The organism is Photobacterium sp. TLY01 (assembly GCF_021432065.1).
GTDB classification, from domain to species: Bacteria; Pseudomonadota; Gammaproteobacteria; order Enterobacterales; family Vibrionaceae; genus Photobacterium; species Photobacterium halotolerans_A.
The window spans coordinates 1,263,080-1,378,422 of sequence record NZ_CP090364.1; the positions used below are offsets into that span (position 1 = coordinate 1,263,080).

Genomic DNA, 115,343 nt, shown 5'->3' on the forward strand with positions numbered 1-115,343 from the left:
GATCTCTGTGTCGGTTAACGGTGTCATGAAAAGGTTGGTCGGTAAGTCATCACCGATAGCAAATTGCGGCACACCGTTGAGATCCAGCACCAGTACGCCATGCAGCAGCAGGGGCACCTGCGCTTCAATACTGTAGTTGCCGTCTGTCATCGCAAAGCTGGTGATGTCACCCTGACCCATGACTTTGCCCTGCTGATTAATAAACAGGACGGCAAAGTTGTCCTGATATAACTCTGGTGTGGCTGCGTAAGCCTGGCTGACAGGGCGCCAGCTCACGCCTTGTTGTGCGGTCATCAAACCCGCAGGCAGGTCGACCGTGACGGTAAATTTGGTTTTGACGGGGGGCAGTTCTGCAGGTTGAATACCCACATCGTCTCCGCCGCCACCGCACGCAGAAAGCAGGCCAGCCAGAAACAGGCTCAGGCCAATCATCAGATAAGTGCGCATAACATTTCCCCTGAATACTCAATGCAGCACGTGTTGTACCAATCTCAAGGCCAGTCATGTGTGGCCCGATTGGTTTCGGTGTTTGGGCTGAGTATAGGTAAGCGGCAGGCAGGGAAATGTAAAACCCGACGGGCCGTCTCATCCCTTGAGACGGCATCTAAGAATTGAGACAACCCAAATGCGGGTCAGGCTGAAGTGTCAGCGTAATCAGGCAATCGACAGGTATTTGTGTGTCTGGACAGACAGACGCCAGTTACGGGCAATGCAGGTTTGAATGCACAGTTCGGTGGCTCTGGCTTTCTGGCTGATGGGCTGCAGGGCGATGGTGACATTGCTCTGTAGCGGTACACCGACTAACAGCGCATCCAACTGGTCGATATCTTTTTGCGTGCCGACAGGATGTTTGATTTCATTTGCGCGAGACAGGGCACCAGGCAGCACCGGCAGTTTGCCTTTCATGTTAATTTTTGGAGAAACCGTCACCCAGGTATTCTCTGTCGCCAGTACCTCGTAAGTCCCGCTGGTTTCAATCTGGCAACGGAAACCCTTGGCTTCGAGCTGTTCTGTCAGCGGGCGTAAGTCATACAGACAAGGTTCGCCACCGGTAATGACGACATGCCTTGCAGTGTAGCCCTGCTCAATCAGCAGGTCGACAACGCCGCTGGCATCCAGAGCCGTCCAGCTGGGAGAGTCGCCCTGTTTGGCAAGCATCGCGCCGACGTTCACTTCATCCTGAGGTTCGGCGCTCCAGGTTTGTTTCGTGTCACACCAGGCACAGCCGACCGGGCAGACTTGCAGACGGACAAAGATAGCCGGCACGCCTGTGAAAACACCTTCACCCTGGATGGTTTCAAAGATTTCGTTGATTTTGTACACGGCTGACCTCAAAACAATCATGCAAGTTAACGCGAAAAGGGTTTTTTATACCCTGAACCTCAAAGGGCGCGTATTATGTCAGAACCCTGCGCCCTTGTCTCTAGAACCACATACCTTTCAATCATGTGGTTTGTTTGCCCGGCCCGGTAAAGCGAAGGTCAAAAGGGACAGGCGGGTCGTGACTGGGTTCACGTCCTTGGCACAAGGGGCTTCACAATTACTTCGCAAAGTAAAAAAATTCAACTTCTTGCGTATTCGTTAACCTTTGAGGATTCAGAGCATGTATGTCGCTCAACCCGGTCATATCGATCATATCAAACGAAACAATGCCGGAAGCGTCTACAAACTTATCGATCAGTATGGGCCTATTTCCCGTATTGAGCTGTCGAAAAAGAGCCAGTTAGCGCCAGCCAGTATCACCAAAATCACCCGCGAACTGTTTGACGGGCATCTGATCAAAGAAGCAGAAATTCAGGAATCAGGTAACCGTGGCCGTCCGGCCATTGGCTTAGTGCCCGATAATGATGGCTGGCAATTTTTAGGCATTCGTCTTGGTCGGGGTTACCTGACGATCGCCTTGCATGAGCAGGGCGGCGATATTCTGTTTGAAGAGCGGCAGGATATTGAAGAACTGGCGCAAAATGATGTGTTGCAGAAGCTGCTGGATGAAATTGAATCCTTTTTTGCCCGCCACGCGAAACAGTTGGATCGGATAACTGCCATAGCGGTGTCTTTACCGGGTCTGGTCAATTCCGACAAAGGCATGGTGCTGCAAATGCCGCACTATGAGGTGAAAGATTTGCCGTTAGGCCCGGCAATTCATGAAGCGACGGGCCTGCCGGTGTTTATCGGCAACGATACCCGTTCCTGGGCACTGGCTGAGCAATTGTTCGGCAATGCCAAAGATGTCGCGAACTCTATTCTGATCTCCATTCATCATGGTGTCGGGGCGGGCATTATCCTGGACAACAAGGTGCTGCAGGGCCGGATCGGAAACATCGGTGAGCTTGGCCATATTCAGATTCAGCCTGATGGCCTGCCCTGCTATTGTGGCAACAAAGGATGCCTGGAAACGGTTGCCAGTCTGCAGGCCGTCAGACAGCAGGTGAAATCCCGTCTGGCCCTGGGTGAGGCGTCATCCTTATACGGCAAAGAACTGACGATCGAGACTATTTGCGAGGCTGCCGTTCAGGGCGATCCGCTGGCTTATCAGGTGATCACTGAGCTGGGTTTCCACTTAGGCCGGGCGATTGCCATTATGGTCAATCTGTTCAACCCTGAGAAAGTACTGATTGGCGGTGAATTCAATCAGGCCAAATCTGTGTTGTATCCTGCGATCATGGAATGTGTGAAGAGCCAGTCTTTGCCGGTTTATAGCCAGGATCTGCGTATTGAAGAAACCAGTTTTTACACGCAGGCGACCATGCCTGCTGCGGCGCTGGTGAAGCAGGCGATGTATGACGGTCATCTGCTGGTGAAACTGATTGAAGAAGGCTAGCCACTGCCCGAAAAGTCGGCAATGCATTACGCAGCGAATGACCCGTTCGCTGCGTTTTTTATGCTGATTACTCACGATCAGCCAGACTGAAAGTAAGCACCCGGCGACAAGGAGAACCTTCATGAAAACGAGCAAAATCACTGTGTTTTATGACGGCGCCTGCCCGACCTGTGTCCGCGACCGGAAATGGTATGAGTCCTGGCTGGGGAAGCACCCGGATCTTGTCGAATGGTACGACATTACCGGCAAAGATGAAGCCTTGGCAGCCATGGGTATTGAGCCCTCTGAGGCGCTGAGAGAGCTGCACGTTCAGGACTGCAACGGCGCAGTCCACAAAGAAATGGATGCCTACATACTGCTGCTGAAGCAAATCTGGTGGCTGCGGCCTGTGGCCTGGTTGATGGGGCTTCCCGGCATCCGGCAGCTATTATCCGCTGTTTATCGCCGCATGGTCGATCAGCGGTTAGCCCGAGAGGGGCGAGGTTGATCACTTGCGTTATAAATCGTCGTGTCTGAGCTCTTCATCGATCACATTGTGCAGAAACGACAGTGCAGCACGATGATCATTTCTGCTCATAAACCATTGTTTTTGATTGGTTTCTAAAGGCAGTATTTCCAGCCATCGCTGGCAGACCCAGGCCATATCGGAAAAATCAGGATCCGGGTAATTCGCAGCATAATCAGGATATTCATCAAACAAGGCTTCCAGGCTGTTGGCGATGGGCTTGTCGATGAACCGCGTCGAGCTGGGTGTCCAGTTTCTGATGGCACTGACCTCACCAAATCTCAGACCGTCTTTTTCCTGCCAGTGATTATTAATGACAAATTTTTCGACGCCCCGTATGGTGATGCCCAGTAATCCGTCAGGTAACTGTTCAAAATCTGTGATTTCGACCCGAGTGCCGAAGTGGCACAGGGAATCACCATCTTTCATACACAGGCCGAAACCATCGCCTGAGGACATCGCCAGTGTCACTAAACGGGTATAACGGGGCTCAAAGATTCTCAGTTTACTGACGCCTCCCGGCAAGACGTAGAGCCTGAGCGGGAAAAGGGGTAACTGCATAATACTTAGCCTTTCTGACAGCATGTTTGTCTTAGGCCGCAGACTGATGCTGGGATACTGAACGGCCTTATAATGACTCTTACATAGAGTATATCTGGTCAAACATGAGGATCTGTCTGTTTTTCGATATTAATGCAATGATTGTAAAATGGCGAAAATCAGTTTGTTAAGCTGCTGATTGCTAATGATAAATGGTGGCATGATGTAGATAAGTTTACCGAATGGACGAATCCAGACACCATTGTCTACAAAACTTTGCTGTATCCGGACCATGTCCACAGGTTCATACAACTCCACCACACCAATCGCCCCGAGCCATCGAACGGCTTTCACTTTGTCTGACTGCGCCACCGCGGGCAGTAATTCAGCCAGCTGTGCTTCGATCCGGCTGACCTGATGCTGCCATTCTCCCGTTTCCAGCAAAGACAGGCTGGCATTGGCGACGGCGCAGGCCAGCGGATTGCCCATAAAGGTCGGGCCGTGCATGAAACAGCCTGCGGCACCACTGCACACGGTATCGGCCAGGTGCTTGGTGGTCAGGGTGGCCGCTAAGGTCATATAACCGCCGGTCAGTGCTTTGCCGACACACATGATATCCGGGCTGATACCGGCATGTTCACAGGCAAACAGTTTGCCTGTGCGGCCAAACCCGGTTGCAATCTCATCGACGATCAGCAGGACACCATAGACGTCGCACAATTCGCGCACACGGCGCAGATAGGTGGGATGGTAGATGCGCATCCCTCCGGCGCCCTGAACGACAGGTTCCAGGATGACAGCGGCAATATCCTGATGGTTGGTCTCAAGTTTGGCGGCGAAGTCGGCAATGTCACGCTCATCCCACGTGTCATGAAAACCGAGTTCAGGTGAATCTGCAAAAAGATGCTCTGGCAGAAAACCTTTATACAGGCTGTGCATAGAGTTGTCGGGATCGGTGACCGACATCGCGGCAAAGGTATCACCATGATAACCATGTCGCAGCGTCAGGAATTTCGCCCGCGATTCACCTTTGGCGTGCCAGTACTGCAGCGCCATCTTCAACGCCACTTCCACCGAGACTGAACCGGAATCGGCCAGGAAGACCTGCTGTAAGGGATTTGGCGTCATGGCAATCAGTTTGCGACACAATTCAACCGCAGGCTGGTGGGTCAGTCCGCCGAACATGACGTGCGACATCTTGTCCAACTGATCTTTGGCCGCCTGATTGAGCACCGGGTGATTGTAACCGTGAATCGCTGACCACCAGGAAGACATGCCATCAATCAGCGCCCGGCCATCTTCAAGATACAGAGTCACGCCATCCGCATGAGTCACCGGGTAGCAGGGAAGCGGGTTGATGGTGGAAGTGTACGGGTGCCAGACGTGCTGACGATCGTAGTCCAAATCTACCTGTGAAGCTGTGAAGTGGTTGGAGGAGCGCACTTTTGTGGTGATATTTTGCACAGATGTAAACCTTGTATTTTGTTTGTGGTTGACAGTGTACTTGCTGAAAGTAGACTTGCAACTATTCAAACCCGTGGAATTGTTACGGTTATCGTGAGCAAGCTGCGGGGCATAAGAACAATTAACGAGGTTTACACGTGGAAGTGAGACACGATTGGAGCGTTGCAGAAGTTCAGGCGCTGTTTGAAAAACCCTTCATGGATTTAGTGTTTGAAGCGCAGCAAATTCACCGTCAGTACCATGAACCGAACAAGGTTCAGGTCAGTACTTTGCTGTCGATCAAAACCGGTGCCTGCCCGGAAGACTGTAAGTACTGCCCGCAAAGCGCCCACTACCGTACCGATGTTGACCGCGAACGCCTGATGGAAGTGGAGCGGGTGCTGGATGCGGCAGAAAAAGCCAAAAACTCGGGTGCGACCCGCTTTTGTATGGGCGCCGCATGGAAAAACCCCAAAGAGCGCGACATGCCGTACCTGCTGGAAATGGTACGCGGTGTGAAGTCGATGGGCCTGGAAACCTGTATGACGCTTGGCATGATTACCGGTGATCAGGCCAACACACTGGCGGATGCCGGTCTGGATTACTATAACCACAATCTGGATACCTCGCCTGAGTATTACGGCAATATCATCACCACCCGAACCTATCAGGATCGTCTGGATACCCTGTCACATGTTCGCGATGCCGGCATGAAAATCTGCTCCGGTGGCATTATCGGTATGGGCGAAAGTGCCCGGGACAGGGCCGGCCTGCTGGTTGAGCTGGCGAACCTGCCGGTGCACCCGGAAAGTGTACCCATCAATATGCTGGTGAAAGTCAAAGGGACGCCACTCGATAGCGTGGATGATGTCGATCCGCTGGACTTTGTCCGCATTATCGCAGTCGCCCGCATTATGATGCCGGCTTCCGCTGTGCGCTTGTCAGCGGGCCGTGAGGGAATGAGTGAAGAGACTCAGACCCTGTGCTTTATGGCGGGCGCGAACTCTGTGTTCTACGGATGCAAGCTGCTGACCACGCCGAATCCGGAAGAAGACAAAGACATGCAGTTGTTTAATAAGCTGGGCATTAACCGTCAGGAGCAGTCCGCAAAACCCGATGAAATTCAGGAGCAGGAACTGCTGGGTCAGGTGGCACAGCGTGTGGCTGCCCGCCCGGCAGCGGATGACTTGTTCTACGATGCCTCTGTTTAATTCCCGGATAGCACAGTCCCTGAGCCAGCGACAGGCTCAGGGGCTGTATCGTCAGAGACAGCCACTCAACAGGCAGCCATCCTGCGTGCAGTTTGCCGACAGACAGCAAGCGCATATCAACTTCTCCAGTAACGATTATCTGGGACTGGCGCAGTGCCCGGAATTAATCGCGGCCTGGCAGCAGGGGCTGTCTGTGTATGGCGCAGGCAGTGGTGGTTCACCTCTGGTAACCGGGCATCACGCACCGCATGCAGAACTGGAGCACCGCCTCGCGGACTGGCTCGGATACGACAGAGCCTTGCTGTTCAGTACCGGATTCAGTGCCAATCAGGCAGTGCTGTTTGCTTTACTTGGCAAATCAGACCGGCTGATCCAGGACAAGTTGAATCATGCTTCGCTGATGGAAGCGGGCCAGTTATCACCGGCGACAATGCGCCGTTTTGCCCACAACGATCTCGATGCCTTGCAGACATTACTCAGTGCCGGAACCGATAAGGAAGCCGAGACGCTGGTGGTGACTGAAGGCGTGTTCAGCATGGATGGGGATCAGGCGCCGCTGGCGGCGATCTCAGCCCTGTGCCGGGCGACCGACAGCTGGTTGATGGTTGACGATGCCCACGGCTGCGGGGTGCTGGGGGATGGCGGCCGGGGCAGCGCAGCGCTGGCGGGGATCAAGCCTGAGATCAGCATTGTCACGTTTGGCAAAGCCTTCGGCATACAGGGCGCGGCGGTGTTGTGCAGCGATGATGTCGCCGAGTATCTGATTCAGTTTGCGCGGCATTATATCTACTCGACGGCGATGCCGCCGGCACAGGCGTATGCACTGTGTACCGCCTGCGATCTGGTCCAGCGTGGAGACTGGCGCAGGGAGAAACTGGCGGCATTCGGGCATATTCTGGCTGACGCACTTCTGCCGGAAGTGGGTCTGGTTGCGACAGAAACGCCGATCAAACCTGTCTTGCTGGGCAGCAGTGAACTGGCAATCAAGCTGTCTGCGGCGCTGGCTGAAAAAGGCATCTGGGTGTCGGCTATCCGTCCGCCGACCGTGCCGGTCAATCAGGCTAGGTTACGTATCACCCTCTCTGCCAGTCATACAGAGGCACAGGTCAGACAACTGGCAACATCGTTGAATGCGTCTTTTGAAGAGGTACAGGATGCAGGAAATCAGTCCGACAGTGGCTGCTAGGCTACAGAATAAGCACGTAACCGGGACAGACAAGCAGGCGATTGCCGCCAGTTTTGGTAAAGCCGCCAAACATTATGATCAATCGGCGGCGTTTCAGCGGCAGGTAGGACACCAATTGCTGGATACATTACCCAGCCTGCCGCAAGGCAGCCACTGGCTGGATGTCGGGTGCGGAACCGGGTATTTCACGCGGCAACTGCAGGCCATGCGCTATCGGACCACAGCGGTTGATCTGTCAGAGCTAATGCTGGCGCAGGCCAAAGCCCGCTGTGATGGGACAGGCACATTTTGTGTCGCGGATGCCGAATCGCTGCCGTTTCCGGATAACCATTTTGATGCGGCGTTCTCGAGTCTGGCGCTGCAATGGTGCTCCGATCTGGCTGTTCCGTTGCGGGAATTGCAGCGAGTCGTGAAACCGGGTGGCGTGATAGGCATGACCACACTGGCAGAAGGGAGCTTGTTTGAGCTTGAGCGCGCGTGGCAATCGGTTGATACGCAGTTGCATGTCAATCAGTTTGACTCTGTCACCCAGCTTTCACAGGCCGTGGCAGATGCCGGGCTGAATGCGGCTGAGTTATCGGTTCAGCCCGTGGTGATGCACTATGCGCGTGCGCTGGATTTAATGAAGGATCTCAAGGGAATTGGGGCGACACATCTGTCTGAACCACGCCGTCAGGGGCTGTTTAGCCGGACGGCACTGAATCTGATTGAGCAGTCCTATGCGCGTTTTCGCGACAGTACGGGTCAGTTACCCGCTACGTATCAGGTTGGTTTTGGAGTATTTACCAATGTCTAATACATTTTTTGTCACAGGAACGGATACCGATGCAGGAAAAACGGTCGTTACCCGTACTTTAATTGAATCCAGTGTCCGCGCCGGGCAAAGAACGGCAGGGTTTAAACCGATTGCCTCAGGCAGTACGCTGACCGCTTACGGGATGCGTAATGCTGATGCGCTGTTTTTGCAAGCCGCTTCGCAGCCCGAATTACAGTATGAAGAAGTGAACCCTTATACGTTTGAGCCGCCCATTGCACCGCACATTGCGGCGAAGCAGGCAGGTATTAGCATCGATCCTGTCAGATTGTCTGAAGGCTTATCAAAGCTCAAGAGCAAGAATGATGTGGTGTTTGTTGAAGGTGCCGGAGGCTGGCGTGTGCCGCTTTCCGACACCATGAAACTGTCTGATTGGGTAAAGCAGGAGGAAATGGCAGTCATATTAGTGGTGGGCGTGAAACTGGGTTGTCTGAACCATGCGATGCTGACCGCTGAAGCGATTCAAAATGATGGCCTGAGGTTGGTGGGGTGGGTCGCAAACCTGGTTGATCCGAATACCCATTGTTATGAGGATAACCTGAAGTATCTTGAAACGTATCTGCCTGCCCCTAAGTTAGGTGAAATTCCGTATTTACCCGGTATTGCCAAGCGGGACTTAACGGCTTACCTGAACATTGATTTGCTGGCTTCACCTGTCTCCTCTTCCTGATAACGCAAAACAGCGCCGCCAGTCAGGCGGCGCTGTTGCATCAGACTGGTGTTAAGCGTGCTGTTTTTTATTGACCAAACCCGGCAAGCAATACCAGAGAGCCGCAGCCAGAATTAAACTGTAACCCAGCAACTCAACCCCTTCTTCAGCCAGGTTTTTGACTTCTCGCATATAGTTGTCCTGCATCGCGGTTTGCCAGATCTCTCCCATGCCAAACAGGCGTGAGAACACCAGCAAAGTCGCCAGACCGCCCAGCATGAGCCCGAAACTGGCGTGTTTGCTGTACCGGCTGAGTGGTGCTTGTGTTGTCGGCAGGTGTTTACGGGCATAAGCCATTCCTGTCACGGCAACAGCGGCCGCCGGAAATTTCCAGAAGCCGTGCCAGATCAGATCCAGCAGGCCATCCAGTTCCCGGATTAGCAACACCATAAAAAATGCGGAAACCAGAACAGCAAAGCCTTTCTGTGCCGGCTGTTTCTTGGCCAGACCAAAAAAGAGTGCGCTGGTCAAAAACAGGTAAAGTTCCTGAGTATACTCAACGAGTGAATTCTCGCCGAGGTTGCCACTCAGTTGCAGCATTTCGATTTTAATAATGAATGCTGCAATTGCAGCCATCACTGCCACAGCCATAAAAGTAGCAACAGAAGTAATCAGAGCATTCACGCCTTCGCGCGAAGTGGCGCTATCCATAGCGGTTGAATAGGGCTTGTTCATAATCTACCTGCACAGTGTTCAGAATAATTTTTGGGAGTAGTATCACATAAAAATTCTGAATGAGAACTGTCGTGCACGCATTATGACGCAGAAATGACAAAACCTCCGGATGGAGGTTTTGTCGGAATGATTTCTAAAGTGGCCGGGATTAATTGTCGCCCAGTACAGCGGCAGGATCCATGGCCTCGGCTGTCTTAGACGCAGCCGGGTCAATCCCCAGCTCTGCGCAGGCTTCTTCAGCCGTCATGCCAAGATGGCAACGCAGGATATCAATTGCGACTTGGTAGTTTTCTTGGTCAGCCATCTTGCCTCCTTGTTCGATACTGTGAATTCCAATACGCAACGACAATAGAGAATGGTGACATCTTATACAATACGACCAAAGTCTAAGACCCGATTGGGCGGACAAACCATGACTTTTGTCTCAGAAGCCGATATCCCTTACCAAAAGTAACAATTTCCCGCTTCCGCTTGTTTTTAGATTGAACGACCATACTATAAGTACCATCTTATTGATGCGCCAGCCATCGGGAAGGCGTATAAGCATTTGACACCCAGACCTTTGTTGGAGAAAGAAAGGTATGAAGCGAATTGCCTTGTTCCTGGCAACCAACCTTGCCGTAATGCTGGTATTCAGCATTGTGCTCAATATTATTTATGCCGTGACTGATTTACAGCCAGGCAGCTTAAACGGCCTGTTAATTATGGCGTTGCTGTTTGGCTTTGGCGGTTCTTTGATTTCCCTGTTCATGTCGAAGTCCATGGCGCTCAGGTCTGTGGGCGGTATGGTGATTGAACATCCGCGTAACGAAACCGAACACTGGCTGATGGAAACTGTTGCACGTCAGGCGAAGCAGTCTGGTATCGGGATGCCGACTGTGGCTGTTTATGACTCGCCGGATATCAATGCGTTCGCAACAGGTGCTAAGCGTGATGAATCTCTGGTGGCTGTTTCTACCGGGCTGTTGCACAGCATGACCCGTGATGAAGCAGAGGCCGTACTGGCGCACGAAGTCAGCCATATTGCCAATGGTGATATGGTGACCATGACCTTGCTGCAGGGGGTGGTGAACACCTTTGTGATTTTTGTCTCCCGTATTATTGCAGGTGCCGTCAGCGGTGTGAGTAACAATAACGAAGAAGGTGAGGGCGGTAGTTTCATGACCTACTTCATCGTTTCGACCATTATGGAATTACTGTTCGGCTTCCTGGCCAGCATCATTACCATGTGGTACAGCCGTCACCGTGAATTCAAAGCCGATGCTGGCTCTGCACATCTGGTTGGTAAAGAGAAGATGATTGCGGCTCTGGAGCGTCTGAAAGTCAGTCAGGAATCTCACCTTGAAGGTTCCATGATGGCGTTTGGCATCAACGGTAAGAAAACCTTGTCTGAGCTTTTCATGACACACCCACCACTGGAAAAGCGCATTGATGCGCTGCGTCGTGGTGAGCATCTGTAATTACGCAGAGAATGATGAACCAACAGCCCCCGCCTCCTGTGATGCGGGGGCTGTTTTTATTTGGGCACAATACGGTACAGGTTGCCGTTGTCCGTACCGAAATAGATCATCCCGTTTTCACTTTGCGCCAGTGAGCGAACTCTTTCATTCAAGGCTTCGAACAGTCGCTCTTCCTTCACTGGCGTTCCCTGCGCATTCAGGGCGATACGATTGAGGTGCTGTAACACCAGTGCACCGGCAAACAGATGACCTTGCCAGGCCGGAAAAGCGTTGCCCTGATAAATCATCAGGCTGCCGGGTGCAATGGAAGGGACATAGACTTTTTTCGGCGATTCAATACCGGCTTTTTCTTTCGACTCGCCGACATCCAACGGCCCCCAGTACTCTTTACCGTGTGAGGTCACTGGCCAGCCGTAATTGCGTCCCGGCAGGATCAGGTTGATTTCATCACCGCCCCGCGGGCCATGTTCAATTTCCCATAATCGGTTGGTCTCTGTATCAAATGCGATGCCTTGCGGATTGCGGTGACCATAGCTCCAGATCTCTGCTGATGCGCCAGACTGGCCATAAAAGGGATTATCTTTTGGTACTGAGCCATCAAGATTTAAACGTAATATCGAAGCGGCATGATTGGTCAGGTCCTGCCCGTTTGGGCGGTTTCCTCTGTCACCGACAGAGAAAAACACATGGCCTTTCATATCAAAGGCGATTCGGCTGCCATAGTGTTTACTGGCGTCACTGTGTGAACGGGAAACCAGCAAATCCTGCCAGTCGGTAAGTGTCTGGCCTGACAATCTGGCTCTTGCCAGTGTGGTGGCGCTGCCGTTGTTGACCGGTTTGCTGTAGGTAAAATATAGCCAGCCGTCTGCCATCGGATCGGGAGACAGGAGGACATCCAGTAAACCACCCTGACCCCGGGTATATATCTCGGGTAAACCACTCAGGGCGCTTTGTTGGCCTGAGCGGGTATCGACCAGTACCGCCTTTCCCTCACGCAGTGTAATAAGCAGTGTTGTTGGGTCAATAAAGGTCATTCCCCAGGGAACTGACAGGCCGTCAGTCACTTTTTCAAGCTGATAATCCATGCCTTCACTGGAACCGGTACTGACAATGCTGGGCGCGGATGCCACTGAAAAAGACAATGTGCTTAACAATGTACCGATGAAGGCAAGGTGTTTGAATCTCATGGTATCTTCCTTAATAAAATGATCTTTTCAGTAAGCCTAGTCGATGTTTATTCTGAGTTATCAATCAGTGGTTTGACATGTGCGGCAATCAGCTGTGCCAGCTTTGTGATGCCTGAGTGCCAGTGGGCGTTCTCCTCAAATACCGCGTAGCTCAGCCGCAGGCAATGGCGGTACTGATCCTGAGTGCAGAACATATTGCCGGGTAACAGGCTGATGCCGGCTGTCAGCGCCTGCTGATACAGCTGATAGCTGTCTGCCTGCTCGGGCAACGTCAGCCAGCAGAGAAAACTGCCATCGGGCTGATATAAATGATAGCGGCCAGCCATCCAGGGATAGCTGTCGAGGGCAGCACAAAGGCGTTGGCTGAAAGCGCGCTGATTGCGCTGATAGTAACGCCTGACTTTACTGAGGTGCGTTCGGTACTTGCCTGTCTTTAAGAACTCAGCCACCGCTGACTGCATCAGATTCAGACTGCCCATGTTGTCTGCAAGCAGGCGTTTTTCAATCCGCGGCTGATATTGCCCGGCCAGCATCCAGCCAATACGCAAACGTGAATCCAGTGTTTTGGACAATGAATTGCAATAGATCACCCTGTTATCGGAATCCAGACTGTAAATCGCGGGTGGTCGTTTGCTGTAACCCAAGTCGCCAAATACATCATCTTCAATCACAGGGATACCCGCGGTGATGCTGAGAAAACGTTCGCGTTCACGGCGTGGCATCACAGCGCCGGTTGGATTATTAAAACTCGGGTTAATCAGAATCGCCGCGACCGGCCATTGTGCCAGAGCCTGAGACAGATGCGTTAAATCCATCCCGGTTTGCGGGTGAGAAGGGATCTCGACCACTTTCAGACCAAGTGATTCCAGCAACAGCAGATTGCCGAAATAGCAGGGGGAATCCACGATGACGGTATCGCCCGGTTTGGCCAGCACCTGCAATGCCATACTGATCCCCTGCTGTGCGCCATGGGTGATCAGAATCTCATCGGGGGAGGTTGAAATACCCAGCCACTGATTGACAGTCACCAGTTGCTTTCTTAGTTGCTCATCGCCCGGCGGGAGCAAATAATGACTTGGCTGATGGGTCTGGTAACGACTGTGGCGGCCAATTTCAGCATAAAGCGAAGCAATCGCAGGAAACTGGGTATTCGGGTGTGCGCCCCCGGTGGGCAGCAGCGATGATGACGGGGACTGTTGCAAAATCGTTCGGCTTAAGGACAGTAAATCGACAAAACCGGGGGCTTGGATGGCCTGCGGTGTCGGTTGAGGGACCATTGTGACCCGATAGCCGGAGCGGGGATGCGCTTCAATTTTCTGAGCCGCTTCCAGTTCCTGATACGCGCGTATCATCGTGTTCTTGCTCACCGTCAGTTGTTCACTTAACTGCCGGATTGAAGGGAGTTTATCGCCCGCCTGATACACACCGCGATCGATTCGCAGTGCCAGCTCCCGGATCACCTGGCGGTATTTGGCCTCTGTACTCGGCTGCTCATGCTGCGCTTGTGTCATCTGTACCCTAAAGAAATCACAAAACTGTCACTTTCGACTTTTTCTGTACCCAACTAGAGTAGTGGAAAATCATGATAATCACCAGAAGGACGTCTCAGTGGCTCGGTTTATTCCTTTCATATTTGTGATGCTGTGGAGCACCGGCTTTATCGGCGCCCGTTTTGGTCTGCCGTATGCGGAACCTGCAACCTTTCTCTTTATACGCATGGCACTCAATATTCTGATTTTTATGGTGTTGTTGTACCTGCTGAACGGCCAGCTTCCGACCGGTCGCGCGCGGCTGCACAGCATGGTCGCGGGTGTACTGATTCATGGTTTTTATCTGGGTGGTACCTATTACGGCATTTATCTGGGCATGCCCGCGGGCCTGTGCGCCTTATTGGTTGGATTACAGCCGGTACTGACGGCAGTCTTGTTAGTCGCAATGGGGCAGGAGCGGCTGGCACTGTCCCAGTGGCTGGGATTGGTTGTGGGGCTGATGGGCATTACTCTGGTACTGCAAGGCAATATGAGCTGGCAGCAGGAAGATCATAAAGTGGCCGCCTATCTGTGTGCCGCGATTGCTTTGCTCGGGATTACGCTCGGTACCCTGTATCAAAAGCGTTTCTGCCAGCAGGTTGATCTGGTGGGTGGCTCGGTTTATCAATACCTGATGGCTGCGCTACTGTTCGCGCCGGTGATGATGACGATGGAAACCATGCAGGTGGAATGGAACCTGACATTCACCCTGACCCTGGCCTGGCTGGTACTCGGTGTGTCCGTGACTGCTGTATGGTTGCTGCTTTACATGGTGAGACACGGTGAAGCATCGAAAGTCGCCTCAACCTTTTATCTGGTGCCGCCAGTGACTGCGCTGGAAGCCTGGCTGGCATTTAATGAAATCTTTGATGCGATGAGTGCGGTCGGTTTCATGCTGGCTGCGATGGCCGTTTATCTGGTGATGCGAAAACCTAAAGCAGCGCAACCACAGGAAAAAGCGTTGACCTCTGTCCAACAGGAAAGTTAACGGGGCAACAGGAAAGCTAAAGGGCTGAAAAACCAGTCAAAACGAAAATGAATGTGTCAGATTGGCGATCAAGTGTGCATTTGATTCTTTGGGGTATTTACAACATGGGATCGGCTGGGTATCATGCGCACCACTTACGGAGAGATGGCTGAGTGGTTGAAAGCACCGGTCTTGAAAACCGGCATACGTTAATAGCGTATCTAGGGTTCAAATCCCTATCTCTCCGCCACATTCAAAAGCCTCGTCATTAGACGGGGCTTTTTGTATTGAGCTTCAGTGTGCGTTGTCCGGGATTTGAGAATCCCGTCATACCTTGTTCTGGCTCCACCACATTTAAAGAAACCGCTGAACTATCAGCGGTTTTTTTTCGTCTGCACTTTGGCCGCACTCTGGCCAGATTGAACTTGAATGCCGCTCATAACCATCTGCAGTGTCAGTTCATTCAGCCATCGCGGCAGGGGCACTCAGCATTGGATTACCAATGTCCCGTATTTGGCATAGATGCCCAGGGTTCAGCGGCAGGTAAAGCTTCACCTTTTTGCAGTAGCTCGATGGAAATGTTGTCCGGAGACCGAATAAACGCCATATGGCCATCACGGGGTGGGCGGTTGATGGTGACGCCCATTGACTGCAAATGCTCGCAGAGCGCGTAAATGTCCTCAACTTCATATGCCAGATGGCCAAAGTTCCTGCCTTCTGAATACATTTCAGGATCCCAGTTGTAGGTCAGTTCCAGCTGTGCCTCTGGTTGGTCAGGTGGCGCCAGAAACAGTAAGGAAAACCGGCCTTCCGGGTAGTCATTACGCTTGATTAAAGTCAATCCAAGGCCATCACAGTAAAAGGCAAGTGATTGCTCGATGTCTCTGACCCGAACCATGGTATGTAAGTATTTCATCGGTTGATCTCACTTTGCATTCAGCGCATCAAGCACACTTTGTGCACATGCTTGCGAAGAATTCGGGTTCTGACCTGTGATCAGTAAGCCATCCGTAACGACGTGACTCTGCCAGTTGTCTTTTTTCACATACAGGCCCCCGTTAGCTTTGAGCATATCTTCTACAAGGAAAGGAACAATATCGGTCAATTCAACCGCTGCCTCTTCTTCATTAGAAAATCCGGTGACACGTTTTCCGGAGACTAAAGGTTCTCCCTGCGTATTGCGGGTGGACTTGAATACGGCAGGTCCGTGACAGACTGCGCCAACAGGCTTGCCCTGCGCGTAAAACTGCTCAATCAGTGCGATGGAATCCTTGTCATCTGCCAGATCCCACAGTGGTCCGTGCCCCCCAGGGTAGAAAACGGCATCAAATTCAGACGCATCCATTTCAGCCAGTTTGAACGTGTGTGACAGAGCAGACTGGAGCACCTGATCTGAAGCGTAGCGACGTGTACTGTCTACGGCAGAACTTTCGTCCTGACTGCGTGGATCAATGGGCGGTAATCCACCTTTGGGAGATGCCAGAGTGATCTCGGCCCCTGCATCGGCCAGCGTGTAATAAGGTGTGGTGAATTCCTCCAACCAGAAGCCAGTCTGATGGTCGGTGTCGCCGAGTTTGTCGTGTGAGGTCAGAATCATTAAAACTTTCACAATGTACTCCTGTTTGTTCTCTTTGATTGTTGGTGAGAATAAGCGTCACCGTGATATTCTTGAATTCTAAAAAATTGATAATTGATATCCAAATTATGAATATCTATCAGAAAGACCTGAATTTGCTGGTGATTTTCCACATCCTTTATCAGGAAAGGAATGCGACTCGTGCATCTGAACGTCTGACTCTGAGTCAGCCTGCTCTGAGCCATAAGCTGAACAAACTCCGGTATGAATTTGATGATCCTCTTTTTGTCAAAGCGCCAAGAGGATTAACGCCAACGCCGAAAGCCCATGCGATTGCACCTGAAATTCGCCGTTTAATGAATGGCCTGGAGCAGTTTTACAGTGAGCTGGACACGGAAGATTTTTTGTCCCGGAGAGACAAGGTATACATTTACTCAACCGATTATATGGAACAGAAGTTGTTTGCCCGCCTGATTCCACATGTCCAGAAGCACGCCCCACAGTTAACCTTAGTGACCCACAATACCGGGAGCAAGCTGCCCAGAGCAGAATTGGAAAATGGTCAGTGCGATATTGCGATTGCAGGCTTTTATACCCAGTTACCGGATACATTCCGGCAGCAGAAAGTCGCCAGCGAGAAATTTGCCGTACTTGCGAATCGAAATCACAGCCGGATAGGGCAGGAGCTTGATCTTGAAACTTACTTAAGCTGCCAGCATATTGTGACAACCCTGACAGGCGATCTGCATGGCAATGTTGATCGCGGACTGGAAAAACTGGGGTTACGCCGTCAGGTTGTTGCGGGTGTGTCGAGTTTTTTATCCCCAGCCCGTATTATCCGGCACAGTGATCTGATCGTGACCTGCCTGGCATCACTGGCAAAAGAGGCAGCTCAGCTTGATGACGGTCTGGAGATCTATCCCGTCCCCTTCGAGCTACCAGGTGTTGATATTTTTCAGTTTTGGCATGAACGGACACATGCCGATCCCTTACGCCGTTGGCTGAGAGAGCAAATACGAGCTTTTCTGAGTGATTAACAAAGGTATTTTGCAAGCTGTAGCATTTCTGATGACGTCGTTCCGTATAGTTGGTTGCACATGAACCTTGGCAACGATAGCGTTGGATTAGCTGTCCGTACGGTGACAACGCTTTATCTCCTGAATCAGTGCCTTGGCCAGGGGTGATGCTGAGTTATTTTTTAACGTGATCAGCATGACCGGGATTTGGTAGGTGTATTTCTCGGGCAAGATAGGTTGGATCAGCCCCTTGCTGACCCAAGCGCTGGCGTAGTGCTCGGGCAGGTAGCCGATAAAGGCGCCGGATAAAATCAAATGCGCAATCCCTTCATCGTGATAGGCGATGGCCGTGTTCTGATAATTCAGGGCGTCGTTGCGGGTTTCTTTATCCCGCATATAGTTACTGGTGATCACTTCTGCTTGTTGCAGCAGCGTGTTGATCTCCGAAGGGTGGCAGTCGAACAGCGGGTGGCCTTTGCCGCAATACAGATAGTTCGTTTCATTGTGCAAGGGGAAATAGTCGAGCCCCCTGAGCGGATGACGACTGACGCCGATTCCGACCAGCGAGCGGCCATTCACTACGGAGGTTTCGACTTCGCGCGCTTCACAGACATTGATGTCGAACTGTAAGCTATTACTTCTGCTTTTTAATCCGGCAATTACCTGGGCGACCCGGCAGCGTGGATCGTTGACTAAGGTATCGATCATGGCAATCGTGACCCGGCCGGACAGTTCGTTTTTAGAACTCGCCACTGTGGCGGCAAAGGCTTCGCATTGCTGGAGTAATTCCAGCGAGGCCTGATAGGTCACACGGCCGGCTTCTGTGACCTCAAAGCCGCTCCGGCCACGTTTGCAAAGCGTAATCCCAAGGCGCACTTCCAAATCGGATAAGTGAGAACTGATGGTTGAGCGACCGATATTTAAACGGGATTCCGCCGCCGACAAACCGCCGCACTCGACGATAGCCACGAATATTCTCAGCATCCGTAAATCAACATCTTGAATCTGCATGGTCACTCTCTGTCAGTGTGAATTATTGGTTCGATAAATCCGGAATAAACTACGAACATTATGCTTTTATAAAACTTACAGGGCAAGCTAGCATTGTCTTATAGAAGCAATCTGATACAGAGATATCAGTCAGTCAGGAGAACAAAAAAGATGTTTAGATACGGTGTTGACCAACTCAATCTGGATATTGTAAACGGCATCGCGGATGGCAGTATCAAAGCGGAACTCTGTGAAGCTGCTTTAGATAAAATCAATGCAAGCCGTCGTAATGTGGACATCATTGCCGCCTCAGACAAGGCGGTGTACGGCATCAATACCGGATTCGGCCCGCTGTGTGATACGCAAATCTCACCGGAAGAAACGCATCTTTTACAAAAAAACCTCCTGATTACCCATGCGGTGGGTGTGGGTGAGCCGATCGCGAAATCCATCTCAAAACTGATGCTGATCACCAAGGTACATGCCTTAAGTCAGGGTTACTCGGGTATTCGTCTGGAAGTTGTTCAGCGTATGCTGGCGTTCCTCGAAAAGGATCTGATCCCTGTTGTGCCGGAGCAAGGCTCTGTTGGCGCATCAGGCGACCTGGCACCGCTGTCTCACCTGTTTTTGCCCCTGATCGGTGAAGGTGAGTTCTGGCAAGGCGACAACATCGTGCCAGCCGCACAAGCGCTGCGTGACAACGGCTTAGCGCCGCTTGAGCTGCATGCCAAAGAAGGTCTGGCGCTGATCAACGGCACCCAGTTCATTCTGTCTCATGCCATTACCGCACTCACCAAAATGCGTTATCTGCTTGATTTAGCGGATCTGGCTGGTGCGATGAGTATTGAGGGCATGCAGGGCAGTGGTTCACCTTTCAGAGAAGAGCTGCACCTGACGCGTGCTTTTGCCGGCAACATTGAAGTCGCCGCCCGGATGAGACGTTTCTTCAAAGACTCCCAAAACATGGCTTCACATGCTGATTGTGTTCGCGTGCAAGACCCGTATTCACTGCGCTGTATTCCACAGGTGCATGGTGCGTCGCGCAATGCCTTCAATCACCTGAAAGAACTGGCTGAAATTGAAATGAACTCAGTGACGGATAACCCGATTGTGATCAGTTCTGAAGAAGCCATTTCTGGTGGTAGTTTCCATGGTCAACCGCTGGCCATGGTGCTGGATTATGCATCGATTGCTGCCGCGGAACTGGGTAATATTGCAGACCGTCGTTGCTACCTGCTGCTGGAAGGTCTACACGGCCTGCCGCGTCTGTTGACGTCATCCGGTGGCCTGAACTCAGGCATGATGATCCCGCAATACGTGACCGCGGCGCTGGTGACCGAAAATAAATCACTCTGTTTCCCGCCATCTGCCGACAGCGTGCCGACCTCAATGGGGCAGGAAGATCACGTGTCTATGGGCAGTATCTCGGGCAGAAAACTGAATCAGATTCTAGGGAACCTGGAAAAGATCTTAGCCATTGAGCTGATGTATGCCGCACAAGCGATTGAGTTCAGACGTCCGAATCGCTGTTCTGATCTAATTGAAGAAAACTTTACGATGATTCGTGAGAAAGTGGCCAAGCTGGAAGAAGACCGCCTGCTGAAGCCAGACATCGACGCCATGATCGCACTGGTGAAAACACAAGCGTTTAAAGTGAACTAAAGGGAGCCTGTAAGAATGGACACTGTAATCAATTTTCAAGAACAAATTCGACAAGGGATCCCAAGCGTACTGCCGGAGGCTAAACCGTATCCGGCCGGTGTGAACCGTGCGCCCAAACGCAAAGACATTCTGACGCCGGAAGAAAAGCAATTGGCCATTCGCAATGCATTGCGTTATTTCCCGAAAGAATGGCATCAGGAACTGGCTGCGGAGTTTGCCCAGGAACTGAAAGATTTTGGCCGCATTTACATGTACCGTTTCAAGCCGAACTACGATCTGAAAGCGCGCGCTATTTCAGATTATCCGGCGAAATGCGAGCAGGCCGCCGCCATCATGCTGATGATCGATAACAACCTGGATCCGGCTGTGGCGCAGCACCCGGAAGAGCTCATCACTTACGGTGGTAACGGTGCGGTCTTCCAGAACTGGGCCCAATACCTGCTGACCATGAAATACTTAAGTGAAATGGAAAGCGACCAGACGCTGCATTTGTACTCAGGTCATCCGATGGGTCTGTTCCCGTCGTCAGAAGATGCACCGCGCGTTGTGGTGACCAACGGCATGATGATCCCGAATTACTCAAAGCCGGATGACTGGGAAAAATTCAACGCATTAGGCGTGACGCAATACGGCCAGATGACCGCAGGTTCGTTTATGTATATCGGCCCGCAGGGGATCGTCCACGGTACCACCATCACGGTGATGAACGCCTTCCGCAAGGTGCTGGAAAAAGGTCAAAGCCCGAAAGGGAAGATTTTCCTGACCGCGGGTTTGGGTGGCATGAGCGGTGCACAACCTAAAGCGGGTAACATCGCCAACTGTATTACGGTCTGTGCGGAAGTGAACCCGAAAGCGGCGATAAAACGCCATGAGCAAGGCTGGGTGGACGAGCTGGTCGACAATATGGATGCGCTCGTTGCGCGTGTGCGTGAAGCGCAAGCCAACGACGAAGTGGTCTCGATTGCCTTTATCGGCAACGTGGTGGATGTGTGGGAAACCTTCTACGAGAAGGACATTTTCATCCATCTGGGTTCGGACCAGACCTCGCTGCACAACCCTTGGTCAGGCGGTTACTATCCGGTTGACATCAGCTATGACGAATCGAACCGCCTGATTCGTGAAGAGCCAGAGCTGTTCAAGGTCAAAGTGCAAGAAACACTGAAGCGTCATGCGGATGCGGTCAATAAACACACAGCCCGCGGCACTTATTTCTTTGACTACGGCAATGCTTTCCTGCTTGAAGCGTCGCGTGCCGGTGGCGATGTGATGGCGGAAAACGGCATCGACTTTAAATACCCGTCCTACGTACAGGACATTCTGGGTCCTATGTGTTTTGACTATGGGTTTGGCCCGTTCCGTTGGGTCTGTACTTCAGGCAAGCCGGAAGATCTGGACAGAACCGATGCGATTGCCGCTGAGGTGCTGAACAAGATCATGGCCGAGTCGCCAGAAGAAATTCAGCAGCAGATGCAAGACAATATCACCTGGATCAAAGATGCGAAGCAAAACAAGCTGGTCGTCGGTTCACAAGCGCGTATTCTGTACGCTGATTCACAAGGCCGTATGGAAATTGCCAATGCGTTTAACGATGCGATCAATCGCGGTGAAATCGGTCCTGTCGTCCTGGGCCGCGATCACCACGACGTTAGTGGCACGGATTCACCATTCCGTGAAACGTCAAACATCTATGATGGCAGCCGCTTTACGGCGGATATGGCCATCCACAACGTGATTGGTGACGGCTTCCGCGGCGCGACCTGGGTCTCGATCCATAACGGTGGCGGTGTTGGCTGGGGTGAAGTGATCAACGGCGGCTTTGGCATGTTGCTTGACGGCAGTGAAAGTGCTGAACGCAGGCTGAAGTCTATGTTGCTGTTCGATGTCAACAATGGCATTGCACGTCGCAGCTGGGCGCGTAACAAGGAAGCGAACTTCGCCATTCAGCGCGAAATGGCAAGAACGCCTAAGCTCAAAGTGACATTAGCGAACCAGGTTGATGATGAGATTATCAACAAACTGACATTCTAAATCAGTTGTCACTCATTGTTTCCTGAAAGCCCCGTTTTGACGGGGCTTTTTTTTGCCACCCCTATATCAGCTGTTTGATTCATTGTTTTGTGTTGGGTTTTCACGTGAATAAGCCCTTGTTGGGTTCAGTAAATGAGGTATTTATCTGTTTGGTGCGTTTGATGACTAATTTTTCTGGGATGAATTTTTTATATTATTCTCTGACTTTTATTTAGTTGCATATTATTGGGAATGCTTAACCTGTTTATAATTTACCTGGCGAATTACCTGAGCTTGTTGTTCTGTATTTTGTGTTCCGTTAGCATTTATTTATTTTGAATTCACAGCATTAATTTGCGTGATGGTAGTCACAATAATATCAATTGTCAGGAACTATTGGCGAGTAGTTAGATTTTTTTGTTTTGTGTCAGTGGCTTGTTAAATTTTATGTTTCTAGAATGCTCATCACTCGGTGACAATTTTCATTTTCAACCAACAGAATTGCCGAAGTGATGTTAATTATTCAATAGTGAAAAGTTTTGTTTCATTATTGATGTTAATATTAATTATTTTGTTTGAGTGTCATGGTAGCGAATCATCTTGGTTTATGAGTTATTCGCAGTGTTTCATGCTTTTAAAATGATTGTTTAATATATTAATAATAGAGAATTGTTGAATGTCTCAGTTTTTGCCCCTGTATTTGGATGAAGGAAAACAAAAGGCTATAAAAGCAAAAAAACACATATGCAGAGGGACAACAACAATGAAAAGAAAATTATTAAATTTGTCGATTGTGGCAGCGCTGGGTTTTGCGATCAGTGCTTGTGGCGGTGGCAGCGATAAATCCAGTAACGATACAGCAAATAACAATTCATCAGGTGGCAATCAAACGCAATCTGGCGATGTATCTACCGGTCGTTTGATTGATGCTGCGGTTCAAGGTATGGATTATGTGACTGCGACCCAGAGCGGTACCACCAATGCAAATGGTGAGTTCAGCTATAAGCCGGGTGAAAAAGTCACTTTCAAAATGGGTGGTCACAGTTTTACTTCGGTAGATGCCGGGAATGTCATTACCCCATTGGAGTTAGCTGGCACAGATGATATCAATGATAATGCGGTTGTGAATATCGTCCGTCTGCTGATGACCTTAGATTCAGACGGTAACCCTTCGAATGGTATTTCTATCGATGCCACAGTGAAAAACACAGCATCGCAAATTAACTTTGATGTAGACCCTGATGTTTTTGGCGATGATGACAATGTTCAGTTTTTGATTGATCAGGCGGGTGAAACTGAATTAACTTCGAAAGAAGATGCGATTAACCATTTTGAAACAAGCCTGAGTTCAACAACGGCTGACTTGAAAGGGATGTTCTCTTTAGATGATGGTGGTGAAGGCTATACCGGTCTGGTGAACATCTTCCCGAATGGTCATTATCTGGTGGCTGAATATGAGGAAGAAGATGGCGGTGTTTGGCAGGGCTTCCAGTACGGTACCGTCAAACTGTCTGGCACTGATTTCAAAGGGAAGAAACTCTACTGGGAAAACCATAGTGGGGTGGGTGAAACGGGCGATGCCTTTGATGGCGGCTTGGACAGTGGCGATGTCATCACCAATTTCGTGGTGACTGATGCGTCACTCGCGCTGACATGGACAGACCCGGAGCCGGATGAAGGCGATGATGCGACCAACAATGAAACCTTCCCCCGCTTAGCAACGCCTGGCAATGGGATTGTCGGTAGCTGGGAATTGAAGGAAGACAATGGCGGACATGTTGTTTTTAACTTCCGTGAGGACGGTAAGTTTGTTTTGGTTCAAATGGTTGATGGTGAAGCAGTTGAGGGCGAAAAAGGACATATCGGTGCTGAATTTGGTACCTATACCTATGACAGTGGCGTTCTCAACCTGGAACTGACCTTTGATGGTTCGGGTGGCAGTTTAGTGTTCGATGAAGGGATCGAGGGAGATACAAGATCGCTTGATTCTGTTGTAAGCAGTGAAGCTGATGATCTGACCATCACTTTTGGTGCTGAGGAGACATTAACCTTCAACCGCTTGCTGTAATCACTAGTTCACCACACAACGCCAGTCTGCGCTCTGACGCATTCTGGCGTTTTTTCTGACAAATCCCTTGTTTGTTATAGCCTTCGCTTTTTCATTCATCGGATTCACCCTGCAGTTACAGCCGCAAAATACTCCAGTAACCCGCCACATCGACGGTAAATTTTGTCTGTTCCTGTAAATGCACACGCAGCGCTTCGAGGGCTTCGGGGTCGCCGTGAATCAGCTGAATGGGTGTCTTTTTCGCCAGTGCCGATTGCTGTAACCATTGGGTCAGTTCAAGGTAATCCGCATGACCAGACAGGCTGGAAAGCATTTTGATTGAGGCACGCAGCGGTATCCATTCGCCGTGGATTTTCACTGTCTCAACACCTGCCAGCATTTTTGCACCCCGTGTCCCTCCTGCCTGATAACCGGTAAACAAGACGGTGGTTTTGGGGCTGCTGAGCAAGCGTTTGAAGTGGTGCAGAATGCGTCCTCCCGTTGCCATCCCGCTGCCGGCAAGAATGATGTGCGGGAAGGCTTGTTTTTCAATCGCCTTCGACTCATCTACGGTACGGATATAAATAATGTCATTACACATGCGATGACATTCGTCGGCATTGAGCCGGTGCTGTTCATGGTACTGGCAAAAAATATCAGAGACTTGAACGGCCATCGGGCTATCAAGGTAAACGGGGATTCTGGGGATTCTCTTTTCTTCCATCAAGGTTGCCAGCATATGTTGCAAAGCCTGTGCCCGTCCCACCGCGAAGGCAGGGATCAGTAAGACGCCACCCTGGTTCGCAACCTGGTTGACGATCTCTGCCAGTTCTTCAAATGGGTCTTGCTTCTCGTGCTGCCGGTTGCCGTAAGTAGACTCCATCAGGAGAAGATCAAGCGCGGGTAGCGGGCGGGGAGGCCTCATCAGCACATCGTGAAAGCGGCCGACATCCCCGGAAAATCCCACGCGCTTTCCTTCCGCTTCAACAATGATACTGGCAGCACCGAGAATGTGTCCCGCGGGCTGCAGATAAAAACGGATATCTCCGACTTCGATCGGTTCGTCAAAATCTACCGGCTGAAACAGCGCCATGCAGTCTTCCGCGTTCTGCCTGTCGTAGAGTGGCTCTGACTGTTCATGCTTGCCCAAATGGTGTTTGTTGTAATACCTGGCGTCTTCTTCGTGGATATGGCCGCTGTCTGCCAGCAAAATACGGCACAGATCTTTGGTCGCGTGATGCGTATAGACCGGGCCGCGAAAGCCGTGTTTGTAAAGCACAGGCAGATAACCAGAGTGGTCGAGATGAGCATGGGTTAACAAAGCGGCGTCGAGTTTTTCGATATCCATAGGCAATGTTTGCCAATTGCGTTCCCGCAACCACTTATAGCCCTGAAACAGACCACAATCGATCAGCACGCTTGTTCGTTCTGTCTCCAAAAGAAACTTGGATCCCGTCACCGTTTCAGTACCACCCAGAAAAGTTATCTTCATTGAGACCTCGCTTTCTTAAGTTTGAGCGATTCCACATTGTCGGGCGTGGCTTTATTGCTCAAAGCGTCGTGCTGATGGGGATTGGGCTGTGTAACGAGATTTGCCCTTCGTTAAATGGCCACGGCTATCGGTTAGATTAGGTACGACGGGCACCTTATTCAAGGCGCTTGGGTCTGCGACCATAACCATTGCTGACCGTTTGAGATTATCCCGCCTTCTTATCAGCGATTTGCGTTGCGTCTTAGTGCTCGTACAGCAAATGTGTGACTGAACTCACAGACTATTTACTTAGCCTGCTAACTATATTATATTGCTTAGCATGCTAAGTAATTTGGTGAGGCACCATGATTCAAGATATCAACATTCTTCGCGATCTGCCGTTAGCTGAGCAACTCAGCCGGGTTTCCCGCTTATGGAAGATGGTGGCAGACCGCGAACTGGCCCCGCTGGGCCTCACGCATCCGCGCTGGACGGCGTTGTGGAAACTGCAGCGATTGGGCGATCACGTCAGTCAGAAAACATTGGCAGAAGCGCTGGAAATTGAACTGGCCTCGCTGATGCGCACCTTAAAGCAGCTTGAAGCGCAATCGCTGATCACACGCCGTTGCTGCGACAGCGATAAGCGCGCCCGGATTGTCAGCCTGACGGAAGAAGGGCGGCAGCTGCTCACCCAGATGGAAGCGCGCATCATGCAGGTGCGTAAACAGCTGCTGTCGCACATTAACGACCAGGAACTACAGAAACTGGGTCTGATTCTGGAGCAGATTGCCCACAATGCGCTGGATTCTCTGAGCACAGAACACAATAACGATGAATAAGGAGAAATAAACTTCTATGACACCTGATCAAAAATTTGCCCGCTGGATTAAATACGCCTGTTTCGCATTTGTGTTGGTATTTGCCTATTTTTTGATGGCCGACCTGGCCATGCCTTTGACCCCACAAGCGATGGCAACCCGGGTGGTGACCAAAGTCGCTCCCCGAGTGAGTGGCCCGGTCACCGAAATACATGTGCATAATAATCAGACCGTTCATCAGGGCGATGTGCTGTTTGTTATCGACCCGGCTCCTTATCAACTGGCCGTCGAACAAGCTCGCCTGAATCTGGAAAAAGTGATCCAGAATAACAGCCAGCTCGATGCGTCTATTCTGGCCGCAAAGGCAGAAGTTGCGGCGAATGAAGCCATTTTGCAACAAAAAACACGCGAAGCGCATCGCCTGAGCACGCTGTTTCATCGTAACGGCACCTCACAACAACTGCGTGATGATGCCCAGAGTGCCGCTGTCGCAGCCAAAGCGAATTTGTCTGCCTCGCAAGCGCGCCTGAAAGAGCTTGAGGTCAGCCGGGGTGAAATCAGCGATAAAAATCTGAGCATTCGGGTAGCGAAAAATCAGCTGCAACAGGCAGAACTGAATCTTTCCTATACCCGGGTTGAAGCCAAACGAGACGGTGTGATCACCAACCTGCAGCTGGAGCAGGGTGCATACGCATCTGCCGGTAATCCGCTGGTGGCGCTGGTCTCAACGGATGTCGACATCATTGCCGATTTCCGGGAGAAGAGCCTGCGTCATTTCAGTAACGACAGTCAGGCGCTGGTTGCGTTTGACAGCCAGCCGGGACAGGTTTTTAGCGCACACATCAGCAGTTTGGATGCAGGTGTCAGTGCCGGTCAGTTTGATGCCAATGGCCGTCTTGCCACGCCGACCGAGTCGAACCGGTGGGTGCGCGATGCCCAGCGGATGCGTTTGCACCTGAGCATTGAAGGCGAAGCGCCGCAACACTTACCCGCCGGTGCGCGTGCCACGGTACAGCTGGTGCCGGACAGTGGCCTGTTTGCCTGGATGGCTAAAGCTCAGATTAAATTCCTCAGTGCGCTGCACTACATTTACTAAGCCGGAGGTGCCATGAAATTATGGGATCACCCGATGTCGGAAAACGATTTCCGTCAGTGTCTGCGGATTGCCACCGGTGCTACGCTCGGTTTTGTCATCAGTAAGATTTTCGGTTGGAACTACGGCGTCTTTTTTACGGTCACCCCCATGCTGCTGCTGGGGATGGTGCCCGTCATGAGCGCACATGCCGCGCGTCAGCTGTTGGCTGCGGCGATCGTGTGCGGGTTGGAAGTGGGAATACTGGGCGGGTTCTTTGGCGGGCATCCGGGCATGATGACTCTGATTGCTTTCGTGCTTTTTCTGTACAAATTTGCCTGTATGTCCAAAGGGACGCTTTTCCTGTTCGGAGCGAATAGCGTACTCAGCCTGAGCATTATGCTGCACTTTGCCAGTTATCCGAGTTCAGATTTGAATGATCTGATCTTCAGTAACCTGCTGGCCAATGTGCTGTCGGTGGTGATTGCTTATCTGATGACGTTTTTGATCCCGGATGCCGAACCTCGTCAGCCGCCCGCGCGTCCCAGCGAGCCCAAAGGGTCTCACCGGATGCGCCATGAAGCGCTGATGGGGGCCAGTATTGCGACCCTGTCGTTTCTGGTCTTTCAGATCTTTGATCTCAATGATTCGATGTCGGCTCAGGCCACCACCTTGTTACTGTTATTTCCGATGCACTGGAATGGTGCTTTGGGTTATGCCCGTAAACGGGCGATGGGCACAATCATGGGAGTCGCCTTTGGTATGGCAGGGCAGTTGTTATTGTATGACTGGTCCGGGATGCTGGTCTTGATCATTCCCTTGCTGTGGATAGGCGCCATGCTGTTCAGCTATATGCATGTTAAGGAATCCAGTGGTTCAGGTGCCGGCTTTGGCGGGCTGACAACGCTGGGAATTTTGTACGGGCAGTATCTGACACCGGGCAATGATCTGGTGTTCAGCGCACTCTACCGGGTGAGCAGTATCTTCTTCGCGATAGTGGCGACCTTGCTGGTGACCTACCTGATTCACCGTTTACTGAACAGCTTTGAAGCGACACGTTTCAGCGCGGCTTAGTCGCCGGTGTGATTCACCGATTCAGTCACAGGGCATGTTGTGATTTGTATATGATGTGTGTCACATATCATGTCGTTAAATTCTTGTCAGGTATAGCGTTTCAACTTTCTTTGATTTCAGATAACTCTTCCCCGGATTCCCTGCGTCAAAATACGTGCTTTGTTGCTTATTTTGACAGGGACATCACGTGAAACTCGGAAATATATCCATAAAAATCAAGCTGCAGTTGCTGGTGGCCATCGCCACCGGGATCATTGTATCTGTTTGTATTTACAATCTGGCGCAGCAGCACAGCGCTTCATTCAGCGAGCGTGAGGATAAGCTGCGTGCGCAGGTTGAAACCGCGCAGGGGATGATTGCTTTTTTTGCCGCGCAGACTTCTGACTTAGGTGCAGAGCAGGCGAAAAGGATGGCACTGAAGGCTATTGAACAGCTCAGGTATGATGGTGATAACTATTTCTGGGTGATCAACTCTGGACAACAAGTCATTATCCACCCGTTAAAGCCGGAATTAAACGGTGCTGATGCTTCTGCGATCCGCGATGGTTCGGGGAAATATCACTGGCGTGAGATGGCAAATATCGCAACGGTGACAGGTCAGGGATTTCTGGATTACACCTGGCGGGCACCGGATGGCCGGTTGCACGATAAAATATCTTACGTGATGTATGTGCCTGAGTGGGACTGGATCGTCGGCTCGGGTGTGCTGGTGTCGGATATTGACGATGCCTTTTACCGCAATCTGGTACAGGCATCGGTTTTTGCTGCTGTGGCTGTGTTCATTCTGGCATTGATGGGTTATCTGCTGGCACACGATATTGTTTCACCGCTGAATGCGCTGGTTGACAAGATTCATGTGATTGCAGATGGCGATCTGACAGTCAGGCTCAACAAAAAACGTCAGGATGAAATTGGAGAGATGGGGCGCGAGGTCGACCGCATGCTGGATAAACTGCAGGCGGCGCTCAAAGTGGCGCGGCAGTCTGCGGAGCAATCGCGCGAGATGGCTGGCCGGATTGCCGGCGCCAGTGAAGAAACGGCCACCAGTGTTGAATCTCAGCATGTGCAGCTTGAGCAGTTGTCGGCAGCAATGAATGAAATGTCGGCCACCATTAACGATGTCGCCCAGAATGCAGAAAATACCTCTGAGGCCACGGTACAGGTTGCCGGTCAGGCGCAGCAAAGCAGTGCCAGTATGAAATCCACCAGCGACAATATTCAGGCCGTGGCTGAAAATATCACGCAGGCCGACAGCTTCGTCAATGAGCTGCTACAAGGGGTAAAAGATATACATGCTGTGGTGAACGTGATTCAGGATGTCTCGGAACAGACCAATCTGCTGGCTTTGAATGCCGCGATTGAAGCGGCCAGAGCCGGTGAAATGGGACGCGGATTTGCCGTGGTGGCCGATGAGGTCAGAAATCTTGCCAGCCGCACTCAGCAGTCGACCTCAGAGGTTAAGGCCAGTATCGACAGACTGACCCGTATTGCAGAGCAATCAAGTCAAACCATGCAATCGAGCCATTTTCAGGCGGCAAGCTGTGTGGATGTTGCGCTTGAAACCCGGAGCACGTTTGAAAATATGGTGTCAGATCTGAATCAGACCACCGACAGAGTGGTGCTGATAGCGGCTGCAGCGGAACAGCAAGGCATCGTGGCGAATGAAATGAATGAAAATGTCAGCAGTATTCATCTGTCTGCCAATGCGATGAAGGAATCGTCCATGAACCTTGCTGAGGAAAGTCAGGCCATGGCGCAAGCCTCTGAATTACTGAACCAGCACCTGGCCTATTTTAAGGTGTAGCATTTTCCGGATTCGAACACGATGCGCGCGTCTGCTTGAATCCGTTATTCTTCAATGGGCTTATCTGCTGGTAAGCGTGTCTGCAGATCGCTCTGCTGCTTCATTTTTTCGATGAAGATCGCCGGTGGAAGTGGCTTATCGTAAAGATAGCCCTGGAAGAACTGAATCTTGTGTTGCTTGAGGTAAGCTTCCTGTGTCGTATTTTCCACCCCTTCTGCGACCACATCAATGTTCAGTCGGTTTGCCAGATCCACCACGTTATCGACAATATGGCTCGGCATATCTACTGAACCAATCAGGTGGGTAAAGCTCTTATCGATTTTAATAATGTCGAAGTTGAACTGGTTAATATAGGCCAGCGATGAATGACCGGTGCCGAAGTCATCCAGCGCAATCTGAACCCCCAGATGATGCAGTTTCTCGAACAGCAGAGCAGCATTGCCTGAATCTTGAATAAATTCTCTTTCTGTCAGTTCGGCAACCAGTTTGACTTTTCCTTCTGGAAAGGCAGAAATAAAACTCACACAGTCCTGATAGAAAAGCAGGTTATTACATTGGCCCGGGCTGATATTAATGGCCAGGTGAAAGCCGTCGGGCAGGTATTGATGATTCTGAAGTAAATAAGATTTCACGCTGCTCAGCACCTGAGTTGTCATGAGATTAATCAGACCAGTGTCTTCTGCCAGAGGAATAAATAAGTCAGGCATAATAAAACCCTGACTCGGGTGGCGCCAGCGCATTAATATTTCTGCGCCACAAATCCGGCCCTGAGCGTTCACGATTGGTTGCAGGTAAGGCAGAAACTCCTTTTCCTCTACGCCTCGTCTTAATTCTTCTTGAAGTGAACGCGGGCGTTTGAACTGGCGGTAACCATTGACACCGATGATAACGGCAAGCACAGAACACAGAAACATTGCTATATACAAGTGTGACAGCATGTAATCCAGATACATTTTCTGGCTGATCCGGGACGAAATCACAAACTCGTGATCCCGGGAATTCAATGCGATTAAAGTACCGTCTTTTGTTTCCGGGTAATACGTGGTGTATGTCATGCTTTGCTGATTATTTAACGTGATGGTTAAAGGTACTTTCTGTCCAATGGTCTTGAGTGTTTTTTTTATGTATTGGACATCAATGCTGGCGATGACATATTTTTCACCCACTTTTTCCCCGAGGAACAGAATTCTTTCGTTTGGGTTGAAATAATTGTGCGTGGTCAGAAATAATCGGGTAGCCACAATAATATGGGTGTTTGCATTTTTTGTTAAAGCATGATCGATCAGGGACGAACAGTAGATGTACTGATCTTTCACTAAATTGACTGTGCGAATGTTCGGGCTGAGCACTGCGATGTGCTTTAATTCAGTCGCTGTTGCAGGAGTACAGGTTGCGTCAAGCAGAGGAATGGCTCTGTTCACGGCAGTGTGGGCTTCATCGATGGTGTTTTGGAGAAGGGCATTCGCGATGTTGGCTTTTTCGCTGACAAGATCTTCCAGATTACTTCTGGCGTGCAGATAAATACCGCCCAAGCCAAGCGCCAGGATGCTGATTCCCAGTAAAAATGCCAGCAGGAAATGTTGATACCGAGTCAAAAAACGAATGGGAAACCAGTTTTTACAAGTGGATATCATGTGAATGCTATTCAAGAAGGAGTAAACAGAGTTACCCGGGTTGTGTGTTTTACACTTATTTTTAATTTTATCTCTGAAGCGGTGCGAATTTTACCGCATTCTGCTGGAATATTAAACATGGCTGACATGAATCCTGTGTTGATGAATTGATTAACATTCATGAATGCGTTGTTGTGATGACTTACTCTGCAGGTTTGATGCATCACACAATCAGATTTTCTGTGCGGAAATCTGTTGTTGTGCCAAGGCTAACTGGCACTGATTTTTACCGTTCCTTTTCGCACAGTACATGGCCTGATCTGCGTGTTTCAGCAGCGATTCTCGGGTTGTGCCGTGCGACGGATACATTGACACGCCTATGCTGACGCCGAGATGAAGCGGTTGATCTGCCATCATGAAAGGACGGCTGAACATGGCGAGTATTTTGTCAGCGAGCAGTGTTGCGGTATCGGTTGTTGCAATATTTTCCAGTATCAGGATAAATTCATCGCCGCCGATTCTGGCCACAGTATCTGTGTCTCTCAGTGAGTTCACTAACCTGAGGGAGACGGCTTTCAACAGTTTGTCGCCGGCATCATGACCAAATGTGTCATTCACGTCTTTAAATCCGTCCAGGTCGACAAACATTAAAGCCAGATTGCTATTGTTGTATTGGCAACGCAGGATGGCGCTGTCAATTTTTTCCTGAGCGTAGCGAAGTGTGGGCAGGTTGGTCAGCGCATCGTGATTGGCCATGTGCCTCAGCTGAGCTTCAGTCTGGCTGTGCTTTTTGAGTTCGTCGCGTAACCGGGTGATCCAGAATCCCAGCATCAGAATAATCACCACAGAAACGGCGGACCAGCGATACATCTCTGAAAAATCATGGCTCTCTACCAGCGTGAATTGTGTCCACCGTCGTGAGATCTCTCGGTGCTCTTCAGGGGTAATGGCCTGTACAGCCATGTTCATTAATGCAAGCAGTTCAGGTTTATCCTGTCTGACCCCGATAGTAATCGGCAGCGAAAAGTCGAGCTTAGCGATGATCTTTTTACGAAAGACATCCTCTTTCAGCTCATCGATCAGGGAATCTAACGGTGCCACGAAGGCGTACACTTTTTCTGTGTTCAGCAGATGCATGGCTTGCTGGGGCGTGGCAGCATAGATTTGCTGAATTTCCGGGTGAGCCGCCTGTAACCGGGTCATGACAGCCGTGTGCTCTGGCCCGGCAATGGCTTTTCCGGCCAGTTCATCCAAAGACGTCAGCATAGGCTTGTCGGGTTTGGCAACCAGCACATTGTGAATCAGATAATAAGGCGAGCTAAACGACAGGTACTGTTCCCGTTCCGGGGTCGGGCTGATCGCCGGGATGAAATCGCAGTGACCAAGTTGCAGGGCAGATAAGGCCTCTGTCCAGCTATTGGTGAAATATGGATGGAAAGTTACATCCAGATAAGCCTCAATCAGGTGCAGATAATCGGCAAAAATGCCTTTGTGCTGGGCTTGTTCCTGATAATCATACGGACGCCAGGCAGGGTTAAAACAATAGTACACGGGCTGTGAAGCCAGTTCGTTTGCCGAAAGTTCGTGCTCGGCCAAAGGTTGTCTCAGTGGATTCTGATGAGAGGCGCTCACGATTGCCGGGGTAAATCCAGTCAACAATACAACAAGCTTGAGAAACTGATTTCTCATTACTCCTCCCTGAGAACTGCAATGCATACCACTGTTTTAGAGAAAATGAATGTAACGAGTTGTTTGATTTTTGACCAGGCTCCCACAAGTCTAATTCAGGAAAAAAATTAAGCAGGTCGAAATGACAAAAATTTAATCTTCTGCACAAAGTTTGATTCCCACCGTTTATTGATTAACAGGTAAATGCAGAAAGATCACTGCATTAAGCGAAATAGGTCATGTATTGAAAGAGTGAATTTCATTCATGCATATCATTTATGCAACTGAGTTTTGTGCATTTATATTACTGGTGTAAGGTGGCGGATTGAAGAAAAGCAGTGGAAGCATCATAAGCGGGGTAAATATGATCATCAGACAGGTTTCATTGAACGATGCAGAAAAGCTGGTGGCATTGTTTCATTTGCTCGATACCGAGACGGCTTTCATGCTGTTTGAACCTGGAGAACGTCAACTGACGGCAGAGCAGCAAAGAAAGCAGCTGTCGGAATTCGTGGATTCAAATCAGCAAACCATGTTCGTTGCTGAAAATGATGCGGGTGAAATAGCCGGTTTTATTGTCGGAGTGGGTGGCAAAATGAACCGGATCAGGCACTCACTTTACTGCGTGATTGGCCTTCGAAACAGCGCTCAGGGTAAGGGAATCGGCCGGCAACTGATGACGACTTTAGAAGCGTGGGCTTCCCATCATGATTTTCACCGTCTTGAGCTGACGGTAATGGCCCATAATGCAAGGGCTCGTCAGCTCTACACATCTGCCGGGTTTTCTGAGGAAGGGATCAAGCGGGATGCGATGCGGGTGGATGGCAAGTATGTTGATGAAATCTATATGGCTAAATTGCTGAACGCGAATTCAGCGAAGTGATCACATGGCGGTGATCGCTATACAAAACACAGGGAAATAACCGATGATTGAAAAATTAAAGAGAGATATTTGTCAGCTGCAGACTGAAAGACTCCTCATCCGGCAATGGCAAGCGGATGACCACGCGCCGTTTGCCGCCATGTGTGCAGACCCGCAGGTCATGCGTTATTTTCCTGCAACCCTGAGCGAAGACGAAAGCGTTCAGCTAGCACAGAAAGCGACTGCACTGATTGAGGAGAATGGCTGGGGCTTTTGGGCAGTTGAGAGAAAGGATACCCGTGAGTTTATTGGCTTTGTCGGTTTGCATTATCAGGATCTGGATATCCCCGAGACTCCCTTTATCGAAATTGGCTGGCGACTGGCTGCTGATCAATGGGGGAAAGGGTTCGCACAAGAAGCTGCACAAGCGGCCTTGCGTTATGCGTTTGAGGATCTGCAGGCACCTGCCGTTTATGCGTTTACCACCTTAGCCAATCAGCCTTCCCGGCGTGTGATGCAGAAACTGGGCATGACGGATTGTCAGAAAAATTTTATGCATCCTAAATTGCCGCGTGATCACGCGCTGGCAGAACATTGCCTGTACCGAATGACACGGCAAGTGTGGCTGCGGTTGAATCAAGGCTGACGGACTGTGTTGTCCTGCTTGACCTGGCGGCATTGCGCGATATTTCCTCAACCACATCTGATTGAATTTCAGTACTTCTTTTCCACATAGTCTACGCTTTTTTAGGTACGGTCAGCGTGTCAGCGACCCATTTTGCTTACCGTCCGAATTGGCCGAATCATACAAGAAGGAAAAGGCGCATGGGATTCATCGCATTTCTGTATCTCCTCATCGGGTTGGTGCTGTTTGGGGGCGGTCTGTGGCTGATCTCCCTGGGGGGCAGCTGGTATTTTGCCATCGCTGGCGTGGTCTTTTTGCTGGTTGCTGCCAAAGTCAGAACCAAGCGGGGGAACGCGCAGATCCTGTACGGCCTGTTTTTGCTGGCATCGCTGATCTGGTCTTTGTGGGAATCTGGTTACGACTGGTGGCCATTGGCAAGCCGGATGGGGTTGCTGCTGGTATTGGGTATCCCGCTGCTGTTTTCCTTCCGCCTGATGGGGCGAACCCGAATCAGCCGTCTGACCGCGTACTGGTGGTTAGTGGCATTGGTTACGCTTGGCAGTATATTCAACGAGACCCACACACTTGAAGGTCAGCTCAACACATCCACGATTGTTCAGTCTCCGAAACTGGGGCAGGTACCTGCAGCGGACTGGTATAGCTACGGTCGCAGCAATCTGGGACAGCGTTACTCGCCGCTGGAGAGGATTACCCCGCAGAATGTCCGTCATTTGGAGCAGGCCTGGCAGTATCAAACGGGTGATGTCAAAAGAAAAGGGGATATCGGTGAATTTACCTATGAGGCCACGCCGCTAAAGGTTGGCAATACCCTCTACTTATGCACGCCCCACAACTGGCTGGTGGCACTGGATGCCGACAGCGGCGAACAGCGTTGGGTGTATAACGCCAAGGTTGGTGAGGACAATCAGCGCCAGCACCAGACGTGTCGTGGCGTGTCTTATCTTGCCCCTCAGGCGGGAGAGCCAGCCATGATGTTGCAATCCGGTTCCGGTGCTGCGGAAACATTGGCCAGTATGGATTGCGATGCACAGCTTTTTTTGCCGACCTCAGATGCCAAGCTGATCGCGCTGGACCCGGCCACCGGCGCGCGCTGTAAAAACTTCGCTGAGGACGGGGTGCTGGACTTACTGCACAACATGCCCTTTCCCAAATCCGGCTACTATTATTCCACATCCCCGCCTGTAGTGGCGAAAGGAGTCGTGGTTGTCGCTGGCTCAGTCAATGATAACTATGACATCAACTCGCCATCGGGTGTGATTCGTGCCTACGATGTCAAAACCGGGGCGTTGAAGTGGAACTGGGACTCAGCCAATCCAACAGAGACCCAGCCGATTGCCAAAGACAAACTCTATGCGACCAGCTCGCCGAACAGTTGGTCTGTCGCCAGTGCTGACGAAGCGCTGGGCCTGATTTACATCCCTATGGGCAACCGTACGCCTGATCAACTGGGTATGTACCGCACCCCAGAGGAGGAGATGTATGCCTCTTCTGTGGTGGCATTGCGCCTGGATAATGGCCAGCCTGCCTGGGTACAGCAGTTTGTTCATCATGATTTGTGGGATATGGATACTCCGGCGCAACCCAGTCTGCTTGATATTCAGACCGATAGTGGTCTGGTGCCCGGGCTGGTTGTCCCGACAAAACAGGGGGATGTCTATGTACTGAATCGGCAGACGGGGCAGCCCATTCATCCGATCACCGAAGTGGCAGCGCCTCAGGGAACGATTGAGGGCGATTTTGCCTCTCCGACCCAGCCTGAGTCAGCGCTGAACTTTAATCCGCCACCGCTGGAAGAGAAAGACATGTGGGGCGCCACGCTGATTGATCAGCTCTACTGCCGTATTCAGTTTCGTCAGCTGCGTTATGAAGGGCGTTATACGCCGCCCTCAGAGCAGGGCACTATCGTCTTTCCCGGTAACTTCGGTGTCTTTAACTGGGGCGGAATAGCCGTGGATCCAGAGCGGCAGGTCATGTTCGGTATGCCGCTCTATCTGGCGTTTACATCCACCTTAATTAAGAAAGACAGCAGTGCCTCGCTGGGCGAAGTGAACGTGGGAGAGCATGGTGTGAATGCCAACGAAGGCGCTGATTACGCCGTCAGCCTGAAACCTTTCTTATCACCTTTGGGCGTGCCTTGTCAGCAACCACCCTGGGGCTATGTGGCCGGTGCCGATCTGAGCCAGGGTAAAGTGGTCTACAAGCATAAAAACGGGACCATTCGCGATCTGACCCCCTTGCCACTGCCCATTGAAATGGGCGTTCCCGGCATAGGCGGGCCAATCATTACTAAAGGCGGTGTTGTCTTTATGGCTGCCGCAGTCGATAACTATCTGCGTGCCTATGATCTCAGTGACGGCGAAGAAATATGGAAAGCCCGTCTGCCCGCGGGTGGACAGGCCACGCCTATGACGTACCTCAACAGCCAGGGCGAACAGATGGTGGTGATTGTGGCCGGAGGCCATGGTTCAATCGGCACCACCCTTGGCGACTATGTTGTTGCCTTTAAGCTGAAAAAATAGCGGAAACCATGATGTCTTTTGTGGTGACTGGCGCGGAACTCTCCGGCGCACTGGCGGCATTCAGCGCCAGCCTGTTTTGCGGCGCTGCCTGTTATATCAGTATTGCTGAGCATCCTGCGAGGCTGGAATGTGGCGCAGAAATAGCGGCAACTGAATTCAGTCCCAGTTATCGCCGTGCCGCCAGAATGCAGTTCAGTCTGGCGTTATGCTCGGCATTTGCTGCGGTGACAGCGGCGGCTTTAGGCAGTTCGATGCTGTGGTTATTGGGCGGAGCGCTGATAGCTGCGGTGATACCCTTTACTTACCTGATGATTATGCCGCTGAATAAACAGCTTCAGTCACCGGCACTCAAAAAGCAGTCCAGCACAACCTACATGTTGTTAGCGCACTGGGGGAGGCTGCACGCAATAAGATCCGCCATGAGTCTGCTGGCCTGTCTGGTTTATTATGCGGCTCTGATACTGGATTAGCGGCGCCGGTGTTTGTCCGGCTTCTGAACGGAGCCGGATCAAAGATAGCAGATTATTAGCCGGTCGAGACCACTTCCCAGGTACCGTCTGGTAGTTTGCAGGCGGTGCCGACTGCGGTTTCTGTTGTCTCGTTTACTGTCACCATTTGCTGAAATTCCCTGCAATAGCGACCACTGGTTGTTGTCCCTTCCCGCGTTGCTTTTACCGAACCAGAAGCCGCACCATCCTGCCATTGTACGGCACGGCCCACCGGCGATGTAGTGGCCGTTATTTGCGCCTGTTCATGGCGTCGTTGCTGATGCTCATTCAATTGGTCGAGCAATTCGAAATGAATCGCCGTGAATCCCAGCCAGTGGCTGGCTTCCTGAGCCGTTCTGTATTGTCCGTAGCCATCGTACCAGCTGCCGTAAGGCCGGGTGACCCGAATACTGTTAACCACATAATAACGGTTCGGCGGGACAGCAGTATTGCTCTTGTTCTGTTTGGCCAGGTAGTCGTCGATGTCGACATAATGGCGGCTGTCCATCACACCCTTTTTTAACTCTTCTTTGGTGATACGCCCTGTGCGCTTTTCGATATTTACCTGTGGCGAGTAGATGGGTTGCTGGTGACTGAGCAGCGCCAGTTTTTTGCCGGCCGAAAATGAAGTTTCGGCGGCGTGAGTGCCGGACGTTACTAAAATCAGAGAGGATAGCAGTAAGGATGAGCCTGACAACATAAAAGAGACTGTTCGATGCATTGTCGAATACTCCATATCTAATGGCTGTGCATTGAATGACCGGATGCCTCCTGCTTTTGTGTCTATACTCCCTTATTTCATCAGTATAGGCAGCGTATTCATAGGCTTGTGGATTCCATGTCCTGGGTCTAAAAATCGATACATCTTCGGGCAGAATAGTCAGCGAAGTCTATTCTTGACGATATCAGTGACAATGAATTCTGATGCGTTTGATATTGAATCCTCGGCGCTTGTACATTGTATTTTTATATGTAATCGGTAGCTTATCTGTCTTTGAGCAGACGGTATGCTGCCCTGACTCACTGTGGTTGAGTGATCCCTCATGAGTTATCAGTTACAGCTACTGAGTCGGGTGCAGTTAACAGAACAAGGGAATGTATGCACACTGAATATTCTGAAAGCGAAAACGTGATTCGCCGTTTACATCAAATTACCCAGTCCTACGATAAAGGTTTTGATTTCCAGATTCATGCGCTTATTCAGCTGGGACTGGAGCGATTCGATCTGGATATCGGTATTCTTGCCCAGGTAGAAGGCGATACGTACACCATACGTCATTGTATTTGCCCGGAATATATGCCCCTTATGCCAGGTAATCAGTTTGAATTTGGCATGACTTACTGCGCTGTCACTTGCGAGTCGGACGGTGTCGTTGCCGTTGAGCATGTCGGAAACAGCGATATACTGGGGAGCCATCCTGCCTACCGGCATTTTGGACTTGAATCCTATATTGCTATTCCTATCCACGTGGGCGGAGTGACCTGGGGAACGCTGAACTTTTCCAGCCCGGCTCCTTATCCCCGCGCATTCAAAGACATTGATATCGACTCTCTTCAACTGATGGCGAGTTGGATAGAAGTTGAGATGGTACGGCGAATGCAGGAAAACCAGTTACGTGAACTGAACGTTAAACTCAAGGAAATGGCCTCGACAGATCCGCTGACCAAGCTGATGAACCGTCGTGCTTTCACGGAAAAACTGTTGCGGTCGGTTAATCATTTTCGCCGCAGCAAACAACCACAGGAAGCCGCCTTACTATTGGTTGATATAGATTATTTTAAGGAACTGAACGATACCTACGGCCATTTGCTTGGTGACAAAGTATTGATTGAGTTTGCCAAAGTGCTCACAGAGAACCTGAGAAGCTACGATATTGGGGCCAGATACGGCGGTAAGGTTTTTGTCATTTGGCTGGTCGATACAGAAAGATCAGGCATTGAAGTGGTGTGTGATCGCTTAATGAGCGGGCTGGATAATCTCGCGCTGGTGGATGAAAAACTGACGGCCAGCGTAGGTATCTGTCATGTGAAAACCCGGCAGGTTGATGAAAATGCCCTGTCGCAGTTTGTCAAACCGGCGCAGATTATGGATGCCATGGTAGCCAGAGCTGATCAGGCACTTTGTCAGGCTAAAGCGAATGGCAGAGCGAAAACTGTGTTTTGCAGCGAAGAGCCAGTGTATCTGGATACCTTAAGTTAATGCACCGGTCTTTAATCTCAACGGCAAGGAGTCGGTCGGCTAAGTCATGGTAAAACTGGATAATGGATTGAAAATGTGGCTGGATGCCTACAATCAGGGGTTAGCGCGACTGCGGCAAGCTGGCTATGTGGCAACGGTTGAAGCTATACGGGACGGGCTGTCGAGCCTGACCGCGACGTGTGTGACTGACTCACCATACATAGCCAGGGTGCTCGATACCCACGCCAGTCAGCAGTCGCAGACTGTTCCTGTCCGTATTTATCATCCCGCACCTGACAGGCCGTTGCCTGTCATTGTTTTTCTGCACGGCGGCGGCCACATGGCTGGCAGCGTGGCTGTGTATGATCCCATCTGTCGTAAACTGTCAAAAGCCACGCAACATATTGTGGTGTCGGTTGATTATCGTTTGGCGCCTGAGTCGCCATATCCCAAGGGTTTATCAGATGCCAGAGTGGTGATCGGGCAACTCTGGCCTTTGCTTGAAAAACATAAGTTAGCGTATGTACCGACACTGACACTGGCGGGAGATTCCGGGGGCGGCGCTATGGCGGCAACTCTGAGTGCTGACTATCAGGAACACCCGGACGTTCGCATCAACAATCAGGTGCTGATTTATCCCAGCCTGGATTACACAATGAGCCAGCCTTCAGTCACAGAAAACGGCAAAGGACTGTTTCTTCAGCAGGATAAAATGCAGTGGTATTTTGATCAGTATTTTCAGCATGGCGAAGACAGGCAGGCTGCTTCCCCTTTATTCATGTCCAAAAGCGCCCGGATGCCCCGGACGCTGATGATCACGGCAGAATTTTGTCCGTTACGGGATGAAGGCGTGGCGTATGTGCAGCAATTGTCAGCGCTGGGAGTCCATACTGAACATTTTCATCTTGATGACATGATCCACGCGTACCTTAATCTTGAATCGCTCGTGCCGGTGCAGTGTGGTGCGACGTATCAGAAAATCGCCGATTTTTTAAACACATCAATGAATTTCTAACCTTTAGTTTTTCCAGAATAAGGACCCGGTATGTTCGAAATCGTGATCCGCTATTGCCACTTTATCGGCATTTTTGCGCTGTTCTCCGTGCTGGTGGTCGAGCATATGCTGATTAAACGCCGCCTGACCGCCGAGGAAATGCATCGTCTGGCAAGGTGGGATGCTGTTTATGGCATTTCTGCGGTGGTTGTGCTTTTGGCCGGGTTGGCACTGTGGTTTCTGGTGGGAAAACCAGCCGATTTTTACACGGCAAATCCAATCTTTCATGCCAAAGTGACCTTGTTTCTCATTGTGGCTGCACTGTCGGTTTTTCCGACGGTTTTCTTTTACCGGCACAGACGGACCACCCGTGAAAGCATTCCTGTGCCGCCTGTCATTTTGATGCTTATCCGTCTGGAGTTATTGCTGCTGCTTGTGATTCCCTTGCTGGCGGTACTGATGGCACGTGGTATCGGGCTTGGCTGATCCCTTGCCGCAAGCGCATGAGGTTCTGGGATGACTTCAGATTTCTCTCTCAAAACTGTCTGAAACTCAGTCTGTTGCAAAATCGCATCTAAGCTTAATGTAAAGAGCCGTGCCGCAGCTGTTGTGCGGCGCTGTGCTGCGGGTTGGGCAAAAGGGGTGAGGCTGATGATGGATGCGCGAGCAGTGAAATCCGTGGCCGATGCAAAAGCGATTGTCGAAGAGCGTGGCCTGACCCATGTCAAGGTCGGCCTGTTTGATAATGACGGTATCATGCGCGGGAAATACATGTCCAAAGCCAAGTTTTTTGCATCACTGGAGAAGGGATTTTCTTTTTGTGATGTCGTGCTGGGCTGGGATGCGAAAGATCAGCTCTATGACAATACCCGGTATACGGGTTGGCATACCGGCTATCCGGATGCGCCCGTGCGTATTTTGCCGCACACTTGCCGCGATGTACTGGACGAAGCGGGCATGCTTCTTTTTATCGCTGAATTTACCGGTGCGGCCGAAGCCGTGTGCCCGCGCGGCGTGTTGCGTAAGGTGCTGGCAAAAGCGGCGGCGATGGGCTTCGAGGTTCAGGCCGCGCTGGAATATGAATTCTTTTTATTTCGTGAAACGCCGCATTCAGCACGGGAGAAAGGTTTCCGCAACCTGCAAACCGTTACGCCGGATTGGTTCGGCTATTCCATGATCCGTAATTCAGTCTACAGCGAGCTGTATCATGACATTCTGGCGATGGGGCAGACGATGGATTTTCCCATCGAGGGGATCCATTCAGAAACAGGGCCGGGTGTGATTGAAGCGGCGATTGCGGTTGATCAGGCAGAAGCGGCCGCCGATAAAGCCGCGCTGTTTAAAACTTACATGAAAGTCCTGGCGCAACGCCGGGATTTGCTGGCAACCTTCATGGCGAAATGGTCAATGGAGTATCCCGGGCAAAGCGGTCACATCCATGTCTCCCTCCGGCATAAAAACGGCCAATCCGCTTTCTTTGATGCCAGCCAGTCACAGGGGATGAGCACAATCCAGCGGCAGTTTCTGGCGGGCCAGCAACGTTTGATGCCCGATTTTTTGTGTATGATTGCGCCAACAATCAACAGTTATACCCGGATGGTGCCCGGTTTCTGGGCGCCGACACACGCAACATGGGGCATTGAAAACCGCACGACAGCCCTGAGGGTGATACCGGGCAATGAGACATCTCAGCGTATCGAATACCGGCTGGGCGCTGCAGATGCCAACCCTTATCTGGCACTGGCGGCAGCTGTGGCTTCAGGCTTGTGCGGCATTGAGAACCAATGGCAGCCATCGGACGCAGTGTCAGGCAATGCTTATGATCAGCCGCAGCCCCCAACGCTGGCGCTGCCCGCCACATTGTGGGAAGCCGCCCAGTGTTTCAAAGCCTCCGATGCTGCCCGTTCAATGCTGGGCGATGCGTTTGTTGAGCACTTTGCCGCCACGCGCGAATGGGAAGAACGCGAGTTCAGAAAGCAGGTCACGGATTGGGAACTTGCCCGGTATTTCGAAATCATTTAATTCGCGATGGGACAGACAGGGAGAGACAACAATGCGATTAGGCGTGCTCTTGTGTGACGATGTGGCCCCTGAACGACAGGCTGCTCACGGTAACTATCGGGACATGTTTTCCGCTCTGTTTCAGGATTATTCAAAACAAATCAGCCTGGATTTCTACCGTGTGATTGACGGTGAATACCCCAAACACATTGATGAGTGCGATGCTTACATTACATCGGGCAGTCAATTCGGCGCCAATGACGGCTTTGTCTGGATCGGACATTTAATGGCGTTCATTGAAAGGCTGTATGAAGAGAAGAAGCCTTTTGTGGGGATCTGTTTTGGTCATCAGCTGATGGCCAAGGCACTGGGGGGCGAAGTGGTGACATCCGGCAGAGGCTGGGGAATCGGTGTCAACAGCCATGAAGTGAAGGAACAACCCAGCTGGATGGCAGGCGCCGGGCGAACAGTCTCGCTTGTGGTCAGCCATCAGGATCAGATCAGTCAGTTGCCTCCTGAGGCCAGAGTGCTGGCAGGCAGTGATTTTTGTCCCTTTGCCATGATCCAGATAAAGACTTACTTTCTGGGCATACAGGGACACCCTGAATTCACGAAAAGCTATGTGAAAGATCTGATGACAGCCCGGCAGCAGCTTTACGGCGATGATGCTTATGAAAAAGGCATCAACTCATTATCGCAACCTGTGGATGACAAGCAGGTGGTGTCCTGGATTGTCCGATTTCTTGATACAGCCCTGACCAATAGCCAGACATAAAGCCAGAAGAAAAAGAGCAGGCTCAGCGTATGAGCCTGCTGTCTATCCCCCTGATATGTTGCCGGTCAGGCAGTTTGCAGTGCCAGACGCTGTTGCAGTAAACGATAGCAATACACGCTTGCCAGCAGAACACCGCCGCCAGCCGCCATCGTGACGGTGAATCCGGCACGAATTCCCATCTCGTCTATGACCCAGCCAGTGAGCGCTGCACCGGCGGCAATCCCGATTCCCAGGCCAGTGATCATCCAGGTAAACCCTTCGGTCAGCTTTGACGCAGGCACAATTTTTTCCACAAGACCCATCGTCACAATCATGGTGGGTGCGAAGAAAATACCCGCGACGAAAACGGAGACGGACAGCGTCAGCACATCGTAAACAAACAGCAGCGGGAGTGTGGCTGCCGCAGTGGCAATTGACGCCAGTAACAACTGTTTTGGCAAAGTGAGGTTCAGACGCAATGCGCCAAACACCAGCCCGGAAATACAGGAACCTGCCGCGTAGGCCGACAAGACAAAACTGGCCGCAACAGGCACGCCCTGCTGTTTGGCAAAGGCAACACTGAGCACATCAACAGTACCGACTATGGTGCCCAGTGCGATTAGTGTCAGCATCAGCATTTTCATGGTGAGCGGTTCAAGCGCCGATTCTTGCTGATGTTCCGTTTGCTCTGATACCGGAGGTTCGGTTTTTTTCTGCAAGCTGAACAATGAGATGCCAATAGCCAGCATTAGAGCTGCCGCAAGCGGTCCGGCGATGGGTGACACAGCAACACTGAGACCGACGGCGATCGGAGGTCCAACAATGAAACAGACTTCATCCAGCACAGACTCCAGCGAGTAAGCCGTGTGCAGGGCAGGCTGGCCTTTGTAGATGTGCGTCCAGCGCGCTCTGACCATGGCCGGCATGCTGGGCATAAACCCGGCCAGTACCGCAAACAGAAAGAGTGTCCAGTCGGGTGCTTCGAAGTGAATGCAGACCAAAAGCAGCAGCATCCCCAGTACACTGATTGCTGCCGCGAAGGGCAAGATGCGGCCCTGGCCATAACGGTCTGTCAGGCGGGAAATCTGAGGGGCAATTAAGGCCGTTGAGAGTGTGAAGGTGGCCGCAACAGCGCCGGCCAGCCAATAAGAGCCGGATAGCTGGGAAATCATCGTGATGATCCCAATGCCCGTCATTGAAATGGGCAGGCGCGCAATCAGTCCCGACAGGGAAAAAGCTAATGTTCCCGGCACGTGAAACAGTGCCTTATATGGATTCGCCATGATTATCTCCAGTCAGCGATTCAGAAGATGCCCATACGCGCTGATAACGGATGGGTTGCATAAGAAACTAATTGACATACGCGGTGTATGTCAACTATAAATGCACTTGTTTTCATATTTACGGGACAAAGACTCGCATGAACAGAGCAATCACAATGGAACAAACAAGGCTTGCATTGCTGCAGCATGCCCGTGCGCTGTTTGGTACTGTTGGCTTTGCTGACACTGTGATGGATGAGCTGACCGGGCGAGCAGGGTTAACCCGAGGCGCGCTGTATCATCATTTTGGCGGGAAGAAAGGTCTGTTTCTTGCTGTGTATCAGCAGTTGGATCAGGAAATGGATCAGAGGTTGCAGGCTATTTCTGCCAGCGCCCCGGACAGCTGGAGCGCTTTTTCAGGGCGCTGCCATGCCTACCTGAAGATGGCGACTGAGCCGGATATTCAACGAATTATGATCAGAGATGCGGCCTCGGTGCTCGACAGTGAGCAGATCCAGGCGGTTCGTATGAGCTGTATTGACGCGATTGCCGGATTACTGGCGCAGTTAATCGGGGACAAAATCATCCCCGACACCTCACCGGTGATGCTTGCCAGGCTGATTAATGGGGCTTTGCTGGACACTGCGCGTTCTATCGCAGCCAGTGAAAACAGTGCGATAGCATTGAATGAAGCCGCACAATCGCTGGACCTCATGCTCAATGGTTTGCGGCGCTCGCGGTAAGTCTGTTGTCTGATCCCGCTTTTACTCGAATAAAAGCGGGGCTCATCGCGTCAACACAGCCAGATGATTCTGGACAGCAGATCACTAGGTGACGTTGTCACACACTGTTAAGGTTAAAGCTGTGACAGCTCTGCCGTATAAAGGACTTTGGTTGGCAGCCCTGACGGCGAACCGCCCAGCGGTTCTTCGCTGACCGCCAGCATCTGAATGTCCAACTGGTCAAAGCGGGTGTTTTTCGCCAGCACCAGTTCGCCTTGTTTCGGCAGCAGGCCAAGCGATACCGGGTTCGGTTCATTGGCGGCGACAGCCCACAGCTCGTAATCTTTGTCGGCAAGTCCCTGGAACGAAGTGCTGGCCCGGACCGTGATCTCACGCGAATGGACTTCTATCAGCCAATATGAAGCGGCATCTTCCCCTTTCACAACAGCCACATGCTGGACCGGTCCGGGTGCGACTGGGACCTGGCTTTCGCGCCAGAGCAGAACAGCAAGCAAAAGCGAAGCCGCCGTGGTAATACCCGTCAGCACAGGCCACAAACGGGAAAGTCCGCTTTTGATCACCTGATGGCCGGTCTCCTTAGCTGTGATCTCATCAAAACCGAGTCGCTGGCTGATCGTTTGCCAGACAGCCGCGCTTGGCTCGACCGGATGAATCTGCTGATTAATGTCGTTGAGATGCTGTTCCCACTGCCAGGTGGCTTCCCGAATACGGGTTGATTGCATCATCAGGGTCTGAAAGCGTTTCCGGGCCGGGCCACGTAATGTCCCCAGCACATACTCAGCGGCCAGCATATCGATCAATGTCTGGTTGTGATAGTTCATGGCGTCAGACACCTTTGTAGTTGTTGTAATCCACGGCGAATCCAGCTTTTAATGGTGCCCAGCGGTTTATCCAGATAGTGCACCACTTCCTGATGGCTCAGCCCGTTAAAGTAAGCCAGATGAATTGCCTGTTGGTGCTCCTGGGGCAGTTCATCAATGCACTGGCTTAATTTGTGTCCGGCATCCAGATCGGCAAACCTGTCATCGTTATCTTCCGGTGGCGCAGGTTCACCCGTGAAGGCGTCTTCTTTCCTGACCTTCTGGTAGCGCAGTATGTCGAGAGCCCGGTATCTGGCAATACTGATCATCCAGGTCAGGACACTGCCTTTATGGTGCTGATAATCGGCGGCGTTATGCCAGATTTTCACATAAGCATCCTGTATCGCTTCCTCGGCCAGCGCACGGTTCCCCAGCATTTTCAGGCATACCGCCAGCAGTTTGCCGCTGGTTTGCTGATACAACCTGGCGAAGGCCTGCCTGTCGCCCAGTGCCGTGGCGCTGATGAGTTTGAGATGATCGTCCTGATCCATGTCTGTCCTTGTACTGTGATGAAGAAATACGTTAAGAAACTGATTTATCAGCATGTTTTAACGTTAGCATCCACAATCGTATTCGCCAGTAATATCACGTCTGTTTTTGATATACGCGCCACAAATTCAGAGGCGCTCTATAGACCACTGTGCCGCCATCAAAGCAATACATGCTGAACCCGCAGGCATAAACCAGCGCTGGTAGCGCCATTGATGTCTGACAAGTATTAACACAGGTAAAGCAAGCAGCAGTATCGACAATTGTCCGAGTTCGACCCCTAAATTGAATGCCACAACCGCCAGCAATGTATGGCTGGACGGCAGCCCCAGTTCGCCAAGCACAGACGCAAACCCCATACCGTGCAGTAAACCAAAACCAAAGGTCACCCAGCCCAGCTTAGTGATGAGCGGAAAGATATTATTCAGGGCGGCAAAAAGGACAGACAGAGCGATCAGGAGCTCGACCCACCGGCTTGATGGTAACCAGTTCAGCGCCGTTGCTGTCAGCGTAATCGAGTGGGCAAGGGTAAAGGCCGTGATAATCCAGGTGGTGCTGATCAGTATCGATTTTGGGCTGTCGATGCCTTTCCACTGCCGATTATCGCGGTACAGCACACAAGTCAGGAGTAAGGCCAGCAGAAACAGGATATGGTCGGTTCCGATCAGGATATGGACGATCCCCTGATACAGATACTCACGTGCCGTTTCGCCCATGGCAGAGGATTGCATGTTGATCGCCAGTGAGCGGTTGTTGGTATCCATGATTCTGTTGATGCTTTGCTCTGGCTGAGCAACATTCACGATCAGTTTATGGCCGGTATTGATGTCGAACATCGCCTGATAGGACAGGCTCAGTCCGGTAGCCGACAGACAATTGATCTCTAACGGCAGCCACAGATAGGGCAGGTTGGCGTGTGATTCCAGCATCATGTTGCCAGTGACAGTCAGGTTGCAGCGACGTCCGCCCTGCTCGACGGCCAGTTGGCTGAGTAACTGTGTTTGTATTGCTGGCTGCTGGCTTTCCAGTTCGCGCCAGCTCAGCTTGCCGTCCTGATTGGTATCCAGCACGATCCCCTTATCAGCCATCAAAGGGTAGAGATCTGACAGTTGCAGTTGCCAGTTTCCGCTCAGCGTGGCGTTATTATCTTGCGCCAGGGTCAGATACGCTGTGCTTAGTTGGTGTGCTTGTGCAGAGAATGCTGCCACAAGCAGTGCAAAAATGATAACGAGAGTTCGCATGGTCGCCCTTCCTTGATAGCGTTATGACTGCGGATTAAAAGCCTGTTCAGCATCTATCAGCAATTGTCGGTCTGATAACAGGCGGTTTTGCTGCCAGTTGATTTTGGCCCAGAACAGTGCCTTGTCAGGGCGATCACCGAGCAGCAGGTAATAGCTCGCCAGTAAACTAGCGTGGGTGGTATCTTGCCGTTGTTCCCGCAAAGTGATCCGGTTCAGACAGCGAACCTGCCAGTGTTGGAATGTCCCTGTCATCTGTTCTGCGAGTGCCAGTTTCAGCAGCAGATTGTCATCAGCTTCCCCTGTACGGGAAGCAATATCTGCCAGGGTGGTGAGTACAGCCTGAGGGTTGTCCTGAGCCAGTTGAGCCTCTGCCCATAAACTCAGATAGCTGATAGGACGTTGACTGTCGGCAGGCAGGCTGAGGTGCGCCAGGGCTTCTTCCGGGCGGTTAAGCGCCAGTGCCATCCCTGCCAGGATCTGCATGAGCCAGACAGATTCTTCCTGATGTTGTGACGGATAACGCGTGGCAACTGACTGAAGTTCACGGTAGCTCTGGACGCGGTTGTCTTCGGTTATCGCTTGCTGAAAACTGTTGTCCAGTGCGCAGGCCGCCGAGACGAGCATTGAAGACCGGCCAATAAGCTGCAGGCACGATTGCCTGGCTTGCGTGAATTTGCCTTGGATGGTCTGCACGCTGGCCAGCAGTAATCGTGCACTGGCATCATCGGGCTGCTGTGCCAGTAAACGCTTTAGCGTTTGCTCTGCACCTTTGAAATTATGCTGGTGCTGCTGAATCCTGGCCCAGAGGTAGAGGGCCTCTGGGGAGGCGTTCGTATTCAGATGTGGCTGTATCAGAGCATCGGCCAGGCTGAAGCCATCAATCGTGCCGGACGGACGCTGCGCGTTGTCAATTAAGGTGCGTATGTCTTCCAGTGTCGCTGACTGGACAGCCAGTTCCGGTACCATCAGCAAAGCGGCATCCTGATTGTCAGGCAGGTAAGGCTTTGCAAACACGGATACACTGCATAACGCGGCAATACCGATCATCAGTGCAGGAAAAGAATGTGTATTCATGGGACGATTTCCTTAAAAAGTGGCCATCCCTGGCCGATCGAACACAACGCAAAGGTGGCCTGGCAACAGGCCACAGCAGGTAACCTTATTCCATCAGCAGATCGTCATAAAAATCCGGACTGCTGACGTCGTTACTGACAGAGCGCCCGCGCAGACTTTTCGGTGTACTGTTTAACGGGGCATTGAATACCTCTCGGCTGAACGAGGCAAAGCTGACCTGAAGTACCTCAATCGTGACAGAGACTTGTGCACTGACTGGCTCGTTGTTTCCGTCACTGACCGTGTAGCTAAACTGGTCGTTCCCTGTTATCCCACTGGCCGGGGTATAGGTGACGGTGCCGCCTGGTGTGATCACGACTGTACCCTGACCCGGCGCATTGCCGAGCGCAAAGCGAAGGGTGTCGCCATCTTTGTCTGTCGCTTTAAGTGAGCCGGTTATTGGGGTATCGGTTTGTGTTGTCAGACTCAGCGGCATTGCGACCGGGGCGGCATTTGTCCCCCCGGGTGCATCCTGACCGGAATCTGAACTGCCGTTACAGCCTGCCAGGATCACGGCTGAAAGCAGCAAGGTCGTGCGAATAGATCGAGTCATAGTGCTGCTCCTTACTCTGAAACCATGTCAGTACCAGAACCGGAAAGAGGTGGTGCAAGGTAGGGGAAACTGTCATCCATCATGGTGGCATTGACCGGTGCGCCATCAGTAAAGGGGACGTTGCCGACATTGGCATCTTCGGGTTGGCACAGACCCAGATCAGTATCCGTTCCGTTTACCGGAATGGGGTAGCACAAGCGGCCCATGACCACACGCAGCGCAATATCGACTACATCATCACCGGGTCTGCGGCCATTAGGAAAACCCGCCAGATCGTCACCCGCAACACCGAAAGACGATTGCTGAGAAACAGGTTTGGCAGCAATCGCCGTATTCAGGCGTAACATCTCAGAAGGTGTGACCGTTTTGAGCTGATTGACCCCGGGGAAACCGGTCAGAAATGCAGTGACCAGATCGTTGCGAGGGAAATTGGTGGGCGCCAGTGTGGCTAGGTTGGTTCCCAGTGTCGCATTGACCGCGTCTTTGAACAGAATGTTCAGCAACTCTGGCAGACTTGGGTGTGTGACGTATGTTGCGAACTGAGTATCATCGGCAGGTTTGGCTGCTGAGAAGGTATCTTTATCTTTTAAGCCGATCACCAGCTCATTGACCAGCGGGTTGCCCAGTCTTGAGACCTGGGTCAGCGCGCCACCATTGACTTCCGGACGGGCGAAGGTCGCATTCGGATTCAGAATCCTTGCCTGTGGCAAGCTGGCCGTTGTCCAGGCACCTATGGTGCCGTTGCCATCGCCGGTAATACAGACTTTGGGGACTTCAATGGCCAGCTCGGTGACATTTTTGAGCCTCAGATCATCATTGTCGGCTGACTGAGTAATCCCACCCGGAAAGCCGCCGCCATCAGAGGCACCGGGCGCACTGTCGCCCTCAACAGGCACATAGTTGACCAAATCGAAGGTTTTACCCAGATTGACAACAAAAGGGTCTTTACGCTGACCGGCAAAGACTTTGCCCGTTGCGGCGCAGCCCGGCATGGTAAATTCATAGATGAACTGATTGGCGTAATTGACATAGCCGCTTTCGCTGCCAAAGGTTTTGGTACCGATAAAATCCAGCGGCTTATGAAATTCTGTCTGGCCTGTTGATACATTGGTCAGCTTGGTTGGCTGGCCATTTTGCTGGGGGCCGTTGACCAGACTCAGGGTGTAAGTTTCACTGAAATTAGCCGCGCTCTGATCTGCGGCACTAATCCCTCCAACAACTTTTAACGGCACCGCTACAGACTGTGTTTCTCCGCTGTTGCCGATATTCAGCGCGACGCCCATGTTGTTGTTCGGCAGTGCATTTTTAAAATTGAACTGAAAGGTCAGATCTTCAACGGCATCACCGTCGTTATCGATATGAATGCTGTACACGGCGGCGGGATCCATGGCGAAGTAGTTCGGGCCACCGTAGGCATCTTGCAGCGGGATGTAGTTGGCGATCAGGGTGACGTAATCTTCCCGGCCGCTTTCATAACTGTTGAAGGCGTAAAAGTCGGTAGAGTCCAGCGTGGGAAGCCGGGTGATGTTTGGTGCTTCCCGGTGACTGGAAGCTGACGCGATGCCGGAAAGGCTCATCGCAATGACACTCACAACGAGTTTGGTATTCATGATGGATCCTTTTTTTGTTGTTGGTGGTCATTGAGTAAACGATTGGGGACGGCAACTGGATGCAAAAAATTTACGGCGATACAGAAAAAAGAGAAATCGCCGGAGATATCAGGCAAATAACTTGGTCAGATCTTGATTCGCAGGTCAGTTCGACTAGTATGAGGCGTTACATCGGTTGGAGGGTGAAATCAGGTTATGTCACGTATTCGAGAAAAAAATCAGGAAGTTATTATCAAGTTTGCGGGCCGCCTGTTTGCTGAACAGGGGTTTGCGGCAACCAAAGTGGCCGATATTGCCAAGTTGGCCGACGTCCCCAAGCCGAACGTGTATTACTACTTCAAGACCAAAGAAAACCTCTATCGTGCGGTGCTGGAAAGTGTGACCCAGCCATTGCTGGAGGCCTCCAGCCCGATTGAGCAGCTGGATGATCCGGTTCAGGCGCTGACCGCTTATATTCAGACCAAACTGCGCATTTCCCGTGATCACCCATTTGCGTCCAAAGTGTTCGCCAATGAAGTGATGTCGGGGGCGCCGTATCTGCCGTCAGATATCGGTGATGAGCTGCTGGCGCAGTCAAGAATGATCATTGCCAAGCTGGAGCGCTGGATTGAGAAGGGTGTGATGGCGCGGGTGTCGCCGCAGCATCTGATGTTTACGATTTGGGCGTCGACCCAGACCTATGCTGATTTCAGCTGGCAGATTTGCAATGTACTGGAAAAAGAAGCGCTGGATGATCAGGATTTTGCGGATGCCGCAGAATTTCTGACACAACTGGTGATTCGGGGCTGTCAGATAAAATCAGCCTGAAGTTGAGAGACTCAAGCATAAAAAAGCGCTTCCGCCCAACGAGGTAAGAGCGAAAGCGCTTGGGTGTTATATCCTGAACAAAAACAAGGGTGTAACTAAGCGATTATCGGCGTTGCTGGAATCGCTCGACCAGACGTTTTGCGGCTGCCTGATGACGGCTCAGCAGTGCCGGTAAATCAACACCGATCACCCTGCCATCATGGACACGCCATTGTCCCGCCACCATGACTCTGTCTGCCTGATGGGCGCCACAAAGCACCAGTGCCGCCAATGGGTCATGTGCGCCTGAGAAGCGGATATCATCCAGTCGGAACATGGCGATGTCTGCCTGCTTACCCACCTCCAGCGTACCGAAATCGTCACGGCCCATCGCGCGTGCCGATCCCGACGTTGCCCAGCGCAGGGCATCGAAATGGGTGACATCCGCCGAACCATAACGCAGGCGCTGAATATACAGCCCCATCCGTACTTCATTGACCAGATTTGAGCCGTCGTTCGATGCTGAGCCATCAACGCCCAGTCCGACTTTCACGCCCGCCGCTTCCAGTTCTTTGTTACGGCAGATACCGGAAGCCAGCATCATGTTCGATGACGGGCAATGACAGATACCGACTTCGGCTTTCCCTAAACGGCGAATTTCTTCTTCGTTAAAGTGAATGCCGTGTGCCAGCCAGGTACGGTGGTTCAGCCAGCCGGTTTCTTCCAGGTAATCAACAGGGCGCAAGCCGAAACGCTCCAGACAGAAGTTTTCTTCATCAATGGTTTCACATAAATGGGTGTGAACCATGACATTTTCACGTTCTGCCAGACGTGCGGTTTCTTTCATCAGATCTGTGGTCACTGAGAAAGGCGAGCAGGGCGCCAGGGCAATCTGGGTCATCGCGCCATCACCACGCTGATGGTACTGGCGGATCAGACGCATGCTGTCATCGAGTATGGTGTCTTCTTTCTGAATGGTATGGCGCGGTGGCAGGCCGCCTTCATCTTCGCCCAGACTCATTGAGCCGCGGGTAAAGATAGAACGGATGCCCAGTTTCCTGGCCGTTTCGACCTGAATATCAATGGCATGTTCCAGTCCGCGAGGGATCAGGTAATGGTGATCCGAGGCGGTTGTACAACCGGACATCATCAGCTCAACCAGGGCCAGCTCAGTGGCGACCTGCATCATTTCTTCATCAAGACCCGCCCAGACCGGATACAAGGTTTTGAGCCAATGGAACAGCTCTTTGTTCAGTGCATCCGGGTAGGCACGGGTCAGGGTTTGATAGAAATGATGGTGGGCATTGACCAGACCGGGCGTGACGACGTGCTCACTGGCATCAATCACCTGATCGGGTTTGTTCACGGGTTGAGCACCAAGAGGAACCAGTTCAATCACTTGACTGCCTTGAATGACGACGCCTCCGCGCGCATCCAAGTCTGTGTTTGAGCCAGTGTAAATGGCTAAAGGGTTTTTCAGCCAGATGGTTACCATTTTGTTTTCCTTAGCCTTCTCTGCCGTTACCGAGGAGAAGGTCTTATGGGGTGGGGATCCTCAGGATCCCCGGGTTAATATGAGTGTGTTATTGATCTCTCTGTTCAGGATTGTTTTGCGGTTTCAATGTGTTGCTTCTTTTCTGCAGTTTCAGAGGTCTGAACCGGAAGTTCACTTTCTGCCTCATCGTCTGCGGATTCCTCGATGCTGTCGCTGACGGCGTTCTCAGGCAGGATCTGATTGAGCAGCACAGTGACGATTGTGCCGGTCGTGATCCCTGAGTGGAACAGATTCGCCAGATCGTGCGGCAGGTGCTGAACCAGGCGTGGTTCAATTGTTACTGCCAGGCCGGACGCCAGACCGACGCAGATCACAAGAGCGTTCCGTTTGGTGTCTGCCGCTTTGATCAGCATGCGGATACCGGCATAGGCGATCATACCGAACATGATGAAACCAACACCGCCCAGAACCGGTTTGGGAATGGTGACTGCCAATGCCGCCAGTTTCGGGAACAGGCCACCCAGAATCAGTAAGCCGCCGGTTGTCGCCACCACGTAGCGGCTGGCAACACCTGTGATCCCCACGATGCCCACGTTCTGACTGAATGAAGCCAGTGGCATGGCGGTCAGGAAGGCTGCCAGTGTACTGCCTAAACCGTCGCCCAGCAGGCCGCGTTTCAGGTCATTGCCAGACAGTTTGACTTTACAGTTGTTTGCCAGAGCCATGAAATCCCCTGTGGCTTCTGCAATGACGACTATGTAGACCAGGCTCATACTGATGATAGCCGACAGGCTGAAGCTCATGCCGTATTCCATGATGGCGGGGCCACCCACCCACTCAGCACGTGCAATCTGGTCCAGGTCAACCATACCCATCGACAAGGCCACCAGGTAACCACCAGCCAGGCCGATGACAATAGCAGAAGCGGCGACGGCACCGCGGCAGTAAATCGACACCACGATAACGATTGCCAGCGAGATAAATGCCAGGAACAGTTTTGGCATAGTTGCGAACTGTGCGCTGGAGTTTGGCGCATCGCCAACCCAGTTCATGGCGACGGGCAGAATGGTCAGGCCGATGAGCGTCACGACCACACCGCTGACCACATTAGGAAACAGCTTGCGGATTTTATCCATGAAGAAGCTGGCGATCACGACCACGAAAGAGCCGACAAGTGCTGCCCCCATGATGCCGCCCACGCCGTCAGCATTCCCGATGCTGATGGCCACACCCAGAAAACCGAAACTCGATCCCATCACAACAGGAAGACGGATACCGACCGGGCCAAAGCCAAGACATTGAGCAATGGTGACAATCCCGGAAGCGAGCAGGGCGGCGTTGATCAGGGTGACAACTTCGTCTGTTGGCAGACCAATCGAGGTGCCGACAATTAATGGCACAGCGACGATGCCGCCGATGGAAGCCAGCATATGCTGGATAGCTAAGAGCAGGGTGATGCTGTGTGGTGGTCTCTGGTTTAGCGTATAGAGAAGTTTCATCGTTAGTTCTCCACAATTCATCCGATGAATTGGCTGCGTAGGGTTATAGGTTGTGTTCGCGTCTATGGCTTTATTAAATTAAGTTTATTTAGGTATGCAGTGACCTGCCTCTGTCTTACGACAGAGGGAGGTGTGCATTAAAATACCGCTGTTCTGATAATTAGATTTTTTTATGGGTGTTGCATGTGTCCGTCCGTGATCAGAGGTACACCAGCTTGGCGACAAAAATCGCGGTCAGTATGTACATGCTGATTGAGACATCTTTGGTTTTGCCTGTGGCAACTTTGAGCACTGTGTAGGTAATGAAACCCAGTGCGATACCGTTGGCGATGGAGAAAGTCAGCGGCATCATCAGTGCTGTGATGGCGGCAGGCGCAGCGTCAGTAAAATCGTTCCATTTCACGTGCTGCATACTGCTCATCATCACGAAGGCAACGTAAATCAGCGCGCCGGCAGTGGCGTAAGCCGGGATCATCCCTGCCAGTGGCGAGAAGAAGATAGCCGCGACAAACAGCAGACCGATCACGATAGCGGATAAACCGGTACGGCCACCGGCCGCGACACCCGCCGCACTTTCGACATAACTGGTGACAGGCGGACAACCCACACACGCACCTGCCACGCTGGCGATACTGTCTGCTTTCAGGGCTTTGCTCAGACCTTCAATTTTTCCGGTTTCTTTGTTTCTCAGGTTTGCCCGTTCGGCCACACCCATCAGGGTACCGGCGGTATCAAACATGTTCACGAACAGGAACGCCAGGATCACGCTGATCATCGAAATGTTCAGAGCGCCGGCAATGTCCATGGCAAACAGAGTTGGTGCCAGGCTCGGTGGAGAAGAAATCACCCCATTGTACTGAACCAGACCCAGCAGAATACCGATCAGGGTAACACTGAACATGCCGATCAGCACGGCACCGAAGACCTTACGCTCACTCAGTACGGCAATAATCAGAAAGCAGATTGCGGCCAGCAGCGCCTGTGGCTGGGTAAAGTCACCCAGACTGACCAGAGTGGCAGGACTGTCGACCACGATACCAGCGGTTTTCAGGCCGATCAGTCCCAGAAACAGGCCCACACCGGCAGTCATGGAGAAACGCAGGCTTTCAGGGATACTTTCGATGATCCATTCGCGGACTTTGTAAAAGCTCATCGCAACGAAAAGAATACCGGAAATGAAAACCGCCCCTAAGGCAACCTGCCAGCTGTAACCCATTTCTCCCACGACTGTGAAAGCAAAAAAGGCGTTCAGCCCCATGCCCGGTGCCAGACCGACAGGCCAGTTAGCAAACAGGCCCATCAGCAAAGTGCCGATTGCAGCACCAATACAGGTTGCAACAAAAACTGCTTCGGCATCCATGCCTGAGGCCGACATGATCTGTGGGTTAACGAAAATGATATAAGCCATGGTGGCAAAGGTTGTAATCCCACCGACGATCTCACTTTTCACGCTGGTGCCGTGAGCTCTGAGTTTAAACAGACGCTCTAACAGTGAAGCTGAGCCAGCCTCAGAACGACCGAGCGTTTCTGTTTTAGAGTTGTTCATGACGACGCTTCCTTTTTTTGCCTGAATGACGATGTGTGCTGGTTGTTTTTTAGTGTTCCCAACTTCACCTGTCAGACAGGACTTCCCTCTATGTTTCAGGCCGTCACTTACTGAAAACCTACCGGCCTGGTTACTGCCGGAGACTACATGGTTTTTTGAAGTGATTACTACTTAGCCTGCACTCATTGTATACAATCTTCAAACTCTCTTGTGTAGCTCCCGAACCTGCATCTGACCTCAGGCCCGGGAACCCTTTTTGTTCTACTTGTGTTCCGTTTTGGCTCAGCTGCCCCGGTATGTGGAGAAGCTGTAAGGGGAAACCAGCAGCGGTACATGATAGTGGCTGCCAGTATCTGCAATGCCGAAACGAATGACTACATCATCCAGGAAGGGAACTGAAGACAGTTCAACACCTCTCTGGCGGAAGTAATGGGCAGTGTCAAAGACCAGCTCATATTTACCGGTCTGAAACTCGCTTCCTTCCAGCAAGGGCTGGTCAGTTCTGCCATCAGAGTTGGTATGCGTGGTTTTAACCAGAACGAAGTCTGTGCCTTCTTGACGATAAAGCGACACTTTAATCTCCGCTCCGGGTAAGCCTGAGGCTGTGTCAAGCACGTGAGTTGTCAGTTTTCCCATGGATAACCTCGCGCGTTGCGCTCCTTAAGTTGTACAGAAAATGGATTACTTCTTGCATACCTATTGTATGCCTTCTGATGTGTGATCCGTAATCAGTTCGCCACATTGTATTTAACTATGTACACAACTTTACCGATTAGTAAAGGCTTGTGTAACCGAAATGTTAACCCGAAAGTTAGGGTCTGTAACCCTTTGTTGTACCTGCTTGTTGGCTAACATATTGATATTAAAGTAAGCTATATAGAGATAACAAGCAGTTAACTTTTTTTGATGAATCACAAAAAATGTTACGCACATTTTATTTACAAAAATTCTGGATATTGTATACAATCGCTGTTATAAATTGATTATCAGATGGTCAGTGTGTTGACCAATTAGGATTAAAGGAGTCATGTGTGAGTAATGAGTATCCACGCAATCTGATCGGCTATGGTGCAGTACCCCCGCACCCACGTTGGCCAAATGACGCTCGCGTCGCTGTCTCTTTTGTTCTCAACTACGAGGAAGGCGGGGAACGTTGCATTCTTCATGGTGATAGCGAGTCGGAAGCATTCTTGTCTGAGATCCCAGCGGCACAGCCATTTCCGGGTCAGCGTCATATCAGCATGGAATCGATTTATGAGTACGGCAGCCGTGCTGGCGTATGGCGCATCCTGCGCTTGTTTAAAGAATACGATGTGCCGCTGACTGTATTTGGTGTGGCTATGGCACTGGAGCGTCATCCGGATGTGGCCAAAGCGTTTGTCGAAGCCGGCCACGAGATCTGCAGTCATGGCTATCGCTGGATTGATTATCAGAACATTGATGAGTCTGAAGAGCGCGATCACATGATGAAAGCGATAGAGATCATCAAAAATCTGACGGGCGAGCGTCCGTACGGCTGGTACACAGGCCGCACCGGCCCGAATACGCGTCGCATTGTGGCGGAAGAGGGCGGTTTTATGTACGACTCTGATGCCTACGATGACGATCTGCCTTACTGGCACGAAGAAGGCCCGAAACCGCAGCTGGTGATCCCGTACACCCTGGATACCAATGACATGCGTTTTGCCACAGTGCAGGGTTTTAATGCAGGTGATCAATTCTTCAATTATTTAAAAGACACCTTTGACACCCTGTATGAAGAAGGGGCGACAGCACCCAAAATGATGTCAGTGGGTTTGCACTGCCGCCTGATTGGCCGTCCCGGACGTATCGCTTCACTGCGCCGTTTCCTGGATTATGTCAGCCAGCATGACAAGGTCTGGTTGTGCCGCCGAATTGATATTGCCAAGCACTGGCACGAACATCACCCGCACCCAAGTATGAAGGAGTATTAATGATGGCGCGTTTTACGTCTTGCCAACCGAGCCAAATGAGCAGGGAAGAGTTTGTCTCTCAATTTGCAGATGTGTATGAGCACAGCCCCTGGGTGGCGGAAAAAGTTTACGACAATGGTCTGAGTGATGCTGATGATGACATCAGCACCCTGCATGCGCGTATGGCAGATACTTTGCTTTCAGCCAGCAAAGAAGAACAGTTAGCCCTGATTAATGCGCACCCGGATTTAGCCGGAAAAGCCGCTGTGAACGGTGAGCTGACCGAAGCGTCCACCGCCGAGCAGGCAGGTGCCGGAATTAGCCAGTGTTCACCCGAAGAATTCGAAAAGTTCAATCGTTATAACGATAGCTACAAAGCACGTTTTCAGTTTCCCTTCATTATGGCGGTGAAAGGGGCCAATCGTTATCAAATCCTCGAATCGTTCGAGGCGCGATTAGGCAATGAAATTGAGGCTGAGTTCGATAAGGCGTTGGAAGAGATCAATAAGATCGCTTTATTCCGCCTGCAGACAATGTAATCAGGACAGGAATAGTCACCATGAGTACACCAGTGAGACAACTGACGATTGAGCCACTTACCCGCGAAGCATTTGCCCCTTTTGGTGATGTTATTGATAAAGAAGTAAGTGACTACTTTGTGATCAATAACGGGTCAACCCGACGTTACCATGCTATGGCGAATGTGGATGTGCAGGAAGAGGGTGGTTCAGCCATCATCAGTATCTTTGAAGCCCAGCCTTTGAGTTATCCTTTACAGATAGCCATGATGGAGAGGCATCCTCTGGGATCTCAGGCCTTTATTCCTTTGCTTGGAAATCCGTACCTGATCCTGGTGGCCCCGGCAGGGGACACACCGGACCCCGCTCAGCTTAAGGCGTTTTACAGTAACGGACGTCAGGGCGTGAATTATGGAAAAGGGGTCTGGCACCACCCGGTTCTGGCTCTGCGCAAGGATGATCAATTTCTGGTCGTCGATCGTGCCGGGCCTGGCAATAACTGCGATGAAGTGTACTTTTCTGACGATGTTCGTATCGAATTATCACTGAGCAGTTTGGAGCAGGAAGCATTAACCGTCGCACTTTGATAAGCCCAAGGCAATTAAAGTTCGCATAACATAACAGGAGTTCGTTATGGATCCACATATGACGGAATGGCTGAATCTGGCAATTCGCTGGGTTCACATGATTGTAGGTATCGCCTGGATTGGTGCCTCGTTCTACTTTGTCTGGTTGGAAAACAACCTGAACCGTGTCAATCCGAAAACTGGCTTGTCTGGTGACCTCTGGGCCATTCACGGCGGTGGTATTTATCACCTTGAAAAATACAAACTGGCACCGCCAAGCATGCCTGAAAATCTGCACTGGTTTAAGTGGGAAGCTTACTTCACTTGGATCACAGGTGTTCTGCTGCTGGGTGTGGTGTATTACCTCAATGCGGATATCTATCTGGTTGCGCCGGGCTCAGGTCTGAGTGCCACGGCATCAGTTGCACTGGGTGTAGGCTCTCTGGCAGCTGGCTGGATTATTTACAGCCTGCTGTGTGATTCCGCGCTGGGTAAGAAGCCGATGTTACTGGGTATTATCCTGTTCTTCGGTCTAGTGGCTGCAGCCTATGGCCTGAGCCAGGTGTTCAGCGGGCGTGGTGCTTACATTCATGTCGGTGCAATCATCGGTACTATCATGGTCGGTAACGTATTCTTCGTTATCATGCCGGCTCAGCGTGGTCTGGTAAAAGCCATTGAAGAGAACCGCGAACCGGATCCTGTACTGCCGGCAAAAGGTCTGCTGCGTTCACGTCATAACAACTACCTGACGCTGCCAGTGCTGTTCATCATGATCAGCAACCACTTCCCGAGCACTTATGGCTCAGAATATAACTGGCTGATCCTGGCAGGTCTGGCGGTCTTCAGTATCCTGGTGCGCCACTACTTCAACACGCGTCATGGCAGCCAGCAGTTTGCCTGGACAGTACCGGTAGCAGCGCTGGGCATGATCGCGCTGGCCTTTGTAACCTCACCTTACGCAAGCCGGATGGGTGAGACCTCAGCTCCTGCTGCGTCTGCCCCTGCTGTCGAAGTCAAAGCAGAGTCAGCGACTGCGCAGGCAGAAACCGGCACGGCCGCCGCAGCTCAGCCTGCCAGCAGTGGAGTGAGTTTTGCTCAGGTGAATGAAGTCATTCAGGAGCGTTGTTCAGTGTGTCATTCAGCACAACCGACGCATGCTGCGTTCTCGACAGCGCCAGCGGGTGTGATACTGGATACACCGGAAGAAATTAAAGTGAATGCACCCCGCATCGTTGCGCAGTCGGTACAAACGAAAGTAATGCCGCTGGGTAACCTGACTCAGATGACCGATGATGAGCGTAAGCTGATCGGGACCTGGGTGAAACAGGGCGCGCATCTTTAATCCCCTCGGGGGCGAAAGCCCCCACTTTATAGTCCGTTAGCCTGGATATACCCGGTGCTACAGCTTGGATACAAGCAGGCGAAGTTCATAAACTAGATGGCAATCTGATTGAATAAGCGTGTGTTGTGACCAAAACTGAAATCTGGGTAAGAAGGGCAGATAATCTCCTTTACATATCAATCCATAATATGTGACCAGCCCCATACGATTTGTATCGGGGCTTTTTTTTGCCTGAAATTTATGCAGGCCTCGTCAGCAAAATCAGCAATTCCTGATTATCCGCCAGCAGATCAGTAATCGTGCATTGATCTAGCTCTGCCAGAAAGGCGTCTTTGGCTTTCGCCAGATAAGATTTCAGGCGGCAGGCTGGCGTGATATGGCAGAACTCGGGCGCACAGTTCACCACTTGCAGCGGTTCCAGATCCCGAACCACCTGACCCACAATAATGTCACTGGCTGGCATCGCCAGGCATATCCCGCCATTTTTTCCGCGTACGGTTTTCACATAGCCCAGTTGGCCCAGTTTGTTGATGATTTTCACCATATGGTTTCTGGACACCGCGAACGTGTCACTGACGTGACTGATACTGGTGAGTTCCCCGTCTGGCAAGGCACCCAGCAGGATCAACGCTCTCAATCCGTAGTCAGTAAAGTTGGTCAGTTGCACATTTTTTCCTCTTTCAACACTCACCGCAAGTGTAATTCCTTTATTGACTGAAAGATATATTTAAGATACAACTTTAAAACATGCATTATAAATACATCTTTAAGGGATACTGCTATGCTGAGCCAGAACACCATTAATATCGTTAAATCCACCGCACCGCTTTTAGCCGAAACCGGCCCGAAACTCACTGCCCATTTTTATGACCGTATGTTCCGCCATCACCCTGAGCTGAAAGATATTTTTAACCTGACCCACCAGGACAGCGGCCGTCAGCGCGAAGCCTTGTTCAATGCGGTGTACGGCTATGCAGCCAATATCGATAATCTGGAAGTGCTGTTGCCTGTGGTGGAGAAAATTGCTCAGAAACATGCCAGCTTCAACATCACAGCTGATCAGTACGCGATTGTGGGTGAGCACTTGCTTGGGACGATTGATGAATTGTTTGCTCCGGGCCAGGCGGTGTTGGATGCGTGGGCTGAAGCATACGGTTTGTTGTCTACTGTGTTTATTGACCGTGAAGAGGCGATTTACCAGGAAAATGAGGCAAAAACCGGTGGCTGGCGCGGCACCCGGGAATTTGAGCTGGTGGCAAAAACACCTGAAAGCGATGTGATTACCAGTTTTGTGTTTATGCCGATAGACGACCAGCCAGTCGCGACCTATCAGCCGGGGCAGTACATCGGTATTTATCTGAAGCCGGATTGTTTTGACAATCAGGAGATCCGCCAGTACAGCCTGTCCGGTGCCCCGAATGGCAAGACTTACCGAATTTCAGTCAAGCGCGAAGCGCTGGGGACTGTGTCATCTTATCTGCATCAGCAGCTGAAAGTGGGTGATAAAGTCCAGTTGGCAGCACCATCCGGTGACTTTTTCTTCCGTTCTGAAGCCACTCAGCCTGTTGCCCTGATTTCGGCAGGTGTGGGTTTGACGCCTATGCTGGCGATGCTGGAGAGCATCAAAGACAGCCACCAGGCCCCGGTTCATTGGCTACATGCTGCCGAAAACCACCGTCAGCATGCGTTTGGCAGCCAGGTGGAAGAGATTGCAAATACAACAGAGGGTGTCAGTAGCCGTGTATGGTATCGCGAGCCACAGGGAGTCAACACAGATTTTGACGGCTTTATGGATCTCAGCCAGATGGATGGTGCAATTGACTGGCACAATACCACTTTCTATTTCTGCGGCCCGGTAGGTTTCATGCAGCATGTGGCAAAGCAGCTTAAAGAGAAAGGCGTGAGCGAATCGCAGATGCATTATGAGTGCTTCGGACCGCATAAGGTGTTGTGAGTTAGATTCAGACAGAAGCAGGCAAGATAAAAAACGCCCGTCCGCGGCGGTGTTAGAGACGTGAATACCGGGACGGGCAAGGATAGACGCATTGTGGAGACGCGAGTTTTTAGCTCGCTTTTTTCTTAGTTACCATTTCTGGTTCGGTTGTGCCTTCGGCATCGTAGGCTTTTTCGCCATAGACGAAGGTTTTGCTGACGGTGCGGTCATCACCCAGACTCATCAGCACAAACAGTTGCTCTTCCAGCGTTTTTGCTTGCTGCATGCGGAAAGACATTAACGGTGTGGCGTGCAGATCCAGTACCACGAAATCTGCTTCTTTGCCGGGTTTCAGGTTGCCTATTTTGTCGTCCAGGTACAGGGCTTTGGCACCGCCCAGTGTCGACAGATACAGAGATTTCAGCGGATGCAGTTTCTGCTGCTGTAACTGCAGAATCTTATAGGCTTCACTCATAGTCTGGAGCAGTGAGAAACTGGTGCCTGCACCAACATCGGTGCCCATACCGACACGAACACCATGTTGTTCCATTTTTGGCAGATTGAATAAACCAGAGCCAAGGAACAGGTTAGACGTCGGGCAGAACGAAATGGCAGAACCGGTTTCTGAAAGTCGTTTGCACTCACAATCGGTTAAATGAACACCGTGGGCAAATACCGCTCTGTTTTTCAACAGCTTGTAATGATCGTATACATCTAAGTAACTGTCACGTTCAGGGAAAAGTTCCAGTACCCACTCAATTTCTTTCTTGTTTTCAGAAAGATGGGTGTGCATGTACACGTCCGGATACTCTTCCAGCAATTTACCGACTGTGGCCAGTTGCTCTGGTGTGCTGGTTGGCGCGAAACGCGGCGTCACGGCATACAGCAGGCGGTCTTTGTTGTGCCATTTTTCTATCAGCGCTTTTGAGTCCTGATAACCGGATTCCGGGGTATCTGTCAGGTAATCCGGCGCGTTGCGATCCATCAGCACTTTACCGGCAATCATGCGCAGTTTGCGTTTTTCAGCTTCTTCGAAAAACACATCTACCGATTCTTTATGTACTGTACCGAAAACCAGTGCGGTGGTTGTTCCGTTGCTGGCCAGCTCATCAAAGAAAATATTGGCAACCTGACGTGCATAAACCGGGTTTTTAAACTTCAGCTCTTCCGGGAAGGTGTAGTTTTCCAGCCAGTCCAGCAACTGCTCGCCGTAAGAAGCAATCATGCCGGTTTGCGGATAGTGAATATGGGTATCGATAAAGCCGGCAGTGATCAGCTTGTGTTCATACTGAGTAACGGGCATTGAGGACGGGTGGCGTGCCAGTACTTCTTCGGCCGGGCCCACATCCAGAATGTGGCCGTTATCAACCACCAGAACACCGTCTTCAAAAAATTCAAAGCTGTTTTCAAGGCCGACTTCCTGGGGATCGGCAATGCTGTGCAAAATCGCTGAGCGATAAGCCGTGCGTTGTAATGTCATGTATTTATCCTTCGTTAATCGCTGTCAGGCGACTTGATTGTCGGTGCTGTCATTGAGCTCTGTGGCAGCAGAGTCCTCGCGTTTATCGGCCAGGGTTTCGCCCTGATAGTGGGCAATCAGCTCGCCCGCGACGGAAACCGCAATTTCAGCCGGATGCTTACCCTTGACGGCATCAATCCCAATCGGGCAGACCATACGCCGTATGGTTTCATCATCGTAGCCGCGTTGTGACAGTCGATAATCAAACTTCTTCCTCTTGGTCAGCGACCCTATCATGCCAAAATAGGCAGTATCATTTCTGTTGAGGATTTCCCTTGCCAGTTCAAAATCCAGCTGATGATTGTGCGTCATCACCAGATAATAACTGTTGGCGGGCATATCGCGGATCTCGCCAACCGGATCATCAGACACCAGCTTGGTGACACCGAGTGGCAGCTCGGCAGGGAATTCACTTTCCCGCTGATCGATCCAGGTCACGCGAAAAGGCAATGTACTGACAATATGGATTAACGCTTTCGCGACATGGCCTGCACCAAAAAGCACCAGATGGTGTTGTTGCTGACCAATCGGCTCCAGGCTCAAGGTGGCCATACCGCCGCAGCACTGGCCCAGTCTGGCACCTAAATTGAAGTGCTCGACGCGCGGATGTCTGTCTCCGGTCAGCAGCATTTCCCGTGCCAGTTTGATCGCTTTGTGCTCCAGGTGACCGCCGCCAATGGTGGCGATGATCTCGTTACGGGTCACCAGCATTTTGGTGCCGGCATCACGAGGTACTGAACCCCGGTCTGCCAGTACAGTGACCATGACACAAGGTTCACCACGTTGATCCAGTTCAGCCAGGGCATGAATCCAGTTGTCTTTAAACATCGCGCTTTCCTCATCAGGCGAGCCCGAAGGCCCGCCGTATACTACTTTTGGCTGTTTTTACTGGGCTTGTTCACTGGTTGCTGTCTCTGCCTCTTCTTTCTTCCTGCGGCTCAGGAAAGGTTGAGACGAAGACGGTTGCACTTCGTTAATAGCCCACAGTACGCGCTCTGGTGTTGCCGGGGTGTCCAGTTTCACTAAAGTACCTGGCTCAGCAACTGAACGGATGGCGTCTTTAATGGCGCTCCAGACCGACATCCCCAGCATGAACGGCGGCTCACCCACGGCTTTAGAGTTGAAGACTGTGTCTTCCGGGTTGCTTCGGTTTTCCAGCAGATGCGTGCGGAAATCAATCGGCATATCAGCAATGGCCGGGATCTTGTAGCTCGCCGGACCGCTGGTCATCAGGCGGCCCTGATCGTTCCACACCAGCTCTTCTGTCGTCAGCCAGCCCACACCCTGGATAAAGCCACCTTCAACCTGACCGATATCAATCGCCGGGTTCAGGGAAGCACCTACATCATGCAGGATGTCGGCACGCAGGATTTTGTATTCACCGGTCAGGGTATCCAGTACCACTTCGGCACAGGCTGCACCGTAGGCGTAGTAGTAGAATGGGCGACCGCGCGCTTTCTCATGATCGTAGTAAATCTTAGGTGTGCGGTAGAAGCCTGTGCTCGACAGCGAAACCTGATTGAAGTAAGCCATCTGAATGATTTCTTCAAAGGTTTTCAGTTCTTCACGAATTTGCACCAGGCCGTTTTTAAAGATCACTTCTTCCGGCGTGACTTTAAAATGGCTGCAGGCAAAATCGATCAGGCGCTGTTTGATGGTCAGCGCGGCATTCTGAGCCGCTTTACCGTTCAGGTCAGCACCAGAGGATGCCGCCGTTGGCGAAGTATTCGGGACTTTGTCGGTGTTGGTCGCCGTGATCTGAATCCGGTCGATATCCACCTGAAACACTTCTGCCACGACCTGAGCCACTTTGATATTCAGACCCTGACCCATCTCTGTACCACCGTGGTTGAGATGAATACTGCCATCGGTGTAAATGTGGATCAGCGCGCCCGCCTGGTTCAGGAAAGTGGCTGTAAACGAGATACCGAATTTCACCGGTGTCAGCGCCAGACCTTTTTTCAGAATCGGGCTGGTTTTGTTGAATTCGGCAATCGCCTTACGGCGTTCTTTATATTCACTGCTGGCTTCCAGCTGCTCAGTGATGTCGTGAATGAAGTTGTCTTCCACTTTCTGGTAGTAGTGGGTGACATTGCGATCATCATGGCCGTAATAGTTCATCTTGCGCACATCGAGCGGATCTTTGCCCAGATGCTGGGCGATTTCGTCCATGATGTGCTCAATGGTCATCATACCTTGCGGGCCACCGAAGCCACGGTAAGCGGTATTTGACGCTGTATTGGTTTTACAGCGGTGACCTGTCACTGTGGCATCGCCCAGATAGTAGGCGTTGTCAGAGTGGAACATGGCACGGTCGACGATAGAGTTTGACAGATCCGGTGAATAACCACAGTTACCGGATACTGTAATATCAATACCGTGAATGCGACCGTCATCATCAAAACCGACTTTATACTGGTTGTAGAACGGGTGGCGTTTACCCGTCATGATCATGTCTTCCATACGGGGCAGACGCATTTTGGTCGGGCGGCCTGTCAGGTGTGCAATCACAGCAGCCAGACACGCCGGGCTTGCAGCCTGCGTTTCTTTACCACCGAAACCGCCACCCATGCGACGCATGTCGATCACTACTTTGTGCATCGGCACACCCAGCACTTCAGCGACCAGTTTCTGCACTTCAGTCGGGTTCTGGGTAGAGGTGTACACTATCATGCCGCCGTCTTCGGTTGGCATCACAGAGCTGACCTGGGTTTCCAGATAGAAGTGTTCCTGACCGCCGATATGCAGATCGCCTTCCAGCACGTGCTTCGCGCTCGCCAGTGCGCCTTCAGAGTCGCCACGCTTGTGCTGGTGACTGCCTGAGACGAAGTGCTTCTTGGCCAGTGCCTCTTCAACATCCAATACGGCTTCCAGGGGTTCGTATTCGATGATGGCCGCCTGAGCGGCTTTGCGGGCTGTTTCCATATCATTGGCGGCAACCGCAATCACAGGCTGACCGTAGAATTCAACAATGCCGTCTGCCAGCAGGGGATCGCCCGGTAATACCGCACCGATGTCCAGCTGGCCCGGTACATCTTTGCTGGTGATAGCGATGGCAACGCCTTCAAAGGCGTAGCATGGGCTGACGTCCAGCTTGGTAATTTTGGCGTGCGCATACGTACTGGTACGTGCATACACGTGCAACTGGTTTGGAAATTCCAGCCGGTCATCGATATAAATGGCTTCGCCAGTTACTTGTTTGGCAGCGCTGTCATGCTTTACGCTTTTACCCACGCCGGAAGTCAGATCCTGCGCGAATTTCGCCACCATTTCATCGTGACTCAATGGGTTATGGTGATGATTAGACATAAGCAGTTACCCTTGTTTCAATTTGGCCGTTGGACTGTTGTTCGAGATAGAAACGGTGCAGCATATTCGCGGCCGTTAATGCACGATATTCCTTGCTGGCCCGGAAATCAGACAGCGGCTCGAAATCGTCAGACAGCGCAGCCATCGCGGTCTTGACCGTCTCCAGATTCCATGGCTGACCCACCAGTGCGGCTTCACAGTTGGTGGCACGTTTTGGCACCGCCGCCATACCGCCGAAGGCAATACGGGCATCCGCTACTTTTCCGTCATCGCTCAACGCAATCGTGAATGCACCACAGACGGCGGAAATATCATCGTCCAGACGTTTCGACAGTTTGTAAGCACGGAACTGGCTGCCAATCACAGGCTTAGGCACAATGATTTTTTCAATAAACTCGGAAGGCTGCTGGGCCGTGACTTTATAGCTGATAAAGTAGTCTTCCAGCGGCATGGTGCGGCGGTCGTTACCACGACGCAGCACGATCTGTGCATTCAAGGCAATCAGCAGTGGCGGACTGTCACCGATTGGCGAGGCATTCGCGACGTTACCGCCGATCGTGCCCTGATTACGCACCTGCAGAGAAGCAAAGCGGTGCAGCAGTTCTCCGAAATCCGGATAGTACTTTTTCAGTGTGGCATAACAGTCGGAAATCGGCAGGTTTGCACCAATTTCAATGCTGCTTTCAGTCTCGGTCAGGATCTTCATATCGCTGACCAGGCCCACGTTGATCAGCTTATCGATTGAGCGGTGGAACTGAGTGACTTCCAAAGCCAGATCCGTACCACCAGCAACCATGCGAGCATCCGGGTGCGTCAGCAGCAGATTGGCCAGCTCGTCGCTCGAGGTCGGAGAAAAGCCGTACTGGCCGTCATGTTTCAAAGTGGCGTTCGACAGATTGATTTTCGACAGCTTGGCTACCGTCTGGCGTTCCAGCTCAGCAAACTGATCCATCAGCTGTTCTTCCTGGCTTAGCGACAGGGCAGCATCAACGATAGGGCGGTAACCGGTGCAACGGCATAAGTTGCCCGCTAGCGCTTCCATCACATCTTCTTTATCGGCTGCTGGCTTGTTTTTGCTCAGCGCAAACATCGACATAATAAAGCCAGGTGTACAGTAACCACACTGTGAGCCGTGGTATTCGACCATGGCTTGCTGAACTGGGTGGAGCTGCTTGTTGGCATTTTGCAGATCTTCAACCGTAATCAGCTGCTTGCCATGCAGGGAAGACACAAACGTCAGGCAAGAGTTGACTGAGCGGTATTGCAGTTTTCCATCGACAAGTTCACCCAGCACTACGGTGCAGGCACCGCAGTCACCAGAGCCACAACCTTCCTTGGTGCCTGTTTTCTTTACATGGGTACGCAGGTAGTTCAGTACCGTCATATTCGGGGAAACATGCTCTTCTTCCCGAATGTCCTGGTTTAACAAAAAAGTAATCAAGTGACCTCCTCACAGGCTCATGATCTGACCTATAAGTCAATTCTGGATATACTTGACCCAGTAGTCAACTTTTGTGTTAACGCTGTGTGACAGAGCAGCTTTGGTTGAAAAATACACTTAACTCTTTTTAATCAATATCTTGCTCCATTTTTGTACTGTTGGGGCATGCCTTTTGTGTCAAATTTGTTTCTAAATGTTGTGATATAGGTAACAAGTCATGGTTTTGATATAACTGTCATCAATAAAACGGAATCTTCATCTGTAAATTTTAGTATTTATTGGTGGAATATGCTGAGTGTAAGGCGTGGGTTTGTTTGTGATTGGATGGGTTAACTTGTTGATATATATCAATATAGAATGATTTTTTTCTTATTGACCATGAATGTAGAGACTCTGTGATCTGACAAGCTTTTTTACGGTAGCATGCCGTATTGAACAGGCGGGCTGAACTAAACTGAAGTTAAGGGAAAGCCGCGGTGAGGGGTCAGACAGAGCAGAGGACTGGCTGGGTCGGGCGGTGTGTTTTTTGATAGTTTCAGTACTACCGATGTTAAGAGTCTGTGAAAAGCCAGCCAGCTTCATCAAAGAGGCTGAAATAGATAAATTAGGGCATGAGTATAAATAAGATGAATGAATACGGGAGTAGCATTTTTTTATTTTGTGGATTATAACAGCCCGGTAATACTGAATATTATTCTGCACTGCTTCATAGGTTACTGTCCCTGTATGTTTTTGACTTAACAGGCTGAAACAGGATGTTTTCATGCGTTTATGTGGCTTAATACGATGCGTCATTCGTGTGCTTTTACACATAAACAGTCTGTGAGAACATTCCAAGTTCAGGCAAAATTGGGTACTATCAGCAAAAGTTATCCCGCCAATTCCGGCAGGGTGCAGAGCCAAATCATATTGGAGATACAGCTTGATCAATGTATTCCTTGTAGATGATCACGAACTGGTTCGCACAGGGATCCGACGTCTTCTGGAAGATGTCCGTGGTATTAAAGTGGTAGGGGAAGCCATCAGTGGTGAGGACGCCGTCAAGTGGTGTCGAAACGAGCATGCCGACATAATCCTGATGGATATGAATATGCCAGGCATTGGTGGGCTGGAAGCGACGCGAAAGATCCTTCGCTTCAATCCGGATGTGAAGATTATCGTGCTGACCGTCCATACGGAAAACCCATTCCCGACTAAAGTGATGCAAGCCGGTGCTTGCGGTTACCTGACCAAAGGGGCCGGAGCGGATGAAATGGTTAACGCGATTCGTACGGTCAACAGCGGCCAGCGTTATATTTCGCCGGAAATTGCACAACAAATGGCGCTGAGCCAGTTTGCTTCCAACTCAGAGAACCCGTTTAAGGATTTATCTGAGCGTGAATTACAAATCATGATGATGATTACCAAAGGTCAGAAAGTGACCGAGATTTCCGAGCAATTGAACCTAAGCCCGAAAACGGTAAACAGCTACCGTTATCGTTTGTTCAATAAACTGGATATCAATGGCGATGTTGAACTGACCCATCTTGCAATTCGTCATGGCATGTTAGACACAGAGACCTTGTAGTGTCAGAAACGTTCGATGCAAAAAGTTTCCTGAAATCAGTCACAAACCAGCCTGGTGTATACCGAATGTATGACCAGGCTGGTGACGTTATTTATGTCGGTAAAGCCAAAGATCTGAAAAAACGGCTGGCCAGTTACTTCCGTGTTCAGGTGTCGAGTGAAAAGACCCGGGCACTGGTTCGCAACATCTGTAAAATCGATGTCACGGTGACGCACACCGAAACAGAAGCGCTGATCCTCGAGCATAACTACATCAAGCAGTACCTGCCCAAATACAATGTCCTGCTGCGTGATGATAAGTCTTACCCCTATATTTTTCTGAGCGGCCAGCATCATCCGAAACTGGCGGTTCACCGGGGGGCAAAGAAACGCAAAGGCGAATACTTCGGCCCGTATCCGGATTCAGGCGCTGTTCGCCAAAGTCTGCACCTGCTCCAGAAAATCTTTCCGATCCGGCAATGTGAAGATTCGGTCTACGCCAATCGCAGCCGTCCCTGTCTGATGTACCAGATTGGCCGTTGTCTCGGTCCTTGTGTCAAGGGACTCGTCAGCGATGAGGACTATACAGAGCAGGTCAATTTTGTGCGCCTTTTCTTACAGGGCAAAGACCGCCAGGTGATCACTTCGCTGGTGGACAAAATGGAAGTGGCCAGTCAGCAGCTTGCGTTTGAAAAGGCCGCGCGTTACCGGGATCAGATTCAAGCCTTGCGCCGAATTCAGGAGCAACAATTTGTCAGTCAGGACAGCGACGATGATCTGGATGTTATCGGGATTGCACAAGACAAAGGCATGGCGTGTATTCATGCGTTGTTTATCCGTCAGGGCAAGGTGCTGGGCAGCCGAAGCTATTTTCCGCGGATGCCGGCTGATACGGATATCAATGAAGTGATCACCAGCTTCATCAGTCAGTTCTATTTCAATCAGGCAGAAGGGCGGACCATTCCTTCTGTGATTCTTGTCAGTGAGTCATTGGGCGATGAACAGCCGGCTCTGTCTGCCGCGCTGACTGAAGTCGCTGGCCGAAAAGTCGACCTGCGCTCACAGGCCCGGGGCTATCGTGCCCGCTACCTGAAACTGGCACACACCAATGCCCTGACAGCATTAACCAGCAAACTCAACCATAAAATGACGGTTCATCAGCGTGTGACCGAACTGCGTGAATTGCTGGGACTAGACTCACTTTCCCGTATGGAATGCTTTGACATCAGCCATACGATGGGCGAGAAAACGGTAGCGTCTTGTGTTGTCTTCAATCAGGAAGGGCCGATCAAAGCAGAGTATCGCCGATTCAATATTACCGGTATCACGGGTGGCGATGATTATGCTGCGATGGGACAAGTATTACATCGTCGATACAGTAAACAGATTGATCCGGATAAGATCCCCGATATCATTTTCATCGACGGGGGCAAAGGACAGCTTTCCCGAGCCCATGAAGTGGTGAACCCCTTGTGCAGTGACTGGCCGAAAAAGCCATTGCTGGTGGGGGTGGCGAAGGGCACGACCCGCAAACCCGGCCTGGAAACCTTGCTACTGGTCACCGGGGAAGAATTTTCATTACCAAGCGATGCGCCGGCGCTGCATCTCATTCAGCATATTCGTGATGAAAGCCATGACCATGCGATCAGTGGTCACAGGGCGCAGCGCGGAAAAGTCCGTAAACGGAGTACACTGGAAGATGTGGAAGGGATCGGGCCGAAACGCAGACAGGCATTGTTGAAGTATATGGGGGGATTACAGGAACTGAAACGCGCAAGCAGGGAAGAAATTGAAAAAGTGCCGGGCATAAGCCGATCTCTGGCCGAAAAAATATATGACGCATTGCAACACGGCTAGCTTTGCGGCACCCTTAGGTCTGCTTACAGCGGAAAGGCTTTCGTTGGCAGGCACAATACGTTAAACATAAGAACGAACAATATGCGCTTAACAATTCCAAATATCCTGAGTTTCGTCAGGCTGGTGCTCATTCCATTCTTCGTGATTACCTTCTACCTGCCTTACGAATGGTCACCGTTTGCTACGGCTCTCATTTTCACGATTGCAGGGATCACTGATTGGTTTGATGGTTACCTGGCCCGTAAGCTGGACCAGACCTCAAGATTCGGTGCTTTTATCGATCCGGTTGCCGATAAAGTCATGGTGGCTGCGGCATTAGTCCTGGTGACTGAAAATTACCATTCGGTTTGGGTGACGATTCCAGCCATGACTATGATTGGCCGTGAAATTATCATTTCTGCACTCAGAGAGTGGATGGCAGAGCTGGGGAAACGCTCCAGTATCGCTGTTTCCTGGGTGGGCAAAGTGAAAACGGCGTCTCAGATGTTCGCACTGGTGATGTTGCTCTGGCATCCCAATGAGTGGCTGGAAACCATCGGATTTATTTCGCTGTACATTGCAACAATTTTGACTTACTGGTCAATGTATCTGTACCTGAAAGCCGCGAAGGGTGATTTACTCCATCCTGATAACATGTGACAGAACAATCACCTACCTTTTTGCAGAAAGCGGCCATGGCCGCTTTTCTTTTAATCTTGTAACCAGTGTGTTGAAACAAAGTAGATGAATTTTTTTATTCGATCGTAAATTCTGCTTGGCAATGAAAAGCGCAATATGTTATTTTTCGCGCAATCTCAGGGGGCAACATATCTGAGACACATCCGTCATCATGAACTCAGGCTGATTGCATGTTGACGATCCGTAGGTACTGCCGGCGATTGGCGCTGTCAGTAGAAGGGCATTAATAGTGCAGTCTTGCGTATTGAAGCAAGGGCATCATTGAGGGAACCCAACTGTGAATACTTTTACGTCTCTAACCCGAATCAGCTTTGTCTTACCCAATTGCAGTATTATTACTGAGCCTTGATCGTCCGATCACCATGTCTTCAGCTGACTATCTATCAAACCACAGTGATGCTTATCGCTGGGACTGTTAGTTGTGTGCTGAGTGCGCGTTACCGGTAAGTCACTGACTTATCAATGTCTTTTATACTCAAAAGTACCACCTTTGGTGGGCTTCACTATTTTGGATTAAAAACCAATGAGTAATGTGTTTGATTTTGACGATGTCAAGCATGCGTCCAATGTTCCTGTTGTTCATGACCTGTATGACCTGACCCCAGATGAGTTGCTGCTCAGTCAGGAGCACTATGAGTCGGAAGTTCGCTCTTATCCGCGTCGTTTGCCGTTGGCGATTATGAAAGCGACAGGTGTGTTGGTTGAAGACAGTCGTGGCCAGGTCTTTCTGGACTGCCTGGCAGGCGCAGGTACTCTGGCTCTGGGTTACAACCATCCTGAGATTAACCAAGCAATCATTGACCAGCTGAATGCGGGTATTCCGTATCAGACGCTGGACATGACGACACCCGTAAAAGATAAATTTATCCGTGAAGTGATGAACTTCCTGCCGGATGAGTTTGCTGCCAATGCTCGCATTCAATTCTGCGGTCCGTCTGGTGCAGACGCTGTAGAAGCTGCCATTAAGCTGGCCAAGCAAACCACTGGCCGCAACGTGATGATGGCTTTCCATGGTGCGTATCACGGGATGACCAACGGTACGATGGCCATGATGGGCAACCTGAACACCAAGGCACGTCGCCAGGGTCTGATGGCTGACGTCCACTTCATGCCGTTCCCGTACAGCATGCGCTGCCCGTTTGGTATCGGCGGTGATGAAGGTGCGAAACAAACCCTGCGTTATCTGGAGCGCATGCTGAACGATGATGAAAGCGGTGTACAAAAACCGGCTGCAATCATTGTGGAACCGGTACAGGGTGAGGGTGGTGTGATTCCTGCTCCTGCATTCTGGCTGCGTGAACTGCGCCGTATTACCAAAGAACACGGTATTCTGCTGATTTTTGATGAAATTCAGTGTGGTATTGGTAAAACCGGTTTCAATTTTGCGTTTGAAGAATCAGGCATTACCCCGGACATCCTGTGCTTGTCGAAAGCTGTGGGCGGTGGTCTGCCAATGTCTCTGCTGGTATTTGATAAATCGGTTGATACCTGGCGTCCGGGCGAGCACACGGGCACATTCCGTGGCAACCAACTGGCGATGGCAACCGGTGCAAAAGCGCTGGAAATTATCCGTCGTGACAACCTGGTTGAGCATGCCCGCGTGGCAGGTCAGTACCTGCGTGAAGGTCTGGAGCGTATTGCGACTTATGTTGATTGTATCGGCGAAGTGCGTGGCAAAGGCCTGATGCTGGGTGTTGAGATCGTCAAAGGCGGTAAGAAAAACAAATTCGGTGAGCCGGAAGCGGATCCGCAACTGACCATGCAAATTCAGCGTGCTGCGCTGGAGCGTGGCCTGATCATTGAGAAAGGCGGCCGTCAGGGTTCTGTCCTGCGCTTCCTGCCACCTTTGATCATCAGCCTGGAGCAGATTGACTTCGCACTGGATGCACTGAGCAAAGCGATTATCGCCACTGCCGGTCCTGCAAAAGTGGTTGAAAAGTCAGCAGTAAGCGATGCCGACAAATGGCGCTCTTTCTTCATCCAGACCGGTGAAGGCGGTGCGGATCAGTTTGAAGCGGCGCTGAACCAGACAACTAAAGTTCTGAAGCAAGTTTTTGAAAGTACCACAGCGCCATACTCAGGTATGGAGCCGCAGGTGCTGAAAAACCTGATCAACAATATCGAATTGAATGATCAGCAACTGCCGCTGGATGCCGTGATTGACCAGGCGGGCGAACTGATTGCTAAAAACTCAATCATTGTTCAGCATCCGAATTGCATTGCGCACCTGCACACGCCACCTCTGGTGCCGGCTGTCGCGGCTGAAGCATTCATTGCTGCCCTGAATCAATCCATGGATTCATGGGATCAGTCTACCGCTGCGACCTTTGTGGAGCAGAAAGTTGTCGACTGGCTGTGCGGTGTCTACGGTTATGACAAGCAAGCGGATGGTGTCTTCACCAGTGGTGGTACGCAGAGCAACCTGATGGGCTTGCTGCTGGCACGTGATCGCTTTGCAGATATCCAGTCGGGTCATAACATTCAGAAGCAAGGTCTGCCTGAGTATGCCGGCAAGATGCGCATTCTGTGCTCGAAGAAATCGCACTTCACCGTGCAGAAGTCAGCGTCGCTGATGGGCCTGGGTGAGCACGCGGTAGAAACCGTGGATACACATCCGGACGGCACCATTAAACTGGCATCGCTGGTGACGCGTATTGATGAGCTGAAGCGCGATGGTTTGCTGCCGTTTGCCGTAGTCGGTACAGCGGGTACCACAGATCACGGTGCAATCGATGATCTGGATGGTCTGGCAGATATCGCGGCTCAGCATAATATGTGGCTGCATGTCGATGGTGCTTACGGTGGTGCGCTGATTCTGAGCCGTCACAAAACGCGTCTGCACGGCATTGAGCGTGCGGATTCGATTAGCGTGGACTTCCACAAGCTGTTCTATCAACCAATCAGCTGTGGTGCGGTGATCATCAAAGACAAGAGTAACTTCAAGTATCTGCTGCATCATGCGGATTACCTGAACCGTGAAGACGATGTCGTACCAAACCTGGTTGATAAGTCTATCGCGACCACCAAGCGTTTTGATGCACTGAAAGTATTGATGACAATGCAAGCTGTCGGGACTCATTCACTGGGTGCGATGTATGACCACCTGCTGGGTCAGACGCAACAGGTTGCAGACATGATCAACCAGTCAGAAGAGTTTGAACTGCTGGCAGATCCTGCGCTGTCGACGGTACTGTTCCGCCATGTTGGCAATACAGAGGCTGATCTGGACCAATTGAACAAAAAATTGCGTTTTGAGGCCCTGGTGAAAGGTGTTGCAGTATTGGGTGAAACCGTAGTTGATGGCAAAATTGCCCTCAAGCTTACGATTCTCAACCCATGTCTGACCATGGCAGATTTTGAGAACCTGCTCAATGAAGTTAACCAGCTTGCTTGTTCACTGGTTGACTGAGTGACGTGGCTTGCTCCAGTGGGGCTGGAGCAAGCCAATGTTTTATCTGAAGAAGACGGAATAAATTAAATGGCAATTTTACAAATCGGTGCTGGGGGTGTTGGCTGGGTTATTGCCCATAAAGCTGCTCAAAACAATGATGTGTTAGGTGATATTACTATCGCTTCGCGTACTGTGAACAAGTGCGAACAGATCATTGAATCCATCAAGGGTCGCAACAATATGAAAGATCCAGGCAAGAAGCTTGAGGCTCGTGCCGTGGATGCTGACGATGTCGATGCCCTGGTGGCACTGATCAAAGAGGTTCAGCCAGATCTTGTAATTAACGCTGGTCCTCCTTGGGTTAACGTTGCAATCATGGAAGCCTGTTATCAGGCGAAAGTGTCCTATCTGGATACATCAGTGGCGGTTGACCTGTGTAGCGAAGGTCAGCAAGTGCCAGAAGCCTATGACCCTCAGTGGGCTTTCCGTGACAAATTTGCAGAAGCAGGTATCACAGGTATTTTGGGCGCTGGCTTCGATCCGGGCGTCGTGAGCGTATTTGCTGCCTATGCAGTGAAGCACCTGTTTGATGAGATTGATTCAATCGACGTGATGGACGTCAACGCTGGCGATCACGGTAAGAAATTTGCGACCAATTTTGATCCTGAAACCAACATGCTGGAAATTCAGGGCGACTCTTTCTACTGGGAAGACGGTGAGTGGAAGCAGGTTGGCTGCCACACCCGCATGATGGAATTTGATTTTCCGCTGGTCGGCTCGCAAAAAGTGTACTCCATGGCGCACGACGAAGTGCGTTCAATGATAGAATTCATCCCTGCCAAACGCATCGAATTCTGGATGGGTTTTGGTGATCGTTACCTGAACTATTTCAACTGCATGCGCGACATCGGTTTGCTGAGTCCTGATCCTGTCACGCTGGGTGACGGTACTGTGGTTGAGCCACTGAAAGTGCTGAAAGCTTTGTTGCCAGATCCAACCACACTGGCGCCGGGTTACACAGGCAAAACCTGTATCGGTACCTGGGTGCAGGGCACCAAAAGTGGCGAGCCGCGCAGTGTGTTCATCTACAACAACGCTGATCATGAAGTGGCTTACAAAGATGTTGAGCATCAGGCGATTGCCTACACCACAGGTGTTCCTGCAATCACTGCGGCATTGCAGTTCTTTGCTGGAAAATGGGCCGATGCCGGTGTGTTCAATATGGAGCAGCTGGATCCGGACCCGTTCCTGGCAACCATGCCGAAAATTGGCCTGGACTGGCATGTTCAGGAGCTGGAACCTCGCCAGCCACTGATTAATATTCTCAAGTAAGTCACAGACTGTTGAGTTCACCATATTCAAGCCGGCGTTGGAAACGACACCGGCTTCTTTAGATAGAAGCTTAGAATATGCAGCATCCTGAATTAAAAACCCCGTATTTCATGATTGATGAGAGCAAACTAATCCGCAATCTTGAAATCGCCAAGAAACTGAAAGAATTGTCCGGTGTGAAACTGGTTCTGGCCCTGAAATGCTTTTCTACCTGGGGTGTGTTCGACATCATCAAACCGTATCTGGACGGCACAACCAGCAGCGGCCCGTTTGAAGTGAAGCTGGGTTATGACACCTTCGGCGGTGAAACGCACGCTTACAGCGTGGGTTACAGCGAAGATGACGTGAAAGAAGTCGCGGATATCTGCGATAAAATGATTTTTAACTCGCAAAATCAGCTGGCTGCGCACCGTCATCTGGTGGAAGGCAAGGCGGAGCTGGGCCTGCGTCTGAATCCGGGTGTCAGCTATGCAGGTCAGGATCTGGCCGACCCGGCGCGTCAGTTCTCCCGTCTGGGTGTTCAGATCAATCACATCAACCCGGAAGTATTTAGCACTATTGACGGCGTGATGTTCCACATGAATTGTGAAAACAAAGATGTGGATGCCTTTATTCGTTTGCTGGATGACATTTCTGCACAGTTCGGTACGTATCTGGACCAGCTGAAATGGGTGAGCCTGGGTGGCGGTGTCTTCTTCACTTGGCCGGGCTATGATGTTGAGAAACTGGCCGCAGCACTGAAAGCGTTTTCTGAAAAACACGGCGTTCAGCTTTATCTGGAGCCGGGTGAAGCCATCATTACGCAAACCACTGATCTGGTGGTGACGGTTGTTGATATCGTCGAAAACGAGCTCAAAACAGCCATCGTTGACAGTGCAACCGAAGCGCACCGTTTAGATACCTTAATCTATAACGAACCGGCTTCGATCCGCGGCGCAAGCGAGAGCGGTGATCACCGTTACGTGATTGGCAGTTGTTCATGTCTGGCTGGTGATCAGTTCTGTGTCACCCAGTTTGATCAGCCGCTGGAAATTGGTCAGCGTCTTCACATTATGGACAGTGCTGGCTACACCATGGTGAAACTGAACTGGTTCAACGGCCTGAAAATGCCGTCGATTTACTGCCAGCGTGCGAATGGCGAAGTGCAGAAGTTGAATGAATTCGGCTACGAAGACTTCAAACGTTCCTTGTCTCAGTGGTCGGTGAATTAAGATTCAGCCAAGTAAAAAAATTGAAGGCCGGTCACTGACCGGCCTTTGTTTTATCGGTGACATCAGCACTTTGGTGCAGTTTTTAACTGGTTGAGAGAAAATTTGAGCAAATAAACGCAAAAGACTAATTAGTGTTTGACTCAAATTTTAAAATCAGTAAATTAGCACCCACACCGCAACAATGAAGCGGTATCACAAAATGGCGCGTTGGCAGAGTGGCTATGCAGCGGATTGCAAATCCGTGGACCTCGGTTCGACTCCGGGACGCGCCTCCATATTTGATTGAAGTGATGTTTTCACTTTGGTCCTGCAAGACATAAGAAACCCAGCTTTCAGGCTGGGTTTTTTGATCTCACCTCTATTGAGTTCAGCCGTTTTCAGACAGGCGGTTCAGAAAACCATCCCATGCATCCAGTTTGCCAAAGAATGACTGCACCGGGACCGACTGTCTTATTCCCTGCTTTTCCACCATCATTGATGGATAACCCTGAAGCTGATACTGAATCATTTGCTGGGTTGATTCTGAGATAGCATCCTGTTCATTCGTTGATTCGAATGTTGCGTGCCAGACATCAGCGTCAATCCCCATTGCCTGTGCCAACTCCGCCAGTACTGCAGGGGCATGTGCGGTTTTTCCCTGCTGATAATGGGCAACCTGGATCCGTTTGAGCATCTCTAACCCTGATTTTCCGCATTGCCCGGCCGCCAGAATGGCACGGATCGGCAACATCGAATCAAGTATCACAGTGTCGGTTTTACGCATTTTTGCCAGATAGGCATCGCCAAAGGTGACGCCGCTCAGGGCATGAATACGCTGATCACTGTCGAGAAAATGTCTGCGGCTCGCTTGGTCTATCGTTCGGTGGTTGAACAAACCACCGGGATGCAGTTCGAGCTTTATATCATTGCGTTCAGCCAGGTGTTCGATGAGCGGGGCTGCACCGTAGCACCAGCCGCAAAGCGGGTCGTAAAAGTAATGGACTGTCACAGCTGCGTTTACCATTTCATCTCTCCCTTGTGAACTTTTGCACCAATGCTCAGCGCCATCGGCAGGCCCGCATCCGGGTAGCGTTTTTCCATGGTCTCGATGACTTGCTGACTGTTTTCGCTGGCTTTGACGGTTTGCTGAAATGCCTTCAGGTAGTTCAGTGTAAACGTGATGTTTTCAGCAGTCATGGGCGTGCCCGCTTTCATATGGCCTGGAATGACAGTGTGCGGCTCCAGAGCCTGCATGGCTTCCAGTTGTTGTGTCCAGGCGGTTTGTTCAGCAGGTGTCTGTGCGTCAGCCATCCACAGGTGAACGTTACCGTATACGGCCACATTGCCCAGCACGGTTTTGCTGGACGGGATCCACAGGTAAGGGCGGTGCGCCAGCTCGCCTTGGGTATCACGAATTTCAATGGTTTCGCCGTCAACCGTTAAAGTGGTTTGTGTGTACGCCTCAGGGAGCAAGGTTTTCACGGGCGCATTCTCACCCATTTTTGGAGTCCAGAAGGCCAGTTTGCCCGCCATCTTCTCTTTGATCACCGCACGTACTGCAGGCGTGGTGATCAGGCGCGCTTCAGGAAACTGCTCTTTGAGCACTTGTGCGCCAAAGTAGTAATCCGGATCGGCCTGGCTGATAAAAATGGTTTTCAGTGTTTTACCGCTGTCGAGCACCATCGCGGCGATACGCATGGCATCGGCGCGGGTAAAACCGGTATCGACCAGCAGGGCGTCATGCTCGCCATAGACCAGCGTGGCATTGACATGAAAGCTGTTGCCATCGGCATTGTAGACCTGGGTTGAGAGCGGCGCCGCTTCGGCCAGCGTGGCGGTAGAAAGTGTGACAAGCGAGGCTGCCATTAAGCATGTCTTTTTCATGTGTTCGCTCCAGCGAATGTCATTGGGAATGGCATGCATGATAGTGATTTCATTTGGTTGGATATAGAATCAATTTTCAACAACATTGTTTCTTAAATCGGACAAATGAATGGACAGACTCACGGCAGCAAAAGTGTTTATTGATGTCGCCACGACCGAAAGTTTCACCACGACAGCAGAGCGACTGGAAATGTCCCGCTCCATGGTGACCCGCTATATCGCCACCATGGAAGAGTGGATGAAGACCCGGCTGCTACAGCGCACAACCCGCAAAGTGGCGTTAACCACCGCGGGCCAGCAATGCCTGAAAGAAATCAAACTCTGGGTTGAGCAGGCCGAGCACATAGCGGTGGCCTTGCAGCCGGCCGACCGGCTCAGCGGCCATATTCGGTTAACAACCAGCATGTCTTTTGCTCATGCGCAGCTTGCAAAAGCAATCCAGCCGTTTTTAGTGCTCAATCCTGAGGTGTCTGTTGAGATTGATGTCCGCGATCAGGTCACAGATTTGATTGCAGAAAGATTCGATTTAGCCATACGCATAGCCATGGCGCCGGATCCATCGTTAATTGGTAAACCGATCGCAGGTTGCGACTCTGTCATGGTGGCGTCACCTGCCTATCTTGAGCGGTCGCCAGACATCCGGGCACCGTCAGATCTCAGCCACCATCAATGCCTCGGCAATCGTAGTTTCGAGCAGCATGTGTGGCATCTGACGAAAAATAACGTCACTGAATCGGTCGAAGTGTCGTGCCGGTTTATTTCAAACGAAGCTACGGTATTGAAAGCCGCGGCAATCGAGGGAGCGGGAGTTGCAATGCAACCCAGGTATCTTGTTGATGAAGATATTCAAGCAGGTAGGTTAGCCGTAGTGTTAAAGGACTGGATGCCCAAATCCATGTTTGTCTATGCACTTTATCCGTCAAGAGAATACTTATTGCCTGCAGTGCGTGGGCTGATCGATCATCTGACACAGTATTTTGATGGCAAGCGGTGGTAGTACACCTATATTTACCAAGGTTAGAAGGCGGGAGGTATAGGGTAATCTATGACGGAGTTGAATTTTATAATCCACTAATATTCAAACACATGGCTTTTTGTGCTGGTATTTATAGGTAACCCGAAATTATTTTCTATTCACAAAAGATATGAAATTGCAACCAGCAGGTTAAACTGTTTTGCTATTGAGAGTAATTATTCATTATTGACGATGTTTTAATCGCTTATCCTTGTGTGGTATATTACGCGCTTCATTTTTTACAGACAATCAACTGGACTTAACGTGAAATCTGACATTATCGACAATAAAGTTGTTAATAATCAGCATAGGTTGTTAGAAATATTCGATGCTGGCAGTGAAGGTCTGTGGGAAATGACGCCGGATAATATGGTGAATTTTTATAATACTCACTTTTATGAAAACTTCGATGTGTCATTACATGGTTCACCACTGGATGAGTGGATTGCCATCATGCATCCTGAAGATAAAAACCAGTTTATTCAAAATATTAACACGCAGGTGACCGAGAAAATAACACGTTTTCTCAGCCAGTATCGTGTGCGTGACCGACAGGGTGACTATCACTGGATTGAAGCGGTCGGTGTGATTCATGCTGATGAGCATGGCAACATTATCTATATGGTCGGCGCTCATAAAGATATCACTGAAAAGAAACATTATGAGGATAAGCTGTATCAGCTGGCGTATTGTGATTCACTGACTGGCCTGAATAACAGACGTAAATTAGTGGAAACCCTGACCACCTTGCTTGAAGCTTATAGTCAGGCGGCGGTCATGACGTTTGGTTTAAATAAAATCAACCAAATCATGGATGTGTTTGGCTATCAGGCGGGGAACAGGATTATTCTGCTTTGTGCTGAGTGCCTGAAAGAAGCCTTTGGCTCGGAAAACGTCTATAGAACTCAATCAGATGAATTTGTTGTACTACAGAAAGGTACTTATTCTGAAGACGTATTAAAACAACAGATTGGCGCAGTACTGACTGATTTTGAGCAACGCTTTCGCTCTTTTCATCAATCAAGGATACAGGCATTGAATGTGGGTGTTTATTTGTTGATGGAAAATAAACACCTGAATGAAAATGTAGAATCACTCTTATATAAATCCACGCTGATCATGCGGCACGGCTCAGAAAAAGATGCCTGTATTTCTTTTTATGCGGATGATGAAAAAGATGCCATTGAACGTCATCTCTTTTTGGAAACAGGGATTAAAAAAGCCATCACTGACAATGAATTTTATCTGTTGTTTCAGCCGATTGTCTGCGCATCTACAGGGAACATCGTCAGTGTAGAATCGCTGATCCGCTGGAACAGTGTTCGCTATGGCGAGATCATGCCCACTGAATTTATCAGCATTGCAGAAGAAAACGGGGATATTGTTGAGTTGGGTTATCATGTGCTTGTGCTGGCCTGTGAATTTTTAAATCAGTACAGAGAGGTTCACTCCAGCGTGATTAAGGCGTCGGTCAATGTATCCGTTGTGCAACTGATGCAGCCTGACTTTGTTGCCCATTTTCTGGCCATCGTTCGCCACTATCAATTACAACCAGAAAACCTGACCATAGAGATGACCGAGTCTGTCATTCTTGAATCAAATCCTTTTGCGGTACAACAACTGCTGGCACTGAATCAGGCAGGGTTCACCATTTCCCTGGATGATTTTGGTTCGGGTTATACCTCTTTCAATACTTTTTTTTCTATTCCGTTCACCCAGCTTAAACTGGACAAAACCATTATCAAAAAAATGGCAGAGAACCCATCCGTCCGAACTTATGTGAAATTTCTGGTGAATATGTGTAACGAGAAGGAGGTGACTGTGGTTGCCGAAGGGATTGAAGATATGGCCCAGGCTGAACTGGTGAAAAAAGCGGGTGTTGATTTGATGCAAGGATTTTATTTTTACAAACCCAAGAGCGGCAAGACACTTATTGAATTGTAAGCGGTATCATTTCGACCTTGCTACAGCCTGTGTACGTGCATCCGGGGTTTGTTTTAGTTTGGCGGCGAAGTCCCGGACTAATCCGGGCATATCGAAGTCCGGGCTAAACCGCCCGTGAAACAGGCCATCAGGACCAATTATCGAAAATTTGATGGAATGTGCAACACTGTAGCCTTCTTTGTTTTCTGAGACTTCAAACCGGATACCAAGGCTATTTGCCAAACGAGTTAACTGCGCCTCACTACCCGTTACTCCTTGAATTGAAGCATCAAAGTACTGTAAGTACTGGCTGAGTTCGGCAACTGAATCCTGCGTGGGATCAACAGACACAAAAACAAAAGCGACGTTATGTTTACCTGGGTTTTCTGACAGAACTGCAGAGAGTTTTGACAGCTGTGCCAAACTGGTCGGGCAGATGTCCGGACAATGGAGAAAGCCAAATAACACGATGGTCCAATGTCCCAGTAATGATTGGTTCGTAAACGCACCGGCCGCAGATTCAAGGCTAAAATTGTCCAGACTGCGCGGGTTGTCCAGCCATTCAATGGCTTGTTGTGTCTTGGGTTGTAGTGCTTTGGGTTCGGGGGCTAAGATAGCCAGTGTTGCTCCCAAGGCGATACCCAGGCTGAGCAGTAAAAAAACAAGCTTTGCACTACTCATTTGCCGGTACCTTATAACGGGTATAAATCAGCCACAGCGCCAGTAATGCAGGCAATGTCACGCCGCCAAAATCAATGATCAGAAATTCAGGCCCGCAGATGCCAGCAAGCACTTCCCACACGTGGAAAATGGCATGGCCGGTTAACCAGGCCGTTGGCATCAGCCAAAGTGTCAAGCTATGTCTGGTGTCAATCGCTCCCAAAATAAAAGCGGCACCGATCAGGCTGTAATTCATGCCAATATCGCGCAGAAAATGCTGATTGAACGGTCCACGGTCCGGCACACCCGGCACCATCCAATACCAGGTTTCCGGGGCGATCGTCATCAATACGCCGTTAGCCAATGCTGCCAACCCGAGCAGTGCTGCTATTCTGTTACACCATTTATTCAGCATGCTTCCTCTCTCCGGTTAAATCCGCTCCCTGCTCAGGTGTGATGGATGATGCGTTGATCTGAATTCGATGACAGGTTTTCCCGTAGCCCAGCGTGTATTTCAGGGCCGGATACACCCGATAAGCACTGATGGCAAAACCAATCGTAATGAGCCCTTTGGGACCCCACAAAGCCAGTATTTTTTCACGATAATCATCCGCTTCAGGGTGATGAGCCAGCACACACTCAGTAAAGTTCACCACCAGGGCAATCTCTTCAGGCAGATTGTTTAAATCTTTGTCAATCATGGCTTGTACAGTCTCCGGGCTTATTTTTGCCTCCAGGGCCATATTGACCGCCAACTGTGTACATGGGCCGCAATCGTCCGAGAGAATGGCGCGAATTCTGGCGGCATAGAGCGGCCCAGCGGGCACATGACCCGAGTGCGAAGACATGGTCTGAAATCCCATAAATTTCAGGAAAGCCCCGAGATCGGTTTTCAGAATATCCTGCTGATAACGAATGTCGTAATCGTAACGGTTTTTGAATGTCAGCAGCATTTTGCTCAACAGATAGCGAATCATATTGGGTCCTTCGCATTTGACTGATAGTGAGATGACAACACAGGGTTTTCCGCTTTTTCCTGTGCCTGGACAGGCTTGAATAACAGAAAGAGGCACGCGAGAAAGACCAGAGCGCTGGCATAGAGCATGATCGAAAAGTTACCGTTATCTAATAAGCCGGCAGCGAGCAGGGGGCCGGTCGCTAAACCGACAGAAGAAACAACAGCCGCCAGCGCTGAAAGACGGCCTGTGCCGTCCATGTCAGCCGTTACCGCTAACAAATAAGACTGAACTGCAGGCCAGGAAAAAAACAGCAGCGCCATTGAAGTGATATAAAACAGCGGAGTAAGCGGTGAGACGCTCAGCAAGAGCGCAGAAAAGACCGACAGAGCCACACCCGTGATCACCCAGGATAACCGACCAAAACGGTTACCGCTGATCACAGGGAGCATAGCTCCCAACAGTCCCAGCAATCCGGTCATTGCGATAGACAGACTGACATGATCCGCGTGAATGCCTGCATTGAGGCCAATGCGTCCGACATAAGTCCAGATGGCACTGGCAGCAAGCTGATAGGCGGTGATGGCTAGCAGTAATAACACCGCGTTTCCATTCAGTTCAGACAACAATACCGATTGCTTGACTGGCTTGTGATCAGTTGCAAGCGAAGGCAGAAACAGCATCATAATCAGGCTCAGTAAGGCAAAGCCTGCCATGAGATAAAAAACGGCATAAGCGCCCAGCAGCATTTCGAATGCTGGCAGCAGGTAAATCACCAAAGCGCCCAGGTTGAACTGAATGAGTAACAAGGTGCCAAAAGCACGATCCGCATTGTTTAACCTGGCCAGTACAGAAAAGCCGATACCGACACAAAGCCCACCGAATAGCCCGGCTAAAAAGCGCCAGCCGAGCATGACACTGTAGTCTTCTATCCATAACGTCCCGGTATCTATGACAGCTAACATGGGTAAGCAGGTATACATGGCCTGCTGCCAACGCATACGGCGTACCAGGAATATTGCGATTGTGCTACCCAAAAGGCCCCCGTAACCATTGAGCGCAACAATCTGTCCGGCCTGTGCATCGCTAAAACCAATACTGCCTGCGAGAGCATTCACCACACCCGGCAGAAAATTAATATAGGAAAGCCCGGCCATCGTGATGAATGCCAGGAAAAAATAAGCCAGCGGATGATTGGAGGATACTTTGCTGAACATAAAACCTCATGGATGTAATACGGTTTGTTGTTGGAGCATGAATATTAAGATTCAGAAAAGGGAAGAAAAACAGGCTCCAATCCCTTTGAGTCGTGAATACTATTCATGAATTTTTATTGCTATAGTCAGCCAACGAATAATCGCTTGATGCTCAGTGAATGGATAAACTCAGGTCATTAGAAATATTTTTAGCCACGTGTGATGGTGAGAGTTTTGCGGCAGCGGCACGCACCTGTAACACGGATCCATCGACGGTCAGTAAGGCAATCAGCCGGCTGGAAGCGCAATTAGGACTGACGCTTTTTCAGCGCTCTACCCGGCAATTGCGAATTACCGATGCGGGTCAGCGCTATGCCGATACAGTGCGCAAGATGATTCAGGATCTCACCGTTTGCGAAGATGAGCTGAAGCATTTGAATGATTCACCCAGCGGTATACTGCGTATCAGCTCGGCCGTCTGTTATGGTCATCTCTATCTTCGTCCCTTGCTGCAGGCATTCTGCCAGCGTTACCCAGCTATTCAGTTAGATCTTGAAATCAGTGACTTACACGCAGATATCATTGAAAACCATATTGATGTCGCGCTGCGTACGGGTTACGTCAAGGACAGCCGCCTGGTGGCCCGGCGTCTGAGCCCGATGGACTTTCTTGTCTGTGCATCGCCAGATTATTTAGCCGCACAAGGCATCCCCCAAAGTGCCAATGACTTTCATCAGCACAGCTGGATTGGTTTTCGTATTCAAGAAACACAACAGCTGCAGCCCATTTTTTTGCCCGATGCGCAGGGTGAATATGTTCCTTACGAATTAAAACGGACACATATCACTGATGATGGCGAAGCCATGGCCGGGATGTGTGCTGATGGTCTGGGCTTTGCTCAGCTACCTCACTTTCTTGCAAAACAGGGTTTGAACAACGGCAGCTTAGTATCCTTATATCCTTATTTCAGGCCGCCACAGCCTGATAATGGCGTGTTTGCTATCTACCCAAAGCGGGAATATTTACCTGCTAAAGTCAGCGTGTTTATTGAATTTATGACCACCTCTTTAGCCGCGATGGGCGAAAGCACGAACCATACCTGGGCGGAAAACTGGACGCCTCTTGTGGGTCACCGGTGAGGTGAAGAACAAAGTGACTGGGACTGTGTTCAACGTGGTGATTGCATGATATCTAAGTTGACGAAAGGTTTTACTTAAGATTTTTATAACGCAATGAAAGGAAATATATTATTGATTCACAGGATACTTGATTTCTCTATTGATGATGGGTGTTATGTGACTTCATTATATGTGTTCGTGGTTTTAATTATTCTACCTGTTTTGATTAAAAGGTGTTGCTTAGTGATTATTAGCAACACCTTTTTTGGGTTTATTATGAAGGGTTGTATTGACTAAATGGCTTTATGCTTTCAACCTTATATAAAGTCCGTTCTTTGTTAGTATCTGTAACTCGATATTTTATAGCAGCACCTAAGCGAAGTGGTTTTTGCAAAGTCTTATAGTTAACACTGCGGAGTGTCATCAGTTGCACTGATGAGTGGAAATCTTTTAGATTAGCGACATAACTTGTGGCGTGAGGGGGGATTTCTATGTTTATATCTCTTTTAGTTTCTATGTCATTATTAACATACATTGATAATGAATCGATTTTTATGTATTTGTCGGTTTTATTTGTTAGTTGAACTTTGTTTTCTGATAACTTTACTTCAACTAATGAGTCTTTTAAAGGAGGTAAATAATCCACGTAAAATTCATTTTTATGGTTGATTGTGAATTTGACAGGTAGAATTTTCATATCTGAAAAGCTAAATTTTTGACCGCATCCAGTTTCTTCATATGACCAACCATTAAACTGTGAATAATCACAACTAAGGTTGAATTCGGTTTGAGAACGTGCGGTAGTTTCTTTAAGTGTCAGTTTGTTATATAGGTCTTCAACAGATAAAAACTCTCCATAAATAATAGATAGCTGATTTGTATCATATGATGTGTTTATTGTGACTGAATTCCCATTTAACTTTTTGGGGTAAATTTTACTTTTATCATTTAGTGATATTTTTAGTTTTCCAGTGAGTTCATTTTGTTTTTTTCTTACATCAAAAGTAAATTTTTCTTTCTTTTCAGATATATCATTGTTCAATTTATTAAGCTTGGATAGTAGTTCATTGAAATTAGTGTTTTCAATCGCTTGATCCAATGCTTTTTGATATTTGTCTTCATCGAATTCAAGAGTATAAAATCCTCCAAGATCACCTAGCGCGAGCCCCATAGTCATCGCTGTCATAAATGCGTTGCCAACGGTAGACATGACTACATCACCAGTTTTAATTGTTGATGTTTTGAATAATTTGTCTCTTAGAGCTTCATCATCACAAAGCTTAGATTGGTCATCTTTAAATGTTTCATCAATAATGCCACCGGTATGGCAGTCATCTTTCTCTGTTTTAAATACTGGTGAAAAGTCTCTTAGGTTAACCCATGGCTCAGAAGTATCATATTTCTGAGCTGAAAACTTAGAAAACACATAATTTCCGTTTGGATCTCTTTCTAGGTAACCGTATAGGTTGTATTTATTTAAATCTGGTGGTAACAGGTCTCTTTGCTTGTCAGCCATTTGAGTGGATGAACATGCGCCGAGCAGAACTGTGAAACAGATCAAAGCAGCATTTCTTAATGATGATATACACAATTGTCTGGTATGCATAAAAACCTCGGATTGACGTTGTTAATTTTGTTTATTGTTAGTTGTGAGTCCCAAAGAATAGACTCTATAATGCAATATGTTGAGAAGGTTGATTCTATACGTATGCTGTTGAAATAAAAAGAAGGTTTTTAATGTACGTCAGTAAAATCGAGATTATTGAGTGTTGCGATGATAAATCATCCTTAGAACTAACAAATCAGAGAACAACGTTTGGCAGTACCGCATAATAACAACTCATTATTATCGGTTACGACAAAGAAGGGGATTGTGCGCATATCTGGATACGTGCTCACCGAGTCGGGTAATTGTTCATTTTTTATGTTTGACGCTCAATCTCTCCGTTTCACCAGCATGAAAAAACATTCCTACCAGCTCCCTAGAGAAACCATTGCCTGCCCGGCGGTTTAGTGTTGATATGGTTGTTATCGTGTGTGTTACACGAGTGTAATTGTCTGTTGTGGCACTAAAAAGGAGCGTTTCTGTTGAATCCAAACTATAAAGCAAGCGCGATTCTGGTGCTGACGACTATGCTCGCGGCCATCGGGTGGATTTTCTCCAAAGAGACGCTGCAGGGCTTGCCGCCGTTTCTGTTTATTGGCATGCGTTTTTTGCTCGCTTCACTGTGTCTGCTGCCGTTTTGTTATGCAGCGTTCAGGCGCACCACGCTGAAAACCATCGGTTTTTCCGCCCTGGTGGGGGTGTTGCTGGGGGTGGCCATGATGTGCTGGATTCATGCCATGTCCAATACAGAAGCCTTAGCGGAAGGGGCGTTTATTGCCAGCCTGTCGATGCTGTTTGTGCCAGTTGTCGCCTGGGTGCTCTTCAGGCAGAAACCGCCGCGTGCCTTCTGGCTTTCGATGCCGGTCGCGGTGGCGGGTATGGCGTTGTTATCGCTGTCCGGCGGCTGGCAGCAGTCTGACAGTCAGATCTGGTTTGCCGCCTGTGCTTTTATGCTGGCGATTCATTTCAACGTAAACAGCCGGTTTGCTCAGCAAATCCCGATCCTCTTGCTGGCCTGCATTCAGCTATTTGTTACTGGCTTGTTGTCGTTGACGATGTCTTTGACTGTTGAGCACATCCCTGAACAAGTGCCGGTGACTATTTGGGGCTGGTTCGCGCTCAGTACTTTGCTGGCCACCAGTCTACGTTACGTTCTGCAAACGGTCGGGCAAAAACAGATCACTGCCTCGAATGCGGCATTGATCATGTTGCTGGAGCCTGTGTGGACAGCGACGCTCAGCGTGCTGTGGTACGGTGAAGTATTCACGCTGAACAAAGCACTGGGATGTCTGCTGATATTGTCGTCTTTGATATTGTACCGCGTGGGATCCCGGCCATTTAGGGCAGCGCGGCGGGTGAGTGTTATTGAAAGCGCCAGTATTGGCTTTACCGATGCTTCAGCTGAAACGCAGGCATGCAGTAAGAAGCGTGATAAGTAGCAGCTGTCATTAACCGTGAAACAGTAAAAGGGCCATCAATGATGGCCCTTTGCATAGCGAACGGGGTCTCTGTGGTTACTCCACGACTTCCACTTCGTCCGGTACCAGATTTGCTGCTTTGATCCCCGCGATGGCACACAGCTCATCCAGTTCGGATAAATCACCGCTGATACCAACGGCACCCAGCAGGCAGTTATTGCTGCCGCGGATCAGAACGCCACCCGGTACCGGCAGCAGGTTGCCTTCGGCCAGCACATTGACCGCCGACATAAACGCCGGACGCTGTTGAGCATCAAGGGCAAGTTTACGGGAAGAACAACCCAATGCCAGGGCACCCCAGGCTTTGGCGATGGCAATTTCAGGACGGAGCATACTGGAGCCGTCCTGACGTTGCAGAGAAATAAGTTTACCGCCGCTGTCGAGAACAGCCACAGTAAGCGGTGCAGCACCTTTGGTCAGGGCAGTGCTGAATGCGCCCTTGGTAATTACCAGTGCTTCGTCCAGTGTTAAGCTCATAGTGATCCCTCCGATCAAGAATTAATTGACTAACTTTTTGAACGGCAGCCGGTTAGCCGACTGCCGGGTATATTGTTTATGTGCCACCAATCCATGCTCGGTGAGCGGCTTTACTCCGAAAGTGTCATGCGTATCATGACCGGGAGTAAACGTCTCTACCGCCCCGGGAAATCCCCCTGAGCAGACAATCAGCCAACCAACAGCGGGTAGCTAGGTAATGTCAGGAATGGTGCAAATTCGTCTGAAGTTGACAGCTCATCAAACAGTTTGGCCGCATCGTCAAAACGACGACTCTGGCTGTTGTCCGTTTGTTCAAGTTTGAGGCTGTCCACTTCCTGCTGCAGCCATTGGCGGAACAGTTCAGTGGTGAACAACTGGCCATCGTCCAGCGTGACGCCGTGATGAATCCACTGCCAGATATTGGCACGTGAGATTTCAGCGGTTGCCGCATCTTCCATCAGACCATGGATTGGCACGCAGCCAAGCCCGCGGATCCAGGCTTCGATATACAGCAGGGCGATACGCACATTCTTACGCACACCGGCTTCATTACGGTGGCCTTCACAAGGCGCCAGCAGATCGGCGGCTGTGATATCGTTGGCAGCCGATGGCAGGTAATCGAGCTGGTTTGGTTTACCGCCCAGGCGCTGGTTAAACACCGTCATTGCGGTATCAACCAGACCAGGGTGGGCAACCCAGGTACCATCGTGACCATTGCTGGACTCGCGCTCTTTGTCTTCGATGACTTTTTCCAGAACCTGCTTCATTTCTTCAGGATCTTTGCTTGGAATAAAGGCCGACATACCACCCATTGCCAGCGCGCCACGCTGGTGGCAGGTTGCAATCAGCAACTGGCTGTAGGCTGTCAGGAAAGGCTGCGCCATGGTCACATCGTGACGGTCAGGCAGAATGCGGTCTTTGTGTTGTTTCAGGGTTTTGATATAGCTGAAGATGTAATCCCAGCGACCGCAGTTCATGGCAACAATGTAATCGCGCATGGCGTACAGGATTTCATCCATTTCAAAAACGGCGGGCAGGGTTTCAATCAGCACGGTCGCTTTAATGGTGCCGGTTTGCGCACCGAAGTAGTTCTCGGTGAAACGGAACACATCGGCCCACCACTGGCCTTCTTCCATTGATTCCAGCTTGGGCAGGTAATAGTAAACACCTAAGCCTTTGGCAGCGCGTGTCTGGTAGTTGTGGAAGAAATACAGGCCGAAGTCCATCAGGCAGCCTGGAATAGATTTCCCCTGATACTGAATGTGCTGCTCTGGCAGGTGCAGACCGCGCGGGCGCGCAATCAGCAGGGCCGGATCATCATTCAGGACATATTCCTTCTGACGCTTGTCGTCGAAATAGCGCATCTCGCCCAGGTTGGCATCACGCAGGTTGATCTGGCCTTGTACCATGTTGTCCCAGCTCGGCGCAGTGGCATCCTCGAAACAACACATAAAGACTTTCGCGCCTGAGTTCAGCGCATTGATCACCATCTTGCGATCAACCGGCCCCGTAATTTCCACCCGGCGATCCTGAAGCGGCGCAGGGATATCAGCAATGCGCCAGCTTTTATCATTTCTGATATCGGCTGTGTCAGCTCTGAAACCCGGCAGTTTGCCATTGTCGAATTCACGCTGACGTGTTTCACGGCGGGCAAGCAGATCGTCCAGACGGCCTGAAAACTGACTGACAAGTGCCGTCAGAAACGCCATGGCATCGTCGTTCAGGATAGCCTGATAGTCGGGTGACAGTGAACCAACGGCGAGCTGTAGGGAATCGGCTTGTGCCTCTTGATGTTGTTGGGTATCCAATTGCGTCTCCTTAGAACAAACGGTCTATCGTTTTGTATACATTTTATAATTTTCCTATTATCTATAACCTATATGGGCGTATCAGGTAAAGTGGTTTTTATCACTATGTAAATCTGATGTTGTTTTTATGTGTCGCTATTTTTTGATTCAAGTAATTGTTATTTAAGTAAATAGTGGTCTTTCTACAGATTAAGTTTGTTTTAAATCGTAACAGCCCCCTTGCTAAGATCATTTATGTGTGTCTAGAATACAATCATACACAACATTGTATACAATTATGCAGGAGGCAGTATGGCGAAGATGAAGGCAATTGAAGCCGCCGTTGAAGTTTTGAAAAAAGAAGGCGTTATTCAGGCATTTGGTGTACCCGGTGCAGCGATTAACCCCATGTATGCTGCACTGAAAAAACTGGGTGGCATTGATCATATTCTGGCCCGCCACGTGGAAGGTGCTTCTCACATGGCTGAAGGTTACACGCGTACCAATCCCGGTAATATCGGTGTTTGTATCGGTACTTCAGGTCCAGCGGGTACAGATATGATCACAGGATTGTATTCAGCAGCGGCTGATTCTATTCCAATTCTGTGTATCACAGGCCAGGCACCACGTGCCCGTCTGCACAAGGAAGATTTCCAGGCGGTTGATATCGAGAGTATCGCGAAACCCGTCGCGAAATGGGCAACTACAGTACTGGAGCCAGCGCAAGTGCCGCGCGCATTCCAGCAGGCTTTCCATCTGATGCGCTCAGGCCGTCCGGGGCCGGTATTGATTGACCTGCCGATTGACGTTCAGCTGGCTGAGATTGAATTCGATATCGACAGCTATGAACCGCTGGAAGCTTACAAGCCAACAGCCAGCCGTGCTCAGATTGAAAAAGCATTAACCATGCTGAACCAATCAGAAAAACCACTGATTGTTGCCGGTGGCGGTGTGATTAATGCCGGCGCGTCCGACTTGCTGCAGCAGTTCGCTGAGATCACCGGTGTGCCTGTGATTCCAACATTGATGGGCTGGGGTTCTATTCCGGACAACCACGAATTAATGGTGGGTATGGTGGGTCTGCAGACAGCACACCGTTACGGTAACGCTAACATGCTGGCTTCTGACTTTGTGTTTGGTGTGGGTAACCGCTGGGCAAACCGTCACACAGGTTCAGTGGATGTGTACACTAAAGGCCGCAAGTTTGTTCACATTGATATCGAGCCGACTCAGATTGGTCGCGTATTCTGCCCTGATCTGGGTATCGTATCGGATGCAAAAGCCGCACTGGAACTGATTGTTGAAGTTGCCCGCGATATGAAAGCCGCTGGCAAACTGGCCGACCGCAGCGCCTGGGTTTCTGAATGTCAGCAGCGTAAAGCCACCATGCTGCGTAAGACGCACTACACTGAAACGCCAGTCAAACCTATGCGTGTTTACGAAGAAATGAACAAGGTGTTTGGCGAAGAGACCTGTTACGTGAGCACCATTGGTCTGTCTCAGATTGCTGCCGCTCAGTTCCTGCATGTGTACAAGCCAAACCACTGGATTAACTGTGGTCAGGCTGGTCCTCTGGGCTGGACAATCCCTGCTGCTCTGGGTGTACGCGCTGCTGATCCGCAACGTCCGGTTGTGGCATTGTCCGGTGACTATGACTTCCAGTTCATGATCGAAGAGCTGGCAGCCGGTGCGCAGTTTAACCTGCCCTATATCCACGTACTGGTGAATAACTCTTACCTGGGTCTGATCCGTCAGGCACAGCGTCAGTTCGACATCGATTACTGTGTCCAGCTGGCGTTCGAGAACCAGAACGCGCCGGAGCTGAACGGTTATGGTGTTGACCACGTTGCTGTGGTTGAAGGTCTGGGCTGTAAAGCCATTCGCGTGACCGATCCTGAGAAGATCGCCGATGCATTACGTGAAGCGCAGGTTCTGATGAACAAGCACAAAGTTCCAGTTGTGGTTGAAGTGATTCTGGAGCGCGTCACGAACATCGCGATGGGTGTTGAAATTGACGGCATCAACGAGTTTGAAGCCCTGACCGAAGATCAGGCAGATGCGCCAACGGCCATCACCTTCAATCAATAAGATGCCACGAATAGCAAAAGGAATGTGACATGCCGAAATTAGCAGCAAACCTATCCATGCTCTTTACGGAAGTACCTTTCATGGATCGTTTTGAAGCCGCCGCGCAGGCGGGCTTCCGTGGCGTGGAATATCTGTTCCCTTATGCCTTTGAAGCAGAAGCGATTCAGGCAAAGCTGAATCAGTTTGGTCTGACTCAGGTGCTGTTCAATCTGCCTGCGGGCGATTGGGAAGCAGGCGACCGCGGTATCGCGGTCGACCCTAAGCGGGTTGAAGAGTTTCGCGCCGGCGTACCGGAAGCCATTCGCTATGCCAAAGCACTGAACTGTACTCAGGTGAACTGTCTGGCAGGGATAGTCCCTGCCGGTGTGACCCCGGGTCAGGCGGAAGCCACCTTTGTTGATAACTTGCGCTTTGCTGCGGCTGAGCTGAAAAAAGCAGGGATTCACCTGATTATCGAAGCGATCAACACCCGTGATATTCCAGGTTTCTTCCTCAATACCACCAAACAAGGTCTGGATATTATTGAGAAAGTTGGCAGTGACAATCTGGAGCTGCAATACGACATCTACCACATGCAAATCATGGAAGGTGATCTGGCAACCACGTTGAGTCGTGAACTGGGCCAAATTCGTCACGTGCAGCTGGCTGACAACCCAGGTCGTCACGAGCCGGGTACAGGCGAAATTAACTATCACTTTATGTTCAGGCATCTGGATGAAATTGGCTACGAAGGCTGGGTGGGCTGTGAGTACAAACCGCAGACAACGACCGCAGAAGGCCTTGGCTGGCTGAAAGAATTTAATCAAATCTAAGGAGAGGATAATGACGACTATCGCATTTATCGGTACAGGCATCATGGGTAAACCTATGGCCGAGAACCTGCAGAAAGCTGGACACCAACTGGTCTTTTCTGACCATTACAATCCAGCGCCGGCAGATTTGGTTGCCAACGGCGCTCAGGTTGTCCACTCGGCAAAAGCCGCGGCGGAACTGGCTGAATACATCATCCTGATGGTGCCAAATACCCCTCAGGTGGAAGATGTCCTGTTCAGTGAAAATGGTGTGGCCGAAGTCCTGAAGCCGGGTCAAACCGTGATTGATATGAGTTCAATCTCGCCAATCGAGACCAAAACAATTGCAGCTCGCGTGAAAGAAACCGGTGCGGAATACCTGGATGCGCCTGTCTCTGGTGGTGAAGTGGGTGCGATTAATGCAGCTCTGACCATCATGGTGGGCGGTAGCGAAGAAGCCTACGCCAAAGCACTGCCACTGTTTGAAGTCATGGGCAAGAACATCAACCTGGTCGGTGATAACGGTGCAGGCCAGATCTGTAAAGTGGCGAACCAAATCATCGTTGCGCTGAACATTGAAGCGGTTGCTGAAGCTCTGGTATTTGCCTCGAAAGCCGGTGCCGATCCAGCCCGTGTTCGTGAAGCGCTGATGGGTGGCTTTGCCAACTCTAAAGTACTGGAAGTGCACGGTGAGCGTATGGTGAAAGGCACCTTTGACCCAGGTTTCCGTATCCAGCTGCACCAGAAAGATCTGAATCTGGCGCTGTCAGGCGCTGAAGCGCTGGGTATGTCTCTGCCAAACACCCAGTCGGCTCAGAATCTGTTTGATGCCTGTGTGAAACTGGGCGGCGAAGGCTGGGATCACTCAGCACTGATTCGTGCGATTGAAGAGCTGGCGAATCACAGCATCCGTCAGTAATCTGATGAAAAGGCGGCATCATTGATGTCGCCCCAGGTATGCAGCTGGTAATCAGCTGTATCCTGAATCATTCTTGTCACATAACAATTTTTAGTCTCCTTTGGTTATGTGGTCCCGAAACCGCGGGTTGGATATTAGGGCTGGCTGCTTGTCAGAGGTGGCTTTAGCCGGCCCTACCAGTTCGATATACAATGTGGGTGACAGTGACAGTGACGGTTTCGGGTTTTTTCCCCTGTTGCTTGCCGTAACTGGGAGCTAACTTGACGTGGAGCGCAACATGCAAATGGAAACGCATGCATTTTTGACTGCACTGTTTAATCGTGCAGTAAAACAGGCCCTGCCCGGTGAAACCCTGAAGCACTATTTACCTGAAGACAGAACAGGTAAAGCGGTGGTCATAGGGGCGGGTAAAGCCGCCGCCTCAATGGCCAGAGCACTGGAAAGTGTCTGGGAAGGTGAATTGGAAGGTCTGGTCGTGACTCGTTATGGTCACACCGCAGAATGCCAGAAGATCGAAGTGATCGAAGCTGCCCACCCGGTGCCGGATGATGCTGGCCGGGAAGTGGCCGAACGTATCCTGAATCTGGTGGAAGGGCTGAACGAGAACGATCTTGTAATCTGTCTCCTGTCTGGTGGCGGATCGGCCTTGCTGAGTTTGCCTGCTCCCGGCATCACCTTCTCGCAAAAGCAGCAAATTAATAAAGCCTTGCTGAAATCCGGGGCGGCCATTGATGAAATGAACTGTGTACGCAAGCACCTGTCTGCCATTAAAGGCGGAAGGCTGGCGAAAGCCGTCGCACCGGCACAGTTGATTACACTGGCCATTTCGGACGTACCCGGCGATGAAGCAACCGTGATTGCTTCCGGCCCGACGGTTGCTGATCCGACGACCAGCAAAGATGCCTTAGACATATTGAGCCGCTATCAGGTGAGCGTACCTGACTCAGTCACTGAGTGGTTACACAGCCCTGAATCTGAAACGGTAAAACCGGGTGATGCCTGTCTCGAGCGGGCAAGGTTCGAGCTGATCGCCAGCCCTCAGCTGTCTTTGGAAGCGGCTGCCGAAGAGGCCAGTCAGTGGGGGATCCCTGCGCATATCCTGAGTGATTGCATTGAAGGTGAATCTCGTGATGTCGCTAAAGTACACGCAGCGCTTGCCAAGCAGATTGCCGACCGCGAACAGCCGTTCACAACGCCTTGCGTCTTACTGTCTGGTGGTGAAACCACGGTGACAGTGCGGGGTGAGGGACGTGGCGGGCGTAACAGTGAGTTTCTGCTGAGCCTGTATCATGAACTGCAGGGCCATCCGCAGATCTTCGCACTGGCCGCTGATACCGATGGTATTGACGGGGTCGAAGATAATGCCGGTGCGGTACTGAACCCGCAGAGTTATCACCAGGGGCAGGCTCTGGAACTCAATAGCCAGGACTATCTGGATAACAATGATGGATACACTTTCTTTAAACAATTGGATTCATTGTTAACCACGGGTCCAACATTAACGAATGTGAATGATTTTCGCGCCATTCTGATTCTTCCGAAGGAGGAATCCGGTCACTGAATAACTCCTTGAGTTATGTTGTAAGTTGTAAGAGGCAACGGTAGGCACAGTTTTCTTTGTCCTTGGAGACTGTGTGCCCTTTGGGAATAGTGTCAGCGGCACTATTCCTTTTTTTTATTTAGCCACTGACAGTCATTTCTGCGTGGCGAAAGTCCAGCCAACCAACACAAAATCCATGATTGATTTAACAGAAAGGACCAGGCTGAACTGCTCAGTCTGCAGGCTGGCGGTATACGATGTTTTGCGATTTTTTGATGAATGATCTCAGTGAGCCAAGCACACCAGGGATAGATGAATAGAGTTGGATATGAGTCACAGCAGATTAAGAAGCGGAATGGGTGGGAGCGTGCAGCACCAACTTATACAATACCGAACTGAACGCGTAGGCTGCATGCCCCACTGAGAACAGTATAGGGCATAGCATTATTGTATACAATGTTGTTTTTATTTTTGTGTTAAATTGTTTTCAATCTATCTTCGCTTCAACACAACATCAGAAAATACCGCGTGCAGATCACTGCTGATTGCTTCATCATCCAGGGCTAATTTTGCATTGATGTGACCCAGGTGATTACGCATCAGCGAAACGGCTTTTTCTGTTTCACCCGCTTCAATGGCGTCCAGCAGCTGGTTATGTTCATCAAAAGAGCATTGACCTCGGTTGCCGACTTCATACAGTGCAATGATCAGAGAAGTTTGCGACACAATACTGCGCTGGAAGGAAAGCAAAGGCGGGTTGTTGGCCATGCTGGCCAGCTGGATATGGAATTCACCGGAGAGGCGGATACCGCGGCCCACATCGCCTTGATCAAAAGCAGCATGCTCTTCTTTGACCAGTTCACGCAATTTGGCGATTTGTTCGCTGGTCGCATGTTCAACGGCCAACTCTGTGATGGCGAGCTCTAACACTTCGCGTGCTTTCAATACCTGCCGGGCCTCTTCAACATTGGGCGCAGCAACAATGGCACCACGGTTCGGGCGAATTTTGACAATCTGCTCGACAGACAGGCGAAGCAAGGCACGGCGGATAATGGTTCGGCTGACACCGAAAATTTCACCCAGTGCTTCTTCATTCAGCTTGGTGTTTGGTGGCAGGCGCTGTTCCAGGATGGCATCAAAAATGTGTCCGTAGACAATATCATCCTGGGTAAGTGTCGGACCCACAGTGGGTGATTTCTTTAACGTTGACTTTTTTTTCACTGGCGTGGTCACTACTTCTCTCCTAAAGCTTCTCCAGCTGCCCCGTTATTGTATGCAATTAACGCAAAAAAGCGAATTAACTTTTCAGAGTAAAATAAATAATCATATTTTATCCGGCCCGCTTATGTTCTTGAGTTTCGATGAATCAGGGAAAATGAAACAGCGTGTATAATGCTGCCCGATGGTGTCTGATTGACGGGGTGGCGCTAGTGAGCGCTAACCCGGTTCTGATTGAATAAATCTGCAAACTTCGGATAAGCCTCAGAGGCTGTTTTTTGAATCAATTCAATGGGCATGTCATCAAAACAACCGTGGTATTTTACATACTCCATATGTTGCCGACCATCTTTTGTCGCGGAATGGAGAATAGCGTCATGTTTACCGTCAAATTCCAGGGGGGCAACGTTAAACTTCTCGCATAAAGCACGATCGAAGACAGGCGTGACTTTCACCCAACCCTGATTCAGCCAGATCTCTGCATAGCCATGCAACGCGAAATAGTCTGTTCCCAGCCATTCAACCAAGGCCGGCGTTGATAAGTGATTGATGACATCCGCGAGGCCAAGACGGGCGGGGATACCATGCAGACGGCATAGTGCGACCATAAGCGCCGCTTTTGGGATGCAATATGCCTGGTTTTTCTGAAAGCAATAGCTGGCTTTCAGGCTGGGCAGGCCGTCTTGCAGCGTATAAGGATTGTAAACAATTTCATCGCGGACCAGATAATAAATGCTGATGGCCTTCTCGGCTGCTGTATTCCCTGTTACCTGCTGACTGAAGTTTTGGATGGCCGGGTGATCAAAATCAAAGTAGTCGGTCGCGTTCAGTTGCTCTTCCATGTGCTGTGATCCTTTGTGGTTGTTACTAGCAGACTAGAGTGTAAGCTCTATCTTGGCGAGTGGTCCGGAGAGATTTTGTGCGAGAGCTTGAGGTCATTCACATTCATGCCGGTGACGCGGATGGCTTGTGGTCCTTATCCTATCCTCTTACTATGGCTACGACAGATCAGCCTCGAGATGTCCGACAGACGGTAACATTGACCTGGTGTGGCAAGCCCAGTCTAAGGTAGGGGGGAGCATGGTATTCAAGCGACGGATGAATCGTACACTTCAGTTGCTGCTCAGCGATCTGTCAGATCGTGCTGTTGCCAACGCCAGTCAGTGGCGGGCAGGTTTGGGAGCCTTTGTTGAAACCGGTTTGCCGCCGGTGCCCAGCGATCTGGTGATCGCCACCATGAACGGTGTGATGGGAGATGCGCTTGCAGAGCGCAAAAGCCGGCTCGCCCAGAGAATGGCATTCAGCAGCGGTATGCAGCCACTGAGTCTGGACCCGCTGACGCTGGCCAGCCAATTGCCGCAGCCGCAGGCTCGGATCGTGGTTTGTATCCACGGCTGGTGTATGAATGACAGCCAATGGCAACGGAAACCCCATGACCATGGGCGGAATTTGGTGAAGTTTGGCTATACCCCTGTGTATCTGCGTTACAACACAGGGCGTCACATATCCTCTAATGGTGAAGATTTCGCGTTATTGCTAGAGCAGCTGATTGCCGCCTGGCCTTGTCCGGTGCAGGAAATAGTGATGATTGCCCACAGCATGGGTGGGCTGGTCAGCAGGAGTGCATGCTTCTATGCTGCAAAACATCAGGTGAGCTGGATAAATCAGCTATCTACACTGGTGACCCTGGGCACCCCGCATAATGGCGCACCTTTAGCAAAACTTGCCAGTTGGGCCGAAACCCGGATTGCGGCGGTGCCTTATCTGCAATCCGTGGCCAATCTGACCCGGCTGCGCAGTGCCGGCAGTAAAGATCTCAGTCTGGGCACGATCTGCCATTCCGACTGGCAACGGGAGCCGCCGCCGGTTTACCCGCTGCGTCCGCCTCTGCCGGACGGTGTAGCTTGTTATGCTGTTGCCAGCTGTTTGAGCAAAGATACTCAGGATGAAAGAAACCGCCGTATCGGCGATGGTTTGGTGCCAGTTTCGAGTGCGTTGGGCGAAGGGAGTGAACAGCAACTGGCCGTGGGATTTCCGTCACCCAACCAGTGTGTGTTAGGCAGTGTGAATCATATGGGGTTGCTCACACATCCGCTGGTTTCCAGAAAAATTGAACAGTGGGTTCTGGCAAACAGTCTGTAAATGTTATGCAGAATTTTTTATGGTTTTCATCTGCAAAATTTATCCATAATTTTTTTTCATTCTCATCATTTAATCAATGATTTGTGACGTGCAGGGTGAGTGTCTATAAAGCCTCAACGCTAGGCTAATACGGACACATCGCATGGATCTCGACACTATGCTTGAGAGCCTGCACACACAGGGCTGGTGTGTGTGGGACGATTTTCTTTCTGCAAACGAAATATCTGCATTGTTGCAATGTTTACCCTCTGAATGGTCACAAGCAGGCATTGGGCGTCAGGATGCCCATACGCATGTGGCGTCGATCCGAAGCGATAAGATTCACTGGCTGAAAGAAGAGATGGGCCAGCCAGTTCATCACTATCTGGATAAGATGGAAGTGATCCGCCAGGCGGCGAATCGTTACCTCTATCTGGGCTTGTTCGAATACGAAGCGCATTTTGCCAAGTACGAGCAGGGGGATTTCTATAAAAAACATCGTGATAGTTTTCGTGGTAAAGCCAACCGTATTCTGACGACAGTTCTGTATCTGAACGATCAAGACTGGCAGGAAACGGATGGGGGAGAGCTGGTGATCTACAATGATGATGATAGCTTTCTGACAAAGCTGGTGCCCAAAGGCGGGCGCCTGGTGATGTTTTTATCTGAAGACTTTCCTCATGAAGTGCTGCCCGCACATCGTCCGCGTTTCAGTATTGCGGGCTGGTTCCGTCTCAACGGCGTGAGCGCGGGAAGTCTGGATATTGCGGTATAAACTTTTTATCCTGTCAGTGGATTGAATTCGGGCCAGCAAGTACGCTGGCCCGAATTTTGTGATCACTTCTAAATGACGCCAGTGGGGATTGCTTAGTGGCCGGCCACGACGTAAAAGTAGTAAATCATTGAGATGGCAATGAGATACACAGACCAGTGATCTTCCTTAAAGCGATTTGTGGCCAGTTTCAGGAATGCATAAACCACCATGGCTGCGGCAATCCCGTTACCCGAATTAAAGCTGAAGATGGTCATGGCGACACAGACAAATGCCGGCAGATACTGTGTGATGTCATCGTAGTTTACTTTTCGCATCGAAGACATCATGGCAAAACCAATATAAATCAACACAGGTGCGGTCGCGGCTGTCGGGATCAGAGTCACCAGTGGTGAAATAAACAGGGTCAGAACAAACAAGGCTGCCGTGAATACCGCGGTTAGGCCGGTACGGCCGCCGGCTTCTACGCCCGCAGAGCTTTCCAGATACGTGGTCAGTACCGGGCACGAGAACAGCGAACCAAAGGTCGTCGCACAAGAGTCTACGTGGAAGTTTTTCTCAATGCCCGGCAGGTTGCCGTCTTTATCCAGATAACCGGCCTGCGCACCGACCCCCAGTAAGGTGCCCAGGGTCGAGAAGAAATCCGGGATAAAAAAGGCCAGCAGGAAAGGCAGATACTGCGGTGACAGGGCACCGACGATATCAAGTTGAAACACCAGATCATCCACGCCGCCCGGCATGGCAAACATGTGAGTTGGCAACTGGGTGACACCGAGTGGAATGCCCACCAGCGTGGTGATCAGCACCGCCAGAATAATACCGCCCCGGGTTTTGCGGGCTACGAAAAACAACACCAGGAAAAACCCGAAAAAGGCCAGCAGGGCGTCGGTCGATGCCAGATCGCCAAAAATCAGCACATTTTTCTTGGCATTGGCAACCACAATCCCTGCCTGCTTGAGCCCAAGCAGCGCGATAAACAGCCCGATGCCGACGCCGACTGAGACTTTGATACTCGGCGGTATGATACGAACGATGAAATTTCTGATCCCCAGAAAAGACACCAGCATAAACAGCACACCGCTGATAAAAACAATGCCGGAGGCAACCGGCAACGGGACGCCGCCGCCCAGCAGTGTGAAGGAGAAAATCGCCACGCTGCCCAGGCCCGGCGCCAGAATAAACGGCCGGTTGGTATAAAGCGCCATTGCCAGGGTCGTGAGAATTGTCATGATCACAGTGACTGTCATGGCCGAGGCAAAGGGAATCCCGCCTTTGCTCAGCATACCGGGCACGACAGCCACCACATAGGCCATCGTGGCGAAGGTGGTGAATCCGGCGATAAACTCGGTTTTGATATCCGTGCCATTTTCTTGCAGTTTGAAAAAGTCCTTGATGCGTTCCATTTATTTTTTTCCGTTGTGTTCACGTCGATACAAAATGAGTTCTTTGGTACTGAGTTTTGGCTGATAGTCCAGCTGAGCAAACAACTCATCAAAGCAGCGGCTCCATTCTTTTGCCCACTGTGTAATCTGTGCTGTGGGCAGCCAGCTTGCGTAGAGGCTGTTCAGCATCATGGTCTTCAGGCTATAGACATCAAATCCGAAGTCCTCAACCATCACCTGATAGCATTTGCTGGTATGGGTATCGTGCATGTGCCAGTCATCAGTGCAGGGGATAATGTTCAGGCCCGCTTCTGCCATGGCACGGATCGGGTGTTTGACCCGCCATTCGTCATGCTTTGGCCATTGCTGCAGGAAGTAGGTATTGGACGGCACCACGGTAAAAGGGATGCCCAGCGCCGCGTATTTCGCCATGAGCTCAGGGTTATTGATAATGCTGTAACCATGATCAATCCGATCAACCCCGATGAGCTCAATGCCGGTTTCGACATTGCGCCAGTGCAGGCCAAACTCAGAACAATGCGCTGTCAGCTTGTATCCGTGTCTCGCCGCCAGCCGGTATGCCTTCCAGAAGTTTTCAACCGGCGCCTGATGTTCTTTGTAATCGATTCCGATGCCCAGCACATAGGGGTGCGGGTGGGCAATCATGGCCTCTACCATAGCAACGGCGTCTTCCGGGGATTTTTCGCGATTAATTGAGGGAATCAGACGTATGGTGATATCAAACACCTGCTGGCAATGATCGATAGTGCGCACCAGTGCATCATTGATCTCTGCGTAAGGCAAAGCCACATCGGACGGGTTCCAGAAGGTTTCAATGTATTTTACACCGCTGTGGTGGGCATCTTCTGCAACTTCAAACAGCACTCTTTCATAATCGGCCGTTTCCTGCATCAACTGATACAGGAATGTCAGAGCGGCAATCCCGCCTTTGCGCGGGCCGCCAGGCGTCTGGTAAGCGCGGTAGTAGCTTTTGGCCTCGGCTTCCGGAAGATCAACCTGGTACTTGCGGGCAAGGTCCAGCATGGTGTTCAGCCGTACCCCGCCCAGCAAGTGATAATGAATATCGGCTTTGGGCAGGCGGCGAATAAATTCAGGTAAAGTCAGGGTCGTCACGTATCCATACTCAATCTGCTACATCAGTTGTAAAGCAGTTTGGAGAGAAGGGTGAACATTGTGAAATGCTGTTTTCGGTATGCTGATGCTGAATCTGCACCAGTGTATGAAACAGCATGAGCCGGTCAGTCGGCCGGTAAGAGTTGCCAGCCAGCCTCGGCCTGTCGCTTAAGGTATTGCCAGAACGCTTCGGCAACATCAGGAAGCCGGGCCTGATTGCGGTACAGCCGGATTTTATAGGGTATCCGCCAGACATCAGGGTTGAGCTTCATCAGTCGCCGCGCTTTTAATTCCTCGTCGATTAAGCAATCGGGCAGCCAGGCCACGCCTTTTCCCCGCAGCGCCATGTCTTTATGCAACTGACACATTGAGGATTCAAACACCGGATGACAGGGGAAATTCACCGGTTGTCCCAGTGCGTTTTCGATTAATCGTGCCGTGTAACTTTCGGGAGAATAGCGTAATAAGGGCGTCAGTTTGTCCGGCCCGGGTTTAAAGAGCGGGGCGCCCTGATGATCGGTCGCGGAGACCAGATAGAAATGACCTTCCCCAATGGCAATATTCTGAAATGGCGGTTGATGCAAGGCCAGGGCATCAAAGGCAAACAGGAAATCACTGCGCCCTTCGGTTAATGATTCAATGGCGAAATCCAGCCTGAGTACGTCAACACTGTATTCGAGACTCAGTTCCTGACTGGCGAAGTCCATCAGATTCATTAAAGTGGGCGATGCCAGAGAATGCGGCGTTGCAACACGAAGCGGTGTAAAAACGGGTCGCGGCTGACTGCTTAACTGAGACAGGCCATGGTCGAGCTGCATCAGCAGATTACGGGCCAGTGAATGGAACTGCTTCCCTGCCTGCGTCAGGCTGACCGGTGTGGTACTTCTGTCAATCAGCTGTACGCCAACGGCCTCTTCCAGAGATTTAATATGACGTCCGAACGCGGGCTGAGTAATGTGGCGGGCTTTGGCCGCACGGGAGAAGTTTCGGACTTCACACAGCACGATAAAGTCTTCCAACCATTTAGTATCCAGATTCATCGACAATCACTTCACTGCAAACCACACATAGTGAAGCGAATATTATCACAGGAAATGCCGCTCACTGGCCCGACGGCCAGAATAACGCACTGCAGCAGACGCATTCGTGTTCTGTGTCCGGCTACGGTAAGATTGGGAGAAATCTTACTGATGAAGCATTGAGAAGGGCAGGCAGTATGCAAGATGATGAGATCATGACAGGTGAAATGCTGGTGGAAACAGTTGAGAATCAACTGGCCGAAGGCAATCCGATCAAAGTAAAAGAAACACTGATGCGGCTTGTCATGACAGGAACGCCAAGGGAAGAAGCCATCGAGATGATTGCCTGTGCCTTGTCAATTGAAGTGTTTGATGTGGTGAAAAATGACGGTGAATTCAACCTGAAGCGCTACTCAGAGAATCTGGATGCATTACCCGATATGGACTGGGAGATGGAAGACTGATCGGGTCCTTCCCGTCTGATTGTCCACGCCACCTCAGGGTGGCGTTCTTATTTATCCCCGCTGAAATCCACATCCATAGTGATAAATCCGCCTGTAGAACCAAGGTGACGGGTAAAATCCAGCATTTTATATGGCCGAATCGAAACTGGCAGCATCTCTGCGTTTATTTTATTCATGCATTTTGTCAGTAAGGTCAAAAATGCTTTGCTTTCTTTAATATTTAGACTTAAAGGCTGGTAAATGGACTTGAAACCAGCCCCAAAGCCTAATTATTGGTGTTTTCTTGAGCTTTTGTGGTGTGATGGATGTCATAAACAGAATGATATTCTGATAAACCTTAGGTGTCTGGATTCATTTGTTGCTTTTAGGTTAAAAAACGGTGACACATTTCAAATGTATTCCATTATTGTTTTCACAACCTCTGACAAGCCGCAAGGAAACTGACAATGATTATTGGTGTACCAAAGGAAATTAAAGTTCATGAATACCGCGTAGGCATGGTGCCTGCTTCTGTTAACGAAGCCGTTGCTCATGGCCACACTGTATACGTTGAAACGCAAGCGGGTGCTGGTATTGGTTTCAGCGATCAGGACTACATTGACGCCGGTGCAAAAATTCTGCCGACCGCCGCTGATGTGTTTGCAGAAGCTGAAATGATTGTGAAGGTGAAAGAACCTCAGGCAGTCGAACGTGCCATGCTGCGCGAAGGTCAGATTCTGTTTACTTACCTGCACCTGGCACCGGACCCAGAACAGACAAAAGATCTGGTTGACAGTAAAGCGGTATGTATTGCGTACGAAACCGTGACGGATGATTTTGGCCGCTTGCCTCTTCTGGCACCGATGTCCGAAGTCGCTGGTCGTATGTCAATTCAGGCGGGTGCTTTTGCACTGGAAAAATCTCGCGGTGGCAGCGGTATGCTGCTGGCGGGTGTTCCCGGTGTTGAACCTGCGAAAGTCGTGATTATCGGTGGTGGTGTCGTGGGTGCGAACGCTGCTCAGATGGCGGTTGGCCTGCGTGCGAACGTTGTCGTTCTGGATCGTAGCATTGATGTATTGCGTAAACTGGATGCGCAGTTCGATGGCAAGGTACAGTGCGTGTATTCAACCAAAGACGCGATTGAAAAGCATGTACTGGAAGCTGATCTGGTTATCGGTGGTGTGCTGGTGGCAGGTGCCGCAGCGCCTAAGCTGGTCACAGCTGAGATGGTGAAGAAGATGAAGCCTGGCTCAGCCATTGTGGATGTGGCCATCGACCAGGGCGGTTGTGTTGAAACTTCTCACGCAACAACGCACAGCGAGCCGACTTTCATTGTTGATGATGTTGTTCACTACTGTGTTGCCAACATGCCTGGCGCAGTTGCCCGTACTTCTACCTTTGCACTGAATAACGTGACATTGCCATATATTCTGAAACTGGCAAACAAAGGTTATAAAGCGGCGCTGCAGGAAGACAAACACCTGCTGAACGGGCTGAACGTTTACCGTGGTCAAATTACTTGTCACGAAGTATCAACGGCCTTGGATCTGCCATTTGTCGAAGCGGCGAAAGCGCTGGCCTGATTCAACTAAATGTTTGATGATAGTTTTTAAATCCCTGCTCCGGCAGGGATTTTTTTATATTTGATAGAAATAAGTGCAAGTGAGAATATTGAAGGCTAAACATTATCTGTCAGGTATTCATTGGCGTATTAATCGAATGGATAACGCACAGAGAACGAAAAGTATATCAAGTCTGTCTTGCGTGTCTGGATAATTTATCATTTCACAGTTATTCGCCCGGTAAAATGCGATCTTCCTAACAACTCTGCGTGCCAGGGTTTAAATTGATATTACTCTGACAAAACAAAAAGCCCTTATGAGAACATAAGGGCAAGAAATAAAAGTAATCAATCAGGTTATATTATGCGCGGGCGTAGATGACGCTGCCACCTTTAATGGTGTCGATAATCTTCTTGGAAAGGTTTGCCGGAAGCGCAGGGCAGCCCCAGCTGCGGCCTAAATAACCATGGCGTCGAATAAAATCTTCAGACGCATAGGGAGCGCCGTGAACAACAATATAACGGCGACGCGCATTGTCATTGAGGCCTTTTGTCAGGCCATCCAGACGCAGTGAATAACCATTGCCGCCGAAGTAGGTGGTATCGGTCAGAAAAGTACCCAGTGATGTTTGACGGGAATTGACGATATTCGAGAAGTGCTTTGCGACGACACCGCCACTGTTGACGCCGTGTGTCACGTAAGTGTGGTAGAGCAGTTTATTTCGCTTCAGATCGATAACAAAAAAACGCTTTTCAGTCGATGGCTTACTGTAATCAATAATCGTCAGTAACTGTTTTTTTCGTGCCTTGGTATTGTAATAAGCATGATAACCATTTTTAAATACTTCGAAGTCTAGCTTTCCTTGCAAACCCGCCTGTTCATAAACATATTTAACAATGATTTCAGGATTCTGAGTTTGTTGTGAAAGTGGTCCCTTAATTGTGCTTGCTGATGCATACTGTGGTAAATAAAAAAACAGCAAAATGAATAGGTAGATGGCTTGTTTCATTTCCTTGTTTACACTCTTTTAATTAGTTGTTGCCAGTGACGATAGGACTCTACCACAGGATTTGAATTTTTTTAGCCCTTGTATTGAAAGGGTTAAGTTAAAATTATTCCATCATCAAAGTATTTAATTTCTCAATTCTTATATTTTTATCAATATAAAACAGCGCATTAGAATATGAACATTGTTTAATCGAAAATTAGTCTCAACATGTCAGCTTATTTTACATTTTTAGTAAATTGTCAATTCTGACACGATTAATATTTTGTTTTAGAAAAGAAAAATAATAGGGGGGTAGCAGAAACATCAAATAATCACTCATTTGGCTGTTTGTTCGGATTTTGAGCTTGGTATCGCATTTTTATGATAGAAAATAATATCTTGGGTTAAAAAATGAACAATTTTGCTGCATAAAAAAGCGGGCTGTATTGCCCGCTTTGGTTAACAACTTAAGAATGACTGATTGATTTGTTACTGAACCGTACAGACGGTATCCCAGCTGCCGTCGCTGCCCGGTACTGAGTTTGTCCACCATTTCGCCTGATAAACCACGCCATTGTAGATAATCTGGTCGCCGCCGGCCGCATGGCTTGGGTTTCCTGCCCAGTCAGTTTGTGGCCAGTCTGGGTAGGTATTCACACCTGTGGTCACACACTCACCGTTATTGCCATCACCGCCGCCATTGTCGCCACCGCCGTTACTCAAATCTGCAATCGGCAAGTCTGGTTGTTCGAATGCCAGTGCATAGTCAGTATTGTTGACACGGACGCTGTAGTTCGCCGGACCAGAAATAGGCAGGAAGTAGTTCAGGGTCAGCTCAAAGCTTTCATTGTTACCCAACTGCTTCCAGCTTGGCAGAGTGAATGCGACACGGTGGAAGTTGCCGTCCAGGCCGCCAATGTTGTCACCACGGGTATGACCGGAAGAGATGACTTGCAGATTGGCACCGGATTGATCCGACATGTTATCCGGCGTAGATGTCGGGATGTCGAACTGGAATTCAGTGCCGCCAGGCAGAACCTGACCTGTTTTGTTGGTTAATGTCATGGTTGGATTGAGCGGGTAGTTTTGATCGCCCACTTTGAATCCGGTGACAGAGACTTCAACATTAACTGCTTCTGTTGGTATCGCACCCTCGGCAAGGGTATTACCATAAGGTGTCGCAGTGGCAAACTTGTTATGGATCGCCTTGGTCATGGTGTCACCCATGTGGTATTCACCGTTGCCTGTCTTACAGGCATTTTCGGTCGGGTCCACAGTGGTGCGGTTTCCGTTGGCATCCAGGTTGTAACAGCTGTAGTCACCGGCCAGTTCCCAGAACATGATACCGCCGATTCCCTGCTCGATCACATAGTCTGCCTTGGTGTTGATTGATTCTTTATCCTCGGTCGACAGGAAGACTTTCTTGTCTGCATTCCACAGCCATGGAGCAACAGAGACACTGTCGTAGTGGCGGGTATAGGTGCCGGTCAGCGCGTCCTGCGGATCGTTTACCGGATCTAAGCCATAGGCTGCGGTATAGCTGCCGTAAACACCGTTGGCCAGGTTCATGGCATGCCACATCGGGTTAGAGCCTGCGCCCATTTCATTACCGTTGGCGTCTTTATCGTGCCACATATTATCGATACCGATGGCACCGTAACCGCAATTACTGGTGCCTGCGCCTGTCCCGGTTGGGCAGTCGCTCTGATTCGGCAGCGCGGCTTTACCCCAGAGGCCGTTGGTTCCGCCAGTGACACCTTGCCAGCCACGGGTGTAGTAAGGCACACCAATGTTGATTCGGCCCGCCGGCATTGAACCGCGGAAATAGTGATAAGCCCAATCAGTGTTCAGATAACCGGTTTTTTTGTACTGTGCCGTGCCGTAGACGTTACCGGCTTCCAGCTCCGCATCCAGGCCGCTGTCGAACAGTGATGCGTTGTGACCGACATAGTCGTTCCAGGCGCCGTGCAGGTCGTAACTCATGATATTGACATAGTCGAGGTACTTAGTGACCGACATGGTTTCCATACCGCGCAGCAAATAGCCGGATGACGGTGCGGCAATGGTCAGCATATAGTGATGCCCGTCTTGCGCACTGGCCTGATCCAGTTTTTCACGCAGTACTTTCATCAGTTCATGGTAAGACTTCATTAAATGAGGACGCATGGCATCAGAGTAAGCGAAGTCATCCGGGTTGCCTGCACCTTGCATGCTGGTGGGGTATTCATAGTCGATGTCGAGACCGTCAAACTTGTACTGGCGCATCATGGCCACAGCAGAGTCAGCAAACGTCTGGATGCCCTGATGGTTGATACTGCCGTCTGCATTGGTGGTCATGGTATAAAAGCCACCATCAGCGACACGGTTGCCGTTGTCATCAAAATGGCCGCCGGTTTCCGCCCATCCGCCGATGGAGATTAGTGTCTTCACACCATGTTGGGCTTTGGCCGTTGCCAGTGCACCGAAATGACCTTTGAAACCAAGCGTCGGGTCAATCTCAACCCCAGGCCACTCTTTGCCGACTGCCGGGTTATCAGGATTATTGACATCGCCGATGTTAACTTTGCCGTCTGAACCGATACTGACGAAGGCATAGTTAATGTGAGTCAGGCTGTCCCAGGGAATATCCTTGACCAGATAACTGCTCTGCGGGTCGTTGCCGCTGCGCCAACTGGTGAAATAACCGATAACACGGCGCGGATGATCGGCGCCCATTTTTTCGCGGCCGTCCTGATCGTACACGGTACAGTAGGGAACAGTGACACCCGGGGTTTGGTACAAACCGTCGGGGCGGCAGTTCGCGGCAGCCTGAGTCTGGAAACTCAGCAAACAGGCTGCGCTGAGAGTGGCGAGAGCAAAGCCTTGCTTAGCACGCTTGCGCGTTGAATGTTGCTTTGGCATTGATGGTTCCTTAGTGTAAAAATCAAACAATAAAATAAGTAACAGGCTTATATTTAGCCGTAAAATTACTATAGGTTTTTTACCGGAACTCCGAGGTTTATTGTTAAAATTTTGATCTGGTATCACATAAATAGAGTGTTTTTCTGTAACATTTTCGTCATTATTTTGCGATAACAATCAATTCATCAACTTAATTGTATTGATGAAATAAATCGTTTAATCAATAGATTAGTGCCCTGGCGTGTATACATCTGTGCAGCCAATAGAGTATAAAGTGATGCTTTGGAATGACTTTCAGGATCAGAAATGGATATCACTTTATTCCATGCCTCTTTGCTCATTGGCACTGGATTTCTTGCCGGCATCATCAATACCCTGGCTGGCGGTGGCTCAAATTTAACCTTGCCGGCCTTGATGGTGATGGGGATGCCAGCAGAAGTGGCAAATGCAACCAACCGTCTCGGTGTTGTCTTGCAGGCAATTACTGCGGTTTTCGGATTCAAACGCCATGGGAAATTGGAGCTCAGTGATACCGGCCCGATTATGGTGCCAACGATAGTTGGCGGTTTGGCTGGGGCAGTGGCAGCGGCTTACGCGCCTTCTGAGTGGATTAAGCCTTTGTTGCTGGGCACCATGCTGCTCATGGCGTTCATCATTTTAGTCAAGCCTGCGGTGGTTGCACCTGAGCCTGGTACGCTGGCGAGAAAAGTGGCAGAGACGCCCAGTTCCTGGTGGGGATTAGGACTGGCAGGTTTCTACGGCGGTTTTGTTCAGGCGGGTGTGGGGTTTGTGTTGCTGGCTGCACTGGCAGGCACCTTGCGCTATGACCTGGTCCGCGCGAATGCATTAAAGATGCTCTGTACCCTGATGTTTACTGTGGTAGCCCTCGGCCTGTTTATTTACGAAGGGCTGGTGCTCTGGGTGCCGGGACTGATCCTGGCGGCCGGGACGATTGTTGGCACTCACCTGGCAGTGAAGTTTGCGATTAAAGCGACCGCAAAAACATTGAAATGGTTTTTGTTTTTAATGACATTGTGCGGTTGTATTGCGGCGATGCTGAATTAGTTCGCAAAAACAATGAAATAATTGCTGTAATTTTGTTAATTTAATTAACGTGAATTGTGTGTTGTTTATTGATTCAATATAACCTTCACTGCTTTTCAATATTCCCGGAATCGTCAGACTAAATAGAGTTACAGTTCAGATCAGAGCCCGTCATTAGCCCTATAATAAATAGGGTCAATGACGGGCTTTTTCTCTTTATGGTCATAATTTGGCCATGATTCCAAATACTAGATCTAAAGTTTCATTTTTAGTGAGTGTTAACTTAACAGCGAAAGTGGCAAAATATTTCAGTTGTAACAAAATGTGAGGAGGTGTAACCGTGAGTGAAATCAAGTGAGTATGTGTGAACTGTTTGGTGAATCAGTTGGCACTTTTTCAGGTGGAAAACTGATTCAATCCTGTGAACAGGGACATATAACAACTTGATTTTACGCAAAATAAAATGATTCAGATCAAAATAATAACTCATGTAGTCATTAAAAAGTGCGACTCGCTGTTGGTGACGACTTTTGCCCAAAAAGCTGAGAGAGAACATGAAAACCTCAAGATATAAGAACATCTTGTCGGGTGGGTTTGTATTTTTTATAAGCCTCTTCCTTTCAGGATGTCAATTTGCGCTGCTTGATCCGAAGGGACAAATTGGTGCTGCAGAAAAAGATTTGATAATCACATCAGTGCTACTGATGTTGGTTGTCGTTATTCCCGTTATTCTGATGACCTTCTATTTTTCATTTAAATATCGTGAATCGAATACGGGTGAAACGTACACGCCTGAGTGGGCTCACTCAACCAAAATTGAATTGGTTGTCTGGACAGTGCCAATTATTATCATCGCCATTTTGGGCGCTATTACCTGGCAGTCGACTCACGCGCTGGATCCAAGAAAGCCCATCGAAAGTTCTGTCAAACCCATGACGATTGAAGTGGTTTCACTGGATTGGAAATGGCTGTTTATCTATCCGGATCAGCACATTGCAACGATCAACGAAGTGGCATTCCCGAAAGATGTACCGGTTGAGTTTCGTGTGACGTCCAACAGTGTGATGAACTCTTTCTTCATTCCACAGCTGGGCAGCCAGATTTACGCCATGGCAGGTATGCTGACCAAGGTGCATCTGATTGCTGATGAAGCGGGTGTTTACGATGGTATTTCAGCGAGCTACAGCGGCCACGGTTTCTCTGGCATGAAGTTCAAAGCACTGGCGATGCCAGATCAGGAAAGTTTTGATGAGTGGGTCAA

At 50.4% G+C, this 115,343-nt stretch carries 99 protein-coding genes, 2 tRNA genes and 1 pseudogene (2 of these 102 running past the window's edge); 54 read left to right on the top strand and 48 right to left on the bottom strand.

The annotated features are described in order from the left end of the window. Together LN341_RS06250 and queE are read right to left on the bottom strand one after the other, a co-directional pair. Positions 1-447: the 5' end (the start) of a hypothetical protein gene (locus LN341_RS06250; protein WP_234204432.1), read on the bottom strand. Its footprint begins 2,415 nt before the window's first position; only the first 447 of its 2,862 coding nucleotides appear in the window; its start codon is at positions 445-447; its stop codon lies off the left edge, out of view. Between the two features lie 207 nt (positions 448-654). Continuing rightward, positions 655-1,323 (bottom strand): 7-carboxy-7-deazaguanine synthase QueE, encoded by a 669-nt coding sequence (gene queE, locus LN341_RS06255; RefSeq protein WP_234204433.1) that lies wholly within the window; start codon positions 1,321-1,323, stop codon positions 655-657. A gap of 280 nt (positions 1,324-1,603) precedes the next feature. Between queE and LN341_RS06260 the strand changes: the two genes are divergently transcribed. Together LN341_RS06260 and LN341_RS06265 are read left to right on the top strand one after the other, a co-directional pair. Beyond that, positions 1,604-2,821 carry an ROK family protein gene (locus tag LN341_RS06260; RefSeq protein WP_046219267.1) on the top strand — a complete coding sequence of 406 codons (1,218 nt, stop codon included), beginning with the start codon at positions 1,604-1,606 and terminating at the stop codon, positions 2,819-2,821. A 121-nt stretch (positions 2,822-2,942) separates the two neighbouring features. Continuing rightward, positions 2,943-3,308 carry a thiol-disulfide oxidoreductase DCC family protein gene (locus LN341_RS06265; RefSeq protein WP_234204434.1) on the top strand — a complete coding sequence of 122 codons (366 nt, stop codon included), beginning with the start codon at positions 2,943-2,945 and terminating at the stop codon, positions 3,306-3,308. A gap of 9 nt (positions 3,309-3,317) precedes the next feature. Here the strand turns inward: LN341_RS06265 and LN341_RS06270 are convergent, their stop codons facing one another. Continuing rightward, positions 3,318-3,887, bottom strand: coding sequence for an LON peptidase substrate-binding domain-containing protein (locus LN341_RS06270; protein ID WP_046219265.1), 570 nt, complete (start codon positions 3,885-3,887; stop codon positions 3,318-3,320). A gap of 129 nt (positions 3,888-4,016) precedes the next feature. Next, positions 4,017-5,270 carry an adenosylmethionine--8-amino-7-oxononanoate transaminase gene (gene bioA / locus LN341_RS06275; RefSeq protein WP_234204435.1) on the bottom strand — a complete coding sequence of 418 codons (1,254 nt, stop codon included), beginning with the start codon at positions 5,268-5,270 and terminating at the stop codon, positions 4,017-4,019. 197 nt (positions 5,271-5,467) lie between these two features. Between bioA and bioB the strand changes: the two genes are divergently transcribed. Genes bioB through bioD form a run of 4 tightly spaced genes read left to right on the top strand, consistent with a single transcriptional unit; the run spans position 5,468 to position 9,190 of the window. Beyond that, complete coding sequence (bioB, locus tag LN341_RS06280) at positions 5,468-6,520, top strand: biotin synthase BioB (protein ID WP_234204436.1); 1,053 nt, start codon at positions 5,468-5,470, stop codon at positions 6,518-6,520. Further along, positions 6,507-7,706, top strand: coding sequence for an 8-amino-7-oxononanoate synthase (gene bioF, locus LN341_RS06285; RefSeq protein ID WP_234204437.1), 1,200 nt, complete (start codon positions 6,507-6,509; stop codon positions 7,704-7,706). Before bioB ends, bioF begins: the two co-directional genes overlap by 14 nt. Next, entirely contained in the window at positions 7,675-8,502 is an 828-nt protein-coding gene (gene bioC, locus LN341_RS06290) for a malonyl-ACP O-methyltransferase BioC (RefSeq protein WP_046219262.1), read from the top strand. Before bioF ends, bioC begins: the two co-directional genes overlap by 32 nt. Beyond that, positions 8,495-9,190, top strand: a complete 696-nt coding sequence (gene bioD / locus LN341_RS06295) for a dethiobiotin synthase (RefSeq protein ID WP_234204438.1) — start codon at positions 8,495-8,497, stop codon at positions 9,188-9,190. The genes bioC and bioD overlap by 8 nt, the downstream gene beginning before the upstream one ends. Positions 9,191-9,241: 51 nt before the next feature. Here bioD and LN341_RS06300 read toward each other — a convergent pair whose 3' ends face one another. Together LN341_RS06300 and LN341_RS06305 are read right to left on the bottom strand one after the other, a co-directional pair. After that, a complete protein-coding gene (locus LN341_RS06300; RefSeq protein WP_052729873.1) occupies positions 9,242-9,904 on the bottom strand; it encodes a hypothetical protein in 663 nt (220 codons plus the stop codon). A gap of 148 nt (positions 9,905-10,052) precedes the next feature. Beyond that, positions 10,053-10,208: a hypothetical protein gene (locus LN341_RS06305; protein ID WP_046219260.1), complete on the bottom strand. Its 156-nt coding sequence runs from the start codon at positions 10,206-10,208 to the stop codon at positions 10,053-10,055. Between the two features lie 277 nt (positions 10,209-10,485). Here LN341_RS06305 and htpX point away from each other — a divergent pair, with 277 nt between their 5' ends. Continuing rightward, positions 10,486-11,364 (top strand): protease HtpX, encoded by an 879-nt coding sequence (gene htpX / locus LN341_RS06310; RefSeq protein WP_046219259.1) that lies wholly within the window; start codon positions 10,486-10,488, stop codon positions 11,362-11,364. 56 nt (positions 11,365-11,420) lie between these two features. Here the strand turns inward: htpX and LN341_RS06315 are convergent, their stop codons facing one another. Together LN341_RS06315 and LN341_RS06320 are read right to left on the bottom strand one after the other, a co-directional pair. Beyond that, a complete protein-coding gene (locus LN341_RS06315; RefSeq protein ID WP_234204439.1) occupies positions 11,421-12,551 on the bottom strand; it encodes a PQQ-dependent sugar dehydrogenase in 1,131 nt (376 codons plus the stop codon). 47 nt (positions 12,552-12,598) lie between these two features. Further along, complete coding sequence (locus tag LN341_RS06320) at positions 12,599-14,062, bottom strand: PLP-dependent aminotransferase family protein (protein WP_234204440.1); 1,464 nt, start codon at positions 14,060-14,062, stop codon at positions 12,599-12,601. Between the two features lie 127 nt (positions 14,063-14,189). Here LN341_RS06320 and LN341_RS06325 point away from each other — a divergent pair, with 127 nt between their 5' ends. Beyond that, a complete protein-coding gene (locus LN341_RS06325) occupies positions 14,190-15,068 on the top strand; it encodes a DMT family transporter (protein ID WP_234204940.1) in 879 nt (292 codons plus the stop codon). Positions 15,069-15,206: 138 nt separating this feature from the next. Further along, positions 15,207-15,297 (top strand) — tRNA-Ser (locus LN341_RS06330). A gap of 246 nt (positions 15,298-15,543) precedes the next feature. Here the strand turns inward: LN341_RS06330 and LN341_RS06335 are convergent. Together LN341_RS06335 and LN341_RS06340 are read right to left on the bottom strand one after the other, a co-directional pair. Further along, a complete protein-coding gene (locus LN341_RS06335; RefSeq protein ID WP_046219256.1) occupies positions 15,544-15,963 on the bottom strand; it encodes a VOC family protein in 420 nt (139 codons plus the stop codon). Between the two features lie 9 nt (positions 15,964-15,972). Next, positions 15,973-16,656, bottom strand: a complete 684-nt coding sequence (locus LN341_RS06340) for a type 1 glutamine amidotransferase domain-containing protein (protein ID WP_234204441.1) — start codon at positions 16,654-16,656, stop codon at positions 15,973-15,975. A 95-nt stretch (positions 16,657-16,751) separates the two neighbouring features. On the opposite strand from LN341_RS06340, the gene LN341_RS06345 reads away from it, so the two are divergent. Beyond that, positions 16,752-17,660 carry a LysR family transcriptional regulator gene (locus LN341_RS06345; RefSeq protein ID WP_234204442.1) on the top strand — a complete coding sequence of 303 codons (909 nt, stop codon included), beginning with the start codon at positions 16,752-16,754 and terminating at the stop codon, positions 17,658-17,660. Between the two features lie 87 nt (positions 17,661-17,747). Here LN341_RS06345 and LN341_RS06350 read toward each other — a convergent pair whose 3' ends face one another. Continuing rightward, complete coding sequence (locus LN341_RS06350; protein WP_046219254.1) at positions 17,748-18,650, bottom strand: LysR family transcriptional regulator; 903 nt, start codon at positions 18,648-18,650, stop codon at positions 17,748-17,750. A 150-nt stretch (positions 18,651-18,800) separates the two neighbouring features. Here LN341_RS06350 and hutH point away from each other — a divergent pair, with 150 nt between their 5' ends. From hutH to LN341_RS06365, 3 genes are all read left to right on the top strand, one after another. Next, positions 18,801-20,291 carry a histidine ammonia-lyase gene (gene hutH, locus LN341_RS06355; RefSeq protein WP_234204443.1) on the top strand — a complete coding sequence of 497 codons (1,491 nt, stop codon included), beginning with the start codon at positions 18,801-18,803 and terminating at the stop codon, positions 20,289-20,291. A gap of 15 nt (positions 20,292-20,306) precedes the next feature. Then, the gene (locus LN341_RS06360) at positions 20,307-22,319 is read left to right on the top strand and encodes a urocanate hydratase (RefSeq protein ID WP_234204444.1); all 2,013 of its coding nucleotides are present in this window, start codon (positions 20,307-20,309) and stop codon (positions 22,317-22,319) included. A gap of 679 nt (positions 22,320-22,998) precedes the next feature. Next, complete coding sequence (locus LN341_RS06365) at positions 22,999-24,366, top strand: hypothetical protein (RefSeq protein WP_234204445.1); 1,368 nt, start codon at positions 22,999-23,001, stop codon at positions 24,364-24,366. 115 nt (positions 24,367-24,481) lie between these two features. Here LN341_RS06365 and LN341_RS06370 read toward each other — a convergent pair whose 3' ends face one another. Next, a complete protein-coding gene (locus LN341_RS06370; RefSeq protein ID WP_234204446.1) occupies positions 24,482-25,837 on the bottom strand; it encodes an MBL fold metallo-hydrolase in 1,356 nt (451 codons plus the stop codon). A 344-nt stretch (positions 25,838-26,181) separates the two neighbouring features. Here LN341_RS06370 and slyA point away from each other — a divergent pair, with 344 nt between their 5' ends. From slyA to LN341_RS06390, 4 genes are all read left to right on the top strand, one after another. Beyond that, positions 26,182-26,655, top strand: a complete 474-nt coding sequence (gene slyA / locus LN341_RS06375) for a transcriptional regulator SlyA (protein WP_027252476.1) — start codon at positions 26,182-26,184, stop codon at positions 26,653-26,655. Between the two features lie 16 nt (positions 26,656-26,671). Continuing rightward, positions 26,672-27,730, top strand: coding sequence for an HlyD family secretion protein (locus LN341_RS06380; RefSeq protein ID WP_234204447.1), 1,059 nt, complete (start codon positions 26,672-26,674; stop codon positions 27,728-27,730). A gap of 12 nt (positions 27,731-27,742) precedes the next feature. Beyond that, positions 27,743-28,780 carry a DUF2955 domain-containing protein gene (locus tag LN341_RS06385; RefSeq protein WP_234204448.1) on the top strand — a complete coding sequence of 346 codons (1,038 nt, stop codon included), beginning with the start codon at positions 27,743-27,745 and terminating at the stop codon, positions 28,778-28,780. 187 nt (positions 28,781-28,967) lie between these two features. After that, positions 28,968-30,584, top strand: coding sequence for a methyl-accepting chemotaxis protein (locus tag LN341_RS06390; RefSeq protein WP_234204449.1), 1,617 nt, complete (start codon positions 28,968-28,970; stop codon positions 30,582-30,584). A gap of 44 nt (positions 30,585-30,628) precedes the next feature. Here the strand turns inward: LN341_RS06390 and LN341_RS06395 are convergent, their stop codons facing one another. Continuing rightward, complete coding sequence (locus tag LN341_RS06395) at positions 30,629-32,179, bottom strand: cyclic diguanylate phosphodiesterase (protein ID WP_234204450.1); 1,551 nt, start codon at positions 32,177-32,179, stop codon at positions 30,629-30,631. Between the two features lie 249 nt (positions 32,180-32,428). After that, positions 32,429-33,886 (bottom strand): diguanylate cyclase domain-containing protein, encoded by a 1,458-nt coding sequence (locus tag LN341_RS06400; protein ID WP_234204451.1) that lies wholly within the window; start codon positions 33,884-33,886, stop codon positions 32,429-32,431. A 343-nt stretch (positions 33,887-34,229) separates the two neighbouring features. On the opposite strand from LN341_RS06400, the gene LN341_RS06405 reads away from it, so the two are divergent. The 4 genes from LN341_RS06405 to LN341_RS06420 all read left to right on the top strand — a co-directional run bounded on the left by LN341_RS06405 (position 34,230) and on the right by LN341_RS06420 (position 38,362). Continuing rightward, entirely contained in the window at positions 34,230-34,748 is a 519-nt protein-coding gene (locus LN341_RS06405; protein ID WP_234204452.1) for a GNAT family N-acetyltransferase, read from the top strand. A 43-nt stretch (positions 34,749-34,791) separates the two neighbouring features. Continuing rightward, positions 34,792-35,373: a GNAT family N-acetyltransferase gene (locus tag LN341_RS06410; RefSeq protein ID WP_234204453.1), complete on the top strand. Its 582-nt coding sequence runs from the start codon at positions 34,792-34,794 to the stop codon at positions 35,371-35,373. Positions 35,374-35,552: 179 nt separating this feature from the next. Then, positions 35,553-37,892, top strand: a complete 2,340-nt coding sequence (locus LN341_RS06415; RefSeq protein ID WP_234204454.1) for a membrane-bound PQQ-dependent dehydrogenase, glucose/quinate/shikimate family — start codon at positions 35,553-35,555, stop codon at positions 37,890-37,892. 8 nt (positions 37,893-37,900) lie between these two features. Further along, positions 37,901-38,362 carry a DUF1772 domain-containing protein gene (locus tag LN341_RS06420; RefSeq protein ID WP_234204455.1) on the top strand — a complete coding sequence of 154 codons (462 nt, stop codon included), beginning with the start codon at positions 37,901-37,903 and terminating at the stop codon, positions 38,360-38,362. Between the two features lie 55 nt (positions 38,363-38,417). On the opposite strand, the gene LN341_RS06425 is transcribed toward LN341_RS06420, so the two are convergent. Then, positions 38,418-39,101 (bottom strand): hypothetical protein, encoded by a 684-nt coding sequence (locus LN341_RS06425; protein ID WP_234204456.1) that lies wholly within the window; start codon positions 39,099-39,101, stop codon positions 38,418-38,420. Between the two features lie 378 nt (positions 39,102-39,479). On the opposite strand from LN341_RS06425, the gene LN341_RS06430 reads away from it, so the two are divergent. The 5 genes from LN341_RS06430 to LN341_RS06450 all read left to right on the top strand — a co-directional run bounded on the left by LN341_RS06430 (position 39,480) and on the right by LN341_RS06450 (position 44,329). Continuing rightward, positions 39,480-40,580: a sensor domain-containing diguanylate cyclase gene (locus LN341_RS06430; RefSeq protein ID WP_234204457.1), complete on the top strand. Its 1,101-nt coding sequence runs from the start codon at positions 39,480-39,482 to the stop codon at positions 40,578-40,580. Between the two features lie 46 nt (positions 40,581-40,626). Further along, positions 40,627-41,574: an alpha/beta hydrolase fold domain-containing protein gene (locus LN341_RS06435; RefSeq protein WP_234204458.1), complete on the top strand. Its 948-nt coding sequence runs from the start codon at positions 40,627-40,629 to the stop codon at positions 41,572-41,574. A gap of 30 nt (positions 41,575-41,604) precedes the next feature. Continuing rightward, positions 41,605-42,039 (top strand): DUF2214 family protein, encoded by a 435-nt coding sequence (locus tag LN341_RS06440; protein WP_234204459.1) that lies wholly within the window; start codon positions 41,605-41,607, stop codon positions 42,037-42,039. A gap of 165 nt (positions 42,040-42,204) precedes the next feature. Continuing rightward, positions 42,205-43,575 (top strand): glutamine synthetase family protein, encoded by a 1,371-nt coding sequence (locus LN341_RS06445; protein ID WP_234204460.1) that lies wholly within the window; start codon positions 42,205-42,207, stop codon positions 43,573-43,575. Positions 43,576-43,606: 31 nt separating this feature from the next. Next, a complete protein-coding gene (locus LN341_RS06450) occupies positions 43,607-44,329 on the top strand; it encodes a gamma-glutamyl-gamma-aminobutyrate hydrolase family protein (RefSeq protein WP_234204461.1) in 723 nt (240 codons plus the stop codon). 65 nt (positions 44,330-44,394) lie between these two features. Here LN341_RS06450 and LN341_RS06455 read toward each other — a convergent pair whose 3' ends face one another. Further along, complete coding sequence (locus tag LN341_RS06455) at positions 44,395-45,591, bottom strand: MFS transporter (protein ID WP_234204462.1); 1,197 nt, start codon at positions 45,589-45,591, stop codon at positions 44,395-44,397. A gap of 155 nt (positions 45,592-45,746) precedes the next feature. On the opposite strand from LN341_RS06455, the gene LN341_RS06460 reads away from it, so the two are divergent. After that, positions 45,747-46,313, top strand: coding sequence for a TetR/AcrR family transcriptional regulator (locus LN341_RS06460; protein WP_234204463.1), 567 nt, complete (start codon positions 45,747-45,749; stop codon positions 46,311-46,313). Positions 46,314-46,426: 113 nt separating this feature from the next. Here the strand turns inward: LN341_RS06460 and LN341_RS06465 are convergent, their stop codons facing one another. From LN341_RS06465 to LN341_RS06490, 6 genes are all read right to left on the bottom strand, one after another. Beyond that, positions 46,427-47,134, bottom strand: coding sequence for an anti-sigma factor domain-containing protein (locus LN341_RS06465; RefSeq protein WP_234204464.1), 708 nt, complete (start codon positions 47,132-47,134; stop codon positions 46,427-46,429). Then, positions 47,131-47,664, bottom strand: coding sequence for a sigma-70 family RNA polymerase sigma factor (locus LN341_RS06470; protein ID WP_046219236.1), 534 nt, complete (start codon positions 47,662-47,664; stop codon positions 47,131-47,133). Before LN341_RS06470 ends, LN341_RS06465 begins: the two co-directional genes overlap by 4 nt. A 126-nt stretch (positions 47,665-47,790) precedes the next feature. Then, complete coding sequence (locus LN341_RS06475; RefSeq protein WP_234204465.1) at positions 47,791-48,903, bottom strand: HupE/UreJ family protein; 1,113 nt, start codon at positions 48,901-48,903, stop codon at positions 47,791-47,793. A gap of 21 nt (positions 48,904-48,924) precedes the next feature. Continuing rightward, a complete protein-coding gene (locus tag LN341_RS06480; protein ID WP_234204466.1) occupies positions 48,925-49,977 on the bottom strand; it encodes a lipopolysaccharide assembly protein LapB in 1,053 nt (350 codons plus the stop codon). Positions 49,978-50,062: 85 nt separating this feature from the next. After that, positions 50,063-50,569, bottom strand: a complete 507-nt coding sequence (locus LN341_RS06485; RefSeq protein WP_234204467.1) for an Ig-like domain-containing protein — start codon at positions 50,567-50,569, stop codon at positions 50,063-50,065. A gap of 11 nt (positions 50,570-50,580) precedes the next feature. Beyond that, a complete protein-coding gene (locus tag LN341_RS06490; RefSeq protein WP_234204468.1) occupies positions 50,581-52,179 on the bottom strand; it encodes a DUF4331 domain-containing protein in 1,599 nt (532 codons plus the stop codon). Positions 52,180-52,374: 195 nt separating this feature from the next. Between LN341_RS06490 and LN341_RS06495 the strand changes: the two genes are divergently transcribed. Then, positions 52,375-52,986 carry a TetR/AcrR family transcriptional regulator gene (locus tag LN341_RS06495; RefSeq protein WP_234204469.1) on the top strand — a complete coding sequence of 204 codons (612 nt, stop codon included), beginning with the start codon at positions 52,375-52,377 and terminating at the stop codon, positions 52,984-52,986. Positions 52,987-53,089: 103 nt separating this feature from the next. Here LN341_RS06495 and LN341_RS06500 read toward each other — a convergent pair whose 3' ends face one another. The 4 genes from LN341_RS06500 to uraH form a co-directional block, all read right to left on the bottom strand. Further along, positions 53,090-54,460, bottom strand: a complete 1,371-nt coding sequence (locus LN341_RS06500) for an 8-oxoguanine deaminase (RefSeq protein WP_234204470.1) — start codon at positions 54,458-54,460, stop codon at positions 53,090-53,092. Between the two features lie 104 nt (positions 54,461-54,564). Further along, positions 54,565-55,959, bottom strand: coding sequence for a nucleobase:cation symporter-2 family protein (locus tag LN341_RS06505; RefSeq protein WP_046219229.1), 1,395 nt, complete (start codon positions 55,957-55,959; stop codon positions 54,565-54,567). Between the two features lie 199 nt (positions 55,960-56,158). Continuing rightward, on the bottom strand, positions 56,159-57,505 hold the full coding sequence (locus LN341_RS06510) for an NCS2 family permease (RefSeq protein ID WP_234204471.1): 1,347 nt from the start codon (positions 57,503-57,505) through the stop codon (positions 56,159-56,161). A 282-nt stretch (positions 57,506-57,787) separates the two neighbouring features. Beyond that, a complete protein-coding gene (gene uraH, locus LN341_RS06515) occupies positions 57,788-58,141 on the bottom strand; it encodes a hydroxyisourate hydrolase (protein WP_046219227.1) in 354 nt (117 codons plus the stop codon). A 395-nt stretch (positions 58,142-58,536) separates the two neighbouring features. Between uraH and puuE the strand changes: the two genes are divergently transcribed. From puuE to LN341_RS06535, 4 genes are read left to right on the top strand one after another with little or no spacing between them, the layout of a single operon-like run. Further along, positions 58,537-59,460: an allantoinase PuuE gene (gene puuE, locus LN341_RS06520; RefSeq protein ID WP_046219226.1), complete on the top strand. Its 924-nt coding sequence runs from the start codon at positions 58,537-58,539 to the stop codon at positions 59,458-59,460. Between the two features lie 2 nt (positions 59,461-59,462). Continuing rightward, positions 59,463-59,978 carry a 2-oxo-4-hydroxy-4-carboxy-5-ureidoimidazoline decarboxylase gene (uraD, locus tag LN341_RS06525; protein ID WP_120511855.1) on the top strand — a complete coding sequence of 172 codons (516 nt, stop codon included), beginning with the start codon at positions 59,463-59,465 and terminating at the stop codon, positions 59,976-59,978. A 20-nt stretch (positions 59,979-59,998) separates the two neighbouring features. Then, the gene (locus tag LN341_RS06530; RefSeq protein WP_234204472.1) at positions 59,999-60,544 is read left to right on the top strand and encodes an ureidoglycolate lyase; all 546 of its coding nucleotides are present in this window, start codon (positions 59,999-60,001) and stop codon (positions 60,542-60,544) included. Between the two features lie 46 nt (positions 60,545-60,590). Further along, positions 60,591-61,865, top strand: a complete 1,275-nt coding sequence (locus tag LN341_RS06535) for a urate hydroxylase PuuD (protein ID WP_046219224.1) — start codon at positions 60,591-60,593, stop codon at positions 61,863-61,865. 238 nt (positions 61,866-62,103) lie between these two features. Here the strand turns inward: LN341_RS06535 and nsrR are convergent, their stop codons facing one another. After that, positions 62,104-62,532 carry a nitric oxide-sensing transcriptional repressor NsrR gene (nsrR, locus tag LN341_RS06540; protein WP_234204473.1) on the bottom strand — a complete coding sequence of 143 codons (429 nt, stop codon included), beginning with the start codon at positions 62,530-62,532 and terminating at the stop codon, positions 62,104-62,106. A 114-nt stretch (positions 62,533-62,646) separates the two neighbouring features. Between nsrR and hmpA the strand changes: the two genes are divergently transcribed. Beyond that, a complete protein-coding gene (gene hmpA, locus LN341_RS06545; RefSeq protein WP_234204474.1) occupies positions 62,647-63,819 on the top strand; it encodes an NO-inducible flavohemoprotein in 1,173 nt (390 codons plus the stop codon). A 109-nt stretch (positions 63,820-63,928) separates the two neighbouring features. Here hmpA and guaD read toward each other — a convergent pair whose 3' ends face one another. The 4 genes from guaD to xdhA are packed head-to-tail and all read right to left on the bottom strand — an operon-like array spanning position 63,929 to position 70,010. Next, the gene (gene guaD, locus LN341_RS06550) at positions 63,929-65,278 is read right to left on the bottom strand and encodes a guanine deaminase (protein WP_120510608.1); all 1,350 of its coding nucleotides are present in this window, start codon (positions 65,276-65,278) and stop codon (positions 63,929-63,931) included. A gap of 24 nt (positions 65,279-65,302) precedes the next feature. After that, positions 65,303-66,145 (bottom strand): xanthine dehydrogenase accessory protein XdhC, encoded by an 843-nt coding sequence (gene xdhC / locus LN341_RS06555; protein WP_234204475.1) that lies wholly within the window; start codon positions 66,143-66,145, stop codon positions 65,303-65,305. Between the two features lie 57 nt (positions 66,146-66,202). Next, positions 66,203-68,626: a xanthine dehydrogenase molybdopterin binding subunit gene (gene xdhB / locus LN341_RS06560; protein ID WP_234204476.1), complete on the bottom strand. Its 2,424-nt coding sequence runs from the start codon at positions 68,624-68,626 to the stop codon at positions 66,203-66,205. Then, complete coding sequence (xdhA, locus tag LN341_RS06565) at positions 68,619-70,010, bottom strand: xanthine dehydrogenase small subunit (protein WP_234204942.1); 1,392 nt, start codon at positions 70,008-70,010, stop codon at positions 68,619-68,621. Before xdhA ends, xdhB begins: the two co-directional genes overlap by 8 nt. A 979-nt stretch (positions 70,011-70,989) precedes the next feature. On the opposite strand from xdhA, the gene uvrY reads away from it, so the two are divergent. The 7 genes from uvrY to LN341_RS06600 all read left to right on the top strand — a co-directional run bounded on the left by uvrY (position 70,990) and on the right by LN341_RS06600 (position 80,356). Further along, positions 70,990-71,634: a UvrY/SirA/GacA family response regulator transcription factor gene (uvrY, locus tag LN341_RS06570; protein WP_027252441.1), complete on the top strand. Its 645-nt coding sequence runs from the start codon at positions 70,990-70,992 to the stop codon at positions 71,632-71,634. 65 nt (positions 71,635-71,699) lie between these two features. Continuing rightward, on the top strand, positions 71,700-73,469 hold the full coding sequence (gene uvrC, locus LN341_RS06575; RefSeq protein ID WP_046219573.1) for an excinuclease ABC subunit UvrC: 1,770 nt from the start codon (positions 71,700-71,702) through the stop codon (positions 73,467-73,469). Between the two features lie 81 nt (positions 73,470-73,550). Next, entirely contained in the window at positions 73,551-74,108 is a 558-nt protein-coding gene (gene pgsA / locus LN341_RS06580; RefSeq protein ID WP_046219213.1) for a CDP-diacylglycerol--glycerol-3-phosphate 3-phosphatidyltransferase, read from the top strand. Positions 74,109-74,670: 562 nt separating this feature from the next. After that, positions 74,671-77,556 (top strand): pyridoxal phosphate-dependent class III aminotransferase, encoded by a 2,886-nt coding sequence (locus tag LN341_RS06585; protein ID WP_234204477.1) that lies wholly within the window; start codon positions 74,671-74,673, stop codon positions 77,554-77,556. Positions 77,557-77,625: 69 nt separating this feature from the next. Then, positions 77,626-78,870: a carboxynorspermidine synthase gene (locus tag LN341_RS06590; protein WP_234204478.1), complete on the top strand. Its 1,245-nt coding sequence runs from the start codon at positions 77,626-77,628 to the stop codon at positions 78,868-78,870. Between the two features lie 77 nt (positions 78,871-78,947). Beyond that, on the top strand, positions 78,948-80,081 hold the full coding sequence (nspC, locus tag LN341_RS06595; protein WP_046219210.1) for a carboxynorspermidine decarboxylase: 1,134 nt from the start codon (positions 78,948-78,950) through the stop codon (positions 80,079-80,081). 201 nt (positions 80,082-80,282) lie between these two features. Then, positions 80,283-80,356: transfer RNA gene (locus LN341_RS06600), tRNA-Cys, on the top strand. 92 nt (positions 80,357-80,448) lie between these two features. Here the strand turns inward: LN341_RS06600 and LN341_RS06605 are convergent. Both LN341_RS06605 and LN341_RS06610 read right to left on the bottom strand, forming a co-directional pair. Beyond that, a complete protein-coding gene (locus LN341_RS06605) occupies positions 80,449-81,084 on the bottom strand; it encodes a DsbA family protein (protein WP_234204479.1) in 636 nt (211 codons plus the stop codon). Further along, a complete protein-coding gene (locus LN341_RS06610) occupies positions 81,078-81,944 on the bottom strand; it encodes an MBL fold metallo-hydrolase (protein ID WP_234204480.1) in 867 nt (288 codons plus the stop codon). Before LN341_RS06610 ends, LN341_RS06605 begins: the two co-directional genes overlap by 7 nt. Positions 81,945-82,053: 109 nt before the next feature. Between LN341_RS06610 and LN341_RS06615 the strand changes: the two genes are divergently transcribed. Together LN341_RS06615 and LN341_RS06620 are read left to right on the top strand one after the other, a co-directional pair. Next, complete coding sequence (locus LN341_RS06615; RefSeq protein ID WP_234204481.1) at positions 82,054-82,941, top strand: LysR family transcriptional regulator; 888 nt, start codon at positions 82,054-82,056, stop codon at positions 82,939-82,941. A gap of 282 nt (positions 82,942-83,223) precedes the next feature. After that, positions 83,224-84,903 carry a bifunctional diguanylate cyclase/phosphodiesterase gene (locus tag LN341_RS06620; protein WP_234204482.1) on the top strand — a complete coding sequence of 560 codons (1,680 nt, stop codon included), beginning with the start codon at positions 83,224-83,226 and terminating at the stop codon, positions 84,901-84,903. Between the two features lie 6 nt (positions 84,904-84,909). Here the strand turns inward: LN341_RS06620 and LN341_RS06625 are convergent, their stop codons facing one another. Genes LN341_RS06625 through LN341_RS06640 form a run of 4 tightly spaced genes read right to left on the bottom strand, consistent with a single transcriptional unit; the run spans position 84,910 to position 87,715 of the window. Then, on the bottom strand, positions 84,910-85,563 hold the full coding sequence (locus LN341_RS06625) for an SCO family protein (RefSeq protein WP_052729868.1): 654 nt from the start codon (positions 85,561-85,563) through the stop codon (positions 84,910-84,912). Continuing rightward, the gene (locus LN341_RS06630; protein WP_234204483.1) at positions 85,556-85,957 is read right to left on the bottom strand and encodes a hypothetical protein; all 402 of its coding nucleotides are present in this window, start codon (positions 85,955-85,957) and stop codon (positions 85,556-85,558) included. The genes LN341_RS06625 and LN341_RS06630 overlap by 8 nt, the downstream gene beginning before the upstream one ends. Beyond that, on the bottom strand, positions 85,947-86,519 hold the full coding sequence (locus tag LN341_RS06635) for a hypothetical protein (protein ID WP_234204484.1): 573 nt from the start codon (positions 86,517-86,519) through the stop codon (positions 85,947-85,949). Before LN341_RS06635 ends, LN341_RS06630 begins: the two co-directional genes overlap by 11 nt. Beyond that, the gene (locus LN341_RS06640; protein ID WP_234204485.1) at positions 86,516-87,715 is read right to left on the bottom strand and encodes an MFS transporter; all 1,200 of its coding nucleotides are present in this window, start codon (positions 87,713-87,715) and stop codon (positions 86,516-86,518) included. Before LN341_RS06640 ends, LN341_RS06635 begins: the two co-directional genes overlap by 4 nt. Before the next feature lie 158 nt (positions 87,716-87,873). On the opposite strand from LN341_RS06640, the gene LN341_RS06645 reads away from it, so the two are divergent. Then, on the top strand, positions 87,874-88,833 hold the full coding sequence (locus tag LN341_RS06645) for a LysR family transcriptional regulator (RefSeq protein ID WP_234204486.1): 960 nt from the start codon (positions 87,874-87,876) through the stop codon (positions 88,831-88,833). A gap of 253 nt (positions 88,834-89,086) precedes the next feature. Here LN341_RS06645 and LN341_RS06650 read toward each other — a convergent pair whose 3' ends face one another. Then, positions 89,087-90,418: a hypothetical protein gene (locus LN341_RS06650; protein WP_234204487.1), complete on the bottom strand. Its 1,332-nt coding sequence runs from the start codon at positions 90,416-90,418 to the stop codon at positions 89,087-89,089. A 479-nt stretch (positions 90,419-90,897) separates the two neighbouring features. Between LN341_RS06650 and LN341_RS06655 the strand changes: the two genes are divergently transcribed. Next, on the top strand, positions 90,898-91,857 hold the full coding sequence (locus LN341_RS06655) for a DMT family transporter (protein ID WP_082095658.1): 960 nt from the start codon (positions 90,898-90,900) through the stop codon (positions 91,855-91,857). A gap of 75 nt (positions 91,858-91,932) precedes the next feature. Here the strand turns inward: LN341_RS06655 and LN341_RS06660 are convergent, their stop codons facing one another. After that, entirely contained in the window at positions 91,933-92,373 is a 441-nt protein-coding gene (locus LN341_RS06660) for a heme-binding protein (protein WP_046219198.1), read from the bottom strand. A 188-nt stretch (positions 92,374-92,561) separates the two neighbouring features. Next, positions 92,562-94,082: a malate synthase A gene (aceB, locus tag LN341_RS06665; RefSeq protein WP_234204944.1), complete on the bottom strand. Its 1,521-nt coding sequence runs from the start codon at positions 94,080-94,082 to the stop codon at positions 92,562-92,564. Between the two features lie 390 nt (positions 94,083-94,472). Here aceB and gcl point away from each other — a divergent pair, with 390 nt between their 5' ends. The 4 genes from gcl (at position 94,473) to LN341_RS06685 (ending at position 99,519) form a co-directional block, all read left to right on the top strand. Continuing rightward, positions 94,473-96,248, top strand: a complete 1,776-nt coding sequence (gcl, locus tag LN341_RS06670; protein ID WP_046219196.1) for a glyoxylate carboligase — start codon at positions 94,473-94,475, stop codon at positions 96,246-96,248. Positions 96,249-96,277: 29 nt separating this feature from the next. Further along, on the top strand, positions 96,278-97,060 hold the full coding sequence (gene hyi / locus LN341_RS06675) for a hydroxypyruvate isomerase (RefSeq protein ID WP_046219195.1): 783 nt from the start codon (positions 96,278-96,280) through the stop codon (positions 97,058-97,060). Positions 97,061-97,070: 10 nt separating this feature from the next. After that, positions 97,071-97,958: a 2-hydroxy-3-oxopropionate reductase gene (locus LN341_RS06680; RefSeq protein ID WP_046219194.1), complete on the top strand. Its 888-nt coding sequence runs from the start codon at positions 97,071-97,073 to the stop codon at positions 97,956-97,958. 277 nt (positions 97,959-98,235) lie between these two features. Beyond that, entirely contained in the window at positions 98,236-99,519 is a 1,284-nt protein-coding gene (locus LN341_RS06685) for a glycerate kinase (protein ID WP_234204488.1), read from the top strand. Between the two features lie 471 nt (positions 99,520-99,990). On the opposite strand, the gene LN341_RS06690 is transcribed toward LN341_RS06685, so the two are convergent. Next, positions 99,991-100,731 carry a GntR family transcriptional regulator gene (locus LN341_RS06690; RefSeq protein WP_082095657.1) on the bottom strand — a complete coding sequence of 247 codons (741 nt, stop codon included), beginning with the start codon at positions 100,729-100,731 and terminating at the stop codon, positions 99,991-99,993. Between the two features lie 194 nt (positions 100,732-100,925). Then, entirely contained in the window at positions 100,926-101,558 is a 633-nt protein-coding gene (locus LN341_RS06695) for a transglutaminase family protein (protein WP_046219192.1), read from the bottom strand. Between the two features lie 238 nt (positions 101,559-101,796). Between LN341_RS06695 and LN341_RS06700 the strand changes: the two genes are divergently transcribed. Together LN341_RS06700 and LN341_RS06705 are read left to right on the top strand one after the other, a co-directional pair. Then, on the top strand, positions 101,797-102,858 hold the full coding sequence (locus tag LN341_RS06700; protein WP_046219191.1) for a triacylglycerol lipase: 1,062 nt from the start codon (positions 101,797-101,799) through the stop codon (positions 102,856-102,858). 142 nt (positions 102,859-103,000) lie between these two features. Next, complete coding sequence (locus tag LN341_RS06705; RefSeq protein ID WP_046219190.1) at positions 103,001-103,612, top strand: 2OG-Fe(II) oxygenase; 612 nt, start codon at positions 103,001-103,003, stop codon at positions 103,610-103,612. 92 nt (positions 103,613-103,704) lie between these two features. On the opposite strand, the gene LN341_RS06710 is transcribed toward LN341_RS06705, so the two are convergent. The 3 genes from LN341_RS06710 to LN341_RS06720 all read right to left on the bottom strand — a co-directional run bounded on the left by LN341_RS06710 (position 103,705) and on the right by LN341_RS06720 (position 107,165). Beyond that, positions 103,705-105,012, bottom strand: coding sequence for an NCS2 family permease (locus LN341_RS06710; RefSeq protein WP_234204489.1), 1,308 nt, complete (start codon positions 105,010-105,012; stop codon positions 103,705-103,707). Beyond that, on the bottom strand, positions 105,013-106,125 hold the full coding sequence (locus tag LN341_RS06715) for an adenosine deaminase (protein WP_234204490.1): 1,113 nt from the start codon (positions 106,123-106,125) through the stop codon (positions 105,013-105,015). It lies immediately after the preceding gene. 125 nt (positions 106,126-106,250) lie between these two features. Next, positions 106,251-107,165 (bottom strand): LysR substrate-binding domain-containing protein, encoded by a 915-nt coding sequence (locus tag LN341_RS06720; RefSeq protein ID WP_234204491.1) that lies wholly within the window; start codon positions 107,163-107,165, stop codon positions 106,251-106,253. Positions 107,166-107,341: 176 nt separating this feature from the next. Between LN341_RS06720 and LN341_RS06725 the strand changes: the two genes are divergently transcribed. Continuing rightward, positions 107,342-107,608, top strand: coding sequence for a hypothetical protein (locus tag LN341_RS06725; RefSeq protein WP_046219187.1), 267 nt, complete (start codon positions 107,342-107,344; stop codon positions 107,606-107,608). Positions 107,609-107,655: 47 nt separating this feature from the next. Here LN341_RS06725 and LN341_RS21770 read toward each other — a convergent pair whose 3' ends face one another. After that, complete coding sequence (locus LN341_RS21770) at positions 107,656-107,784, bottom strand: hypothetical protein (protein WP_255783081.1); 129 nt, start codon at positions 107,782-107,784, stop codon at positions 107,656-107,658. A gap of 270 nt (positions 107,785-108,054) precedes the next feature. On the opposite strand from LN341_RS21770, the gene ald reads away from it, so the two are divergent. Further along, complete coding sequence (gene ald / locus LN341_RS06730) at positions 108,055-109,170, top strand: alanine dehydrogenase (RefSeq protein ID WP_046219185.1); 1,116 nt, start codon at positions 108,055-108,057, stop codon at positions 109,168-109,170. 340 nt (positions 109,171-109,510) lie between these two features. Here ald and LN341_RS06735 read toward each other — a convergent pair whose 3' ends face one another. After that, positions 109,511-110,158 carry a murein L,D-transpeptidase catalytic domain family protein gene (locus LN341_RS06735; RefSeq protein ID WP_082095656.1) on the bottom strand — a complete coding sequence of 216 codons (648 nt, stop codon included), beginning with the start codon at positions 110,156-110,158 and terminating at the stop codon, positions 109,511-109,513. A 468-nt stretch (positions 110,159-110,626) separates the two neighbouring features. After that, positions 110,627-112,939: pseudogene (locus tag LN341_RS06740) on the bottom strand (glycosyl hydrolase family 18 protein); the annotation flags it as partial. Positions 112,940-113,344: 405 nt separating this feature from the next. Between LN341_RS06740 and LN341_RS06745 the strand changes: the two are divergent. Both LN341_RS06745 and cyoA read left to right on the top strand, forming a co-directional pair. Further along, a complete protein-coding gene (locus LN341_RS06745) occupies positions 113,345-114,103 on the top strand; it encodes a sulfite exporter TauE/SafE family protein (protein WP_046219183.1) in 759 nt (252 codons plus the stop codon). Between the two features lie 533 nt (positions 114,104-114,636). Continuing rightward, positions 114,637-115,343: the 5' portion of a ubiquinol oxidase subunit II gene (gene cyoA / locus LN341_RS06750; protein ID WP_046219182.1), read on the top strand. 193 nt of this gene lie beyond the right edge of the window; the window shows 707 of its 900 coding nt (coding positions 1-707); it begins with the start codon at positions 114,637-114,639; its stop codon lies beyond the right edge, outside the window.

Bases quoted from the DNA above. Each gene is read 5' to 3' on its own strand.
- LN341_RS06420 (WP_234204455.1), top strand. From the start codon at position 37,901: ATGATGTCTTTTGTGGTGACTGGCGCGGAACTCTCCGGCGCACTGGCG.
- LN341_RS06610 (WP_234204480.1), bottom strand. From the start codon at position 81,944: ATGAAAAAGACATGCTTAATGGCAGCCTCGCTTGTCACACTTTCTACC.
- LN341_RS21770 (WP_255783081.1), bottom strand. From the start codon at position 107,784: ATGAATAAAATAAACGCAGAGATGCTGCCAGTTTCGATTCGGCCATAT.
- LN341_RS06320 (WP_234204440.1), bottom strand. From the start codon at position 14,062: ATGACACAAGCGCAGCATGAGCAGCCGAGTACAGAGGCCAAATACCGC.
- LN341_RS06435 (WP_234204458.1), top strand. From the start codon at position 40,627: ATGGTAAAACTGGATAATGGATTGAAAATGTGGCTGGATGCCTACAAT.
- LN341_RS06640 (WP_234204485.1), bottom strand. From the start codon at position 87,715: ATGTTCAGCAAAGTATCCTCCAATCATCCGCTGGCTTATTTTTTCCTG.
- xdhC (WP_234204475.1), bottom strand. From the start codon at position 66,145: ATGTTTAAAGACAACTGGATTCATGCCCTGGCTGAACTGGATCAACGT.
- LN341_RS06440 (WP_234204459.1), top strand. From the start codon at position 41,605: ATGTTCGAAATCGTGATCCGCTATTGCCACTTTATCGGCATTTTTGCG.
- LN341_RS06360 (WP_234204444.1), top strand. From the start codon at position 20,307: ATGGACACTGTAATCAATTTTCAAGAACAAATTCGACAAGGGATCCCA.
- LN341_RS06470 (WP_046219236.1), bottom strand. From the start codon at position 47,664: ATGGATCAGGACGATCATCTCAAACTCATCAGCGCCACGGCACTGGGC.
- LN341_RS06425 (WP_234204456.1), bottom strand. From the start codon at position 39,101: ATGCATCGAACAGTCTCTTTTATGTTGTCAGGCTCATCCTTACTGCTA.
- LN341_RS06350 (WP_046219254.1), bottom strand. From the start codon at position 18,650: ATGCAGATTCAAGATGTTGATTTACGGATGCTGAGAATATTCGTGGCT.
- bioF (WP_234204437.1), top strand. From the start codon at position 6,507: ATGCCTCTGTTTAATTCCCGGATAGCACAGTCCCTGAGCCAGCGACAG.
- nspC (WP_046219210.1), top strand. From the start codon at position 78,948: ATGCAGCATCCTGAATTAAAAACCCCGTATTTCATGATTGATGAGAGC.
- LN341_RS06315 (WP_234204439.1), bottom strand. From the start codon at position 12,551: ATGAGATTCAAACACCTTGCCTTCATCGGTACATTGTTAAGCACATTG.
- xdhB (WP_234204476.1), bottom strand. From the start codon at position 68,626: ATGTCTAATCATCACCATAACCCATTGAGTCACGATGAAATGGTGGCG.
- LN341_RS06300 (WP_052729873.1), bottom strand. From the start codon at position 9,904: ATGAACAAGCCCTATTCAACCGCTATGGATAGCGCCACTTCGCGCGAA.
- slyA (WP_027252476.1), top strand. From the start codon at position 26,182: ATGATTCAAGATATCAACATTCTTCGCGATCTGCCGTTAGCTGAGCAA.
- LN341_RS06370 (WP_234204446.1), bottom strand. From the start codon at position 25,837: ATGAAGATAACTTTTCTGGGTGGTACTGAAACGGTGACGGGATCCAAG.
- LN341_RS06725 (WP_046219187.1), top strand. From the start codon at position 107,342: ATGCAAGATGATGAGATCATGACAGGTGAAATGCTGGTGGAAACAGTT.
- LN341_RS06745 (WP_046219183.1), top strand. From the start codon at position 113,345: ATGGATATCACTTTATTCCATGCCTCTTTGCTCATTGGCACTGGATTT.
- LN341_RS06485 (WP_234204467.1), bottom strand. From the start codon at position 50,569: ATGACTCGATCTATTCGCACGACCTTGCTGCTTTCAGCCGTGATCCTG.
- LN341_RS06510 (WP_234204471.1), bottom strand. From the start codon at position 57,505: ATGAACAACTCTAAAACAGAAACGCTCGGTCGTTCTGAGGCTGGCTCA.
- LN341_RS06480 (WP_234204466.1), bottom strand. From the start codon at position 49,977: ATGAATACACATTCTTTTCCTGCACTGATGATCGGTATTGCCGCGTTA.
- LN341_RS06460 (WP_234204463.1), top strand. From the start codon at position 45,747: ATGGAACAAACAAGGCTTGCATTGCTGCAGCATGCCCGTGCGCTGTTT.
- LN341_RS06455 (WP_234204462.1), bottom strand. From the start codon at position 45,591: ATGGCGAATCCATATAAGGCACTGTTTCACGTGCCGGGAACATTAGCT.
- LN341_RS06505 (WP_046219229.1), bottom strand. From the start codon at position 55,959: ATGAAACTTCTCTATACGCTAAACCAGAGACCACCACACAGCATCACC.
- LN341_RS06705 (WP_046219190.1), top strand. From the start codon at position 103,001: ATGGATCTCGACACTATGCTTGAGAGCCTGCACACACAGGGCTGGTGT.
- LN341_RS06650 (WP_234204487.1), bottom strand. From the start codon at position 90,418: ATGCATACCAGACAATTGTGTATATCATCATTAAGAAATGCTGCTTTG.
- uraH (WP_046219227.1), bottom strand. From the start codon at position 58,141: ATGGGAAAACTGACAACTCACGTGCTTGACACAGCCTCAGGCTTACCC.
- LN341_RS06590 (WP_234204478.1), top strand. From the start codon at position 77,626: ATGGCAATTTTACAAATCGGTGCTGGGGGTGTTGGCTGGGTTATTGCC.
- LN341_RS06405 (WP_234204452.1), top strand. From the start codon at position 34,230: ATGATCATCAGACAGGTTTCATTGAACGATGCAGAAAAGCTGGTGGCA.
- LN341_RS06660 (WP_046219198.1), bottom strand. From the start codon at position 92,373: ATGAGCTTAACACTGGACGAAGCACTGGTAATTACCAAGGGCGCATTC.
- LN341_RS06415 (WP_234204454.1), top strand. From the start codon at position 35,553: ATGGGATTCATCGCATTTCTGTATCTCCTCATCGGGTTGGTGCTGTTT.
- uvrC (WP_046219573.1), top strand. From the start codon at position 71,700: ATGTATGACCAGGCTGGTGACGTTATTTATGTCGGTAAAGCCAAAGAT.
- LN341_RS06720 (WP_234204491.1), bottom strand. From the start codon at position 107,165: ATGAATCTGGATACTAAATGGTTGGAAGACTTTATCGTGCTGTGTGAA.
- LN341_RS06475 (WP_234204465.1), bottom strand. From the start codon at position 48,903: ATGCGAACTCTCGTTATCATTTTTGCACTGCTTGTGGCAGCATTCTCT.
- LN341_RS06605 (WP_234204479.1), bottom strand. From the start codon at position 81,084: ATGGTAAACGCAGCTGTGACAGTCCATTACTTTTACGACCCGCTTTGC.
- htpX (WP_046219259.1), top strand. From the start codon at position 10,486: ATGAAGCGAATTGCCTTGTTCCTGGCAACCAACCTTGCCGTAATGCTG.
- LN341_RS06270 (WP_046219265.1), bottom strand. From the start codon at position 3,887: ATGCAGTTACCCCTTTTCCCGCTCAGGCTCTACGTCTTGCCGGGAGGC.
- uraD (WP_120511855.1), top strand. From the start codon at position 59,463: ATGGCGCGTTTTACGTCTTGCCAACCGAGCCAAATGAGCAGGGAAGAG.
- LN341_RS06735 (WP_082095656.1), bottom strand. From the start codon at position 110,158: ATGAAACAAGCCATCTACCTATTCATTTTGCTGTTTTTTTATTTACCA.
- LN341_RS06430 (WP_234204457.1), top strand. From the start codon at position 39,480: ATGCACACTGAATATTCTGAAAGCGAAAACGTGATTCGCCGTTTACAT.
- bioC (WP_046219262.1), top strand. From the start codon at position 7,675: ATGCAGGAAATCAGTCCGACAGTGGCTGCTAGGCTACAGAATAAGCAC.
- aceB (WP_234204944.1), bottom strand. From the start codon at position 94,082: ATGGCGTTTCTGACGGCACTTGTCAGTCAGTTTTCAGGCCGTCTGGAC.
- LN341_RS06450 (WP_234204461.1), top strand. From the start codon at position 43,607: ATGCGATTAGGCGTGCTCTTGTGTGACGATGTGGCCCCTGAACGACAG.
- LN341_RS06530 (WP_234204472.1), top strand. From the start codon at position 59,999: ATGAGTACACCAGTGAGACAACTGACGATTGAGCCACTTACCCGCGAA.
- guaD (WP_120510608.1), bottom strand. From the start codon at position 65,278: ATGACATTACAACGCACGGCTTATCGCTCAGCGATTTTGCACAGCATT.
- LN341_RS06500 (WP_234204470.1), bottom strand. From the start codon at position 54,460: ATGGTAACCATCTGGCTGAAAAACCCTTTAGCCATTTACACTGGCTCA.
- hyi (WP_046219195.1), top strand. From the start codon at position 96,278: ATGCCGAAATTAGCAGCAAACCTATCCATGCTCTTTACGGAAGTACCT.
- pgsA (WP_046219213.1), top strand. From the start codon at position 73,551: ATGCGCTTAACAATTCCAAATATCCTGAGTTTCGTCAGGCTGGTGCTC.
- LN341_RS06625 (WP_052729868.1), bottom strand. From the start codon at position 85,563: ATGAGTAGTGCAAAGCTTGTTTTTTTACTGCTCAGCCTGGGTATCGCC.
- LN341_RS06445 (WP_234204460.1), top strand. From the start codon at position 42,205: ATGATGGATGCGCGAGCAGTGAAATCCGTGGCCGATGCAAAAGCGATT.
- xdhA (WP_234204942.1), bottom strand. From the start codon at position 70,010: ATGACGGTACTGAACTACCTGCGTACCCATGTAAAGAAAACAGGCACC.
- LN341_RS06380 (WP_234204447.1), top strand. From the start codon at position 26,672: ATGACACCTGATCAAAAATTTGCCCGCTGGATTAAATACGCCTGTTTC.
- LN341_RS06700 (WP_046219191.1), top strand. From the start codon at position 101,797: ATGGTATTCAAGCGACGGATGAATCGTACACTTCAGTTGCTGCTCAGC.
- LN341_RS06385 (WP_234204448.1), top strand. From the start codon at position 27,743: ATGAAATTATGGGATCACCCGATGTCGGAAAACGATTTCCGTCAGTGT.
- LN341_RS06695 (WP_046219192.1), bottom strand. From the start codon at position 101,558: ATGGAAGAGCAACTGAACGCGACCGACTACTTTGATTTTGATCACCCG.
- LN341_RS06490 (WP_234204468.1), bottom strand. From the start codon at position 52,179: ATGAATACCAAACTCGTTGTGAGTGTCATTGCGATGAGCCTTTCCGGC.
- gcl (WP_046219196.1), top strand. From the start codon at position 94,473: ATGGCGAAGATGAAGGCAATTGAAGCCGCCGTTGAAGTTTTGAAAAAA.
- LN341_RS06400 (WP_234204451.1), bottom strand. From the start codon at position 33,886: ATGAGAAATCAGTTTCTCAAGCTTGTTGTATTGTTGACTGGATTTACC.
- LN341_RS06680 (WP_046219194.1), top strand. From the start codon at position 97,071: ATGACGACTATCGCATTTATCGGTACAGGCATCATGGGTAAACCTATG.
- hutH (WP_234204443.1), top strand. From the start codon at position 18,801: ATGTTTAGATACGGTGTTGACCAACTCAATCTGGATATTGTAAACGGC.
- LN341_RS06410 (WP_234204453.1), top strand. From the start codon at position 34,792: ATGATTGAAAAATTAAAGAGAGATATTTGTCAGCTGCAGACTGAAAGA.
- bioD (WP_234204438.1), top strand. From the start codon at position 8,495: ATGTCTAATACATTTTTTGTCACAGGAACGGATACCGATGCAGGAAAA.
- LN341_RS06685 (WP_234204488.1), top strand. From the start codon at position 98,236: ATGCAAATGGAAACGCATGCATTTTTGACTGCACTGTTTAATCGTGCA.
- LN341_RS06645 (WP_234204486.1), top strand. From the start codon at position 87,874: ATGGATAAACTCAGGTCATTAGAAATATTTTTAGCCACGTGTGATGGT.
- ald (WP_046219185.1), top strand. From the start codon at position 108,055: ATGATTATTGGTGTACCAAAGGAAATTAAAGTTCATGAATACCGCGTA.
- LN341_RS06585 (WP_234204477.1), top strand. From the start codon at position 74,671: ATGAGTAATGTGTTTGATTTTGACGATGTCAAGCATGCGTCCAATGTT.
- LN341_RS06630 (WP_234204483.1), bottom strand. From the start codon at position 85,957: ATGCTGAATAAATGGTGTAACAGAATAGCAGCACTGCTCGGGTTGGCA.
- LN341_RS06465 (WP_234204464.1), bottom strand. From the start codon at position 47,134: ATGAACTATCACAACCAGACATTGATCGATATGCTGGCCGCTGAGTAT.
- LN341_RS06325 (WP_234204940.1), top strand. From the start codon at position 14,190: ATGCTGTGGAGCACCGGCTTTATCGGCGCCCGTTTTGGTCTGCCGTAT.
- LN341_RS06615 (WP_234204481.1), top strand. From the start codon at position 82,054: ATGGACAGACTCACGGCAGCAAAAGTGTTTATTGATGTCGCCACGACC.
- LN341_RS06265 (WP_234204434.1), top strand. From the start codon at position 2,943: ATGAAAACGAGCAAAATCACTGTGTTTTATGACGGCGCCTGCCCGACC.
- LN341_RS06335 (WP_046219256.1), bottom strand. From the start codon at position 15,963: ATGAAATACTTACATACCATGGTTCGGGTCAGAGACATCGAGCAATCA.
- hmpA (WP_234204474.1), top strand. From the start codon at position 62,647: ATGCTGAGCCAGAACACCATTAATATCGTTAAATCCACCGCACCGCTT.
- LN341_RS06635 (WP_234204484.1), bottom strand. From the start codon at position 86,519: ATGATTCGCTATCTGTTGAGCAAAATGCTGCTGACATTCAAAAACCGT.
- LN341_RS06260 (WP_046219267.1), top strand. From the start codon at position 1,604: ATGTATGTCGCTCAACCCGGTCATATCGATCATATCAAACGAAACAAT.
- LN341_RS06345 (WP_234204442.1), top strand. From the start codon at position 16,752: ATGAATATCTATCAGAAAGACCTGAATTTGCTGGTGATTTTCCACATC.
- LN341_RS06305 (WP_046219260.1), bottom strand. From the start codon at position 10,208: ATGGCTGACCAAGAAAACTACCAAGTCGCAATTGATATCCTGCGTTGC.
- LN341_RS06495 (WP_234204469.1), top strand. From the start codon at position 52,375: ATGTCACGTATTCGAGAAAAAAATCAGGAAGTTATTATCAAGTTTGCG.
- LN341_RS06535 (WP_046219224.1), top strand. From the start codon at position 60,591: ATGGATCCACATATGACGGAATGGCTGAATCTGGCAATTCGCTGGGTT.
- LN341_RS06710 (WP_234204489.1), bottom strand. From the start codon at position 105,012: ATGGAACGCATCAAGGACTTTTTCAAACTGCAAGAAAATGGCACGGAT.